Here is a 111,811-nt window from a genome sequence, read left to right on the forward strand (position 1 = left end):
ATGGAAGCTGCGGCCATAGACGGTTCCGGCCCGGTGAAGCGCTTCTTCACCATTTCACTGCCGTTGCTTTCGCCTACCACCTTCTTCCTGTTCATCATCAATGTGAACTACGCCATGTTCGATACCTTCCCGATTGTGGATGCCACCACGGTCGGCGGTCCGGCGCAGGCCACGACCACCTTGGTCTACAAGGTTTACCAGGATGGCTATGTCGGCCTGAACCTTGGCTCTTCCTCGGCGCAATCGGTCATCCTGATGCTGATCGTGATGGTGCTGACTTTCGTGCAGTTCCGCTTTGTCGAACGCCGCGTCCAGTATTGAGGAGAAGACCATGGTTGAAAATCGCCCTTTCCTGAATGTCCTCACCCATGCCTTCCTGATCCTCGGCTTTCTGGTCGTGGCGCTGCCGGTCTATGTGGCGATCATCGCATCCACGCATGATGTTGCGACCTTGATGAACAGCCGCATTCCGCTGTTGCCGGGATCGCATCTCATCGAAAACTACAGTGCGCTGCTGACAAGCGCCTCTGCCGCCAATGGCCTGCCGAACTACAGCCATATGGCGCTGAATTCGCTGATCATGGCAATTGTGATCACTGTCGGCAAAATCATCATCTCGATCCTGTCGGCCTTTGCCATTGTCTATTTCCGTTTTCCCTTCCGGCAACTGGCCTTCTGGATCATCTTCGTCACGCTGATGCTGCCGGTCGAGGTGCGCATCATGCCGACCTACAAGATCGTTGCGGATCTCGGCCTGCTGAATTCCTGGGCGGGGCTGACAGTGCCGCTGATTGCGTCTGCGACGGCCACTTTCCTGTTCCGCCAGTTCTTCATGACGGTGCCGGATGAAATGCTGGAGGCCGCCCGCGTGGACGGGGCAGGGCCGATGAAGTTCTTTCGCGATATCCTGCTGCCCTTGTCACGCACCAATATCGGCGCGCTCTCCGTCATTCTCTTCATCTATGGCTGGGTTCAGTATCTCTGGCCGATCCTCGTGACCACGGATACCAGCTATTACACCCTGATGATGGGCATGAAGCGCATGGTCACCGTTCAGGACGGGGTGATCCAGTGGAACCTCGTGATGGCCGCCGCCGTGCTGGCCATGCTGCCCCCGATTCTCATCGTCATTTTCATGCAACGGCTGTTCATCCGCGGCCTTACCGAAACGGAGAAGTAACATGGCGAAGATTTCCATCGCCGGCGTCTCGAAAATCTATGCAGGCGGAGTGAAAGCCGTAAACACGGTTTCCATCGACATTGCAGACGGCGAATTCATCGTGCTGGTCGGCCCCTCCGGCTGCGGCAAATCCACCCTTCTGCGCATGGTGGCAGGGTTGGAAACCATTTCCGAAGGAGAGGTTTCCATCGGCGGTCGCGTTGTGAACCGCATGGAGCCCGCCGAGCGGGATATCGCCATGGTGTTCCAGAACTATGCGCTTTATCCGCATATGAGCGTTTACCAGAACCTTGCCTATGGCCTGAAGAACCGTGGCACGCCGAAGGCGGAGATCGATGCGCGCGTGGCGGAAGCCGCACGAATGCTGGAGATCACCCAGTATCTGGAGCGCAAGCCGCGCGCGCTTTCCGGCGGGCAGCGCCAGCGTGTGGCCATGGGCCGCGCCATTGTGCGCAAACCTGCGGCTTTCCTCTTCGATGAGCCTCTCTCAAACCTCGATGCGAAACTGCGCGTTTCCATGCGCGGCGAAATCAAGCGCCTCCAGCGGCGTCTCGGCACCACCTCGATCTATGTGACCCATGATCAGCTGGAAGCCATGACGTTGGCGGACCGGCTGGTGGTGCTGAACGGCGGGCAGATCGAACAGATCGGCTCGCCGCTGGATGTCTATCACGCTCCGGCCTCAACCTTCGTGGCGAGCTTCATCGGCTCGCCCGCCATGAATCTGGTTTCGGCCGAATTGCATGGAGACAAGCTGGCCATTGGTCCTGCGGTTCTGGATCTCAAGGGCTATGCCCCTGTCTCCGGCCCCGTGACCATTGGCATTCGGGCGGAAGATTTGCACATCACCCATGCCAGCTCGGAAGGGCTTCCCTTCCGTGTCGATTACATCGAGGAATTGGGATCGCAGCGGCTGGTGCACGGCTTCGTGGGAGACCAGATGCTGACAGCCGCCATACCAGCGGAAATGGTGCTGCCCGAAGAGCTGCATCTGTCTGTCGATCTGCACAAGCTGCATTTCTTTCATCCGATCACTGGCAAGCGCCTCGCAGAAACGCAGATGCAGCCGGATTCGCGGACTGAGATGCGCAATCACGCAGAAGCATGAGCTTTGCCTTTTAGACAAAGCAAACCAGCCGTTGCCATTGCCCGCCGGTCGTCCTACATCTGGCGGGCAATTTCTTGAGGGGCAGTCATGGCCAAAATCCGCAAAGTCGCGTTCCAGATGGACCACGTGTCCGGCATCAACATCACCGGCGATTCCACCTTCGCCATGGCGCTGGAAGCGCAGTCCCGCGGCTATGAGCTATTCCATTACACACCAGATCGGCTGACCATGCGGGACGGCAAGATTTTCGCCGCGGTAGAGCCGATGCAGCTTCGCGACGAGAAGGGCAATCACTTCACGCTTGGCGAACGCGAGCGGGTGGATCTCTCTGCCATGGATGTAATCCATCTGCGCCAGGACCCGCCCTTCGACATGGCCTATATCACCTCCACGCATCTCTTGGAGCGCCTGCATCCCAAGACGCTGGTGGTGAACGATCCGGCCTGGGTGCGTAACTCGCCGGAGAAGATCTTCGTCACGGAATTCGCGGATCTGATGCCGCCGACGCTGATTACGCGCGATGTGGGCGAGATTGCCCGCTTCCGCGATGAGCTGGGCGATATCATCCTGAAGCCGCTCTACGGCAATGGCGGCGCTGGCGTGTTCCATTCGGCCCGCGATGATCGCAACTTCTCCTCGCTGCTGGAGATGTTTGCCCAGATGTATCGCGAGCCGTTTATTGCGCAGGCCTATCTTCCGGCTGTGCGCAAGGGTGACAAGCGTATTCTTCTGGTGGATGGAAAACCTGTTGGCGCCATCAACCGGGTTCCGGCAGAGCATGACGCCCGCTCCAACATGCATGTGGGTGGCCGCGCAGAGGCGACCGAACTGACGACACGCGAAAAGGAAATCTGCGACCGTATCGGCCCGGCGCTTCGCGAGCGCGGTTTCCTCTTTGTCGGGATTGATGTGATCGGCGACTACATGACGGAGATCAACGTGACGTCACCGACCGGCATTCGCGAGGTGAAGAAGTTCGGCGGTGCCGATGCTGCAGCGCTGCTGTGGGATGCCATTGAAGCAAAACGATCTGCCACTCTTTGATGGGTTGGAAATTTAGCTTCAACTTTAACAGGAATTTTGTTCTGCAATTGTTCTTGTTTTCAGCGAGAGGTTGTGCTTGATTGCGGCCGTGTTGCGCGGCACCTGATTCCCGCGCCGGTGAGGCGGGAGAGCCATGGTCGCGCGTGTCAGTACGGTTGCATTTCAGGGTATCGAAGGCGTCCCTGTTGATGTGCAGGTCATGGTGGGGCCGGGCAAGCTCGCCATGCAGATCGTTGGCCTGCCGGACAAGGCTGTGGCCGAAAGCCGCGAGCGCGTGCAGGCCGCCCTGCATGCCTCTGGTCTTGCCTTGCCGCCCAAGCGCATCACTGTCAATCTCGCCCCCGCCGATCTGCCGAAAGAAGGCTCGCATTTCGATCTGCCGATTGCCCTTGGACTGATGGCTGCCATTGGCGCCATTCCGGCGGATGCTCTGTCTCGCTTCGTGGTGATTGGCGAGCTTAATCTGGATGGCACGCTGGCGCCGGTGGCCGGCGCATTGCCTGCGGCGATCGGTGCCAATGCGCTGGATAAGGGCCTTATATGCCCGGCAGATAGCGGGGCGGAGGCGGCTTGGGCTGGATCGGAAATCGAAATTCTCGCACCGCGCAGTCTGATCGCGCTTGCCAATCATTTTCGCGGTACGCAGCTTCTGTCGCGGCCCGCGCCTGCCATTCGCGCCAACCCGACCGATCTTCCAGACCTCGCCGATATCAAGGGGCAGGAGAGTGCGAAGCGTGCATTGGAAGTGGCAGCGGCAGGCGGGCATAACCTGCTCATGGTGGGGCCTCCCGGCTCGGGAAAGTCCATGCTGGCAGCGCGGCTTCCCTCCATTCTTCCGCCCTTATCGGCACCGGAATTGCTGGAAGTCTCGATGATTCATTCCATCGCGGGCCAGCTTTCCGGTGGCAAACTTTCCGACCGCAGACCATTTCGCACGCCGCATCACTCCGCCACCATGGCAGCCCTCGTTGGCGGCGGTATGCGGGCAAAGCCGGGCGAGGCTTCGCTGGCGCATCACGGCATTCTCTTTCTCGATGAGTTTCCGGAATTTTCGCCGCAGGTTCTGGACGCATTGCGCCAGCCCCTTGAAACTGGAGAATGTGTGATTGCCCGCGCCAATCACCGGGTCTCTTATCCCGCCAATATCCAGCTCGTTGCCGCCATGAACCCGTGTCGCTGCGGCATGGCGGGCGAACCGGGTCACACTTGTGCCAAGGGGCCCCGTTGCATGACGGATTATCAGGCCCGTATCTCCGGCCCGCTTCTGGACCGTATCGACATCCGCATCGATGTTCCGGCTGTGTCGGCGGCAGATCTCATTCGCCCAAGACCGGCGGAAAGCAGCGCGGACGTAGCGGCACGAGTAGGCCGTGCAAGAGACCGGCAGCGCGCCCGCTTTCAGGCGGCGGGCCTGCCCTATATCAGCACCAATGCCCGCTGCTCGACCTCGCTCATCGAGCGCTTCGCGGAGCCCGATGCTTCCGGTCTGCAATTGCTACGCGATGCCGCCGAGAAGCTGAAGTTCTCCGCCCGCGGCTACCATCGTGTTCTGAAGGTGGCCCGCACCCTCGCCGATTTGAGTGATGAAGATAAGGTCGGCCGCATTCATCTGGCCGAAGCCATTTCCTACCGTATCGCGGGTGAGCGGCTGACAGCGGCGGCTTGAATCTTGGCCTTTCAGAATGTTGAATTTCCGGAATAAGGCGCATTCATGCCACGCCGACACATTACCCATCAGGATCATGAATGGCATGCTGCCTTTTATCGGTTGATGGAGGATGTGTTTGGTCTCTCCGGCTTTCGCGGTTGGGGCGCGCTCGGTGGATGGTCAGAAGATTACATCGTGCATGGCTGGGAGGAGAGTGGACGTTTGGTCGCCAGCCTCGGCGAAACAAGAATGACCCTTTTCGGACCTGACGGTGCTGCTTTTACTGCCGTCCAGTTCGGCGCGGTGGCCACTACCAAGGAGGCTCGTGGCAGAGGTTTGGCGCGGCTTCTGATCGAGGACGCCTTGGACGTGGCCGACAGATCAAAACGACCTGTGCTTTTGTTTGCCAATCCTTCCGTACTCGATTTCTATCCGAAATTCGGCTTCAGGCGATTGCCTTGTCATCGTTTGTGGCTTGATCAGCGCAATGAAAGCGTGAGCCGGACCTTGCCGGGCAGAATTCTTGATCCACACTCAGCGGATGATCGGGATTCCGTGAGGAAATGGATTGCTAATTCCTCCGCAGGCGGCGGGCCGCTATCGGCAAAGCGTGCCATGGGAACTATCCTTTGGCATTGGCTCAACTCCAATCTCACCGCTGTTCATTTGGAAGAGCGCGAGAGCCTTGTCTTCCTGGAGCTGACGGATGACACTCTTTTCATCGCAGATTGTCTTACCGTCGAAGAATGCGAAAATGGTGTGTTGGACGCCTTAGCCGGCCTTCGCCCAGCCGTGGAGCTTGGATTCGTACCCAAATGTAAAGCACTGCTGGAGCGCGTTGCGCAGGTATTGGACGATGACAGCTTTATGTTCTGGCGAGGCCCCACGCTGCCGGAGGGGCTGATGCGATTTCCCGCGATAATGATGACCTGAAGGAGGCCGGTTAGAACCGGCCCCGCACAGCTTAAAATCAGCCACCCAGACCTTCAAACAGCACTGTCGAGAGATAGCGCTCTGCGAAGGAGGGAATAATGACAACGAGGTTCTTGCCCTCGTTTTCCGGCCGCGAGCCGACCCTGACCGCCGCTGTCAGCGCTGCACCTGACGAAATACCCACCGGCACGCCTTCCAGCCGTGCGACGAGACGCGCCATATCAACCGCCTCCTGGCTGGCGACGGTGACGACTTCGTCATAGATGGAGGTATCGAGGATCTTCGGCGCGAAGCCTGCCCCAATGCCCTGGATCTTGTGCGGTCCCGGTTCTCCGCCGGACAGAACGGGAGATTCAGCTGGCTCGACGGCAAAGACCTTCAGGCCCGGCTTGCGGCTCTTCAGGACTTGCCCGGTTCCGGTAATCGTACCGCCTGTTCCGATGCCTGCAACGAAGAGATCGACCTGACCATTGGTGTCGTTCCAGATTTCCTCTGCGGTGGTTTGGCGGTGAATCTCCGGATTGGCCGGGTTTTCAAACTGCTGCGGAATGATTGCGTCCGGTAGACTTGCCGCCAGCTCTTCCGCCTTGGCAATGGCGCCTTTCATTCCCTTTGGTCCTTCCGTCAGAACCAGTTCTGCGCCGAGAAGCCCCAACATCTTTCGACGCTCGATGGACATGGTTTCCGGCATGGTGAGAATGAGACGATAGCCCTTGGCGGCGGCGGCAAAGGCAAGCGCGATGCCGGTATTGCCAGAGGTCGGCTCAACCAGCACCGTCTTGCCAGGCGTAATGGTACCCGCCGCTTCCAGTGCCTCGATCATCGCCACGCCAATGCGATCTTTCACGGAGGCAATGGGATTGAAGAATTCAAGCTTGGCCAGAAGATTGGCTTTGACGCCCTTTTCCTGTGCCAGCTTATCCAGACGGACGAGCGGCGTATTACCGATCGTTTCGGTGATCGAGGAGTAGATCCTCCCGCGACCTGGCTTTTCTTCTGACATGGTCTTCTCCCACTTCTGTCTGATGGAAACTTGCAAGCGCGCCAGCAGGCGGTTGTTACTCAGCGTACTGCGATATAGGCAGCCGTTCCAGCCAGTACCGTTGCCGCGCCACGGTTCAGCGCCTGCAGGGCCTTGGGTTTCGCCAGCATCATGCGTGCCTTCGATGCGAGCAGGATATAGGGCAGCAACACCGCCAGAAGTACGACAAAGGTGATGGCGACGAGTGTGACGTAGCCGCGCAGATCAATGGCGTCCAGGGGGATGAGCGTAGGAACCAGGGCTACGTAGAACAGCATGGTCTTTGGATTGCCGAGGGTAACGAGCAGGCCCGAGAGAAACGCCATCCAGCCATTCGCGCCGGTCTGTGCCTGAATGTTCTGCTTTAGAAGACCCGCGGTCCAGAGCTTCCAGGCAATGTAGCAGAGATAGAGCACGCCCAGATATTTGATGATCAGGAAGGGTGTCGTGAAGTTTTGCGCGACGATGGCCAACCCGAGCACAACGGCTGTCAGATAGATCAGGTCACCGAGAATGAGGCCGAGCCCCATATAGAAGGTAGGCCGGAAGCCGGAGCCGAGCGCCCGCGCCACAATGGCAGTCATTCCGGGGCCGGGAATGGCCGCGGCGATGAAAAGCGCGGCAGCATAGGCGAGAAGGGCGGTCAGTGTCATGGGAAAGTCCGGATCTTGTGTTGGTTCCGCGCGCAGGCAGCGGGCATGGCCCGACAGAGCTTATACACCCGTTGAACCGAATCCGCCCGCTCCACGTGCCGTCTGGCTGAAATTTTCTGCTTCTTCGACGCGGGCCTGAACCACGGGCGCAAAAACCAGCTGGGCAATGCGCATGCCGCGTTCGATGTGGAAGTCCTCGTCACCGAGGTTGACGAGCAGAACCTTCACCTCGCCGCGATAATCGCTATCTATGGTGCCGGGCGTGTTCAGGCAGGTTACGCCATTCTTGAAGGCAAGACCGGAGCGCGGGCGCACCTGGATTTCGAAGCCCTGCGGAATTTCGAAAATGAAGCCGGTCGGCACCAGCATGCGCTTGCCGGGTGCCAGCGTCAAAGGCTCGGTCACGGCGGCGCGCACATCCATGCCTGCGGCTCCCGGCGTTTCATAGGCGGGCAAATCCAGCCCTTCGGCATGCGGCAGCCGAATGAGTTTCAGGGCAGGACCGATAATGTCGCGCATGGTGCTCTCCGTGATCTTTACCCGGTCAATTGCATATTTGCCTCGAAATCGCTAGATACGCGGCAACTCAAAGGATTTACTCGACATGGCTGAAAGCATTGCCGAGGCGGTATCCCGCCGCCGCACCTTCGCGATTATTGCGCACCCGGACGCCGGTAAGACGACGCTCACCGAAAAGCTGCTTCTGTTCGGGGGAGCCATTCAGCTTGCCGGGGAAGTGAAGGCCAAGAAGGACCGCATCCAGACCCGCTCAGACTGGATGAAGATCGAGCGTGAGCGCGGCATCTCCGTCGTCACCTCCGTCATGACCTTCGAATATGAAGGCAATGTCTTCAACATTCTCGACACGCCCGGTCACGAAGACTTCGCCGACGATACCTACCGCACGCTCACCGCAGTCGATGCCGCCGTCATGGTCATCGATGCCGCGAAAGGTATTGAGCCACGCACGCTGAAGCTGTTCGAAGTATGCCGCATGCGCGACATCCCGATCATCACCTTCGTCAACAAGATGGACCGCGAAAGCCGCGATACCTTCGAAATTCTCGACGAAGTCGAGGAAAAGCTGGCGCTGGACACCGCGCCGGTCACCTGGCCGGTCGGCCGCTCAAAGTCATTCTGCGGCTCCTATAACCTCGCCAACAGCACCTTCCGTGGCAGCGACACACAGGTTGAGCCGACAAAGGTAAACGGTCCGCAGAGCGTGGCCGATCACCTGCCGGAAAACGAGCGTCAGGCCTTCATCGACGAGCTGGAACTGGCCATTGAAGCCTGCCGCCCGTTCGACAAGCAGGCCTTTCTCGAAGGCCATATGACGCCGGTTTTCTTCGGTTCGGCGCTGCGTAATTTCGGCGTTCGCGATCTGATCAACGCGCTCGGCGACTTTGCGCCACCGCCGCGTGATCAGGTGGCCGATATTCGCACCGTCCATGCATCTGAAGAGAAGATGACGGCATTTGTCTTCAAGATTCAGGCCAATATGGATCCGAACCACCGCGACCGTATCGCCTTCGCACGCATCTGCTCCGGCAAGCTGGAGCGCGGCATGAAGGCGCGTCTGGCCAGAACGGGCAAGCAGATGGGTTTGACGGCGCCGCAGTTCTTCTTCGCCTCCCAGCGCCAGCTGGCAGATACCGCTTACGCCGGTGACGTGGTCGGCATCCCCAACCACGGGACACTGCGTATTGGCGATACCTTGACCGAAGGCGAGGCGCTGGTGTTTCAGGGTGTGCCCAACTTCTCGCCGGAAATCCTCCGCCGCGTGCGTCTGGAGGATGCCATGAAGGCGAAGAAGCTGAAGGAAGCCCTGCAGCAGATGGCGGAAGAGGGCGTCGTGCAGCTTTTCTCGCCGGAGGATGGCTCCCCCGCGATCGTTGGTGTTGTCGGCGCGCTGCAGCTTGACGTGTTGAAGGAGCGCCTGTCGGCGGAATACAGCCTGCCCGTCTCCTTCGAAATGTCGCGCTTCTCCGTCTGCCGCTGGGTATCTTCCGATGACAAGGCGGAGCTGGAGAAGTTCATCACCGTCAAGCGCGGCGATATCGCACGCGATCTCGATGGCGATCCGGTCTTCCTCGCGCAGGATTCGTTCTCGCTGCGCTATGAGGCCGAGCGTTATCCGGCCATCAAGATGGTCGCCATCAAGGAATACCACGTCGCCAAGGCGGCGTGATGTGCCTCATGTCCTGCGCGGGGATCACTCCCCGCGCGGATAACGCTGGTTCTCTTCCAGCACGTTGAGATCCATGTGGTTGCGCATGTAGCGCTCCGAGGCTTTCTGCAGGGGCTGATAGTCCCAGGGGAAATAGGCACCATTGCGAAGGGCCGGATACACCACCCAGCGTCGCGCCTGACTTTCACGCACCGCCTCATCGAAACGCTGCAAGTTCCATCGCTCCTGCATCATCGCCGTCATCCGCAGCAATTGCTCGGCGTGGTCCGCAGAACCGGCAAGGTTTCGCGTCTCGTGCGGATCGCTTTGCAGATCGAAAAGCAGCGGCGGATCGGCTTCACACAAAGTCAGCTTGAAACGGCCATCACGCAGCCCAATCAAGGGTGCGATAGATCCTTCGGCGGCATATTCCATGGGAACCGGGCCGCGAGAACCAGTGCCTTGCGCCAGTGGGGTAAGATCCTCTCCGTCAGTCCATCGCGCGAGGCGTGAAAGGTCCAGCCCTGCCAGTGCGCCGAGCGTGGGCGTCACATCCAGTGTGGAAACCGGCTGCTCCACGCAAACGGGTTCCCATCCCGGGCTTGCGATCATCAAGGGCACGCGCGCGGAGCCCTCGAAGAAGCACATCTTGAACCAGAGGCCCTTTTCGCCCAGCATATCGCCATGATCGGAGACGAAGAGGATGATGGTGTTCTCCGCCATCCGGCCACGTTCCAGAACATCGAGAATCTCGCCAACCTTCTCGTCAACATAGGAAATATTGGCGAAATAGCCGCGCCTTGCGCGCCGTACCTGTTCTGGCGTGATGTCAAAGGCGCGAAAATCGCAGGCCTCCAGAAGCCGTTGGGAGTGCGGGTCCATATCCTCGAAGGCCGGAACCTTTCCAGGCGGATCGAGCTGTTCGCAATTCTCGTAAAGATCCCAGAATTTTCGCCGTGCCACGTAAGGATCGTGCGGATGGGTAAAGCTGACGGTCAGGCACCAGGGTCGTTCATCCTGCCGGCGCGAAAGATCGTAGAGCTTGCGGGTGGCGTGATAGGCCACCTCATCGTCATATTCCATCTGGTTGGTGATTTCGGCCACACCCGCGCCGGTCACCGAGCCAAGATTATGATACCACCAGTCAATGCGTTCGCCGGGTTTCGTATAGTCTGGCGTCCAGCCGAAATCGGCCGGGTAAATGTCGGTCGTCAGCCTTTCCTCAAAGCCGTGCAGCTGGTCGGGTCCGACGAAATGCATCTTGCCGGAAAGGGCGGTGTGATAGCCGGCAGCGCGCAGGTGGTGAGCGAAGGTCGGTATGTCGGAGGCGAATTCCGCCGCATTATCGTAAACTCTGGTCCGGCTTGGCAATTGCCCGGACATGAAGCTCGCACGCGCCGGAGCGCAAAGCGGGCTGGCGGTATAGGCGTTGGCAAAGCGCACGGAGCGCTCGGCCAGTTTCTTCAGGTTCGGGGCGTGTAGAAAATCTGCCGGACCATCCGGAAACAGGGTTCCGTTGAGCTGGTCCACCATCAGGATCAGGATATTTGGCTGCTGCATGGGAGCTCAGAATCCAAGAGCGCTTTGAACGGCTGGCAGTGCTGGCTTGCCATCCAGCGTGGTGGCGCCGGAAAGCCAGGGTTCTATGGTTTTCGGATTGGCCTTCAGCCAGGCCTTGGCAGCCGCTTTCGGGTCCTGACCGTCGAGGATTGAGCCCATCAGCTCGTTCTCCATATCGATGTTGAAGCGCATGTTCCTGAAAACTGTCGCTGCATTGGGGCACTTTTCAGACCAGCCGGTCCGCGCCAGCGTATAGACCTCCGCGCCGCCGTAATTGGCGCCAAAATAGGCGTCTCCACCGGAAAGATAGGTGATCTTGAACTGCGTGTTCATGGGGTGCGGTGCCCAGGCGAGGAAGACGATGTTTTCCTTCTGGCTCTCGGCGCGCTTCACCTGTGCCAGCATGGCCTGCTCGCCCGATTCGACCAGATCCCAACCTTTCAGATTGAAATCGTTCGCTTCGATCATCTTCTGAATATTGGCGTTGGCCGGGGCACCCGGCTCAATGCCGTAGATTTTCCTGCCAAAACTGTCCGCCTGCTTTTGCAGATCGGCGAAATCCTTCACGCCCTTGTCTGCCACATAGGAAGGCACTGCGAGCGTGAATTTCGCGCCCTCCAGGTTCTTGGTCAGTACCTCGGCGGCCTTGGCAGCATTCAGATCGTCGACGAAGGATTTCTGTGCAGGCATCCAGTTGCCGAGGAAAACGTCGATCTCGCCATTCTTCATGGATTGGTAGCCGATGGGAACGGAAAGCGTTTTTACATCCGGCTGATAGCCCAAAGCATCCAGAACGACAGAGGCGGTCGCATTGGTGGCGGTGATATCGGTCCAGCCGGGATCGGAAAGGCGTATCGTCTTGCAGGCCGCATCATCGGCAGCGGCTGCACCGGATGCCAGAGCCGCGACAAAGGCAGCACCGCAAAGGAGCTGCCGGATCGGCGTTGCAATTTTCATGGTTGTTCCCCTGTTTTGAGCGGTCCCGGCTGTCTCTGCCTCAAGCCGCGCTTTTTTTTCTGGTCGGTGGTCAGGTCTTCAAGAAATGCATCGCACCAATGCTGCACGTCCTTCACCAGAAGGTGGTCCATCATGCCGCGCCAGCGTTGGATCCTCTCCTCCTGTCCCATGGTCAGGGCCCGCGCAATTGCATTTCCAGTACCCTCAATATCGTATGGATTGACCAGCAAAGCCCCCTTCAGCTCACGCGCTGCACCGGCAAAGCGTGAGAGCACAAGGACGCCCGGATCTTCGGGATCTTGCGCTGCGACGAACTCCTTGGCAACGAGATTCATGCCATCGCGCAACGGCGTGACGAGACCCACCTTGGCAAGCCGGTAAAGGCCCGCCAGTACCGGGCGGCCGATGGAGCGGTTGATATAGCGGATCGGCACCCAATCAACCGTGCCAAGTACGCCGTTCACCCGGCCAGCCTGCTCTGCCACAGTGCGTTGCATGGCCTCGTATTCCGGCACTTCGGAGCGCGATTTGGGGGTGATCTGCAGATAGGTGACCTTGCCGTGATGGGCAGGATTGCGGGAAACGAAGCTTTCATAGGCATCGATGCGCTGGGTGATGCCCTTGGAATAATCAAGGCGATCGACGCCAATGATGAGGTCGCGATCTTCCATGCTTTGGCGTGCCTTGCGCACCAGGACGGATGAGGCTGCCTTCTTGGCAAATTCGGCAAAAGCGGCCGTTTCAATGCCGATGGAATAAAAGCCACCCTTGAAGGTGCGCCCGTGCGAACTGAAGAGGCCATCGCCAATCGCGTTGCCATAGCCTTCCCGTACCAGACAGCCGCGAAAATTCTCCAGGTCGTGATCCGTCTGGAAACCGACCAGATCGTAATGTGTGAGGCCGCGCATGATCTCCTCATGCACTGGCATGGCGAAAAGAACATCCGCCGGCGGCCAGGGAATATGCAGGAAAAAGCCGATCTTGTTGGTAAAGCCCATCTGGCGCAATTCCGCAGCCAGCGGAATGAGATGGTAGTCATGGATCCAGAGAATGTCGTCCTTCTGGATCAGCGGCGCGACACGATGGGCAAAGAAGCGGTTAACCCGGAAATAGCCTGCCATCTCCTTGCGTCCGTATTCGGCAAGATCCAGCCGGTAGTGGCAGATGGGCCAGAGAACCCGGTTGGCAAAACCATGATAATACTCCTCCACATCGGTCTTGGTCAGATCGGTGAGGGCATAGGTAATGTTGCCGCGTTCGGTCAGCGCCAGTGGCGCAGGGTCACGCGTGCCACTCGACTTGCCGGACCAGCCCATCCAGACGCCGCCGCGCTCTTCCAGCGCAGCCTGCAACGCCACGGCAAGACCGCCAGCGGGCGCAGTGCCGTTCTTCTCCGGCATCGGTACGCGGTTGGAAATCACTACGAGACGGCTCAAGACGACTTCTCCTTCTTCGAGGCTATGTTGGGACGGAAAACATTAGGAGGGCTGCGCGAGCTGCGCCAGAATTTGCCGCAGGTGAACGGCTGATGAGATGATGGCCTGGGCCTCGGTCTGATCGGCTTCGCCCACGCGAATGGACATGCCACCCAGATCGTTTGCTACCTTGAACATGGCTTCGTCTGTCAGGTCGTCGCCGATGGTAATTGGCTTTCGGCCAGCAAAGGGCGCTTCCTCCAGAAAGGCGCGAACCGCCGCACCCTTGCTGGCACGCGACGGTCGGATTTCGATGACCATCTTACCGCGTTGCAGGGTATAGCCCGGTCCTGCTGCCTCCAGCGCGGAGGCCATGACTGCCTCGAGAGATTGCTCCCATTGCGGTGCCTGACGGAAATGGGCTGCCACGGCTGCGCCCTTGTCTTCGATAATGACGCCTTCCCAGTCCACCGTCACACGCGTAAGCGAGCGTTTCAGTGTCTGGAAGGCGTCATCCTCCTCCACGAGGTCGAGGGTGCCATCTGTCCGGCGGCGCTCAGCGCCATGCAGACCGGCAATGGGCAGGGAAAGCGGAGCAAAGAGCTGATCGGCAAAGGGCAGGTTGCGCCCCGTGACCAGGGCCAATGCGCCACCCAGTCTTTGCGAAAGGCGATCCAGATTCTCCACCAGACCGGGAGGTGTACTGACGCCATCCGGTGTCTCGGCCAAATCGATCAACGTGCCGTCAATATCGAGGAAAAGAGCCCAGTTGTCGGGCTCGGCGAGCAAAATTCCGAGCGGTCCGTCCGCCGCTTGGGCCAGATCGGCTTCGGCTTCACGCGATGTGTCGGTCGTTAACATGGTTTGGGATGTAGACCGGCAACAAGATAAGGCAAGGTTGAGACATGCGAATCTCTGCCCGGAGCTGCCGCAGGATCATGAATTCGACATCATCCGTCGCAATCTGCTCCTGGGTCTGGATCCGCTAATGTGTCGTTAACCGATTAAGCACAGACTTTAATTCAGCCTCCGGGCTGTCGCGTCGTAGACTGGGAAGATCGATCATGTGCCGCTGGGCCGCCTATCGCGGTAATCCACTTTATCTGGAGGAACTTGTTTCCTCTCCCGCCCATTCGCTCATCGAACAAAGCCACTGCGCCAGCCGTGCAAAAACCGCCACAAACGGCGATGGTTTCGGTATTGCCTGGTATGGGGATCACGCGGAGCCGGGTCGTTACCGCGATATTCTGCCGGCCTGGTCCGATTGCAACCTTCGAAGCCTGGCGCGGCAGATCCGCTCACCGCTGTTCCTGGCGCATGTGCGTGCCGCCACCAATGGTGGAACGCGGCGAGACAACTGCCATCCCTTCGTGTTTGGCCCCTGGTCCTTCATGCACAATGGCCAGATTGCCGGGTTCGACAAAATCCGGCGCAAGATGGAAGCCCAGCTTTCGGACGAGCTGTTCAACGCTCGCACGGGCACGACGGATTCTGAATTGCTCTTTCTGCTGGCTTTGCAGATGGGCATGGCGGAAGATCCCGTCGGTGCGGTCGGGCGCGCCATTGCCGAGGTCGAGCGCCTGTCTGCCGAGGCCAGCGATACCACGCTGGTTCGCTTTACCGCCGCGTTTTCGGATGGCCGCTCGCTTTTCGCCATTCGCTATGCGACCGACCACAAGCCGCCAACACTCTACGCCGCGCCCATGGGTGGGGAAGGCGGCTACTGTCTGGTCTCCGAGCCGTTGAACGACGACGTGGATGCCTGGACCGAGATCCCCGACGGCAGCGCCGTCATGGTGTCAGACGATGGCTTGGCCACCTCTGTCTTCCGGCCAGCGGGCTTGGCTGTTGCTGCCTGAAGAAGACCGTTTTGCTATCCTGATGAGGCGAGCTTCTCCGCAATGAGACAGGCGAGCCGTTCGGCCACTTCTTCTTTCGTCATATCCGGCCATTCAGCTATGCCGTCGGCAGAAATCAGCTTCACGCGATTTCGGTCCCCGCCCATAATGCCGGTTGCAGGGGACACATCATTGGCGACAATGATATCAGCCCCCTTGGCTTCCAGCTTGCGGCGACCATTGGCCTCTACATTCTGCGTTTCGGCTGCAAAGCCCACGACGAAACGGGGACGCTCGGCATGATGGCCCACGGTCTTCAGAATGTCCGGGTTTTCCGTCAGTTGAAGTGGAGCAGGGGCCTCGCCCGGTTGCTTCTTGATTTTCTGGTCAGCCGCACCCGCAACCCGCCAATCGGCAACGGCTGCCACCATGACGGCGGCATCACAAGGCAATTGGGAAAGCACAGCCGCCTTCATCTCCTCTGCTGTTTCCACATGAACGGTCGAGACGCCTTTAGGGTCCGGAATGGTGACCGGACCGGAAACCAGCGTGACCTCTGCGCCAAGCTTCGCCAAGGCGCTGGCAATCGCATGGCCCTGCTTGCCGGAGGAGCGATTGGCGATGTAACGAACGGGATCGATTGGCTCGTGCGTCGGGCCTGAGGTTACGACGATCCGTTTGCCTGCCAAGGGCTGCCCCTGAGGCGCAAGCAATTGGATGGCGGCAGCGAAGATCTCCAGCGGCTCTGCCATGCGTCCGGTCCCGGCCTCTCCGCTTTCCGCCATTTCACCCTGCATTGGGCCGATGAAATGGATGCCGTCCTGACGCAACGTTTCCGTATTGCGGCGGGTTGGCGCTGCCTCCCACATTTTGGGGTTCATGGCCGGTGCGACAAGGACGGGTTTATCCGTTGCCAGAAGAACGGCGCTCGGAAGGTCGTTGGCCAGACCATGCGCCATCTTTGCCATCAGATCTGCCGTGGCAGGCGCTACAAGCACCAGATCGCATTCCCGCGCCAGCCGGATATGGCCGACATCCTGCTCATCCTCGCGGGAGAAGAGATCGGTGTAGACATGGCTCGCAGAAAGCGCACCAACGGCCAGCGGCGTTATGAACTCCTGAGCAGCCTGGCTGAGGATGGGTCGCACCGATGCACCCCGCTCCCGCAAGCGGCGAATGAGATCGAGGCTCTTATAAGCGGCAATACCACCGGAAATGATCAGCAGAATGTGTTTGCCCGCAAGCTCCATCGTCGTGATACCCTATCGAGTTTGTCAGGGAAAAGTGGAAACCGGTTTTCCCCAAAAAGACAAACGAAAACAAATAAGCATGGCGTCACGTCTGGTCTAAGCCGTTTTGCGACTTTAGGAAAGATCAGGGAGAACGCTTCTTGGCCACAGGCGTCGGAGGAGGCGTCACCAGCCTGAACTCCTTCATTTCCTGTCCAGACAGATAGTAGAGCCTGTCCGGCGGTGTCTCCAGTGCGTGAAACCATAGGCTTGCCGCTATTCCCATCGCATCCAGATGGCGGGCAAGGCGGGCGGTGGTGCTTTGCGCGCTTGACATGGCCTGTTCGGGAGAGGGACGTTCCTTGCTGCCGTTGAAGATCTGGTGAACACCGATCACGGCATCCTTCTCCGCTTCCCGCACGGTGCCGCCTGCCATCACAATCGGGCAGGAGGAGGCGCAAAGCGCTCGCTTTTCCACCCGGGTGGTGAGCTTGCGTTCGCGGATGAGGCTGGACATGGCGAGGGCATCATCCACCGAACCGCCGGGGGAGTTCAGCGAAACAACCTTGATATACTCGCCGCGTGTCTCGATCTCCTGCCGAAAGCGTTCCGCAGCACCCGGATCGATGGAGCCCTCTGCCCTAAGCAAGCCTCCGGGCTGAAGATCGAAGCGAATGGCCTGACGAAGAACCTGTGGGTCGCTGGCAGGTTCAACGGGCGGCGCGTGCGGTTTGCCATCGGTGAGGGCAGGCGGAAGAACCGGCTGGCCGACCTTTTGCGGGTCAAAGGCTGGTGGCGCAAACTCCTGTGTCGCTTTTGAAATCTCGCGAACATCGACGACGAGAAACAAGGCTGCCGTGGCGAGGAGCGCATAGAAGGCACCCCGCATGACGATCGCATCATCGGCCCGTGCAAAAGCCTGCCAGAGCCTCTGCCCTGCTTCCTGTGGCCTCATGCACCAGGTCCCTTGCGCGGCAGCTTGTTGAGGTCGAGACTGGTGATCTTGCCCTCCTCCTCCGTCTCGGTGTCCGGGGAAGCACGTCCACTGGACTCTGCCGTGCGAAGGGCCTCTTCGATATCGATACCGCGTGCGCTCAAGGCACGCTGTACCTCCAGCGCCTCCAGAAGCTCGGCGGCGGTAATGCGCTCGGCAAAGGGCATCCGGGCCTCCTGCCTGCGGATCGCGCCATGAACCGTTGCGAGAATAAAGACGAGTACGGCAGGCAAAAGATCGATGGAGATTGCCCCTGCCCAGGCGGGGATGAAGTCACCCGCATATCGTAATACCGCCTCCGCTGAGGAAAGCGGCACAAAGCGGCGCTCTGCAACGGGGGGACGGGTCAGGATTTCATCCGCAGCCTGCGACAAAACCTTTGACTGCGCGGCAACCGAGGCCCGGATCGTTTCCATGACCTGTCCTTGACGATTGGCGAGATCGACTTCCCGGCCATCCGCGACAGGCGCAATGAAGCCGAGCGAAAGGTCATCCGCAGCGCGGCGGATCGAAGGGGCGATCGAGGTCTGGTTGAGGGAGGTGATGACGCCGGTCAGCGCCACGACTTCCGATGAGAACTGATCGGCGCGCGGTGCGATGGCTCCCGGTGAGGACACCAGCGTTCGCATGGTTTCCAGCCGCTTCTGCCCTTGCTCGAAGAGGTTCGCCACTTGCTCACGCGAGGCGACGATGCCGTTCTCCAGATCCTTCATCTGCGCCGACATTTGGCTCAGAAGCTGAACGACACTGCCCGCACCCGTGGTGCCCGTCAGCGCGCCGGATTGGCGTTCGGCGTCGGCAAGCTGTGAGAAACGCTCCGAGGCCCGCTGAATATCCGGCAGCAGGCTCTGTGCGGCGAGCGCATTCTGGTGCGCCTGGTCCAGATCGGCTGTGTAACCTTCGACGGTTTCCGCCAGATGCTGCTCCAGCGCTGCGGAGCCAGCCAGCGCAGCCGCATTCAGCCAGCTCGACATGGCAATGATCATGGCGCAGCCGAGTGCCATGACGCCCAGCATTGCGCTGCGTGCACCGGGACCTGTCACATGCGGGAAGAACCGCGCCATATAGGACCAGAAGGCGTAGATGGCGACCGAAACCGAGCCGGAATAGATGATCGCGGCAAAGAAGACCGCTGTTGCCGAGCCGTCCAGAAGGCTGCGAACCCCCAGATAGGTATAGACGCCGGAGGCCAGTGCCAGCACTGCCAGGGCAAATCGCGTCATGGTTTCGACGGCGGCAACCCCGTCATGCAGCCGATGTGATGCGCCAAGCGCCATGAAATCATGTCTCCAGGGGAGTGTTTCCTTAACAAACCATGAAGAAACGGGCGAAATGAAGGCCGCTTCACACGCAGAACGTTTGATCAGCTGATCTGAATAGCGATGTAAACCAGTGTTGCCGCAATCACCCAGAGGGCGGCACGGCCCCAGCGGCTGTGTTTGGCTTCCGCCTTGCCGATGGCTTCCGCCGTCTGATCGTCAAAGCGCACGCCATGTTCCGTCATGTGCAGCAGTTGCTGGTGGAATTTCTCCGTCTTGGCGGCAATTTCCGGGGCGGCTTCCGCAAGCTTGACGGCAGCCTTCAATCCGTCGCGCAGATCGGTGGCGATGCGCTTCGGTCCCAGATTGTCGCGGATCCAGGCGCCCACGACAGGTTCTGCCGCGCGCCACATGTTGAAGCGCGGGTCCAGCATGCGCGAGACGCCTTCCACGACCACCATGGTCTTTTGCAGCAGGATCAGTTCAGGCCGTGTCTGCATTTCAAAAAGGTCTGTCACCTCGAAGAGCAGTGCGAGCAGGCGGGCCATTGAGATCGTTTCGGCCGGTTGGCCATGAATGGGCTCGCCAATGGCGCGGATGGCCTGAGCAAAGCTGGCGACATCGTGATGAGACGGGACATAACCCGCTTCGAAATGCACCTCTGCCACGCGAAGATAGTCGCGCGTGATAAAGCCGTAGAGGATTTCCGCCAGGAAGCGGCGTTCCTTTTTGCCTAGCCGGCCAACAATGCCCATGTCCACTGCAACAATGGTGCCTTGTGGATCTACAAACAGGTTGCCGGGATGCATATCGGCATGGAAAAAGCCGTCGCGCAGCGTGTGGCGCAGGAAGGACTGGATCAGCGTCTCTGCCAGCTTTTCCAGATCGTAGCCTGCCTCGCGCAAGCCCTCGATGTTCGACATCTTGATGCCATCGATCCATTCCATGGTGATGACATCGCGGCCTGTGCGTTCCCAGTCGACCTGCGGAACGCGGAAGCCCGGATCATTCTTGGTGTTCTCACCAATTTCTGAAAGAGCAGCCGCCTCCAGCCGCAAATCCATTTCCAGCTTGGTTGTCTGTTCCAGTGTTCGCGTCACTTCCACCGGCTTCAGGCGGCGCGTGGAGGGCAGGAGACGTTCCTGCATCCGCGAAATCAGGTACATGCTTTCAATGTCATGGGCGAAGCGTTGACGCACGCCGGGACGCACCACTTTCACCGCGACTTTTCGCTCGCCATCCGCATAGTGCACTGCAGCCGGATGCACCTGTGCAATGGATGCTGCGGCAAGCGGTTCATCGAAGCGCGTATAAAGCTCCGTCACGGACCGGCCGAGCGAAGCCTCGATGGCAGACCTTGCTGTTTCAGTCGGAAAGAATGCCATTCGATCCTGCAGCATCGACAGGTCGATCGCCCAATCGACGCCCACCACATCCGGACGCGTGGCAAGAAACTGTCCGATCTTGACGTAGGACGGGCCAAGACGATCGACCGCTCTCGTCAAGCGAACACTGCGGCTTTCCTGGATGGAGGTTGGCCGCGTGAAAATCTGGGCGATGGATTTCGCAAGGCCGACGACAGGCGGAAGCCCCTGCGTGGGTAGAGCTGCCACCACCCCTTCACGAACCAGAACCCAGCCCACGCGGGCGAGGCGAAAATAAGCGCCAATCGTGCTCATGCGCTCACAGTTTCCAGCCCGAATGCAGGGCGGCGATGCCGCCGGTATAGTTCGTATAGCTCACGCGGGAGAAGCCTGCCTCGCGGATCATTTTGGCGAAATCTTCCTGGTTGGGGAATTTGCGGATCGATTCCACCAGATATTGGTAGGGTTCCGCATCGCCGGTGATCATCTTGCCGAATTGCGGAATGGCGCGGAAGGACCACTCGTCATAAAAGCGATCCAGAAGCGGCATTTCCACCTCGGAAAACTCAAGCACGAGCAGGCGCCCGCCGCGCTTCACTACCCGATAGGCCTCCTTCAGAGCCACATCGATGCGGGGTACGTTGCGAATGCCGAAAGCAATCGTATAGGCATCGAAGCTATTGGCCTCGAAGGGCAGTTCTTCGGCATTGGCCTCGACAAAGGTGAGGTTGTCGGAAAGCTTGCGCTTGGCGGCGCGCTCTGAACCGACGCCGAGCATGGAGCCGTTGATATCCAGAACGGTTGCATGGGCCTGCCGGTTGGATGCTTCCACGATGCGGAATGCGATATCGCCGGTTCCGCCCGCCACATCCAGCACCTTATAGGACGGATCCTTGCGCGGGTTAAGCGCCGCGATCATTGCATCCTTCCACACCCGGTGCATTCCGGCGGACATGACATCGTTCATGATGTCGTAGCGCTTGGCCACCTTGTGAAAGACTTCATTGACGAGGCCCTGCTTCTCGCCTTCCGCCACATTGCGAAAGCCGTAGGAGGTTTCCATTCCGCCATTTGCCGTCACGCGGTTTTCAGCCATGGCTCATTCTTCTCCGTTTCGAACTCGGGCCGGACCATAGCGAAGTTGGTGCGGCGATACTATCTCTTATCATGCCCCTTGCGGCACTATGGCGCTGGTCTATAGAGCACGGCGCGCGCCGTTGAAAACAGGAAGTTAGGTATTCATGCCCGAATTGCCAGAGGTCGAAACCGTGCGGCGCGGTCTGGCGCCCGTCATGGAACATGCCTACGTCACCCGTCTTGAAACCCGCAGATCAGATCTGCGTTTTCCCTTTCCAGAGGATTTCTCCGGGCGCGTGGGCGGGCGCCGTATTATCGGGCTTGGTCGCCGTGCGAAATATCTGCTCATCGACCTCGATGATGGCATGACCATTATTTCCCATCTGGGCATGTCCGGTTCCTTCCGCATGGAAAAGGGTGAACAGACCGAACTGCCGGGCGAATTTCATCACCCGCGTTCCAAGAACGAAAAACATGACCATGTGATCTTTCATCTCGACGGGCAGGATGGCCCGCAGCGGGTGATCTATAACGATCCGCGCCGCTTCGGCTTCATGCATCTGTGGCCCCGTTCGGAACTCGATCTCTATCCGGCCTTTGCTGGACTGGGGCCTGAGCCGACGGGTAATCTGCTGGATGCGCAGGGGCTGGCCACCCGCTTCGAAGGCCGGGCGCAGCCCCTGAAGAGCCTCCTGCTCGATCAGACAGTGATTGCAGGTCTTGGTAACATTTATGTCTGCGAGGCGCTGTGGCGGTCTGAACTCTCTCCGCTGCGCAAAGGAGGAACCCTTGTTACGGAGAAGGGGAAGCCGCGCGCGCAACTGGAGCGCCTGACCCTGGCCATCCGCGAGGTGATTGCCGATGCGATTGCCGCCGGCGGCTCTTCACTGCGAGATCATATCCAGACGGATGGTTCGCTCGGCTATTTCCAGCACAGTTTTTCCGTCTATGATCAGGAGGGTAAGCCATGCCCCCGTGATGGCTGCGCAGGCACGATTGAGCGTATCGTCCAGTCCGGCCGCTCAACCTTCTTCTGCGCAAGATGCCAGAAGTGACTCTGCGCATTCGCTCTTTTGCGGCTTGTCGCTCCAAGACTCATGAAATTGCGCGTTGACTGGAACCCGCAATCCGGTTATGTAGCCGCCCACAGTTGGGAAAGCCTTCTACGGCTTCCTCTATTGCTCCCGAATTGCTGGATGACAGGTCAGACGGACCCGGCGCGGTAATGGCGGAGTTTTGGTTCGAATTCGAAGAGAGGCAGAGATGGCCAATACCACTTCGGCGAAAAAGGCGACCCGCAAGATCGCTCGCCGCACAGACGTCAACAAGGCACGCCGTTCGCGTGTTCGTACCTTCATCCGCAAGGTTGAAGAAGCGATCGCTTCCGGCGACGCAGCCCAGGCCGCAGAAGCACTGCGCGCCGCTCAGCCGGAAATCCAGCGCGCTGCTACGAAGGGTGTTGTTCATCGCAACACGGCTTCCCGCAAGGTCTCGCGTCTGGCTGCCCGCGTGAAGGCTCTGACGGCCTAATTCCCGTCATAAACGATTGTCATTTTTAAGCCCGGTCATCGACCGGGCTTTTCGTGATTCTGACCCGTAAGAAGTTGGAGTACTCCTTCCGGGTGATGCCAATGACAAAGTCGTGACACAAAAAAGCACGGCAATTCAATGGCTTATGGGAGGATGTGAGGAGTCTGGCATGTTGAGGGAGGGCTCTTTAACCCTCAGTGCGAGTCAAGCGATTTTTTATTTTTCAGCCTTCACACTGCGCTTTGAAAGGTGCCAATTTCGAATCCCATTGATTCGTTTGAGATTCTTGGCTGAAGCCCTGCCTCCGAGTCAAATTAGGCCCCATGAGTCAACGCTCGCGCTTTAATTTTGCGTAAAATTCATCGTTGATTCCCCTTCTCGATCCTGCCTTAATGATCTTCAACAAGAGGCGCGGGGAACCCTCCTGAAATTCCGATTGGCTCTTCCGGTTAACCGGAGACTAACGGTTTTCGTTTCTTGTCCGGGCCTCAACGAGGGCTCGGTTTTTCACGGAGTTAAAGCGTGTAGGCCGGTTTCTGGCAGGAACCGGAGCAGCGTTCTTGTGTCGGGTGCGGGGCGCCGTACCAGACATCGGATGATGAAGTCTTGCCCGATCCTCACGAGGGATGGTCGGAAGGGAATTGGACGCATGGGGAGCGTCCTTGGTCATCGGAGTTTCCGGTGGCTTCCTGCGGGGTGCAGGGTGAATGAAACAAAGGCGGCTGCGACCGGTTCTGGCGAGGAGAACCACGCGGCGGCCGAAATGGAATTATCTTCTCGGCGTGCGGTTTGGCACTGCTCGGCGGGACAACATGAGAAGGCGGCACAGAATGCAGATGAACACCGTATCGACCCGGACGTTGGAGAGTGGCAACCAGTCGTCCGAGGCGTTGGAGTCAGTTTGCTCCCAGGCGGCAGGGGATAAATCAGACATGAAGCATGATGCTCTTTTCGAGCGTTTCAGTGCGCGTTTGAAAGCCCAGGTTGGTCCTGAAGTCTACGCAAGCTGGTTTGGTCGTCTCAAGCTCCACTCCATCTCCAAGAGCGTCGTTCGTCTGAGTGTTCCTACGACATTTCTGAAGTCCTGGATCAACAATCGCTACCTCGATCAGATCACCACGATTTTCCAGGCGGAAGATTCCGAAATTCTCAAAGTTGAAATTCTCGTGCGCACTGCAAGCCGCGCCGCTCGCCCGACAACGGAAGTGCGCGCCGCTCCGCAGGTCGATGTGCCGGCGGCACCTGCACCGCGTCGCAGCGGCCCGCGTGAAATCGGTCAGATCGCTACCTTCCCTGTGCAGCCTCAGCCCGCCGCTCCCGTTGCACAGTCTTCTGCGCGCAATGCAGCCCCAGGCCCACTCTTCGGTTCGCCGCTCGATAGCCGCTACACATTCGATACTTTTGTTGAAGGCCCGTCAAACCGTGTTGCACTTGCTGCCGCCCGCACGATTGCGGAAGCCGGTGCAAGCGCCGTGCGCTTCAACCCGCTCTTCATCCATTCCGGCGTTGGTCTGGGCAAGACGCATCTTTTGCAGGCCATTGCCAATGCCGCTGTCGGCTCCTCACGGATGCCGCGCGTAGTCTATCTCACTGCCGAATATTTCATGTGGCGTTTCGCCACCGCCATCCGCGACAACGACGCGCTGACGCTGAAGGAATCCCTGCGCAACATCGATCTGCTGATCATTGACGACATGCAGTTCCTGCAGGGCAAGATGATCCAGAACGAGTTCTGCCATCTGCTGAACATGCTGCTCGACAGCGCCAAGCAGGTAGTGGTTGCTGCCGACCGTGCCCCGTGGGAACTGGAATCGCTTGATCCGCGCGTTCGCTCCCGCCTCCAGGGCGGCGTGGCCATCGAGATGGAGATCCCGGATTACGAAATGCGCTTTGAGATGTTGAAGCGCCGTCTGGAAATGGCGCGTCAGGACGATCCGGCTCTCGATATTCCGGATGAGATTCTCAGCCACGTTGCGCGCAATGTTGCCAATTCCGGTCGCGAACTGGAAGGTGCCTTCAACCAGCTCATTTTCCGCCGCTCCTTCGAGCCGGAACTCTCCATCGAGCGCGTTGATGAACTTCTGGCGCATCTGGTTGGCGCTGGTGAAGCCAAGCGTGTTCGAATCGAAGATATTCAGCGTATCGTTGCCCGTCATTACAACGTGTCGCGACAGGAGCTCGTCTCTAATCGCCGCACCCGGGTGATCGTGAAGCCGCGCCAGATCGCAATGTATCTGTCGAAGACGCTGACGCCACGCTCCTTCCCGGAGATCGGTCGCCGCTTTGGCGGTCGCGACCATACAACGGTTCTGCACGCAGTTCGCAAAATCGAGGAACTGATTTCTGAAGATACGAAGCTCAGCCACGAGATTGAGCTTCTGAAGCGTCTGATCAACGAAAACAATGCATAAGCTGCGGTTAGGGTAACATGACTGCTGAACGTGATGTTACCCGTGATTTCTATGCCCAGTCGGCCTCGTCCTATGCTGATGATACGGTTGGGCAGACGGAAACGGTTTATCTCCGTCATTTCGCTGGGTGCTTGTCGCCCGGCGATTTTGTTTTGGAATTGGGCTGCGGCAGTGGTCGAGATAGTGCCTTTCTTCTGTCTCGCGGGCTTCGGATGAAGCCAACCGATGGCATTGCCGAAATGGCAGAGGCAGCCCAGTCTCGTCTCGGTGTTCCGGTGGATGTTCTGCCCTTCGACCAAATTGCATTTGAGGCCGAGTTCGAAGGTGTCTGGGCGAATGCCTGCTTGTTGCATGTACCCCGCTTAGAGCTTCCGGCTATCCTCAACCGCATACATCGTGCTCTCAAGCCGTCAGGACTTTTCTACGCTAGCTATAAGGCTGGGCAGGGGGAAGGACTGGATGGCTTTGGCCGCTATTTCAACTATCCGGATCGGGATTGGTTGGCAGATGCTTACGCAGAGCATTGGCAAACAGTTGAAATCGAAAGCTCTACGGGAAGCGGTTACGATATGCAGCCTACTGAATGGCTGCATGTTTTTGCAAGGAAAGAAGCCTAAAGCCGCTTGTCGGTTTTCGGGTGGCGTACCGGCTATTGATCCTCAATATGAATATCTCACCGTGGTTGGCCCAGCCACGGTGCTCGTTAGTATTTTAGGTGTTGCATGCACAGACAGATGAACGCTGTGGAATGGTTGATGCTGGTCAGTCTTTCCCTTCTGTGGGGCGGATCTTTTCTTTTTAACGGCGTTCTTGTCCAGGCCTGGCAACCGCTGACAATCGTGACGGCGCGCGTCGCTCTGGCTGCGCTTTGCCTTTGGATTGTGATCGGCGTCACGGGCCAGCGAGCCCCGCGAAGTCTCAGCATCTGGCTCTCATTCCTCGCCATGGGCCTCATCAATAATGTGGTGCCCTTTTCCCTCATCGTTTGGGGACAGACACAGATTGCCAGCGGGCTTGCGGCAATTCTGAACGCCACCACGCCCTTCTTTGGCGTGGTCATCGCACATTTCCTGACCGTGGACGAAAAACTGACCGTAAACCGGTTGATCGGCGTCATCATCGGTATTGCTGGCGTGACGTGGATGATCGGTCCGAGCCTGATCGGACATGGCGGCAATCAGCTGATTGGCGAGCTTGCGGTTCTTGCCGCCGCCCTATGCTATGCCTTTGCGGGCCTGTATGGCCGGCGGTTTAAACGTATGGGGCTGTCTCCCATCATGCCGGCTGTCGGTCAGATCACGACATCGGCCCTGCTGTTGTTGCCGGTTGCGATCTTCGTAGATCGGCCATGGACCTTGCCCGCTCCAGATGTGAAGACAATGGCTGCCCTGATTGGCCTGGCGGTCTTTTCCACGGCTCTCGCCTACATCCTGTTCTTTCGGATTTTGAGCAGTGCCGGTGCGACAAACCTCATGCTCGTGACGATCCTCATTCCGCCAAGTGCGATTTTCCTGAGCGCGATCTTCCTCGGTGAGGCCCTTGCACCACGGCATTTTGCCGGTATGGCGCTCATCTTGGTCGGCCTTGCTGCCATAGACGGCAGATTGATCAGACGGCTACGGCCTCGATAATGATCTCGCGGCTCGTGCTCTCTTGAAAGGATGACCGGTCCCACCAGCCAAAAACAAGGTCAGTGCGGAAGCCGGATTGCTTCAACAGGGTTTCGATGTGCGCAAGTGTGGGGAAGCGAAGTGTGCTTTTGCTCGTCAGCCTCTTGCCCGATTGAGGAAGTGTAAAAACCGTATCGAAGGAGACGAGGTCTCCCTCAGCCTTCTGCCACTGATAAAAGACCTCAACGGGACCGGTTCCGGCAATTTCACACCTCTCTCGCGTGAGGTCTTGCGTCCACTCCCGCCAGTCCTCGCGGACAGGATTGCGGCTTTCGAAAACGAGCCGCGCATTCGGCACAAGATGGCGCCTGATATTGGCAAGCATAGCCAGCGTTTCCTCGTCGCTGAGGAAGACCTGGAAGACATGCGCCGTCATGATTGCAAGATCGAACTGCTTTTCGAGCCTGAAGTCTGCGGCGTCGGCCTGAACCCACTCAACCTGAAGGGACGCATCCTTGGTGCGGGCAACCGAAAGCATGCCAAAGGCCGGGTCCACGCCCGTGACCTCATGCCCTTGCTGAGCCAGCGGCAGAGTGAGAAGGCCCGTTCCGCAGCCCACATCCAGGATACGGCATGGCTCCTTGGCGAGTGAAAGATAGAAACCGCCGTCCTCGCCATGGGCGTTGAAGCTGTCGTAGAGGGCGGCCATCTCTGCGCTTGCAAAAGCATCATCGACTGGCATGACGTGTCCCCCTCAAACTGACAGATCGGCCACCACCGCATCCAGGATCAGCATTCCCTTGGGCGTACAGCGTAGCCTGGAATTGCCGAGCGGTTCAATAAAGCCGTGTTCAAGCAGCACCTTCTCCCGGTCGGGATCCGGATATCGGTCCGAGAGTGCATGATAGCGCGACAGATCCACGCCTTCACGAAGGCGCAAGCCCATCAGCAGCAATTCGTCTGCCTGCTCGCTGCGCCCCAACAGGTCCTGATCCACCATTCCGTGGCCCTGCGCTTCCACCAGCGCGAGCCACTGCTCGGGATTGCGCTCGGTGGAGGTGGCAATCTTGTGCCCGTCGCGGGAGATGCGGCCATGCGCGCCGGGGCCAATTCCGGCATAATCGCCATAGCGCCAGTAGGTCAGGTTATGGCGGCTCTCCGCGCCCGGTCTGGCATGGTTGGATACCTCATAGGCAGGCATGCCGAAACCAGCAGTGATCTCCTGCGTTGCTTCGTAAAGCAGCGCTGACTGATCTCCGTCCGGCACGATCAGTTTTCCCGCCTTGTGCAGGCCGAAGAAGGCTGTGCCTTCCTCGATGGTCAATTGATAGAGCGAGAGATGATCCACGGCATAGGACACCGCCTCGTTCAACTCCCTTTCCCAATCCTCGACCGTCTGGTTCGGTCTGGCATAGATGAGGTCGAAGCTCATGCGGGGAAAGATTTCACGCGCCAGGCGGATGGCCTTCAAGGCATCGGCCACATCATGCAAGCGGCCAAGAAAACGCAGATCCTTATCGTTCAGAGCCTGAACGCCGAGCGAAACCCGGTTCACGCCTGCCGCGCGATAGCCGCGAAAACGATCGGCCTCTACGCTGGAAGGATTGGCCTCCATAGTCACTTCAATGCCCGCTGGTACATGCCAGAAGCGGGCAATCCCATCCAGAATGGCTTCCACCGTGCGCGGCTCCATGAGGGAAGGGGTGCCGCCACCCATGAAGATGCTGGTCACCGTGCGGGGGCCGGTGAGGCTGCGCATGGTTTCCATCTCGGCTAGAAAGGCAGAGGTGAAGCGGGCCTGATCCACGGCCTGATGGCGGACATGGCTGTTGAAATCGCAATAGGGGCACTTGGCTGCACAGAACGGCCAATGGACATAGAGCCCGAAACCGGGTTCTCCGGTATCCGGAAGGAGGGGGGCGTCGGTCAGCAAAGCGTTCAGGCGTCCAGACAGGTTTCGACAAACAGCTTGAATGCGCGGGCCCGGTGTGAAAGCGCTTCGGCATCGCCGGGCTTCCAGCCATGCTTCTCTTCCGCGCTCATTTCACCAAAGGTCGTGCTGTAGCCCTTGGGCTGGAAAATGGGATCATAACCAAAACCCGCCGTACCGCGAGGTTCGGGCGCAATGAAGCCCTCCACTTCGCCTCGGAACATTTCCGTGTGGCCATCCGGCCAGGCCAGACAGAGAACGCTGACGAAGCGCGCGGTTCTTGTCTCTGGCGTCGTGGCACCCTTTTCCTGAAGCGCGGTTTCCACCTTGCCCATGGCCATGGCGAAATCGCGGCTCCCGTCCGGTGTTTCCGCCCAGTTTGCCGTATAGACGCCTGGCGCGCCGTTCAGCGCATCGATCACAAGGCCAGAATCGTCGGAGAGCGCAGGCAGGCCGGAGGCTTTGGCAGAGGCAAGCGCCTTGATGGCGGCATTTTCCTCGAAAGTGGTGCCGGTTTCCTCCGGTTCCTCGAAATTCAGCTCGGAAGCGGATTTCGCGGAAAAGCCGAAGGGGCCAATGAGATCCGCAATTTCCCGGATCTTGCCGGCATTGTGGCTGGCAACGATAATGGTACGGGTGTCTAGCTTGCGCATCGGTTTTTCCATTGTTGAGGTGAGGGGGATAACCGCGTTACGAATTCCAGAGGTTGCGCCGGGTGATCTCCAGACTGTTGCCAGCCGGATCGCGGAAATAGATGGAGGGCGTGCCGTTCGGCCAGGTCAGCCTGTGCTCGATCTCAACGCCCGCTGCGGACAGTTTTTCGGCGAAAGCTTCGAGATCGTCAGCGGTCACGATAAAGCAGACATGACCGGCGCCCCGCGCTCCGTGCGGGGGAACCTGCAGTGGGTCATTCTCGTCCGTCTTTTGCGTTTCATCCGGGTTGAAGATCAGAAGAACGCCCGCACCGCATCGATAGAAAAGGTGCCGGTTGCCGCCACGCCGAATAAGCTCAAGCCCCAGCGTCTGACCGTAGAAGACTTCGGCTTTGTCGAGATCATCAGCATAGAGCGCTGTTTCCAGCACGCCTTCGATCATGCTTTCCTCCGGTTTCAGCCGATGGCCTGCTTTTGCAAGGCCACCAGCTCCTGGGTGCCATTGGCAGCCAGATCGAGAAGGCTCAGAAGCTCCTCGCGGCTGAAGGGCTTTCCTTCCGCCGTGCCCTGAACTTCCACAATGCCGCCAGCGCCAGTCATGACGAAATTGGCATCGGTTTCGGCTGCCGAATCTTCCAGGTAGTCCAGATCGATAACCGGCTGTCCGGCAAAGATGCCACAGGAAATGGCTGCTACATGGTCCTTCAGAACACGATCCAGCTTGATCATGTTGCGGGATTCCATCCATTTCAGGCAGTCGTGCAAGGCGATCCAGCCGCCGGTGATGGCTGCCGTACGCGTGCCGCCATCCGCCTGGATAACGTCGCAGTCAACGGTGATCTGCCGTTCGCCCAGTGCTTCCAGATCAATCACCGCACGGAGAGAGCGACCGATGAGGCGCTGAATTTCCTGGGTGCGACCACCCTGCTTGCCAGCCGCTGCTTCACGCTTCATGCGCTCGCCAGTGGCGCGTGGCAGCATGCCGTATTCTGCAGTCACCCAGCCCTTGCCGGAATTGCGCAGCCATGGCGGGGTTTTCTCTTCGAGGCTTGCCGTGCACAGCACATGGGTATCGCCGAACTTGACCAGGCAGGAACCCTCCGCATGCTTCGATATGTTGCGCTCGAAGCTGACCTGGCGCATCTGGTCGGTTTTTCTGCCTGAGGGACGCATGTTTATTCTCCTGACGTTCTTGCACGCCTCATAAAACCCCTTGCGCTGCTTTGCAAAGGAAAAGCCGAAATTCGCCGGAACAGACCCGTTCGTTTCGCCGGATTCGTTTTGCGAACAGGCCGGAACGCATTATATTCCGTCTATCACTAACCACTTATCGGATGAAATGCGACAGATGGATCAACAGTCAACGCGGGGCAGGGACGGAACGTCGATTCTCGATGACCGTTCACGCGAGATATTCCGGCGTATTGTTGAAAGCTACCTGGAAACGGGTGAACCGCTCGGATCGCGAAATCTCTCGCGCCTTCTGCCCATGTCTCTCTCTCCCGCCTCCGTTCGCAATGTCATGAGCGATCTGGAGGAGCTTGGCCTGATTTACGCGCCTCACATCAGCGCCGGTCGCTTGCCAACCCAGACAGGACTGCGCTTCTTCGTCGATGCCTTCATGCAGGTCGGAGATCTTTCTGTCGATGAACGCGCCAGCATTGAACGGCAGATCCGCTCGGTGGATCGCGATCAGCCGATGGAAAGCCTGATGACGGAGGCCTCGCGCATGCTGTCGGGCGTTTCGCGCGGCGCAGGGATTGTGATTGCGGCCAAGAATGATCCCGTCTTGAAGCATGTCGAGTTCGTCCGGCTGGAACCGACCAAGGCGCTCGCCATTCTGGTTGGGGATCATAATCAGATTGAAAACCGCATTATCGATCTGCCAGCTGGTGTCACGTCCTCCCAGCTTGCGGAAGCGGCAAATTTTCTCAATGCGCACATGGCAGGCCAGACGCTGCCGGAATTGCGTGGCCAGTTGAAAACACTGAAGGAGCAGGTTCAGACGGAGCTGGATGCTCTCTCCCGTGATCTGGTTGAGCGAGGTCTCGCCGTATGGGCGGGAGATTCCGAAGAAGGCAAGCCGTCGCGCCTCATCGTGCGGGGCCGCGCCAACCTCCTCGAAGGTCTGGGCGGTGCGGAGGATCTCGATCGACTTCGCCTGCTCTTCGATGATCTGGAAAAGAAAGACAGTCTTCTCGAAATCCTGGATCTGGCGGAAAGCGGTCCGGGTGTGCGCATTTTCATCGGTTCCGAGAACAAGCTTTTCTCGCTTTCCGGCTCATCCCTGATCGTTGCGCCCTATCGCGACGAGGAAGATCGCATCGTCGGCGCTGTGGGCGTGATCGGGCCGACGAGGCTGAATTATTCGCGTGTTGTGCCTATGGTGGATTACACGGCACAGCTTTTGACGCGGCTGACACGCAATCCTCGCGCGCAGTAAAACGGCAGGCATCTGCTGGTGAGCCTTGATTTTTCCGCCGTGAACCTCGATATCGGGCTCAAAATCCATGAAACCTCTGAATGGAGTACGTCATGACCGACGAGACGAAGAAACCCGGACCTGACGCGGCAGAAAACCCGAATACGGCTGAAGCCGTTGCTTCCGCGTTCGATGGAGACGCGCCTGAAGCTGCGGGACTGAATGAACCGGACCCGCTGGAAACCTTGAGAAACGAGAATGCCGAGCTGCGTGATCGCTTCCTGCGGCTGGCGGCCGAAATGGACAATCTTCGCCGCCGCACCGAGCGCGACGTGAAGGATGCCAAATCCTATGCGGTCACGGCATTCGCCCGCGATATGCTGGCGGTTTCAGACAATCTGCGACGCGCCCTGGATTCCATCCCGGCCGATACCAAAGAATCGGGCGATGCCGGTTTGAAGGCTCTGATCGAAGGTGTGGACATGACGGAGCGGGCAATGTTGTCTGCTTTGGAGCGTCACGGCGTTCGCAAGATCGATGCGGAAGGCCAGAAGTTCGACCCCAACTTCCATCAGGCCATGTTTGAAGTGCCCAATACCGCTGTGCCGAACAACACGGTCGTGCAGGTGGTGCAGGCGGGCTATGTCATTGGCGAACGTGTTCTGCGCCCGGCCATGGTTGGCGTCTCCAAGGGTGGCCCGAAGGCGGATGCAGCACCAGCCGCCGCTGCCGAGGCTTCTGCCGACAAGGCGTAAAGAGAGATTGGGCCGGGCGGTTTGTCCAGCCTCCTCATGCGATACGAAAAAGGTCCGCCCTTCAGCTGAAGGGCGGACCTTTTTCATGTTCATTGACGCCTTTTCCACGCAGGTCGCGATCTTTCAGCCGCGCTTCTTGTGCATCAAAACCTTGTCTTGGCGCATATGGTGCAAAGTGCTGCGCATTATGGGCGACAGGGGGGGGCAGGCGCTGTTCAAGCGCGTCAGGCGGCGTTTGCCTGTTCCTGATTGAGGAAGGCATAGATGGCTGAAGCCGAATCTGTCGCCCGCAGTTTGGCAACGAGGTCGGAATCCCGCAGCACCCGGGCAATGCGTGACAGTGCCTTCAGATGGTCTGCTCCAGCGCCTTCTGGTGCCAGAAGCAGGAAAACGAGATCGACAGGCTCGTCATCCAGTGCTTCAAAATCAACAGGCGTTTCCAGGCGGACAAATAGTCCCTGGATTGCCCCAATGCTGCCAAGCTTGCCATGCGGAATGGCTATGCCGTGACCGACGCCGGTTGAACCGAGCCGTTCCCGTTGCAGGATGACATCGAAGATCTCGCGCTCCGGAATCCCCGTCAGCTTCGAAGCTTTGGCGGCGAGTTCCTGGAGAAGCTGTTTCTTGGAATTGACCTTGAGCGCGGGAATAATTGCATCTTGCTGCAGCAGATCTGCCAACGCCATTCTTTTCATCCTTCTGCCCCCTGATGGGGGAACGGGAGTGCCGCTAAAGGCACTCCCTTCAGGCTTATCCCTTTATACTGGCGGCGTCGATCCAACCAATATTGCCGTCATTGCGGCGGTACACGATATTCAGTTCTTTCCCCGGATTTCTGAAGAAAAGAACAGGCTCATCCGTCATATCCAGCGCCATCACGGCGCTCGCAACGGTCATCGTCTTGAGAGGCTTGGAGCTTTCCGCCACGATGGTAGGCGCGAAATCTTCCGGAACCTCGTCTGCTTCATCCGGCACGGCGTCCATAACCGTGTAGGCAATTTCTGCATATCCATTCTGGGTTGCGCCAGCATGGTGGTCACGCAGCTTGCGCTTATAGCGGCGCAGACGCTTCTCAATCCGCTCCGCTGCGGCGTCGAAACTCTGTTGCGGATCATTCGCCTCGCCTGCGGCATGCAGAACTATGCCGGTATCGAGATGCACCTTGCAATCTGTTGCAAAGCGCGGGCCGGATTTTTCAACGATCACCTGGCCCGAATAACCTCCATCGAAGTATTTTGTAACCGCCTCCCCGATATGGTTCTCGATTCGCTGTCTGAACGAATCGCCGATTTCCATATGCTTTCCGGATACACGCACACTCATGGAATTCCTTCCTTCTTGTCGTGACTTGCACGAAGCAGTCTACGTCAAGCAGCTCAAGCATCCAAGCGTCTGTCTTGCTCGTTTGCCGATTTGAATGCCGATTGGCCTTTATTAGCGGTTACCGCCCGGCCAAAGCCGTTCCTTTCTCGTTGGTGCGGCGCGCTTCTATCCACCAAATCTTAATAAGTCAACGCGAAATATGAGACAGGATCAGCCGTCTCCGGCCCCCGGACGACGGGAAAGGCGCAGAAAAATCCGCTGTTCTAGCCGGTGCTGACTTTGGCCATGGCTCGTTTTTCGCGTCTGCGCTGCACCGAGCTCGGTATGTTCATCGCCTCGCGATATTTCGCCACAGTGCGGCGTGCAATGTCGATACCGGCGCTCTTCAGGCTTTCGACGATATCGTCATCGGAAAGCACTGCCTCAGGCAATTCCTGTGCAATCATCTGGCGAATACGGTGCCGAACCGCTTCGGCGGAGTGACTGTCACCCCCTTCGGCAGATCCGATTGAGACGGTAAAGAAATATTTCAGCTCGAAGAGACCCCTCGGCGTCAGCATATATTTATTCGATGTGACCCGGCTGACAGTGGATTCGTGCATCTTGATCGCCTCTGCGATCGTCTTCAGATTCAATGGACGAAGGTGATCGACGCCATGCTGAAGAAACGCATCCTGCTGGCGCACGATCTCGGTTGCCACTTTCATGATGGTCTTTGCGCGCTGGTCCAGACTTCGTGTCAGCCAGTTGGCATTTTGCAGACATTCGCTCAGGAAGTTCTGATCCTCGCCCTGGCGAGGAGCGTTCTTTGAAACGCTTTGAAAATAGGTCTGGTTGACCAGCACTCTTGGCAGGGTGTCCGGGTTCAGTTCCACCAGCCAGCCGCCGTCACTGCCTCGACGTACGACAATATCGGGAAGAATGGCTTCGTACCCGCTGGTCTCGAACGCGCTTCCCGGTCGCGGATTGAGTTCCCTGATCTCTGACAGCATGTCGAGAAGATCTTCCTCATCCACTTCGCAGAGGCGCTTCAGACTGGCAAAATCACGTTTGGCCAGCAGGTCGAGATGGGCGATCAAGGCTTGCATCGCGGGGTCGAAGCGATCTTTCTGCTTCAGCTGAATGGCCAGGCACTCGGCAAGTGATCTTGCAAATACGCCGGGCGGATCGAGCGTCTGCAGGGCGCAAAGAACCGTTTCCACTTCGTCCGGAGCTACCCCCAGCCGTTCGGCCGCCTCGGTCAGGTCTGCCTGCAAATACCCGTTTTCATCGAGTTGATCGACCAGGTTCTGGGCGATCAGCCGTTCCTTCTCCCGTGAGATGAGGAGGGGAATCTGCTGCACGAGATGCTCACGCAGGCTCAGGGTGGAGGCGACGAAATCCTCCAGATCATAGCCATCAGCGCTCTCGCCACCCGGCATGGATTTCCATTGCCCCATCAGCTCGGGGGCATCAGGCCTGCGCTCGCCAACATCATCGGGAAACACATTTTCGAAATTCGCATCCAGCCTGTCCGCCAGTTGTTCGGAGTTGCTGGTGCCTGTGTCAAACCAGTCCGCGTCGCCGGCCGCATCAGGTTGCGCTTGCTCTCCGTCGCCCGCACTGTCCTCATGGCTGCCTGCTTCGCTGTCATTTGGCGAAAATTCAAGCAGCGGGTTCTTTTCGACTTCCTGGGCGATGAACTGGTTCAGTTCAAGGTGCGTCATCTGAAGCAGCTGGATCGATTGCATCAGTTGCGGCGTCATGACAAGAGATTGGGACTGGCGCAGCAAAAGGCTGGCAGAAAGAGCCATGATGGACGCAAAACTCCTTGAAAAGCCGTTTTTAGCGACCTCTTGCTCCAAGAGGAAAGCCGCAAGGACCACTTGGCCCAAAAATTGCTTTTTTGAGGAGTTTGGTCAAGCGCGGAGGTGCCGCGCCTGAAAGAATCTGGCTGACATTGGTTTACAGATGAAATTTGTCGCCGAGATAGAGGCGGCGGACATCGGCATTGTTGACGATATCTTCCGCCCGGCCGTGGGTCAGAACCTCGCCTGCGTGAATAATATAGGCTCGGTCAATCAGGCCAAGCGTTTCACGCACATTGTGATCGGTGATCAAAACGCCAATTCCACGCGCCGTCAGGTGCCGCACCAGGTTCTGAATGTCTGATACCGAAATCGGATCGACCCCGGCAAAGGGTTCGTCCAGCAGCATGAAGGCGGGGTCGGTGGCCAGCGCGCGGGCAATTTCCAGGCGGCGTCGTTCGCCACCGGAAAGGGCAACGGCGGGGGATTTGCGCAGCCGGCTGATGTGGAACTCCTCCAGGAGTTCGTCCAGCTTGCGTTCGCGCTTCTGCTTGTCCTTCTGGTGAACTTCCAGAACGGCGCGAATATTTTCTTCGACCGTCAGTCCGCGGAAGATCGAAGCCTCCTGCGGCAGATATCCCACGCCCAGCCTTGCCCGCCGGTACATGGGCATCCGGGTCACGTCATTGCCGTTGATGGCGATCATGCCCTCGTCGACACCCACCAGACCGGTGATCATATAGAAACAGGTGGTCTTGCCCGCGCCATTGGGGCCGAGAAGCCCCACCGCTTCGCCACGACGGACGATCAGCGACACACCATTGACAACGCGGCGCGTGTCATAGGTCTTGGAAAGGCTATGGGCGATGAGAGTGCCTTCATAGCGGGCCTTGTCCTGAGGGTCGAAACCCTCCGGGGCCTGCGTCTTTGCACGCGAGGAAAAAAGAGCCATCGAGATCCGGTTCGCTTACTGCTTCGGCTTTGACTTCGGGTCGAGCATGATCTCGATCCGCTTGCCGCAGTTGTCGAGCTTGGCTTCGCCGGTATCCACGTGCACAATCAATTTGCAACCGGTCAGCACATTCGGTCCATCGGTCAGAACAACCTTGCTGCCAGTCAAGGTGAACATCTGCGAGGCCATGTCGTACTCGCCTTCATCGCCGGTCGCCGTCTGTGTTCCGGAATTCAGAAACACCTTGCCGGAAACGAAAATCTTGTCGATGTCCTGCTGGCCGGACGTCATGCTGCTGCCGCCGCCGCTTCCACTGCCTGCGGCATCGCCTTTGTACAGCACGGTCATTTTGGCCGCCTTCATGGTCGTCGTGCCTTGCACCACTTCCACATTGCCGGTGAAGAAGGCCTTCTTTTCCTGATCCTTGATTTCAAGCTGGTCGCTCTGGATCTGGATCGGCTTGTCGTTGGACAGCTTCATGCCGTCCATCTGCTTTGTGGTGGACTGGGCGCTGGCCACAGTCGCAAGACTTGCGACAGCCATACCGGCAAACCAGGAGAGAAGGCGGATCGAGTGTAGGCGGCGAATGATCATTGGGCCGGGCTCTGGTTGTCTTGTTTCTTGGAAGCGGAGCGATCCAGATGAACCTGGACCTGTCCCGCGAAGCTGATTGTCTTGCCGTTATCCGATATCTTCATCGACTGCGCAACAATAGAGGCATCCGGCATGGTGATCTTTACAGGATCTGTTGTTTCCATGAGGCTGTTGGGAATGTCCAGCCGGGCCGATTGGAAAATGCCGGTCGTGCCGTTGCTGAGATCGACCTGGAAGGGTGCGGTCATGTTCAGCTGGTCCTTGGCGCGATCGAAGATGCCGCCCTTCGCCGCAACGCGAGCAATCACATCGCCGCTCATCGGCATGGATGCCTTCACGTTTTCCAGCGTGATCATATTGGGGTCCGTCACATCCTGCAGTGCGCGCACGGCTGTCAGAGAATAGCTGATGCCTTTCTCGTTGCGGCCTGCAATCGCGGGGCTTTCCATGACGATCTTGCCGTCCTCGATCCGCGCGCTCTGCACGGTCAGGTTATCGGGCAGATAGGAGCGAACGAAGGTCACGGCAACAAAGATCAGCGATATGATCACCGCCACCACTGGCAGCAGAACGCGCAGACGCTTGACCCGCCGCGAGTGCGCGAGAGCCGACTGATATGCATTGTTCTGGCCGCCTGCGGGTGGCGGGCCTTTTGGGGTGGGGGCAAGCTTTTGCAGCATGAGAACCTTCAAAACCGTTCCTCGGCAGCCAAATGCAATCGATGGCGCGGAGGCGAGCGGACTGATCGAGCCCTAATATGGCTTTTCTTGATCAAGAAACAATAACGAATGACACAAATTCGTGTAAACGATATCGATCTTGCGCCAAGATTGTAAATAAGTCAGTCATCTCGCATGGCAGTTTAAGGGGAAATCGACATTATGGATCAGTCGGCAATCGCGGACCGGCGGCAGCTCCGGCGAAAGCTCACCTTCTGGCGGGTGGCCGCTGCCCTGCTGATTCTGGCGATCGGCTTCTCGCTTTACAGTGCCACGAGCGGGTCTGGCTCGGCCGTGCCGCATGTGGCGCGCGTCGAAATTTCCGGGATGATTCTGGATGACGACGAGCTGATCGAGCGTCTGGAAACGATTCGCAAGAGCTCCCAGGCAAAGGCTCTCGTTGTGTCGATATCGTCACCGGGTGGCACCACCTATGGCGGTGAGCGCATCTTCAAGGCATTGCGCGCCGTAGCCGCGGAAAAGCCTGTTGTTTCTGATATCCGGACACTTGCGGCCTCGGCCGGTTACATGGTGGCTTCCGCTGGGGATACGATCATCGCCGGGGAAAGCTCGATCACAGGTTCGATTGGCGTCATCTTCCAGTATCCTCAGATACAGGATCTGATGAACAAGCTGGGCGTTTCTCTGGAGGAGATCAAGTCTGCTCCGTTGAAGGCGGAACCTTCTCCCTTCCATGCGCCGCCGGAGGAAGCCAAAACCATGATCCGCAGCATGATCATGGACAGCTACGACTGGTTCGTCGATCTGGTTGCGGACCGCCGCAAGATGCCGCGTGAAGAGGTTCTGCGTCTGGCCAACGGGGCAATCTTCACTGGCCGTCAGGCCTTGAAGGTAAAGCTGGTGGACAAGCTTGGCGGAACGCCCGAGATCCGCGAATATCTGACATCGCGGGGCATATCCGCGGACCTGCCGATTGTGGAGTGGAAGAAGAGGGACGAATCGAGCTATTTCGGCCTGTCCTCTCTTGCTGTGCATCTGGTGCGATTGGTCGGGCTGACGGCGGATCAGACGCCCGGTGCCATTCAGGATCTGCTTCATCGGAAGTTGTTCCTTGACGGTCTTGTTTCCGTTTGGCAGGTTGGTCATGATTAAAAACCCAATCCTTTCAGGGAGAAATCCGTGATCAAATCCGAACTGGTGCAGATTGTTGCGGCACGTAACCCGCATCTCTACCACCGTGATGTCGAGAATATCGTCAATGCCGTTCTGGATGAGATCACCGATGCGCTGGCTGCGGGCAACCGCGTCGAGCTGCGCGGCTTCGGTGCTTTCTCCGTCAAGAACCGCCCGGCCCGCTCCGGTCGTAACCCGCGAACGGGAGATACGGTGTTCGTCGAGGAGAAGTGGGTTCCCTTCTTCAAAACGGGCAAGGAGCTTCGCGAGAGGCTGAATCCCGATCTGGCCGATGAGGAAGACGAGGATTGAGACCCCTCACGGGCGCTGGCTGACTGGCGCTGAAGGGTCGCAACTTCTTGAAAGCCGCTACTGAAAGCCTATTCTGATAGAAGAGCGGGCGCGTTCTGCGCGTCCCTTTCTTTGACCTGTCACGGGAGCATGCCATGAGCCGAATCCGCAAGATCGCCAGCCTCGTTGTATTCATCCCGCTCGGGATCGTGCTGATCATTCTTTGCGTGGCAAACCGCGAGCCGGTGCGTCTGGCGCTTAATCCGTTCCAGCCCTCCGATTCTGTCCTCTCCGTCACAGCTCCGCTCTTCCTGATGCTTTTTCTGGCTCTTCTCGTTGGAATGTTGGTCGGTGCGGTCGCAACCTGGTTTGCTCAGGCAAAATACCGGCGGCAGGCGCGCGTTGAGGCGCGTGCAGCCATCGCGCGCGAAAAGCAGTCGGGTTCCTCTGCTCCTCGCGCGACTGAAAAGGCCGTAGCCATTTCCGGTTAATCAGCCTGCTTCGGCTGAATTTCCGGTCAGCACTGCATTGAAATCCGAGAAGAATTGCTGGGCCAGCTTCTGTGAGGTCGAGCCGATCAGGCGCGAACCCAATTGGGCCAGCTTGCCGCCGACCTGCGCGTCGGCGCTGTAACGCAGGATCGTGTCTGCACCGTCCTCCATCAGAACGACATCTGCAAAACCCTTGGCAAAACCTGCAATGCCGCCCTTGCCTTCACCCGAGATCCGGTAGCTTTCCGGCGGCTTGATGTCCGATAGCGTGACTTCGCCGTTAAAGCTTGCAGAAACCGGCCCGATCTTGAGTTTCACTGTCGCCGCAAGCTCGGTGGGCGATTTCTGCTCCAGATTTTGGCATCCGGGAATGCATTGGCGCAAGATATCCGGATCGTTCAGGGCCTTCCACACTGTTTCGCGCGGGGCTGCAATGCGCTCTTCGCCGCTTATTTCCATGTCATCCTCCCCATTTGGTCTCCCAGCTGCGCATCTTAGCTTCGTGCTTTGCAAAAGGGAAAGCCCTTTGCCAAGGGCAAACCCAATGCTATTTGCTCCTGAATAAAGAAGACAGCGGATAGAGCGCTTTGAAAAAGAAACAGACGCGGCAGGAGCCGTCATCGCAGAAAAGGGCATCGGCACCCGGCATCAAGCGGGATCATGGCCACAAACCTGCATCCCATGCCAAGCCAGCCGGGCAGAAGGCGCAACGGCCCGCCGCGCGCGAGGAAGCGAGACCGCAGGCTTCGCCGGTTGCGGAAACTCGCCCCCTGATCGTCCGGAAGGGCGAACTGCCGATCGAGCGCGTGCCCGTCATTCTCGAATCGAAAGGGGCAGGCGATTTCCACCTGATCGATAGCGGAGCAGGGCTGAAGCTGGAACAATACGGACCCTATCGCGTGGTCAGGCCGGAAGCGCAGGCGCTCTGGCAGCCAAGCCTGCCGTCCCATGTGTGGGATAATGCGGATGCGATCTTCACCGGAGATACGGATGAAGACGGCATGGGCCGCTGGCGCTTTCCCAAGGCGGCGCTTGGTGAAACCTGGCCGCTGTCTCTGCTGGATGTGGATTTTCTGGGACGCTTCACAGCCTTTCGCCATGTGGGCGTGTTCCCGGAGCAGATTGTTCACTGGTCATGGGTGAAGGAACAGGCGGAAAAGGCAGATCGCCCGATCAAGGTGCTCAATCTCTTCGGTTATACTGGTGTCGCCTCTCTTGTGGCTGCGGCTGCGGGTGCGGAAGTCACGCATGTGGATGCATCGAAGAAGGCGATTGGCTGGGCGAGGGAAAACCAGACGCTGGCCCGGCTGGACCGCGCGCCCATCCGCTGGATTTGCGAGGATGCCATGAAGTTCATCCTGCGTGAGGAGCGCCGGGGCAATCGCTACGATATCATTCTCGCCGATCCGCCGAAGTTTGGCCGTGGCCCGAATGGCGAGGTCTTTCACCTGTTCGAGCAATTGCCGCTGATGCTGGATGTGTGCCGTGAAATTCTGTCGCCGAAGTCTATCGGGCTCGTGCTCACGGCCTATTCCATTCGGGCAAGCTTTTATTCGATCCACGAATTGATGCGGGAAACCATGCGCGGCGCAGGCGGCGTGGTGGAATCCGGCGAGCTTGTGATCCGGGAAGCCGGTCTCGATGGCAAAACGCCGGGGCGTGCTCTCTCCACTTCTCTCTTTAGCCGTTGGGTGCGTAAATGAACGACGAATTCCGCAGGCCCGGCGCGCGTCGGGTCGGGCAGGTCAAGGAAGTCACCAGCCTTTCGAATCCGATCGTCAAGGATATCAAGTCCCTGACGAACAAGAAGGATCGCGAGGATACCGGAACCTTTCTCGCAGAAGGCCTGAAACTCATCATCGATGCTGTGGAACTGGGCTGGGAAATCCGCACCCTGGTCTATGCCAAGGCAGCCAAGGGCAAGCCCCTGGTGGAGCAGGTTGCGGCAAAAACCGTGGCACGCGGCGGCCTTGTGCTGGAAGTCAGCGAAAAGGTTCTCTCCAGCATCACGCGCCGCGATAATCCGCAAATGGTTGTCGGCGTCTTCGAGCAGCAGTGGAAGCGGCTCGATCAGCTGACTCTGGAAAAGGGGCAGACTTTCGTTGCGCTGGATCGCGTGCGGGATCCGGGCAATCTCGGAACCATCATCCGCACGGCAGATGCGGCGGGCGCGTCCGGCGTCATCCTGGTTGGCGATTGCACGGATCCCTTCTCGCTGGAGACCGTGCGCGCAACCATGGGCTCGGTATTTGCCATGCCGGTCTACCGCGCCAGCGCTGAGGAATTTTTAGGCTGGGCCAAACGGTCCGGCGGCCAGATCGTGGCGACCCATCTGGCCGGGGCTGTCGATTACCGCACCATTGACTACGACCGTAAACCGACGATCCTGCTGATGGGCAACGAGCAATCGGGCCTGCCGGAGCAACTGGCATCGGCAGCGGACCGGCTGGCGCGCATACCCCAGGCCGGGCGGGCGGATTCGCTCAACCTTGCTGTGGCCACGGCCGTCATGTTGTTCGAGGTGCGACGCACGCATTTGTCCCTGGAGGCAAAATGACAATCATGGAGCCAAAGCCTGCCGCCGCCCCGACGCTGCTTTCCCGCCCCTTGCCCATCTTTGTCTTTGTGTTTCTGGCGGTTCTTGCCGATCAATTGATCAAGATCGCCGTGGAGGCCTATCTGCCGCTTCAGGAAGCCGTGCATGTCGTGCCGTTCCTGGCGCTTTACAGAACCTACAATCTCGGCGTTGCCTTCTCGATGCTGGATCATCTGGATGGATGGTTCATTGTCACCATGCGCCTTGTCATCGTGTGTTTCGTCATCTGGCTCTGGCGGCGAACACCCAAGGACCGGTTTTTCGCCCATACCGGCTTCGCGCTGATCATATCCGGGGCCATCGGCAATATTATTGACCGCTTTGTCTATGGCCATGTCATAGATTACATCTTGTTCTACACGGAGACATGGTCATTCGCCGTGTTCAATCTGGCCGATAGTTTCATTACCGTCGGTGCCGCCTGTGTGATTGTCGACGAACTGCTGGGCTCTCGAACGGCAAAATCGAGGAACTGACAGTCATCGTAATCAATCGGAAGTAATCGTGTGATAGGCAATCGCAGATGCGTACCCTCGCCGACCTTCATGAGAGACTGCGAGCCACCCTCAACTCGATGGAAGCGAATGAGGGTGCTTCCGATTGTTCTGCGTCGAGAGACGAGCCTCCGCGGCGCGGCTTGCTATGGCGCGTGAAGTCCTATCTGAACGCGCATCGTTTCAGGCGAATTGCATCAAAGCCCGGCCTTGATGCGCCAGAGAACAGGCGCCCTGTGCATGACCTGGTGGCATTGGAAGGCAGGACATTTCTGGAATGCCAGGATCTGCTTTCCCTGCTGGCGGTGGTGCGCGATCACCGTGGCACGGTGCTGGCCGCCAACCGCATGTTCAAGGAAAGCCTCACCTGCGATGAGCCGGTGGGCCTCACCCTCGAGCAGCTTGGTCTTCCTCTGTCGGAACGTCCGGTAACGCAGGACATGGACATTGAACTGTCAATCGATCGAGAGTTGCGCGTGTTCAGCTGGCGGGACCTGCTGGTCCGGGAGCCGGGTTCCAGGCGGGAGCTTGTCTTCAGCAGTGCGCGCGATGTGACCGAGGAGCGGCGGGCCGCCCACGCCAAAGACGAAGCGCGGCTTCAGGCGGAGGAATCGAGCCATGCCAAGAGCCGTCAGCTCGCGACCGTCGTGCACGAACTGCGCACGCCGCTGAACGGCATTCTCGGCATGAGCCAATTGCTGCAACACACGGAATTGACGCCGGAGCAGCGCAACTATCTCGGCGGCATCTCACAGGCCGGTTCCGCCATGGCGCAACTGGTGGACGATCTTCTCGATTATTCCACAATAGAGGCAGGCCGCTTCCGCCTGAATAGCCGTGCGGAAAACATACGCCAATTGCTGGATAGCGTGGTCGAGATGATGGCTCCGCGCGCCCACCAGAAGGGCATCGAGATCGGCGCTACCGTCGCCTATGATGTGCCAGCCCTGATGGACTTCGACCCGGCGCGGCTGAGACAGGTTCTGTTCAATGTCATCGGCAACGCGGTGAAATTCACCCAGGTCGGTGGCGTGTTGATTCGCGTTCATCTGGAAGGGGCGCGGCTGGTCATCACCGTCGCGGATACCGGCCCCGGCATGAACGAGGAGGACCGCAAGCGTATCTTCGAGGAATTCGAGCAGGTTGGCGATGCGGCGGAGCGTAGCGGTGGAACGGGGCTTGGCCTGTCCATTTCCTCGCGCATCCTGCGGGAGTTCGGCGGCGATCTCTCCGTTGACAGTCGCAAGGGCATTGGCACGACCTTCACCATCAGCCTGCCTGCCATTTCCGCGGATGCAGGCAAGGAAGGCAGCGACCGGATGCTGCTTTTGCGCTCTTCGCGGGTTCTGCTCCTGGCGCCCGATGGTCCTGCGGCGGAGGCGACGATTGCCAGCATCGAAACGCTGGGCGGACGGTGCCGCCATGTTCGCACGGTATCGGAAGCGGAATGGGTCATCTCCAATTCCTCGCGTCAGAATCTCGCCTTCACGGACATGATTGTCGATCATCGTATCGGTGGTGTCGATGGAATGGGGCCGGTTGCAAGCCGTATCAGGCGCATTCTGCTGGTCAGCCCGGAAGAGCGTGGCCATCAGCGCTGGGATGCCTATGACGCCTGGCTTATCCGGCCATTGAGAGAGCAGTCGCTGGTGGACGTTCTGCGAGGCCGGTTGGGAGGCGGGCAAAGCCACAAGGCGAGCGTCATTGTGGATGGCGGTGTGGTCCCCGAACCCTCCTTTGCGATTGGGCTTCAGGTGCTTTTTGCGGAGGATGATCCGGTGTCTGCCATGATGGTGGGTGCCGTCCTCAGAAAAGCTGGCTGTAGTGTGCAGCATGTGAGCGATCTTGTGGCGCTCGAAAAGGCGGCCTCTGCCCAGCCGCGGCCGGATCTCATCGTCTCCGATCTGCATATGCCGGGCGGCGAGCTTTCGGATGTTCTTCAAAGCCTGCATCGGCAGGGTGTCAATGCGCCCGTTCTGGTGCTTTCTGGAGAAACCGATTCTTCCTTGAAAGAGCGGATACTCGCTCAAGGGGCAGGAAGCATCTTGCCAAAACCTGCCGATCCGCACCGTTTGCTGCACGAGATAAAGCAGTTATTGGAAATGCAGCGGCAGAAAACCTGATCTTATTCGTGTTGTTGCAGGTTCTACATCAATCCTGGACATCGCCGGGTTACGTCACTTTCCTGTCGCATAATGGTGTTTTATGAAGTCCACCAACGGGGACGGTGAATCAATGAGTGTCGATCTTCTCAAGCGAGAAATCCAAGAGGATATCCAGCGCGAGCAGGAGCCGCAGCCTGCCTTGCCTGCTGATGTGTTTGGCCGAATTGGCAGCATGGAAACGCGCCTTGCGCGCAACAGCCGCGAAATCGAATCGGCCCAGGCTATTCGCTACAAGGTCTTCGTGGAAGAAATGGGCGCCACCTTGCCGCCTGAAGCCATGGCATTGAGACGCGACTTCGATATCTACGACGAAATATGCGACCATCTTCTGGTGGTGGATACGGCATTGACCGGTGAGCCCGAAGAGCAGATTGTCGGCACCTACCGCCTGCTTCGGCAAGAGGTGGCCATGGCAAACGGCGGCTTCTATTCCGCAAGCGAATACGATGTGGCTCCGCTTCTAGCGCGCCATCCGGAAAAGCGCTTCATGGAGCTGGGTCGTTCCTGCGTGCTGCCGCACTACCGCACCAAGCGCACGGTTGAACTGCTTTGGCAGGGAAATTGGGCCTATGCCCTGCGCCACAACATGCATGCCATGTTCGGCTGCGCGTCCTTCTCCGGCACCGACCCGAAGAACCATGCTCTGGCTCTCTCCTTCCTGCATCACACCGTGGGCATGAAGGATGAATGGGCGGTTTCTGCCCTGCCGGAACTCTTTCAAAGCATGGATATGATGCCGCTCGAATCGATCAATTCCAAGCAGGCATTGATGGCGCTGCCGCCGCTGATCAAGGGATACTTGCGCCTTGGCGCAATGGTCGGAAACGGCGCGGTGGTGGATCAGGCCTTCAACACAACGGATGTGTTGATCGTGCTGCCTATCGAATCCATCTCGGGCCGCTATATCAACTATTATGGCGCGGATGCCGGTCGCTTCGGCGGCTGATACCGCAATCTTCTTTGTGAAAAGCGCCCGGTGGCATATAGCACCGGGCGCTTTTCCTATTCAGCTTCCGGCGTTGTAGGCGGCAATCGCCGCCATGTTCACAATGTCGGAATCCTTTGCTCCCATCGAGGTGATCTGGACTGATTTGTCGAGACCGACAAGCAGCGGGCCGATCAGCGTGGTGCCGCCCAGTTCCTCCAGCATGCGCGTTGAAATCGATGCGGAATGGATCGCTGGCATCACCAGAACATTGGCCGTGCCGGAGAGGCGGTTGAACGGATACTGTTCGAGACGCGCGGCGTTCAGCGCCACATCTGCCGCCATTTCTCCGTCATACTCGAAATTGACCCGGCGTTGGTCGAGAATTGCCACCGCCTCACGCACCCGTTCCGAGCGCTCGCCGCGCGGCTGGCCAAAGGTGGAATAGGCGAGCATTGCCACGCGTGGTTCATAGCCCATGCGCCGTGCGAGACGTGCCGCCTCGCAGGCTATATCGGCCAGATCCTGTGCGCTCGGCATGTCATGCACGGCCGTATCGGCCACGAAAACGGTACGGCCGCGAGACACGACGATGGAAACGCCGATGACCTTGTGGCCCGGCTTCGGGTCGATGCAGCGGCGCACGTCCGAGAGGGCCGTTGCATAGTTGCGAGTGGTACCCGTCACCATGGCGTCCGCATCGCCAAGCGCCACCATGCAGGCAGCGAAGTGGTTGCGGTCGTTGTGGATCAGGCGCTGCACATCGCGCAGCAGATAGCCCTCGCGCTGAAGGCGGGCATAGAGATAATCGATGTAGGTTTCCACCCGGTTGGACAGGCGGGCATTGACGATCTCGATACCGGGGCGGTCGAGTTCGATACCTGCCCGTTCGGCAGTCGAGCGGATCACATCGTCTCGACCGAGAAGAATGGCTGTGCCGAGCCCCTGATTGATGAAGGAGACGGCAGCGCGCATGACCTGTTCTTCTTCGGCTTCCGCGAAGACAACCCGTTTCGGATTGCGGCGGACCTGCGCATAGATATTCTGAGTGGTGGCCGCAATCGGATCGCGACGGGCGGAAAGCTCGCGCCCATAGGCGTCGAGATCTTCAATCACCCGACGTGCTGCGCCGCTTTCAATGGCGGCCCTGGCGACAGCCACCGGAATGGCCGAGATGAGGCGTGGATCGAAGGGCACCGGAATGATGTATTGCGGCCCGAAACGCGGACGCACGCCCTGATAGGCGGCAGCCACGTCATCGGGCACATCTTCACGAGCAAGATTGGCAAGCGCCTGTGCCGCCGCAATTTTCATTGCGTCGTTGATCTGGCGTGCGCGCACATCCAGCGCTCCGCGGAAGATATAGGGAAAGCCCAGAACATTGTTGACCTGGTTCGGATAGTCCGAGCGGCCCGTTGCCATGATGGCATCGTCGCGAATCCGCGCCACCTCTTCCGGTGTGATTTCCGGATCAGGGTTTGCCATGGCGAAGATGATCGGCCTGTCCGCCATGGAGCGGATCATTTCTTCCGTGAAGGCGCCTTTCTGAGAAAGGCCGAACACGACATCCGCACCCTTCATCGCCTCTTCCAGTGTGCGGCGGTCGGTTTTCACCGCATGCGCGCTCTTCCACTGGTTCATGCCCTCGGTGCGGCCCTGATAGATCACGCCTTTGGTGTCGCAGAGGATGATGTTTTCCGGGGCAAAGCCCATGGCCTTGATCAGCTCGATGCAGGCAATGGCTGCCGCACCGGCACCGTTGCAGACGAGCTTTGTCGTCTTCAGGTCGCGCCCCGTCAGTTCCAGGGCGTTGATAAGACCCGCTGCCGCAATGATCGCGGTGCCGTGCTGGTCGTCGTGGAAAACCGGAATGTCCATCAATTCGCGCAGACGGCTTTCGATGATGAAGCATTCGGGCGCCTTGATGTCTTCAAGGTTGATGCCGCCGAAGGAAGGGCCGAGATAGCGCACGCAGTTGATAAATTCGTCGACATTTTCGGTATCGACTTCCAGATCGATGGAATCCACATCGGCAAAGCGCTTGAAAAGAACGGACTTGCCTTCCATCACCGGTTTGGAGGCAAGAGCGCCGAGATTGCCCAGGCCGAGGATGGCGGTACCGTTCGAGATGACGGCGACCATGTTGCCGCGCGTGGTGTAATCGTAAGCGGTTTCAGGATTGGCCGCGATGGCCTTCACCGGCACTGCGACGCCGGGTGAATAGGCAAGCGACAGGTCGCGCTGCGTTGCCATCGGTTTGGTCGGAACGATTTCCAGCTTGCCCGGACGGCCCTCGGCGTGGAAGTCGAGCGCTTCCTGTTCAGTCACGGATGGACGCGCATTTTTGCGGCCCTTCTGCGGTTGGCTTTCCTTGGCAGACATGTCCCCTCCAGCATCTTGTGGGCATCGCTTGTGTTTCGAATGCGCGATATTGTGTTCCCACGGTCATAATCGATAGAGTCACGCATTAGTCTGCGCAACAAAAAATGGCCGGAAGATCTTGTTGAACCCATCACCAGACGTCTTGAACACAGCCGAGCTTACCTCGGCTGAAAGCCGCGCTTCGGCAACGCCGATGATGGAACAGTATATCGAGATCAAGGCGAATAACCCGGATTCGCTGCTGTTTTACCGTATGGGCGATTTCTACGAGCTCTTCTTCGAAGATGCGGTGGAGGCGGCGCGCGCCCTCGGAATCACGCTGACAAAACGTGGGCAGCATCTGGGGCAGGATATTCCCATGTGCGGCGTGCCGATCCATGCCGCCGACGACTATCTGCAAAAGCTGATTTCTCTCGGCTTCCGCGTGGCGGTCTGCGAGCAGGTGGAGGATCCTGCCGAAGCCAGGAAACGCGGTTCGAAATCCGTCGTGCGGCGCGATGTCGTGCGCCTTGTTACGCCGGGAACGCTGACGGAAGAGAAGCTGCTCTCCCCGTCGGAATCCAATTACCTGATGGCCCTTGCGCGCATCAAGGGCGGTGGCGAGCAGCAGCTGGCACTGGCCTGGATCGATATTTCCACCGGCGTCTTCCGGCTGGCGGAAACGACACAGCTTCGCCTGCTCGCCGATATTCTGCGCATCGAACCGCGTGAACTGATTGTGGCGGATACGGTCTTCTACGATGAGGAACTGAAACCGACCTTCGATATTCTCGGTCGTGTCGCGGTGCCACAGCCAGGTGTGCTTTTCGATAGCGCGACGGCCGAAGAGCGCATTGCCCGCTATTTCGGCGTCGGCACGCTGGATGGTTTCGGCAGCTTCACGAGAGCCGAGCTTGCAGCCGCGGCAGCTGCGGTTGCCTATGTCGAGAAGACCCAGATTGCGGAGCGTCCGCCGCTCAATCCGCCGGAGCGTGAGAGCGGCGCATCGACGCTGTTCATCGATCCGGCCACGCGGGCCAATCTGGAGCTGACCCGCACCATGAACGGCGATCGTGAAGGATCGCTGCTGAAGGCGATCGATCGCACGGTGACCGGCGGCGGTGGGCGCCTTCTTGCCGAACGTCTGATGTCGCCGCTGACCGACCCGCAGGAGATCAATCGTCGGCTGGATAGCGTTGCCTTTCTGATTGAAGAACCCTCTCTGTGCAGCGATCTGCGTTCCGCGCTCAAGCATGTGCCGGATATGCCAAGAGCGCTGTCGCGCCTTGCGCTGGATCGCGGCGGACCGCGTGATCTGGGCAGCATTCGCCAGGGTCTCGCCGCGGCGCGTCAGGTCGGCGAATGTCTCGGCAAGGCGCTTCTGCCGGAAGAGCTGTCAGGCGCTTTCAAGGATCTGAGTGCACTTCCGCGCTTCGTGGAAGAGGAGATGGATCGCGTTCTGTCGGATGAGTTGCCGCTTCTGAAACGCGATGGCGGCTTCCTTCGCGATGGCGCTCATGCCGAGCTGGATGAGGTGCGTGCGCTTCGTGACCAGTCGCGGCGGGTCATTGCCGGGCTGCAACTGCATTATGCGGAAGAGACCGGCATCAAATCGCTCAAGATCAAGCATAACAATGTGCTGGGTTATTTCATCGAGGTGACGGCGGGCAATAGCGGCCCGATGACCGACACGCCGGAGGCGAAGGCGCGCTTCATCCATCGCCAGACCATGGCCAATGCCATGCGCTTCACCACCACGGAACTGGCGGATCTGGAAAGCCGCATTGCCAATGCTGCAGACCGGGCGCTGACGATCGAGCTGGAAGCCTTCGACCGTCTGACGGCGATGGTGCTGTCCCATGCGGAGGTTCTGAAGGCCGGGGCGAGGGCGCTTTCCATCATCGATGTTGCGGCAGGGCTGGCGCTTCTGGCGGAGGAGTGGAACTATTGCCGTCCGGAAGTGGACGCCTCGCGCCAGTTCAACATTCAAGGCGGGCGTCATCCGGTCGTGGAGCAGGCGCTTCGCCGCCAGTCCTCCGGCTCGTTCATTGCCAATGATTGCGATCTCTCGCCAAAGACGGATGGCGGTTTTGGCGCCCTCTGGCTGCTCACCGGCCCGAACATGGGCGGTAAATCCACATTCCTGCGCCAGAATGCGCTGATTGCCATTCTCGCCCAGATCGGTTCCTTCGTGCCTGCCACGCAGGCGCAGATCGGCGTGGTGGATCGCCTCTTTTCGCGCGTCGGAGCATCGGACGATCTGGCGCGGGGACGCTCCACCTTCATGGTTGAAATGGTCGAGACCGCCGCCATTCTCAATCAGGCGACGGATCGTTCGTTGGTCATTCTCGATGAAATCGGCCGAGGAACCGCAACCTTCGACGGTCTTTCCATTGCCTGGGCCGCCGTGGAACATCTGCATGAAGCCAATCGCTGCCGGGGCCTTTTTGCAACCCATTTCCACGAATTGACCGTGCTTTCGGAAAAGCTGAACCGGCTCTCCAACGCGACCATGCGGGTGAAGGAATGGGATGGCGATGTCATCTTCCTGCACGAGGTAGGTCCGGGTGCTGCAGATCGCTCCTACGGCATTCAGGTGGCGAAGCTTGCCGGTCTTCCCGATGCCGTTGTGGCGCGGGCGCGCGATGTCCTGAACAAGCTTGAGGATGCCGACCGCAAGAACCCGGCCAGCCAGCTCATCGATGATCTTCCGCTGTTTCAGGTGGCGGTCAGGAAAGAGCAGGAGAAGCGCGGGCCCTCCAAGGTGGAAGAGGCGTTGAAGGCCATCAACCCGGATGACATGACACCGCGTGAAGCGCTCGATGCGCTTTATGCGCTGAAGAAGCAGCTTAACTGAGCAATTCCAGCAAAGCCGGGAACCTCCTTTGCGGTGGAAATTGCGAATAACAAATCGATAGCGTGGTGAGGGCAGTTCAGCTTTCGCCATCACTTCAGTTTCAGGCCATTTTCACGCCGCCGAGGTGCCTTGCCTTGCTGTCCATTCCACTGCCATTCATCGTCGGGCTGGTCATCGCGCTTACGCTCTACCGCAATTTGAAGGGTGTCGAGACACCGGGGTCTAAGCGTTACTTCGTCGTTTTCCTGATGGCCTATGCCATGCAGGGTGCCATCATCGGGCTTCGCTTCGGCTATGGGGTTGAATGGCTGCATGTCGTTCAACCAGTCACGGCAGCCCTGATGCCGCCACTTGCCTATCTTGCCTTTCGTTCTCTCGCGGCAACGCCCGTGGCGCGTCCGGCGCTGCATCTGGTTGCGCCCCTGCTTGTTTTGCTGGCTGTCGCCTTGCTGCCGTTGCTGGTCGATCTCCTGCTGATGCTGGAATTCATTTGCTACGGAGTTCTGCTCTTCAGCCTGACGCTGAAAGGCTCCAATGCTTTGGCGGAAACCTCGTTGCAGCGCATGGTGCCGGCGATGAGGGCTGCTCGCCTCTCTGCGATCCTGCTGCTCTTTTTCGGCATTTTCGATGCGGCTCTGGCCGTTGTCAGCCTGTTCTATGGCAATGCCCTTGTGCCGCTTGCGGTCACGGCCATGAACTTCACCGCGCTTTTTATCGTCACGCTCTATTATTTCGTGCCCGATTTCTTCGGACGCGAACAGGCGGCGCCAAGCGGGGCAGCGGTGGCAGGGACGAACGCAGAGGACGAGGCACTTCTTGCGCGCATTGAAGCTGCGCTCGACAGCAATGATCTCTACCGCCAGGAAGATCTCAGCCTTGCGAAGCTTGCACGGCGCACCGGCGCGACGGCACGTGAGGTCTCGGCGGCGATCAATCGGGCAACGGGGCTCAATGTTTCGCAATTCGTCAACAACCGGCGCATTCGTGAGGCATGCCGTCTTCTGGAGGAAACCAATCAGCCGTTGACCGCCCTCATGTTCGAATGCGGCTTTGGCACCAAATCCAATTTCAATCGCGAATTCAGGCGGGTCACGGGCAAAAGCCCGTCAGAGTGGCGCGCACAGGCCCGTCTCAAGAATTGATAAACCAAGGATTGGAAAATCCCGTCCGATGTGAAATCAATCCGATGATGGAAACGCTCTGGCAACAGGCGCCAACCCACTGTGCCGAATCGAAGCGCAGCGCGTCTAAAACAATATGCAAGCACATGCCGATAAGGCTATAGGCCGAGGGATGCGGCACCCGGCGGGATGACATGGCAAGAGAAGAAATCGATTTTTCAGGACTTCTGGATCTGGCGCAGCTGCGTCAGGAATGTGAAACAATCCTTGAGAATGGGGCGGGCAAGGCTCTCGAAATGCGGGCCGCTCTTTTGCCGGTTTTGCGCAAGGCCAGCCTCGATGGCCGCGAAAAGGTCCGTGCGCTTCTGGCGGAGGATGGCAGCGGCCTCAATTGCGCAGAGCGTCTCTCCTACATTCAGGATCAGTTGATCACCGTCATTTTTGAAGGGGTCACGCAGCGCCTTTACCCGGCAGCGGCGGCTGATGTTGCGATCACAGCCGTCGGCGGTTACGGCCGGGGCACCCTGGCGCCGGGGTCCGATATCGATCTTCTTTTCCTTCTGCCCTCCAGAAATACAGAGGACATGCGCAAGGCCATCGAGTTCCTGCTCTACATGCTGTGGGATCTCGGCTTCAAGGTAGGGCATGCCACGCGCACGGTGGATGAGTGCATCAGTCTTTCCAACCAGGATATGACGATCCGCACCGCCGTTCTGGAAATGCGTTTCGTTTGCGGTCGCAAGACACTGGCAGACGAGTTGCAGGCCCGCTTCGACAGTGAGATCGTCAGCCACGGCGCTGAGGATTTCATCGCGGCCAAGCTTGGCGAGCGTGACCAGCGCCACCAGAAGGCCGGAGATACCCGCTACCTCGTTGAGCCGAATGTGAAGGAAGGCAAGGGTGGCTTGCGCGATATCCAGACCCTGTTCTGGATCGCCAAATATCATTACCGCGTGCGTGATGCCGCTCAACTCGTCAAGCTCGGCGTTCTTTCCCGGCAGGAGTGGAGACTGTTCCAGAAGGCGGAAGACTTCCTCTGGGCGGTGCGGTGCCAGATGCATTTTGTGACCGGCAAGGCGGAAGAGCGCCTGTCCTTCGACATCCAGCGAGAGATTGCGGCGAATCTCGGCTATAGCAATCGGCGCACGCTCTCCGCGGTGGAACGCTTCATGAAGCACTACTTCCTTGTGACCAAGGATGTTGGCGATCTGACGCGCATTCTGTGCTCGGCGCTGGAGGAAGAGCAGGCAAAGCCCGCTCCGGGCATTACCGGCGTGATTGGACGCTTCCGCCGCCGCGTTCGCAAGATCCCCGGAAGCTCCGAATTCGTGGAAGATCGCGGCCGCATTGCGCTGGCTGATCCGGATGTCTTCAAGCGCGATCCCGTCAGCATCCTCCGGCTGTTTCATGTTGCCGATCTTCACGGGCTGGAATACCACCCGGACGCCTTGAAAGCGATCACGCGGGATTTGCGTCTCATTGACGATCATCTGCGGGAGGATGCGGAAGCCAACCGCCTTTTCCTGTCTATCCTCACGTCCCGCCTGGATCCGGCGCTCACGCTGCGCCGCATGAACGAATCCGGCGTTCTGGGCCGGTTCATTCCCGAATTCGGCAAGATCGTCGCGATGATGCAATTCAGCATGTATCACCATTACACGGTGGATGAGCATCTGATCCGCGCCGTCGAGGCTTTGTCGGAGATCGACAAGGGCCATTTTGCCGAAGAGCACCCGCTTGCCAACCAGCTGATGCCGCATATCGAAGAGCGGGAGGCGCTTTATGTCGCTGTTCTGCTGCACGATATTGCCAAGGGCAGGCAGGAGGATCATTCCATTGCCGGTGCCCGCGTGGCTCGCAAACTCTGCCCGCGCTTCGGGCTGAAACCCAAGCAGACAGAGCTGGTGGCCTGGCTGATCGACCAGCATCTGGCCATGTCCATGGTGGCACAGACGCGCGACCTGCATGACCGCAAGACAATCACCGATTTCGCCGAAACGGTGCAGTCGCTCGACAGGCTCAAAATGCTGCTGGTTCTGACGATCTGCGATATTCGCGCGGTCGGCCCCGGCGTCTGGAACGGCTGGAAAGGCCAGCTGCTGCGCACGCTGTATTACGAGACGGAACTGCTTCTCTCCGGCGGCTTCTCGGAAGTGTCACGCAAGGAGCGGGCCAAGGCTGCCGCCGAAGCGCTGGCAGATGCCCTGTCCGAATGGAGCCAGAAGGACCGCAAGACCTACTCCAAGCTCCATTACCAGCCATATCTTCTCTCTGTCGCGCTGGAAGATCAGGTGCGGCATGCGAAGTTCATTCGGGATGCGGACAAGGCGGGCCATGCGCTGGCAACGATGGTGCGCACCGATAGCTTCCGTGCAATCACGGAAATTACGGTTCTGGCACCTGACCATCCGCGCCTTCTCTCCATCATTGCGGGTGCCTGCGCCGCAACAGGTGCCAATATCGCCGATGCGCAGATTTATACCACCACCGATGGCCGCGCGCTGGATACCATTCTCATCAACCGCGAATTCCAGAGCGACGAAGATGAGTTGCGTCGTGCCGCAACCGTCTGCCGCATGATCGAGGATGTGCTGGCGGGCAAGAAGCGCTTGCCGGAGGTGATTGCAACCCGCGCCAAGGCCAAGAAAAAGAACAAGACCTTTATCGTCCATCCCTCGGTGACGATCTCGAACACGCTCTCCAACAAGTTCACCGTGATTGAAGTCGAGGGGCTGGACCGCACCGGCCTGCTGGCCGACATGACCGTGGTGCTGGCCGATCTATCGCTGGATATCCATTCGGCGCGCATCACCACTTTCGGCGAAAAGGTCATCGATACCTTCTACGTGACCGATCTTGTGGGGCAGAAGATTACCAACGAGAACCGGCAGGGCACGATTGTTCAGCGCCTCAAGACGGTCATCAGTGAGCAGGAAGATGAGCTGCGGCGCGGCATGCCCTCCGGTATTATCGCACCGGATCCCGTTGCCGTTCGTGCCGGCAATCCTCCGCGAAAGACGAAAGCAGACGCATGAGCCTGGTGAAGAAGTTTGCAACGGTCGGCGGCGCGACGCTGGGCAGCCGCCTTTTCGGCTTTGCGCGTGAAACGCTGATGGCCGCCGCGCTCGGCACCGGGCCAATGGCGGATATCTTTTACGCCGCCTTTCGCTTTCCCAACCTGTTTCGCCGCCTCTTTGCGGAAGGTGCCTTCAACGCCGCTTTCGTGCCGCTATTTTCCAAGGAAATCGAGGCTCATGGCGTCGAGGGTGCCAAGCGCTTCTCGGAAGAAGTGTTCGGCGTCCTCTTCTCGGCGCTGCTCGTCATCACCATTGGCATGCAGCTTTCCATGCCGCTCCTGGTGCGCTGGATCATAGCGCCAGGCTTTGCTGACGATCCGGAAAAGACCGCGATAACGGTGCGCATGGCCATCGTCATGTTCCCCTATCTCATGTGCATGTCGCTGACGGCCATGATGAGCGGTATGCTGAACTCGCTGCACCATTTCTTCGCTGCGGCCATCGCACCGGTCTTCCTCAATGTCATCATGATCAGCGCGCTGATCTACGCGCTGTGGAGCGGTGCTGATCCTTTGACGACCGGCTGGTATCTCTCCTGGAGTGTGTTGGCTGCGGGTCTTGTTCAACTCGCCATCGTCTATTTTGGCGTCCGTCACGCGGGCATCCGCATTGGTTTCCGCCGCCCGAAAATGACGCCGAATGTGAAGCGGCTTCTGGTCCTTGCCATTCCCGCGGCTGTCACAGGTGGCATTACCCAGATCAACCAGATCATCGGTCAAGCCATTGCCTCCGGCAAGGAAGGCGCGATTGCTGCCCTTCAATATGCAGATCGCATCTACCAGTTGCCGCTTGGTGTCGTGGGTGTTGCCGTCGGTGTGGTCCTGCTGCCGGAGCTTTCGCGGGCGCTGAAATCCGGCAATATGAAAGAGGCCGGAAATATCCAGAACCGCTCGCTGGAATTCGTGCTGTTTCTTACGCTTCCTGCGGCCGTCGGCATCTGGATCCTGTCGGAGCCGATCATTCGCGTTCTCTATGAGCGTGGTGCCTTCAATGCGGACAATACGGCCGTCGTGGCGTCCATTCTGGCGATTTACGGCCTTGGCCTGCCGGGCTTCGTGCTGATCAAGGCGCTTCAGCCGGGTTTTTATGCGCGTGAAGATACCAAGACACCGATGCGCTTCACCATGCTTTCGGTCGCGGTCAATTCGGCCCTTGCGATTTCGCTTTTCCCGCTGATTGCCGAACGCGGCATTGCGACAGCGGAAGTTGCAGCGGGCTGGATCAATACGCTGCTTCTGTTCTTCACCCTGTGGCGAAGAGGCAATCTGCAATGGGAATGGCCCCTTGCGCGCAGGATATTCCTGCTGATTGTTTCAGCGGCGGTGATGGCTGCAGCGCTTCTCTATGCGCAGTCGCATGCCGCCGCCTATCTCCTGCCGGGGACCTCGTTCCTGATCAAACTGGCGGCGCTGTTCGGCTTGATTGGCATTGCTATGCTTGTCTACTTCACGACTGCCTTTTTGATTGGCGGTGCCGATCTTGGGATGCTGCGTCGCAACCTGAAGCGTCGCCGCGCTGCACCTGCCAAGCCAGAGGACGATCAGCAATAGACCCAGCGGCGCTTGGGTCCCACATCCACATGGATGATCCCGTTGCAATAGCGACCAATGCCGCCAATGCCGGGGGCACTGGCCGCGGCGGCGACAATCTTCCGGTCCGAGACGCCCGGCACGCGAATATCCGCGGCCAGACAGTGGCTGTGCTGGGATGTGCCGGATTTTGGCCGGTGACCCGAGGTGACAATGGGCTTGCGGCCCGTCTTTGACGCGATGTGAGCGAGAATCGCCTCGAGCTTTTCGGGGAAGCAACCGGTGCGAACACTCACCCGCTGCACGGTGTAGGCTGCGCTGTAATCATGTTTGAACAGATTGGCGCGACGTTTTTTCACACTTTGAGTTTCTCCTGCCACAGCATGGGTGACAGCGAGGATGCCGGCGAGCGCGACGCATAACAGCAAGCGCATAATGTCTCCGTCAGATTATTGCCTCTAAAAGGGGCTGAATGGAACTGAGGGAGCATTTCGTTTCAAAAAGTGACGTCAGTAAGGACGAATTTGCTCGATTGTGAGGTTTTGATGCCTTTATTGTTGAGATCCGTTAACCATAGGGCGTTGCAGGTTTTTCGAGATTTACCCCTGTGGAGAGCCTGGGGAAAACATGAGGCATTTGCCACGGTTTTGGCAAATTCACACCATGTTTCAGCGTTTTGAACGGGCTGCTTCAGCATTAATAAGCTCGGCCTACTTGTCTTCCGATCAATGTTCGCATTTTTTAATCGATGCAAAAAATGAAAATGACCGTTCGGGGAAAGGCAAAAAGCCATGTCATTTATGAAGCACAGATTCGCGACGACTGTTCTCGCAGGCGCTCTTTTATTCGGTGCCAGCAATGCGTTCGCGGAAGCTGTCCTGCATCGCGGCAACGGCGGCGAACCGCAGACGCTCGATTACGCAAATATTTCTATTGATATTGAAGGCTTCGTGGTGAAGGACCTTTTCGAAGGCCTCACAATCTACGACGCCAAGGGTGAGATTGTGCCCGGCGCTGCCGAAAGCTGGAAGATTTCCGATGATGGCACCGTCTATACCTTCAAGCTGCGCGAAGACGCCAAGTGGTCCGATGGCACGCCGGTAACGGCTGAAGATTTCGCCTTCGCCATGCGCCGCGTGGAAGATCCGAAGACGGCTGCCAAATACGCTAACATCCTCTATCCCATCAAGAACGCTGAAAAGGTCAACAAGGGCGAGTTGCCGGTTGACCAGCTGGGCGTGAAGGCGGTGGATGCCAAGACGTTCGAGATCACGCTTGAGCGTGCGACCCCCTTCTTCCTCCAGCTTCTTGCCCACTACACGGCCCTGCCGATCAACAAGGCCAATTACGAGAAGTTCGGCGATCAGTTCGTGAAGCCGGGCAATATGGTCTCCAACGGCGCCTTCAAGCTTCAGTCGCATGTCCCGAACGACACGCTGGTTGTCGTGAAGAACGAGAACTACTGGGACGCCAAGAATGTGAAGCTCGACAAGGTCGTCTTCTACCCGATCGATGACGATGCCGCATCGGTGCGTCGTTTCGAAGCCAAGGAGATGGATCTGGTCTACAACTTCTCCGCAGAGCAGATCAAACGCCTGCGCGAAGCCTATAAGGACCAGGTGCATGTGACACCCGCCCTTGCGACCTATTATTTCGCCTTCGATAACCGTCAGGAGCCTTACAACGATGTGCGCGTTCGCCAGGCTCTTTCCATGGCCATCGACCGCGATTTCATCACCAGTGAAATCTATTCTGGCGCTCAGATCCCTGCCTACCACCTCGTGCCGCCAGGCATGGAAGGCTATGGCGAAGGCGTGAAGCCGGATTGGGCATCGCTGTCGCAGATCGACCGTGAAGACAAGGCCATCGCCTTGATGAAGGAGGCCGGTTACGGTGAGGGCGGCAAGCCGCTCAACATCGAAGTCCGCTACAACACCAATACCAACCACGAGCGTGTAGCAACGGCTCTGGCCGATATGTGGAAGAACACATTCGGTGCCAAGGTGTCTCTGGTCAATCTCGATGTCGCTTCGCACTATGCGTACCTGCAGGAAGGTGGCAAGTTCAACGTCGCACGTGCATCCTGGTCTGCGGACTATGCCGATCCGGAAAACTTCCTGGCTCTACTGGTCAGCACCAACACTACGTTCAACTACGGTAAGTACAAGAACGCCGAATTCGACGCGCTGATGAAACAGTCCTATGATGAGCGCGATGCTGCAAAGCGCATGGAAATCATGAAGAAGGCCGAGGAAATCCTGAACAAGGATCAGCCGATTGCGCCGGTCATGGGCAATGCCAATCTCTGGCTTGTCGCGTCTCGCGTTGCGGGCTGGCAGGATAATGCCGTCAACGAGCATCTTTCCAAGTTTTTGAGCGTCTCGGACAAGTAATCGAAAAAAGGAGCATGACGCGCGCCGTTCTCATCCGAACGGTGCGCGTCATCGTTTGAACCATGATCAGTTTCATCCTGCGCCGATTGGCGAGTGCCGTGCCCACGGTATTCGTCGTCGTGACGATATCGTTTTTCCTGATGCGCTTTGCGCCTGGTGGCCCGTTCAGCCTTGAACGTCCGCTTCCGCCCCAGACGATGGCAAACCTGATGGCTACCTATCAGCTCGATCAGCCCATCTGGAAGCAATACATCCACTACCTCGGAAATGCTGTCACTGGCGATTTCGGGCCGAGCTATATCTACAAGGACAACACGGTCGCTGAGCTTATCGGGAAGGCGCTGCCTTATTCGATGCAGCTTGGCTCAATGGCCATTCTGATCGCTCTGATCGGCGGTGTGCTGCTGGGAACCATTGCTGCACTTCGGCAGAACTCGGTACTGGATTTCGGGCTCATGGCCTTCGCTACGGTTGGTGTAACCGTTCCGAATTTCGTCGTTGGCCCGGTGCTGACGCTGATCTTTGCCATCATGCTTTCGTGGTTGCCAGCCGGCGGCTGGGGCGATGGCTCCATCCAGTTCCTCATTCTGCCTATCATCGCTCTGGCCTTGCCGCAGTTGGCGGTGTTTGCCCGCCTCACACGCGGTGCCATGATCGAAGCGCTGCACACGGACCATATCCGCACCGCCAAGGCCTATGGCCTGCCATCGCGGGTGGTCGTTGTCACGCACGCTTTGCGCGGGGCCATGCTGCCGGTGGTCTCTTACCTTGCGCCCTGTGCTGCGGCACTGTTGACCGGTTCTGCGGTGGTGGAAAGCATTTTCACCATTCCCGGCGTTGGCCGCTACTTCGTGCTCGGTGCGCTCAACCGCGATTATCCGCTGGTCATGGGCACCGTCATCCTCGTTGCGATCTTCGTGATCGTCTTCAACCTGTTGGTCGATATTGCCTACGGCCTGCTCGACCCGAGGGTTCGCCATGACTGATACCGTAAACTCCACCCCGGAAGTGCAGGGCCGAAGCCTTGGGCAGCTTGCCTGGCTGCGCTTTCGCCGCAACAAGGCTGCCATGGGCGGCTGCTTCATGCTGCTTCTCATCGGCCTGTTTTCTTTTGTCGGGCCTTTTTTCATGACGCACACCTATGATCAGGTGTTTCCGTCCTATGTGACCATCGCGCCAAGCCTCACGCCGCGCCCTGACCCGAAAACGCTTGAGGATGTGGCCACATCCGCGGTTAAACGCGCCCGTCTCAACCTCGATAGTTTCGAGGTGAAAGATGGCACCTTCACCGCCAAGGTTTCCTCGTCCAGTCCAATCGATCCACGCACGGTGCGCTATTTCGATCGCGTGAACGAGTTCAAGGGAACGGAAGTCAAGGAAACGGCACCCGATCAGCTTTCCATGGTGCTGACCGGCCATGTGGATCAGCAATATTTCCTCTTCGGCACTGATAGCAATGGCCGCGATCTTCTGGTCCGCGTCATGCTGGGTGGGCAGATTTCCATTGCGGTTGGCGTTGCGGCCTCACTTGTTTCTTTGGGGATCGGCGTCATCTACGGCGCAACCTCGGGCTATCTGGGCGGGCGTGTCGACAATATCATGATGCGACTGGTGGAAATTCTCTATTCGCTGCCCTTCGTATTCCTGGTGGTCGTGCTGGTGGTCTTCTTCGGCCGCTCGGTCATGCTGATCTTCATTGTGATCGGTGCCGTGCAATGGCTGGAAATGGCCCGTATCGTGCGCGGTCAGACGCTTTCGCTGAAACGGCGTGAATTCGTCGGTGCAGCACAGGCACTCGGTTTGACAGACTGGCAGATCATCCGCCGTCACATCATTCCCAACACGATTGGTCCCGTCATCGTGTTCGTCACGGTTGTCGTTCCGCAGGTCATCCTCACGGAAAGCTTCCTGTCCTTCCTTGGTCTTGGTGTTCAGGCGCCGCTTGCCAGCTGGGGCACGTTGATTTCGGAAGGTGCCAAGAACATGCAGGGCGCACCCTGGCTGCTCATCTTCCCGTCCATCTTCTTCGTTCTAACGCTGTTTTCGCTGAATTTCGTCGGCGATGGCCTGCGCGATGCGCTCGATCCGAAGGACCGTTGAGATGGAAAAGATGGAAACACATGAAACCGTTCTGACGGTCTCCAACCTCAAGGTCGATTTCACCACGCCGGATGGCGATGTTCAGGCTGTCAAAGGCACGAGCTTCTCGGTGAAGAAGGGCGAAACGCTGGCGATTGTTGGCGAATCCGGCTCCGGCAAAAGCCAGACCATGATGGCGATTATGGGCTTGCTCGCTGCAAACGGACGCGTCTCCGGTTCTGCCCGCTACCGCGACAAGGAGCTGGTGGGTGCAAGCCTTTCCGATCTGAACAAGGTGCGTGGCTCGAAGATTACCATGATCTTTCAGGAGCCGATGACATCGCTCGATCCGCTCTACACGGTCGGAAAGCAGATTGCCGAGCCCCTCATCCATCACCGTGGCATGGATAAGAAAGCGGCAAGAAGCCGCGTGCTGGAACTCTTGCAACTTGTCGGCATCCCGGAGCCGGAACGGCGCATCGATAGCTATCCGCATGAAATGTCCGGTGGTCAGCGCCAGCGCGTCATGATTGCCATGGCGCTCGCCAACGAACCGGACCTGTTGATTGCGGATGAGCCGACAACCGCGCTCGACGTGACCATTCAGGCGCAGATTCTCGAGCTTCTGGCCGATCTTCAGAAACGCTTCGGCATGGCCATCGTGCTCATCACCCATGATCTCGGCGTGGTGAAGCATGTGGCGGATCGCGTGGTTGTGATGCGCCGGGGCGAGATCGTCGAACAGGGCAGCCGCGAAGACATTTTCGAGCGTCCGCAAGAGGACTATACGAAGATGCTCCTGGCGGCGGAACCTTCCGGTTCCAAGGCACCTCCGGCGGATAACGCGCCGATCATCCTTGAAGGGCGCAATGTCACCGTCGATTTCGAAATCGGCTCCGGCATCTTTTTCAAGGGCAGCCGCATTTTCCGCGCCGTCGATGGAGTGAACCTGACGCTTCGCAAGGGCCAGACCATCGGCATCGTCGGCGAATCCGGTTCCGGCAAGTCCACGCTAGGCAGGGCCCTGCTGCGCCTGCTGCAATCGGACGGCCGCTACAGCTTCAACAGCACGGATATCTCGCATCTGGATCGCAAGGCCATGCGGCCTTTCCGCAAGCAGATGCAGCTCGTGTTCCAGGATCCCTACGGTTCGCTCTCGCCCCGCCAGACAGTGGGTGAGATCATCACCGAGGGCCTCTTCGTGCATGAGCCGAACCTGACGAAAGCGGATCGCGACAAGCGCGCCATCGAGGCGCTGAATGAAGTCGGGCTCGATCCGGCGGCCCGCAACCGCTACCCGCACGAGTTCTCCGGCGGCCAGCGGCAGCGTATCGCTATTGCGCGCTCCATGATCCTGAAACCGAAGGTCGTCATCCTGGATGAGCCGACATCGGCGCTCGACCGCTCGGTTCAGCGGCAGGTGATCGAACTCCTGCGCGACCTGCAACAGAAGCATGATCTGTCCTATGTCTTTATCAGTCACGATCTTTCGGTGGTGCGCGCCATTTCCGATCATGTGATTGTCATGAAGAGCGGGAAAATCGTGGAGCAGGGACCAACGGAGGATATCTTCGACAGTCCGGCCCAGGATTACACCAAGGCGCTGATCGCAGCCGCTTTCACGCATTGACGAGGGGGCAGGGCACGCCTCAGACATGAAGCGTGCCCTCTCTTGCATAAATCCTGCTGTGATGTGCTGACGCCACTTGATTGCGCGGCCCGAAAAGCACTAGAACGCCGCGCAAACCCTGGCCGTCCGGGGCGAGACGCGGAAAGACACGTCACCCTTTCTGAGGCCTCGTTTCCGAAAGCCTGTGGCCCTCCACCAGCCTATCGAGGACGATATGAACAGCTTCAAGCCGCTTGTTTTCTCCGGCGTTCAGCCCACCGGCAACCTGCATCTCGGCAATTATCTCGGCGCAATCCGCAAATTCGTGGCGCTGCAGGAAAACAATGATTGCATCTACTGCGTCGTTGATCTGCATGCGATCACCGCCCAATTGGTGCATGAGGACCTGAAAGGTCAGATCCGCTCCATCGCCGCCGCCTTCATTGCCTCCGGTATCGACCCGGTGAAGCACATTGTCTTCAACCAGTCGGCCGTGCCGCAGCATGCGGAACTGGCCTGGATCTTCAACTGCGTTGCCCGCATCGGCTGGATGAACCGCATGACGCAGTTCAAGGACAAGGCGGGCAAGGATCGTGAAAATGCATCGCTTGGCCTGCTCGCTTATCCGAGCCTGATGGCCGCCGATATTCTCGTCTACCGCGCCACCCATGTTCCGGTCGGCGACGACCAGAAGCAGCATCTGGAACTGGCGCGCGATATCGCCCAGAAGTTCAATATCGATTTCCAGCAGAAAATCCGTGCGACCGGACAAGGCGTGGACATGGTGGTGGGCGAGGAGCCGATCCACGGCTATTTCCCGCTGGTCGAGCCGCTGATCGATGGTCCGGCACCCCGCGTCATGTCGCTGCGTGACGGCACGAAGAAGATGTCGAAGTCCGATCCTTCCGATCTGTCCCGTATCAACCTCATGGACGATGCCGACGAGATCCTGAAAAAGATCCGCAAGGCGAAGACCGACCCGGATGGTCTTCCCTCGGAAGTCGAAGGTCTGGCAGGCCGTCCTGAGGCCGACAACCTGATCGGCATCTATGCAGCGCTTTCCGACAAGACCAAAGCCGATGTACTGAAGGAATTCGGTGGCCAGCAATTCTCGGTCTTCAAGCCGGCGCTTGCCGATCTCGCCGTTCAGGTTCTCTCCCCGATTACCGAGGAAATGCGCCGCCTGATGGGGGACACCAGCCATATCGACGCAATCCTCAAGGATGGCGGCGAGCGTGCCCGCGCCCGCGCAGAGCTGGTCATGAACGACGTTTACGACATCATCGGTTTTCTGCGCTGATCCCTGACGCGAATATTCCACCCGCCGGTTGCAGCACCGGCGGGTTTTCATTTGCCTGATATGGTATAAATTCGCGATCTCGATCCGGTTGGTCGAGGTATGCGGAGGGGATATATGGTATCGAAGCGGTTGTCGCGGCTGGAGGGCCATCGGCGCAAGTTCATGGCCGTTATCGACGGCACGCCGGAATGCGAGCGCGCCGTGCATTATGCCGGACGGCGGGCGCAAAACACCAATGGCGCACTGGTGCTTCTCTACGTAATCCCGGAAGGTGATTTCCAGCAGTGGCTGGGTGTGGAGCAGATCATGCGGGCGGAGGCGCAGGAGGAAGCCGAGGCCGTCATGGCAAAGACCGCCCAGAAGGTGCGGGAAACCATCGGCATCGATCCGGAAATCGTGATCCGTGAAGGTAACGCCGCCGATGAAATCAATGCCGTGATCGAGGAGGATCGCGACATCGCTATTCTGGTTCTGGCCGCAGGATCCGCCAAGGAAGGGCCGGGGCCACTGGTTGCCTCTCTGGCGGGGCGAACAACCGCCTTTCCCATTCCTGTCACCGTTCTGCCCGACAGCCTTTCGGATGATGAAATCGACGCACTCTGCTGATGGCTCTTGACCGTTCATTCACAAAGGCGCACTTGAACGCAAAGCTGAATGCGACTATCTTCTTTTGAAGAATTCTAAACTGGCGCCTTTTGAGAGCTGCCAAGGAGACAAGAGATGTTCATCCAGACCGAAGCCACGCCCAATCCGGCCACCCTGAAGTTCCTGCCTGGCAAGGTGGTGCTGGAGAAGGGGACGGCTGATTTCCGCACTGCCGAGGATGCGCAGGCTTCTCCGCTGGCGGCACGCCTTTTCACCATTCCGGGCGTCACCGGCGTCTATTTCGGCTATGATTTCGTGACCGTGACCAAGGAGAACCAGGAGTGGCAGCATCTGAAGCCCGCCATTCTGGGGTCGATCATGGAGCACTTCATGTCCGGCCAGCCGGTCATGGGCGGTTCTGCCAGCTTTGCCGAAAGCACGGATGAGGAAGGCGAGTTCTTCGAAGATGGCGACGAGACAATCGTTGCCACCATCAAGGAATTGCTTGAAACGCGTGTTCGCCCGGCCGTGGCACAGGATGGTGGCGATATCACCTTCAAGGGCTTTCGGGATGGCACTGTCTATCTCAACATGAAGGGGGCCTGCTCGGGCTGCCCATCCTCCACCGCAACCTTGAAGCATGGCGTTCAGAACCTGCTCCGTCACTTCGTGCCGGAAGTTCAGGCCGTCGAAGCCCTTTAAGCTTCCATGCACGTTCTCGCAATCGATACGGCGGGGGTGGATTGCTCCGCCGCCATCTACCATGCGTCCGAAAAGCGCGTTCTCTCATCGGTCATCGATCGCATTGGCAAAGGCCATGCGGAACGCCTGATGGCGATGATCGAAGAGGCGCTGCAGGCTGCCGATCTCATTCTGCCCTCCATTGATCGCATCGCAGTGACCATTGGCCCCGGTTCCTTTACCGGTATTCGGGTCGGTGTTGCAGCGGCTCGCGGGCTGGGACTGGCGCTGGATGTCGATGTGGTCGGTGTTTCCACGCTGCAGGCTCTTGCCATGAAGCATCTGGACGAGGATGCGTCGCGTCCCGTGATCGCTGCCATGGATGCCAAGCGAAACGAAATCTATGCGCAGGCATTTGATGAGCACTGCCAGCCTCTGGGGCAGCCTGAAAGCCTCTCTCTCGATCAGTTGAAGGCTCTTGCTCACAAACACTCAGCCACTGTGACCGGCTCCGCCGTGGCGTTGCTTTCCGGTCTTGAGAAAAGTGAAGATCCGGATCGCTTCAATATCGCGATCGTTGCAAAACTGGGTGCTCAGGCACAACCGGGTGTGGATATTGCAAAACCGCTTTACCTTCGCGGGCCGGATGCTAAACCCCAGGATGGATTTGCACTCGCACGCGCCTGACGATTCTCGATGTTCGAAGACTACCTGACCTGGAAGCCGTTTTTCGATGTTGTTCCGATGCGCGACGACGATTGCGCAGAGGTTGCGGAGATGCACGGCCAGCGCTTTTCACGGCCCTGGAGCGAGCAGGAGGTTTCAAGCCTTCTCGCCCAGTCTGGAGTCTTCGGCTTTTGTGCCCTTCAGACCAACGCTTTTTTCAGCCGTCCGCTCGGCGGTATTGTTCTTGCGCGCGAGGCGGCGGGTGAAGCGGAAATATTGACGATTGCCGTATCGGAAAAGTTCGGGCGTACCGGCCTTGGCTGGCGCCTGATGCAGGCGGCGCTGCGGGAAGCCTTCGATCGGGGCGCGGAAAGCATGTTTCTGGAGGTCGAGGAGACGAATGCCGCAGCAATCGGCCTCTATCGCAGGCTTGCCTTCGAGGAGGTTGCGCGTCGTCCCGCCTATTATGCGGCGGCAGATGGCACGCGATCCGCAGCGCTTGTCATGAAGCGCGATCTTCGTTAGTCCCATTCGCAAATAAGTATCGCCGGAACACACCGCTTTTTAAGCCGGATGTGTTTCAAGATGGGATGGAGACTGCCTGCCTGTGACGGGGTGGGCCTTGCAAGACTTCCAGGGCCGAGAGACCGATGACCGACCTTACCAAATCACTGGAAGAGCTTTGCGCCCAGAAGGGTATGCGAATGACCGAGCAAAGGAGGGTCATCGCGCGCATTCTTCAGGATTCGGACGATCATCCGGATGTGGAGGAGCTTTATCGCCGCTCGTCCAGGATCGATTCGCGAATCTCGATCTCCACTGTCTATCGCACGGTGAAGCTGTTCGAGGATGCGGGCATCATCGAGAAGCACGATTTTCGCGATGGACGCTCTCGCTATGAGACCGTGCCGGAAGAACATCACGACCATATGATCGATGTGAAGACGGGCGAGGTGATCGAGTTTCACTCGGCCGAGATCGAGGCTCTGCAGGAACGAATCGCCCGTGAACACGGCTTCCGTCTGGTGGGGCATCGGCTGGAACTCTACGGCATTCCGCTGGATAAGGACGAAAAGTGATCGCCTGGCTGCGGATCGGCATCATTCTTTGTCTTCTGGCGCTGGTCACGCTCGTGCTTTTGCCGGTGCAACTGCTTGGGCTGCGCTATGACTGGAGGCTTCGCCGCCGGCTTCCGCGCTGGTGGCATCGCATTGCCTGCCGCCTGCTCGGCATCCGCATTCGCACGCATGGCAGGCTGGAGACCCGGCGCCCGTTGATGATTGCAGCCAACCACGTGTCCTGGAAAGACATCCTGGTTCTCGGCGCCGTGGCCGATGTGGTTTATGTTGCCAAGGCCGAAGTGGCCGATTGGCCGATCTTCGGCATACTGGCAAAGCTACAGAAAACGATCTTCGTGGCGCGAGAGCAGAAGCGCCGTACGGGCGACCAGGTGAACGAGATCGCCGCCCGCATGAGCGGTGGCGAAGTGGTCGTCCTCTTTCCCGAAGGCACGACATCCGACGGCAATCGGCTCCTCGACATCAAATCCTCCCTCTTTGGTGCGGCCAGCGCTGCTGTATCCTCCTCGCCGGAAGGCGTGGTGCATGTGCAGCCGGTCTCAATTGCCTATACCGGCATCCACGGCATGCCTATGGGCCGCTATCATCGCCCGCTTGCCGCCTGGCCAGGGGATGTGGAGCTGGTGCCGCATCTCATGGGCGTGCTGAAAGCCGGCGCGCTGGACGTGGATGTGGATTTCGGCGAGGTGGTGGAGTTTCGTGCCGATACCAACCGGAAAGTCGCCAGCGGCGCCATCGTCTCGCGGCTGCGCACCATGCTGAGCCAGCGTCTCTATCCGCGCGCTGGCTGAAACCGCTTCATTTCCGGGCCGTCTTGCAGTAAAGAAGCGCGCATGAGCGACCAGACAGCCCTTCTCCCACCTCTGCCACAGGCCGAGGCAGACAGTTTCGATACGCGCACCAACGTACGCCCCGACGCACGCAAAGTGTTCATCAAGACCTATGGGTGCCAGATGAACGTCTACGATTCCGTTCGCATGGGCGATGCGCTGGCCAGCGAAGGCTATGTGACGACCGAGAATGTGGAAGAGGCGGATCTGGTTCTGCTGAACACCTGCCATATTCGCGAAAAGGCCGCCGACAAGGTCTATTCCGCGCTTGGCCGCTTGCGTGACATGAAGAAGGAGCGCAACGCCGAAGGCCGCGAAATGATGATCGGCGTGACCGGCTGCGTTGCCCAGGCGGAAGGCGAGGAAATCCTGCGCCGTTCCCCGGCCGTCGATGTGGTCATCGGCCCGCAGACCTATCACCGTTTGCCGCAGGCCCTGAAACGGGCAAGGCAGGGTGAGCGTGTGGTCGAGACGGACTACGCCGTCGAAGACAAGTTCGAACATTTGCCGGTACCGGAAAAGAAGGTCATCCGCTCGCGTGGTGTCACCTCATTCCTCACGGTTCAGGAAGGCTGCGACAAGTTCTGCACCTTCTGTGTCGTGCCCTATACGCGGGGTGCCGAGGTTTCGCGCCCTCTGTCGCAAATCCTCGATGAAGCGCACAAGCTGGTGGACGCCGGTGTGCGCGAGATCACGCTTCTGGGGCAGAATGTGAATGCCTGGCATGGCACAGGCCCCAAGGGAGAGGCCTGGGGGCTTGGAGAGCTGCTTTACAGACTGGCGGACATTCCGGGCCTTGCCCGCCTTCGCTACACCACCAGCCATCCGCGTGACATGGACGACCGCCTGATCGAGGCGCATCGCGATCTGCGGGCGCTGATGCCCTATCTGCACCTGCCGGTGCAGGCTGGTTCGGACCGCATTCTGAAGGCGATGAACCGCCGCCACACGGCACAGGATTATATCCGCCTGATCGAGCGGATCCGCTCCGTGCGGCCCGATATTGCGCTGTCGGGTGATTTCATCGTCGGTTTTCCCGGCGAAACGGATCGGGATTTCGAAGATACGCTGCGTCTGGTGGAAGAGGTGCGCTATGCGCAATCCTTCTCCTTCAAATACTCAACCCGTCCGGGAACTCCCGGTGCCGAGCTTGGTTCTCAGGTCGCCGAAGAGGTCAAGGCGGAGCGGTTGGAGCGGCTGCAGGCGCTTCTTTTGAAGCAGCAGAATGCATTCTCCGAATCATGCGTCGGCAAGACTATTGAAGTGCTGCTGGAAAAGCCCGGTCGCATGCCGGGGCAGTTGATTGGTCGTTCTCCCTGGCTGCAATCGGTGAATGTTGAACAGCAAACATCGCAAATTGGTGACATTATTTCTGTACGAGTTGTGAGTGCTGGACCAAACAGCTTGTTTGCAGAGCGGATTGAGCGTTAAACTCTCACCATCAACCACTGGAGCATGCCTACTTGAACGGACGTGAACTGGTACCATCATCCTCGCGCAACACCCGCACTGCTGCGACTGACGCCAACCACTTCGTCTTGACGTTCGAAAATAACAGGCTTGCCAGTGAGCTTTTCGGGCAGTTCGATCAGAACCTGAAACTGCTGGAGGAGCGGCTGCATATCGATGCCCGCGCTCGCGGCAATTCGGTCAGCATCACAGGCGATGTTTTGGCCACCAATCAGGCGCGCCGCGCGCTCGATTTTCTCTATGAGCGTCTGCAAAAGGGCGGCTCTGTCGAAATCTCCGATGTGGAAGGTGCAATTCGCATGGCGGTCGCAGCCGATGACCAGTTGACCCTTCCGACGCTGGAAAAGAAAGCCAAGCTTTCCATGGCGCAGATTTCGACGCGCAAGAAGACGATTTCCGCCCGCACACCAACCCAGGATGCCTATATGCGGGCGCTGGAGCGGGCAGAGCTGGTCTTCGGCGTCGGACCGGCTGGAACAGGTAAGACCTATCTCGCCGTTGCCCATGCCGCCCAGCTTTTGGAGCGCGGCGCTGTCGACAAGATCATTCTGTCGCGTCCAGCCGTGGAGGCGGGTGAGCGGCTCGGCTTCCTGCCGGGTGACATGAAGGAGAAGGTCGATCCCTATCTTCGCCCGCTCTATGACGCGCTTTACGACATGATGCCCGGCGACAAGGTGGAACGTGCCATTACCGCAGGCGTGATTGAAATCGCGCCGCTGGCCTTCATGCGCGGTCGCACGCTTGCCAATGCGGCGGTTATTCTGGATGAGGCGCAAAACACGACCTCGATGCAGATGAAGATGTTCCTCACGCGTCTTGGCGAAAACTCGCGCATGATCATTACTGGCGACCCCAGCCAGGTGGACCTGCCGCGCGGTGTAAAATCAGGCCTTGTCGAGGCTCTGCAGGTGCTGAAGGGCGTCGAGGGCATTTCCGTCGTCCGCTTCAAGGATACGGATGTCGTTCGCCATCCTCTGGTGGGGCGCATTGTGCAGGCCTATGATGCGCAATATGCGGTTCATGAGGAAAGCGAGGAAGAGGATCGCTAGTCGATCCCTGCTGCCATGCCGCAACTCGATATACAGATCAGCGTTGAAGACGAGCGCTGGGGTGACGAAGATACACTTCTTCCGGTGGCGGAAAGAGTGCTGAATGCATCTGCCGGCTATCTTGCGCGTGAGGAAGGGCAACCTTTCCCTTCGCACCCGGTTGAACTCTCGTTGGTTTTCACCAATGATGAGGATATCCGCGCCATAAACGCTGAGTGGCGCGGCAAGGATAAGCCGACAAATGTGCTGTCCTTCCCGGCATACCCCATCGAACCCGGTGACATGACCGGGCCGATGCTGGGCGATATCGTGATTGCTCGCGAGACGGTGGAGCGGGAAGCGCTTGACCTGGAAAAGACATTCGATGAGCATCTGACGCACCTGATGGTGCATGGTTTTCTGCATTTGTTTGGCTACGACCACATTGAAAAAGACGAAGCCGAAGAAATGGAAGCGCTGGAGACTCGCATTTTGGCCACTCTGGGCCTATCTGATCCCTATGCGGGCCAGGACCCGATAGTGTGAAAATTGGAGCCATGAACGAGATTTCGACAACAGCCGCACGAAGCGGCACGGATTCGGACCCTTCGTCTTCAGACGAGGGTGGCAGTCCTTACAAACGGGAAACATCCACCCGGAACGTCAATTCTTTCTGGACGCGGGCGATCCGCCTCTTGCGTCCTTCGCAGGGAGAGCGCCTGCGAGAGGATCTTGCTGACGCGTTGATGACCGATACGGCGGTCAGCGCAGCTTTTTCCGCCGAAGAGCGGGCCATGCTTCATAATATTTTGCGGTTTCGTGAGGTGCGGGTTGAGGATCTGATGGTCCCGCGCGCCGATATCGAGGCCGTCGATATGACGATTTCGCTGGGCGAATTGTTGATTCATTTCGAGACGACAGGGCGCTCCAGAATGCCGGTCTTCAACGACACGCTGGATGATCCGCGCGGCTTCGTTCATATTCGCGACCTTCTCTCCTATCTGGCAAAGCAGGCGCGAACGCAGGCTGGCGAGGGCGGCGATGCGCCAACCGTTCCGGAAAGCTCGCGCAGATCCCGAACGACCTTCGATCTTGGCCGGGTGGATTTGAGCAAGACGGTTGCTGAAGCCGGGCTCATCCGCACGATTCTCTTCGTTCCGCCATCCATGCTGGCGTCTGAACTCATGCGCACCATGCAGGCGGCACGCACGCAGCTTGCTCTGGTGATCGACGAATATGGCGGGACCGATGGTCTCGTCAGCCATGAGGACATCGTCGAGACGGTCATTGGCGATGTCGAGGACGAACATGACAACGAAGAGATCATGTTCTCGCGTCTGAGCGAGGATCTCTGGGTTGCCGATGCGCGCGTGGAGCTGGAAGAAATCGCGGAAGCAATCGGGCGCGATTTCGATGTGCATGATCAGCTGGAAGACGTGGATACGCTGGGCGGGCTGATCTTCTCGGCACTCGGCCGCATTCCGGTTCGGGGCGAGATCGTCCGCGCCGTACCGGGTTTCGAATTCCAGATTCTCGATGCGGATCCTCACCGCATCAAGCGGGTGCGCATCCTGCGGCGCAGGCAGATGGCTTCCTTGCCGTCACCTGGGGCTTCCGCCCCGCAGAAGGATGTTGCAAAGCCTGTTCCCTCCGAGACCTGACGGGGTTTTGACCTGAGTTACCTTCCTGCTAAACAGAGGCAGGAAGGTCGGGCTCGCCCGGCTTCATCGATTCGTTGATGGGATGGGGAAGTTTGCCATGGAGCGTATTGCCAGCAAGGTTATTCTGCTCTGGGGCCTGCGGCGTGCTGCGCTTGCCATTCTTGCCGGTGCAATAGGGGCCCTGGCCCTGCCGCCATTTTCCTTTGTGGCCGCACTGTTTGTTTCCTTCACCCTGCTTGTGTGGTTGATGGATGGCTGCGCCACGGCGCCCGGTGCGGGCTTTCTGGCGCGTTGGCGTACAACCTTTTTCCTCGGCTGGCTGTTCGGGCTCGGCTATTTCGTCGCGGGCCTGTGGTGGCTGGGGAATGCGCTTCTCGTCGAGGCGGATGAGTTCGCTTGGGCCATTCCGCTTGCCGTGCTGGGCCTGCCAGCATTTCTTGCCCTCTATTATGGGCTTGCAACCATGCTCGCAGGGTTTCTCTGGTCCGAAGGCTTCGGGCGTCTTGCAGCGCTTGCTTTGGGCTTTACCGTGGCGGAGTGGTTGCGCAGCTTCCTGTTTACGGGCTTTCCCTGGAACATGATCGGCTATGGTGTCATGCCGATCCCGCTCATGATGCAGTCGGCGCACGTCATCGGTGTCCTCGGCGTGACGGCTTGCGCGGTGTTTGTCCTGTCGGCTCCGGCCCTTCTCGCCACACGGCGGGGATTGGCGGGCGGGGCAACGCTTGCGATCCTGATGACGGTCGCGCATTTCGGCTATGGCTATTATCGCCTGTCCCACAGCCTGCATGAAACCCCGCCGGATGCGCCGGTGATCCGGCTCGTTCAGCCCGCGATCGACCAGTCACGGAAGATGGACAATAGCGACAGGCAGGCGGTTTTCGAAGAGCATCTGGCCCTTTCTGCTCTTCCGCCGCAGCAGGGAGGCAAGCGCCCGGACATCATTGTCTGGCCGGAAACCTCGGTCCCCTTCATCCTCACCCAAAATCGCGATGCGCTCGCTCGTATCGGAGAGGTTCTGCAGGATGGTCAGGTTCTGATTGCGGGTGTCGTGCGTGCGGAAGACGGTGCTCCGGGCCAGCCGCCGCGCTATTACAACTCCGTCTATGCTATCGATAGCCAGGGCCAGATCATTGCCGCCTCAGACAAGGTGCATCTCACGCCCTTTGGCGAATATCTTCCCTTCGAGAGCTTCTGGAACGAGCTGGGCATCAGCAATATTGTGGATATGCCAGGCGGCTTTACGCCGGGCTCCGCCCGTTCTCTGATCACCCTTCCCAGCGGCAAGGCGTTCTATCCCTTGATCTGTTACGAGGCGATCTTTCCAGATGAGATCACGGCAGAGGCAGGCAAGGCATCAGCCCTTCTGAACATCACGAATGACGCATGGTTTGGCGATACGCCCGGACCCTATCAACACTTTCAGCAGTCGCGCCTGCGCGCGGTAGAAACCGGCCTTCCGCTGATTCGTGCGGCCAATAGCGGTATCTCTGCAATCATAAATTCAGACGGCACCATTGTGCGCGGTCTTGATTTTGATCAGAAAGGTGTGATCGATGCCACCCTGGGTGGATCTTCCGTTTCGGATCGAAACAATTATACTCGGACGACTTACCTCTGGTTGCTCTCGATTTCTCTGTTATTGATTGCAGGATTTTCTCGCATAGGTTACAATTTCCGCCTCAATTGACCTGAAACCCCTAAAATTGCATAGTGCCGGCGCACGTCGTGCTGCATTTGTTGCGAACAACCGCCTGGGCACCGGTAAAATAAGCAATGGTATATATTTGCACGTTCTGCGGGCTGTGGGGACAATTGAGCAAATTAGGACGCTTGAAATGATGGAAAATAAAAAGAAGCCGAACCCGATCGACATACATGTCGGAAGCCGCATTCGGCTTCGGCGCACAATGCTGGGCATGAGCCAGGAAAAGCTGGGCGAAAGCTTGGGTATAACTTTTCAGCAAATTCAAAAATACGAAAAGGGCACCAATCGCGTTGGCGCGAGCCGATTGCAGAACATTTCGAGCATTCTCAATGTGCCGGTGTCCTTTTTCTTCGAAGATGCGCCAGGTGAGCAGAGCGACAATCCACCCGGAATGGCGGAAGCGTCCAGCTCGAATTACGTGGTGGACTTCCTCTCCTCCTCGGAAGGTCTTCAGCTCAACCGTGCTTTCGTCAAGATCAACGATCCGAAGGTCCGCCGTAAGGTTGTAGACTTGGTGAAGGCTTTGGCAGCCGATGGCGAGCTGGAATAAAAGCGCGCTGGAATAAAAGATTGACCATCTTTCTCGAAAAGCGGCCGTGAGGCCGCTTTTTTTGTGCGCGAAGGACGAAAAAAATAAAATGGTCATCCTTCTTAAAGGGTGCTGTGTGACATAAAGATATATTTATGTGGTTCTGTCCTTGTCATCTTTCGATCGAGCGACTAGGACAGTCGTGGTTTGTTCTTGAGGGGAATCCCAGCATGCGCGCCAACTACCTGTTCACCAGTGAATCCGTAGCCGAAGGTCACCCGGACAAGGTGTGTGACCGCATTTCCGATGAGATCGTGGATCTGGTCTATCGGGAAGCGGCCAAAACGGGTGTCGACCCCTGGAAGGTTCGCATTGCCTGCGAAACGCTGGCCACCACCAACCGCGTCGTGATCGCGGGCGAGGTGCGCCTGCCGCCCAGCCTGATGAAGCAGGACAAGAACGGTAACGAAGTCATCAACCCGTCCAAGTTCAAGGCAGCGGCTCGCCGCGCCATCAAGGACATCGGTTACGAGCAGGACGGTTTCCATTGGCGCACGGCCAAGATTGACGTTTTGCTGCATTCCCAGTCGGCCGATATCGCGCAGGGCGTGGATAATGCTGCCGATCATCAGGGCAATGAGGGTGCTGGCGACCAGGGCATCATGTTCGGCTACGCCTGCAACGAAACGCCGGATCTGATGCCGGCGCCGATCTATTATTCGCACCGCATTCTTCAGCTGCTCGCCGCTGCCCGCAAGAAGGGCGACGGTGATGTTGCCAAGCTCGGCCCAGACGCCAAGAGCCAGGTGACGGTGCGCTATGTGGATGGCAAGCCAACCGAGGCAGTCTCCATCGTGCTCTCCACCCAGCATCTCGATGACAGCTGGGATTCGGCGAAGGTTCGCCAGGTTGTCGAACCCTATATTCGCGAGGCTTTGGGCGATCTGAAGATCGCCGCTGATTGCAACTGGTACATCAACCCGACCGGCAAATTCGTGATCGGCGGGCCGGATGGCGATGCGGGCCTGACGGGTCGCAAGATCATTGTGGATACCTATGGCGGTGCAGCTCCCCACGGTGGCGGCGCATTCTCCGGCAAGGATACCACGAAGGTTGACCGCTCTGCCGCCTATGCAGCGCGCTATCTGGCGAAGAACGTCGTCGCGGCCGGTCTGGCTGAGAAGTGCACGATCCAGATCTCCTACGCCATCGGGATTGCGCAGCCGCTGTCGATCTATGTTGACCTGCATGGTACAGGCAAGGTAACCGAAGATCAGGTCGAGGCGGCAATCCGCAAGGTGATGGATCTTTCGCCAACGGGCATTCGCCGCCATCTCGACCTGAACAAGCCGATTTATGCAAAGACGGCTTCCTATGGTCACTTTGGCCGCAAGGCTGGCCGCGATGGTTCCTTCTCCTGGGAGAAGCTGGATCTCGTGAAGCCGCTGAAGGAAGCCCTCAAAAACTGAGGATCTAGCGATGGACACCGAACGTCGGTCGCGCGCCACCGAGGCGTTTTTCGGCCGGCGCAAGGGAAAACCACTGCGGGAGCGCCAAGCCGATATGATGGCGACGCGTTTGCCCGAGCTCAAGATCGATCTTTCTCAACCAGCGCCGAAAGCGCTGGTTGAGTTGTTTGCAAAGCCAGTGGACAAAATTCGGCTGGAAATCGGCTTCGGCGGTGGCGAGCATCTCATTCACCGTGCGCAGGAACATCCCGCCACCGGCTTCATCGGTGTTGAGCCCTTCATCAATTCCATGGCAAAGCTTTTGGCGAAAATCGAGGACGTGAAGGCGGACAACATCCGCCTCTACGACGATGACGCGACGGAACTGCTGGACTGGTTGCCGGATGCCTCACTCGACCAGATCGATCTGCTTTATCCGGATCCGTGGCCGAAGCGCAAACACTGGAAGCGCCGCTTCGTCTCGCAGGCAAACCTCGCCAGATTCCATCGCGTGCTGAAGCCGGGCGGTCTGTTTTGCTTCGCTTCCGATATTGACACTTACGTCAACTGGACGCTGCAGCACACGCATCGCCACGGCGGCTTTGCCTGGACGGCAGAGGAGCCTTCCGATTGGCTGCAACCTTTCCCGACATGGCCTAGCACACGCTACGAAGCCAAAGCGCGTCGTGAAGGTCGCTCTTCCGCCTATTTGACGTTTCAGAGAGTGTAATCCTGTAAAGCGTGGCTAAGGCAGAGGCCCCGATGCCTCTCAGCGATGTAGCTCGGCCAATCGGACAATTCCGAAGACCGCGCGAACGGCGTCGATCTGCTTTGTCGAAGCGCTTGGAACCGGGTGTTAGACCCATCCAAGCGGTTCGGGAGTTGCGCCCGGTTCCGGACAAAGCACCCGCAGGTGCGGCGGATAGCGAATGGATCGCTTCGACCATAAGAGGGCCGCACTCCCCTCAATCCGGCTGCGATCAAAACGCTGAACCGGGATTTGAAGCGGGCCTGATATCACGCCCGCTTTTTACCGTTCGTGAGCCTCAGTGCAGGCTGACCGTGCGCAGATCGTCTTCGGCAGCTTTGAAGAACGTGCTGGAGCGATTGTCTGTCAGCAGGATCGGTGTACCGTCCGCGCCAAACAATGCCCAGAGATCGAGTGTCGGATCGATCTCAGGTGCTTCGGGGAAGCAGCGGCTGATATCTTCGAATCGCATCTTGCGGATGTAGCCAACCTCACCGGCACCCAGATGTGCCAGTTCGCTTTCTGTGAGTTGCGCCGTCGCGTTTTTGAGGAGCATGAATGCCTCCAACTTTGTCTGTTGTGGCCGGGACAGCCACGAAGATCAGTCTGAGACGGAAATATTAATTTTTCGCACCATTCTTTCGGGTTCCGGGCGGATCAGATCAACCGAAAGCAGTCCATTGCGCAATCCTGCCCCGGAAACCTGCATACCATCGGCAAGGACGAACATGCGCTGGAACTGACGCGCCGCAATTCCCCGATAAAGATATTCGCGCTCCCCGGTCTCGACCTGCCGACCGCGGATGATCAATTGATTCTCTTCGATGGTGACTTCCAGATCGTCCTCGGAAAATCCAGCGACGGCCAGCGTGATTCGCAGCCGCTCCGGCTCACCATTCACCGAAGGCCGAAGCCGCTCGATATTGTAGGGCGGATAGCCGTCATTCGCCTTGGCGAGACGCTCCAATGTCTTTTCCATCGTGTCAAAGCCCAACAGCAAAGGGCTGGCAAAAGGTGTCATGCGGCTCATGATACAGTCCTTGAATACAAGCGACCATGTGCGCACCCGCAACGCGGCATGCGCGTGATTATCCTGAACATATGGGAGCGAAAGTCCTGTCGTGCAAGCGCCCGGCCCAGCGGAGGTCAGAGGCTTTTATCAACCTCGCCAGCCAGTGGAATGGATGGCTGCGCGCCTGCCTTCAGGCAGGCAAGCGATCCGGCCACGGCTGCCCGCCGCAAGGCCTCGGCAAAGGAGAGGCCATTGTCGAGGCTCGCTGCCAGATAGCCGCAGAAGGTGTCGCCCGCACCAACCGTGTCTACCGGCGTGATCTTGAGGCCGGAGGCGCGCAGCAGTGCCCCCTCATGCAGGGCAACAACACCATCTGCGCCGAGCGTCACAACAAGAGATTGACCGGTCTCGGCGGAGAGTGCGCGCATGGCCTCGATCCGTTCCTCGGCGGAAAGACCGGAGCGACCGATCAGCAGTTCGAATTCGGTTTCGTTCGAGACGACGATGCTGGCAAGGCGTGACAGGCGGATGGCATCATCCGTCAGTGGAGCCGTGTTGAAAATCGTGGTTACGCCACGGGCTTTGGCGGCGGTCATCGCCTTCTCGACGGCGTCGGCTGGCACTTCCATCTGGAGCATCAGGAGATCGCCCGCGCCCATTGAGGCGACTGCCTGTTCGGCATCGGCGGCAGAAACCGTGCCGTTGGCACCCGGCACCACCGCGATCATGTTCTCGCCATCGCCACCAACGAGAATCAGCGCCGTCCCGGTAGGCTCATCCACTGGCTTTACAGTTTCCAGGGAAACGCCTGCCTCTTTCAAAAGCGCAAGAGCGGGTTCTGCGAAACCATCGCGCCCGACAGCACCCACCATGCGAACCTGGGCACCAGCGCGTTGCGCGGCAAGCGCCTGGTTTGCACCCTTGCCGCCAGCGGCCGTCGAGAAATCCTGTCCCGCAACGGTTTCGCCCGGCTTCGGCAGGCGCGCGGTCGTGGCAATGAGATCCATATTGATGGAGCCGAAAACGGTGATCATGAAAAGTCAGCCTGTGTATGAGCCTGTGTATCGGAATGTCTTGCCGGGACACTGCCCATCGGATCAATCCTCGTCAACCACCCTCAGTTTCAGCATGCCTGTCCGGCTCTCAACGCCACGATTTTCCTGTGGGGAGGCCGCAAGTTCCGCCTGTCTCTCGCTTTCGAGGTCGAGAGCGGAAATGCGTCCGCCGCGCTTCTGCAGCTTGTCCGAAGAGGTCAGAATCTGCTCCACATCCTTTTGCGCGGCAGCAAAGTGGGACTGGAGCTTGCGTGTGCGTTCATCCAGGCGGCCAAGGTCTTCCATCAGAAGCGCGACTTCCCCCTGTATCAGATGCGCCTGTTCCCGCATGCGCTGATCCTTCAGCACGGCTTGAATGACCTGAATGGACAGCATCAGCAGCGATGGCGAGACGATGACGATCCGGGACCGTTGCGCCTTGGTGACGCAGGCTTCGAAATGCTCGTGGATTTCTGCAAAGATCGATTCGGAAGGCACGAAGAGAAAGGCTGTATCCTGCGTTTCACCCGTCAGGAGATATTTTTCGGCTATATCGCCGATATGCTTTTCAAGGTCGCGGCGGAATTGTTGTCCTGCAATGCGCTTCAAGTCCGCCTGCGGTGCGTCGCGGAAGGAATGCCAGGCTTCAAGCGGAAATTTCGCATCCACCACAAGGGGCGGCGCATCATTCGGCATATCAATGAGGCAATCGGGACGCATCCCGTTGGATAGGGTTGCCTGAAATCGATAGCTGCCCTTGGGCAGCGCATCCGCGACGATGGTTTCCATCCTGCCCTGCCCAAAGGCGCCGCGCGTCTGCTTGTTGGAAAGAATGGCCTGAAGCCCGACCACATCCTTGGCCAGTGACTGGATATTGTTCTGGGCGGCGTCGATCACCGCAAGTCGCTCCTGCAATACGCGCAGGTTATCGTGCGTGCTCTTCGTCTGTTCGGCAATGCTGCTGCCCAGCCGGTGCGCCATGCCGTCCAGCCGCTGGTTGACGGCACGGTTAAGCTCCGCCTGTCTTGCCCCGAGGGCTTCCGTCATGGCCGAAACCCGGCCCTGCATCTCCATCTGCGCGCGCATGAGTTCGGCAAAACGCAGGTCCATGTCGCGGTTTGCGCCCGGCCGGTGGCGCAGCGCAAGCCATGCGAAGGCCAGCCCCAGCACAAGGCCAAGGCCCAGAAGAAGAAAGCCGTTGCTGGCAAGAATGGCCGAGAGCCGATCGAAGAATGGGGCCGTCTGGTTTTGCATGGGCGTCAAACTAGATCAGAATGCGCCCTGCGAAAAGATCAAAACAAGAACAAATTTCGCTTTCTGGCGTTTTGGCGCTCTCCCGGATGTTTCCTATCGCAAAAAGATCGGTTATGGGGATGCCCATGACCATCAAGCCGCTTATCATTCTCCCCGATCCTCTTCTGCGTCAGGTATCGCAGCCCATCGAGCAGGTGGATTCCGATGTTCTGAAGCTTGCCGATGACATGCTGGAAACCATGTACGATGCACCCGGCATCGGCCTGGCCGGGATCCAGATCGGCGTGGCGCGCCGCATTCTTGTGGTGGATGTTACGAAGGAAGGCGAGGAGAGAAACCCGCTCGTCATCATCAACCCGGAAATTGTCGCATCCACCGATGCACGCTCGGTTTATGAGGAAGGCTGCCTTTCCATACCGGACTATTACGCCGAGGTCGAACGTCCGGCAGGTGTCACGGTGAAGCACATCGGTCGCGACGGCAAAGAGCATGTGCTGGAAGCAGATGGCTTGCTGGCAACCTGCCTGCAGCATGAAATCGATCATCTGAACGGGGTGCTTTTCATCGATCATATATCGCGCCTGAAGCGGGAAATGGTCATCAAGAAGTTTACCAAGGCCGCGCGCGGCAAGATCTGAGAAGAGCAGACGCGCGGCGCGCTGTACATTCGTGCCTGTGCATGAAGGAGGTCGCGCCATGGCGCTTCGATTGATTTTCATGGGAACGCCCGATTTTTCCGTCGCCACGCTGAAGGCGCTGGCGCAAGCCGGGCATGAAATCGTTGCGGTCTACACGCAGCCACCAAGGCCCGGTGGCCGTCGCGGGCTGGATCTGCAAAAATCCCCTGTGCATCAGGCGGCGGAAAGCCTCGGCATTCCGGTTCTCACGCCCGTCAATTTCAAGGAGGCTGAGGAGCGTCAACGCTTCCGCGACTTCCAGGCCGATGTTGCCGTCGTCGTGGCCTATGGCCTGCTGCTGCCGGTCGATGTTCTGGAAGGCACGCGGCTCGGTGCCTATAACGGTCATGCTTCTCTTCTGCCGCGCTGGCGGGGTGCCGCTCCCATTCAACGGGCGATCATGGCTGGCGATACGAAAACCGGCATGATGGTGATGAAGATGGATAAGGGTCTGGATACCGGCCCCGTCGCCATCACCCGCGAAGTGGATATTGGACCGGATATGACCGCCGGTGAGCTGCATGATGAGTTGATGACCGTTGGTGCCGCCGCCATTGTGGAGGCCATGGCAAAGCTGGAAAAGGGCGATCTTCCGCTGGTTACGCAGCCAGAGGAGGGCGTTCTCTATGCCGCGAAGATCGACAAGGGCGAAACCCGGATCGATTTCGGCCTGAGGGCGGCAGAGGTTCACAACCATGTTCGCGGTCTCTCGCCTTTTCCGGGCGCATGGTTTGAGGCTGAATTGAACGGCAAGCTCGAGCGCATCAAGGTTCTCGCGTCGCAACTGGCAGAAGGTGAGGGTGAACCCGGAACCGTGCTGGATGCGAACCTCACCATTGCTTGCGGTTCTGGTGCTATCCGCCTGCTGCGGGTTCAGAAAGCGGGTGGAAAGCCACTCGATACAGCAGACTTCCAGCGGGGAACGCCGCTTGCCGTCGGAGAGAGGATCGGCTGATGCCACGCTTCAAGATGACCGTCGAATATGATGGAACGCCCTATGTCGGCTGGCAAAGGCAGGAAAACGGCCATTCCGTTCAAGCCGCAATCGAAGGGGCGATTCTTTCGCTGACGCAGGAAACGGTGGTCATTCGTGGTGCGGGGCGAACGGATTCCGGCGTGCACGCGATGGGTCAGGTTATTCATGCGGATCTTTCGCGTGAATGGGCGCCCTTCAAGCTGCGTAACGCCTTGAACGCGCATTTGATGATGGCGGAAGAGAAGGTTTCCGTGCTGGAGGTCGAGCGGGTGTCCGACGATTTCGATGCCCGTTTTTCCGCTCTTCGCCGACATTACCTCTATCGGATCATCAGCCGCCGTTCACCGCTGGCTATCGAGGCCAGACGTGCCTGGTGGGTGTCGAAGGATCTGGATCACGAGGCTATGCATGCGGCGGCGCAAATGCTTGTCGGTCATCATGATTTCACCACCTTCCGCTCGGCGCATTGTCAGGCGAAAAGCCCGGTAAGAACGCTGGATCGCCTCGATGTCACACGTCATGGCGAACTGATCGAGATTCGCGCCTCGGCCCAAAGCTTCCTGCATAACCAGATCCGCTCTTTCGCTGGAACGCTGAAGCTGGCGGGCGAAGGCAGGATGACGCCAGAGGATGTGCGTGCAGCCCTGGAAGCGCGGGATCGTGCCGCCTGCGGACCCGTTGCCCCACCCGAGGGGCTCTATTTCATGCAGGTGGATTATCCGGACTCTCAGCCGGGGTAAACGTCGAGGAACTTCTCCAGAATATCGGAGATGAGCAGTGACGGCACGATCAGCACCATGGTCAGTGCGGCAATCGTCAGGCCCTGCGGGCCAATCACCATGCGGAACACGCGCGACAGGCTGACGACCAGCGCGACAATGGCCGCAAGCCAGATCAGGGCGATCAATCCGGTGAGGCCGGGTGCGACGACCAGAAGAAGGCTGAGCACACCGTAAAGATAGGAAAACGGCAGTGACATCCAGTTAGCGGTGAAAACCACGGCGGAGAAGTGTTTGCCGAGGCCGAGGATCAGCATCAGAAAACCTGCCAGCAGCAGAGGCAGAAGCCAGTTGGTGGCTTCCAGCATGGCCATGCGGAAGAAGAAGATACCGCCCAGCCTGTAATCGGGTGGTAGTGTTTCCAGCACTGCCAGTCTCCACCAGATCCAGGAAAAGCCGATTGCCGGCAGGCACCAGACGATGGCCCAGAAGGAGCGCATCATTCCACGATCGGTATAATCCACATAGGCAAGGCCGCTGCGGTCGCCTTTGACCAGCAGCCACAGGCCGATCAAATACAGTCTGACTTCGGTAAGGGAGGGCAAAAGGCAAGGCTCCGGCAGGAATGATGTCGCGTTAAGGAATAGTCAGTCGCATAGAAGATTCCAAGATGCGAACGATCACGATGGGAGGCAAGCAAATCAGCAAGAGAAATGCAACGCGCTTCCATTTCGGTCCGCCGATCACTGTGTGGAACACCCGCCAGGTGAACACCAACAGCGCCACACAACACAGGATAATCAGCGCCGCGAGCAGCACGTCGAATGGAAAGGGAGGCTCCAGCATTGGCAGAAGGAATGCCACGGGCGCGGCTGCATAAAGCAAAGGAACGGTAGCCCAGTTCAGAATAACGATGAGAAGGCGGATCAGAGGTCTGATATCCAGCAGGAAACCCGCCAGAACGACGCTCAGGACCGAAAAGAACCAACTGCTGGCCTCCACAACCAGAGTCTGGAAGATGAAGATGGCGTGCGAGCGTTGAAGATCCGGAAAATGAGTCAGATACTCAACCCGGTGATTGATGGCGTAGAAGATAATAACGGGCAGGCAAAACAAGATGGCGCGAAATGAACGGATAAGACCGTCATCAGAGATGTCGAAGCTGGAAAGTCCGCGTGCATCACCTTGAGCGAGAAGCTTTATACCTGAGAGCGGATGTAGAAGCTCATTATAGAGACGCATCCGAGAACCATCGTTTGATGAAATGGGAATAGATACCCGTCAGGTCTTCAAGATCCCGCACAGCCACCCGCTCATCCACCATATGCATGGTCTGGCCCACAAGGCCAAATTCCACCACCGGGCAGTAATCCTTGATGAAACGGGCGTCTGACGTGCCGCCGGTTGTTGAAAGCGCGGGCCTCAGTCCCGTCTTTGCCTCAATCGCAGCAGACAGCGATGAGATCAGTGCATCGTCGCGGGTAAGGAAAACATGGCTCGGCCGCTCGGACCAGACAATCGTATACTTCATGGCCTTGCGACCGGGGCGCAGTGCTTCGTCAGCCGCGGCCTGATCCAGACGCTTTAAAACTTCGGCCTTTAGGCTCTCCACGCTCCAGGTGTCGTTAAAGCGAACATTGAAGCTGAACGTCGCCTTGGCCGGAATAACGTTCGTTGCAGCATTACCTGTATCGATGGATGTGACTTCCAGATTGGTGGGTGGAAACTGTTCCGTTCCATGGTCAAGCGGCGGATACATCAGGCTCTGCGCCATCGCAGCAACGGTGCGAAGCGGGTTATCCGCCAGATGCGGATAGGCGACATGGCCCTGCACGCCATGGACACTCACCGTTCCCGAGATTGAACCGCGTCGACCGATCTTGATCATGTCGCCCAGCCGTTCCGGGTTTGTCGGCTCACCCACGATGCAGGCATCCCAGCGTTCCCCGCGCTCGGCTGCCCATTGCAGCAGCTTCGCGGTGCCGTTGATCGCAGGGCCTTCCTCGTCGCCGGTGATGAGGAAGGAGATGGAGCCTTTCGGCGCGCCGTGCTCTTCGATATGGCGCGCGACGGCTGCAACGAAACAAGCAATGCCACCCTTCATGTCCACGGCCCCGCGGCCGAACATCATGCCATCGGCAATCTCTGCGCCAAAGGGCGGGTGCGTCCAGGCAGCCTCATCGCCAACTGGCACGACATCCGTGTGCCCGGCAAACATCAGGTGAGGGCCGGATGTGCCAAGCCGGGCATAGAGGTTTTCAATGTCTGGGGTGCCGGCTTCGCTAGCCACCATGCGGTGGATCGAAAAGCCCAGCGGCTCCAGCATGGCCGCCAGTTCCGTCAGCGCTCCACCTTCCTTCGGGGTGATCGAAGGGCAGCGGATCAGGGTTTCCAGATTGCGGACGGGATCGGTGGCGGCCATGGCTATGCTCTTTTGCAGGTATTAATCGCGCAGCAGTTCGTTGATGCCGGTCTTGGAGCGGGTCTTCTCATCGACGCGCTTCACGATCACGGCGCAATAGAGGTGCGGCGCGGGCTGGCCATTGGACATCACGGCATTGCCGGAGGGCATGGAGCCTGCCACGACAACCGAGTAGGGCGGCACTTCGCCATACATGACTTCGCCCGTGGCGCGATCGACGATCTTGGTAGACTTGCCGATATAGACGCCCATGCCAAGCACGGAGCCTTCGCGGATGATGCAGCCTTCCACCACTTCCGAACGGGCGCCGATGAAGCAATTGTCTTCGATGATCGTCGGGCCTGCCTGCATCGGCTCCAGAACGCCGCCAATGCCAACGCCACCGGACAGGTGAACATGCTTGCCAATCTGGGCGCAGGAGCCAACCGTGGCCCATGTGTCGACCATGGTGCCTTCACCGACATAGGCGCCGAGATTGACGAAAGAGGGCATCAGAACGACGCTTGGAGCGATATAGGCCGAGCGGCGAACGACAGCATTGGGAACGGCGCGGAATCCGGCGCTGCGGAACTCGCTCTCGCCCCAGCCTTCAAACTTGGAGGGCACCTTGTCCCACCAGGTGGAATTGCCGGGGCCGCCCTTGACGACCTCCATGTCGTTCAGACGGAAGGACAGCAGCACGGCCTTCTTCAGCCACTGATGCACGGTCCAATTGCCGTCTGCGCCGCGTGTTGCAACGCGCATCTTGCCGCTGTCCAGAAGGTTCAGCGCTTCTTCCACGCCGTCGCGGATCTCGCCCTTCGTGCTGGTGTTGACGCTGTCGCGCTCATCGAATGCTTTTTCGATGATGGCTTCGAGGGAGGAGTAATCCTGGCTCACTGTGCTGGTCATTGGGCTTCCTAGTGTGTCAGACGGATCGTGATGAGGGAAAGCGCTCTGCTGGGTGGCAAAACAGTGCCTTTTGCTCTATGCGAGCGCCACAAACGCGTCAATCTGTATTGGTGGGTTACTGATTCGGGTCACAGGGGAAAAGCGGTATGGCAGATACAGGCAATGAGGGGAAAATGCGCCGCAAGGACGGTGTCTGGGACCCGTTGAAGGCAAGTTCCGTCGACAAGCTTCGCGCCCGGCAGATCCCCAAGACGCCGCAATCGGAATCTCCCGCCTACCGGCTTGCCTATGTGGATGAGGATTTCCTCTGCCGCCAGGAATTGCGCCCCGTCCGGCTTCAGCTGGAGCTGTTGAAGCCAGAAATGCTGCTGACGGAAATGGGCATCAAATCCACCGTGGTTCTGTTTGGCGGGGCGCGCATTCCAGAACCCGGCACGGAGCCCTGGGCGGCCAAAAACGAGGTGCAGCGGGAAAATCTCAAGCAAGCCTCTGTTTTTTATGAGGAAGCACGCAAATTCGCCGGTCTTTGCGCAAAACATTCCGCAACGCTCGATCACCATGAATTCGTGGTGGTCACCGGCGGCGGTCCGGGCGTGATGGAGGCGGGAAACAGAGGTGCTGCCGAAGCGGGTGCTCCCACGATTGGCCTCAATATTCTGCTGCCGCATGAACAGGCGCCGAACGAGTATGTGACGCCGGAGCTCAGCTTCAATTTCCACTATTTCGCCATTCGCAAGATGCATTTCCTCATGCGCGCGCGGGCAATTGCCGTTTTCCCAGGCGGTTTCGGCACGCTGGATGAATTGTTCGAGGCTCTGACGCTGATCCAGACGCGGCGCATGGAGCGCATTCCGCTGATCCTGTTTGCCAAGGAATTCTGGCACCGCATCATCGATTTCCAGTCCCTGGCGGATTTCGGCACGATTGCGCCGGAGGATATGGAGCTGATCAGTTTCGTTGAGACGGCGGAGCAGGCCTGGAAGGTGATCGCCGACTTCTACAAGATCGACGGCGTTTGAGCTGACATGAAAAAGCCTGCCCCGCAGTGACGGGACAGGCTCCATTCTTTTGCCCTCAGGCGGTGGTTACAGGGGGCGATCCGGCATGTCGTCGATGGAGATCACTCCATCCTTGGTGCGATCCAGCCTGCCAAACAGCTTGTTTGCCGCTGCGGACGCCTCTTCCTTGCTGATTTGCCCATTCTCGTCCGTATCCGCAAAGCGGAAGATGCCAGCATTCATCATGCCGTAGCGCATTCCCGCATAATGCCAGTTACGGCCTTCACCGCGTTCGCCCCGGTCACGGGCCTCATGTCTGGGGCCTGATCCATCCTTTCCGTCAGGGCCGGGTTTTGCATCCGGACCGGGTGGCGGTGCATCCGGTGCCTGTGCCATCTCGTCCTGATCGTCATCGGCGGCCTCTGCACGGTCTGCCTTGCGCTTCTCGCGCCATTCTTCCATCCGCGCTTCGTGAAATTTGCGAAGCTCGCCCGGCGTCAGAATGCCATCCTTGTTTGCATCAGCCGCATCGAACAGCTTGGTCTCATAGTCCCTGAACTCTTCCTTGCTGATCTTGGCGTCCTTGTTGGTGTCGGCGTCCTTCAGCAGGCGCACGAACATGATTTCACGCATGATCCCGGCATGAGGGGCGTGTCCGCCAGGACCGCGACCGGGAGCGCCCGGTGCAGCAAAGCTTGCCGGGGCCATGGCGCCTGCAAGGAATGTGGCGCCCAGTGCTGCGAGCGCGAGTTTCTTGACCGTCATGGGAGTGCTTCCTTTCCTTTGTCCTTGTCAGACAAAGGTAGGCGTCAGGCACATGCATGACCACTTAAAACCCGGTAAGGCTGGGTGAAACTTTGGTAATAAACCGCCCGGCAGTTTATCAGGAGGCCTGCAAGGCGCGCAGGAAGCTTGCCAGATCGTCTGTCAGATAATCCACATTCGGATCGGCTTCGTCGGCCTGTTCCCACTGTTCAATGACAATATCGCCCAGATTGCGGGGCACCAGCAGAACGGTTTTCATGCCAATCGCGCGTGGAACTTCCAGATTGCGTGGAAGATCCTCGAACATGGCTGCGTTGCGGGCATCGATCCGCTTCAACTGGGTGAACTTGTCATAGGTTTCGCCTGCGGGCTTCGGCACATAATCCGCCGCCACAATGTCGAAAATATCGTCGAAGTGATCGAGGATTCCCAAGGCCCGCGCTGCCGCCTGCGCATGGGAAACCGTGCCGTTGGTAAAGATGAACTTGCGTCCCGGCAAAGCCTTGATGGCTTCCCCGAGGTCCGGGTCCGGCAACAGTATGGAGTAATCGATGGCGTGCGCGCGTTCCAGAAAGGCGTTTGGATCGATCTGATGATGCATCATCAGGCCGCGCAGCGTCGTTCCATGCTCATGGTAATAGCGCTTTTGCACCTTGCGCGCTTCTTCCGGCTCGAGTTGCAGCAGTTCCGCCACGAAGGCCGTCATGTTGCGATCGATCTGCGAGAACAGATTGATGTGATGCGGATAGAGCGTGTTGTCGAGATCGAACACCCAGTCACGGATATGGGCGAATTCGGCGGGTTCTGGTGCATTGTTGAGCTTTAGCATGAGAGCTTTATGCCCTTTCAGGGCTGAAATGAAAAGGGAGAACCGTTCCGGCTCCCCAGTGCCTTTGCGTGGGGTAAACGTCGTGATAGGGGCCTGTCATGGAACTCTGGATCCCCATCACCATCGCCGCCGCATTCCTGCAAAATCTGCGGTCTGCGCTGCAGCGTCATCTGCGCTCCAGCCTTGGAACGCGGGGCGCCAGTTTCGTGCGCTTTGGCTATGGCTTTCCCATCGCGCTCCTCTACGTGCTGATTCTTCATTTCGCGGTCGGCTATTCCCTGCCAGCCCTCAACACTGGCTTCGTTTTCTGGGCGGTTGTCGGTGGTTTGGCGCAGATCTATGCGACCATTATGCTGGTCTATCTGTTCTCTCTGCGCAATTTCACTGTTGGCACAGCCTATTCGAAGACCGAGCCCATGCAGGCAGCCGTCTTCGGCTGGATCATTCTGGGCGAAACGCTGAAGCTGGGTGCGGTTCTTGCCATCATCATTGGCGTCATCGGCGTCATGCTGATCTCCGTTGCCCGCACAAAGCTGACAATCGGCAATCTCCTTGCGGCTCTCTTCAGCCGGACGGCGCTGATCGGCATGGCGTCCGGCGGCGTGTTCGGCATTTCCGCCGTTGCCTATCGCACAGCCTCATTATCGCTCGATGGCCCCAATCCGCTCATGCAGGCAGCCGTTACGCTGGTCTGCGTGACCGGTTTCCAGACACTCTATATGCTGATCTGGATGCTGTTGATCGACAGGGCCGAAATTGGCCGCGTCGCCCGCTCCTGGCGCTCGTCGTCACTGGTGGGGCTGGCAGGTGTTGTCGGTTCTGCGGGATGGTTTACCGCGATGACGCTGCAACAGGTGGCCTATGTGCGCGCACTGGGCCAGATAGAACTGGTCTTCACCTTCATGGCGTCGGTGCTGGTCTTCAAGGAGCGGGTGAATACACTCGAAGTCGCAGGATGCCTGCTGATCCTTGCAGGCATCCTGGGTATCGTCATGCTTTGACGATTGTTGCGCAGACGATCAGGGAACGATGAGTGTGCCTGCGCCTTCCGTGAAGATTTCCAGAAGGACGGAATGGGCAACCTTGCCATTCAGGATGACAACGCCCTGAACGCCCGCGCGAATGGCCTGGATGCAGGTTTCGACCTTGGGGATCATGCCGCCGGAGATCGTGCCATCCTTGATGAGAGCCTGTGCCTGTGCGACGGAAAGCTCCTTGATGAGGTTCTTGTCCTTGTCCAGAACTCCTGGAACATCGGTAAGGAACAGGAGACGGTCGGCACGCAGAGCACCGGCAATTGCCCCGGCAAAGGTGTCTGCATTGATGTTGTAGGTCGCGCCGTCGCGGCCCGGAGCCACGGGGGCGATGACAGGAATCATTTCCGATTTTGCCAGAAGATCGAGAAGCGTACGGTCTACTTCGACGATTTCGCCGACAAAACCCAGATCCAGCACGCGTTCGATGTTGGAATCCGGATCGACAAAGGTTTTCTTTGCCTTCTCGGCAAAGACCATGTTGCCGTCCTTGCCGCAAAGTCCGATTGCCCACTCGCCGGTCTGGTTGATGAGGGCGACGATTTCCTTGTTGATGGAGCCAGCGAGAACCATTTCGACGATCTCGACCGTCTTCTGGTCCGTCACGCGAAGCCCGCCTTCAAACTTGGATTCGATGCCCATCTTGGAAAGCATGGCGCCGATCTGCGGTCCGCCGCCGTGCACGACGATCGGGTTGATGCCGGATTGCTTCAAGAGGGCGATGTCTTCCGCGAAAGCCTTGCCGAGAGCCGTATCGCCCATGGCGTGCCCGCCATATTTCACGACGATCGTCTTGTTCTCGTATTTTTGCATATAAGGCAGCGCCTGCGCCAACAGACGGGCCTGCATCTCGCTTTCGGACGTGGACATGGAGATACCTCTGGAAACTTGCGTGCGGCCTTTTAACCCATGTTTTTGACAGAGGGAACAATCCGCGCCGAACAAATCGGCGTAGGCAGGGTTAACTTTCATCAGCAAGGCTGGATCGGTTCAATGAGACACGACGCATGAGCGGTGATTCGGAACTTCCCGAGCTGCTGGCCCGCATTGCGCTTCAGGATCGTGCAGCCTTTCGAGCGCTTTATGCGAAGGTGTCGCCGAAACTTTTCGGCATCTGCCTGCGTCTTTTGAAGGACAGGCATGATGCGGAAGATGCTTTGCAGGAGGTTTTCGTGAAGCTCTGGTATCGGGCGGATCGATTTTCCGGTTCCACCCCCAGTGCATGGCCGTGGTTGACGGCCGTGGCTCGCAACCATTGTCTGGATGTTTTGCGGCGCAGGCAGCCAGCGGCGGAGAGTGTGGAGGAGGGGGCCGAATGGGATCTTGATACGGGACCCGACCCGGAGACGGAAACCGCGATGAAAGGTGAGGGCAGGCGCATTGACAGGTGCATGCAAGAATTGGATTCTAACCGGGCCGGTGCCGTGCGCGCCGCCTATGTGGATGGCTTGAGCTATCAGGAATTGGCGGAACTTTATGGTGTTCCATTAAACACCATGCGCACATGGCTGAGGCGCAGCCTGCTTAAACTCAGAGAGTGCATGACCAGATGAGCAATCCTGACCAGAGCGAAGGAGATCGCGCCCGGGACGAGGTTCTCGCCGGTGAATATGTTCTGGGCGTTCTTTCCAGTGAGAAGAGGCTGCAGGTTGAGCAGCGCCTGAGACGGGACAGAGCCTTCGCCGCGATTGTTGCCAGGTGGGAGGATAATCTCGCGCCGATGGATGAGGCCTATGTGGCCCAGACGCCATCGGCCACGGTATTTCCTGCGATTGAATATCGCCTGTTCGGTGCCGCGGAACAGCCTGTCCGGGCCGCCATTTGGACGCGCCTCTGGTCCTCCGCTCCGCTTTGGCGCAGTCTTGCTTTCGGCTCTTTCGCCATGCTTGCCGGGGTGCTGATTTTTGGCCTTCGCCCGCCTGTGTCGCCTGCCAAGCCGGAGCGGCTCCTGCATGCCCATCTGGAAGGTCATGGCGATACAGTGCTCAGCCTTGCGGCAGATTTCAATCCGGCCGATGGGCGCATCCGCCTGACGCCTGTTGCAAGCGGCCAGCCGCAGCCGAAATCGCTGGAGCTTTGGATGATCCGCGGCAATGATCCCGCCATTTCGCTGGGCGTGCTGCCGCAGGATGGTGAGGGCGAGGTTGTGATACCCGATGCCATGCGCGGCGAATTGACCAGTGGCGTGACACTGGCGGTCAGCCTGGAGCCGGAGGGCGGTTCACCGAATGCCTCTCCCACAGGGCCGGTCATCGCCTCTGGCCAGGTTCGCATGCCCTGACGCTCTTGTTCGCCTGCCTGCGTGAAAAAAAAAGGCGCGGAGGTGAAACTTTTCTGAAAATGCACTCGTCCTTGTGTTCGATCCCGATGGTGCGGATCACCGAGCGGGCTTGCCCGCCGGCGTTTGAACGAAGGAAGAGGAAATATCCATGTTCAAGGTCGTAACCCATACCGTTCTGGCGACTGCCATTCTTGCCGGCTCTACACTCGTTTCGCAGGCAGCGAATCCGAAAGTGGGCGGTGCGGCGATGTATGAGACGAAGAACATTGTCGAGAACGCCGCAAATTCCAAGGATCATACCACGCTGGTCGCGGCCGTGAAGGCGGCCGGCCTCGTTGAAACACTGCAGGGGAAGGGGCCGTTCACCGTCTTCGCTCCCACCAATGCCGCTTTCGAAAAGCTGCCAAAAGGAACGGTGGAAACTCTTCTCAAGCCGGAAAACAAGGCAAAGCTCACCAAGATACTCACCTGCCATGTCGTCGCCGCTGACGCCATGTCCGGCGCAATCGCAAAGATGATCAAGGACGATGGCGGCGAGCACGATGTGAAGACTGTCGGCGGCTGCGTGCTCAAGGCGAAGATGAGCGGCAAGTCCATCTCGCTGACGGATGAGACGGGCGATGTTGCGAAGGTCACCATTGCGGATGTGAAGCAGTCCAATGGCGTGATCCATGTGATCGATCGCGTCATGCTGCCGAAGATGTAAGCCTCTTCAGACGGAAAAAGCCGGAAGTTTTGGCGAGCGGTTCAGGCCGCTCGCCTTTCGATTATTGCTCTTTGCCAACCGTCTTGGCGATTTCCGCCCGCAATTCGTCCAGCCCGCTGGATTTCTCGGAAGAGGTCGCAATCACGTGCGGATAGGCAGCCGGCCGCTTGCGGATTTTCTCCAGGGTCTCCTCGATCAGCCGCGTGACGGCTGGCGGCTTGATCTTGTCGGTCTTGGTCAGCACGATCTGGTAGGAAACCGCCGCCTTGTCGAGGAGGGACAGAACCTCATCGTCATTTTTCTTCAAGCCGTGGCGGCTGTCGATCAGCACATAGACACGCTTCAAGGTGGCGCGCCCGCGCAGATAGTCGAACACCAGTCTCGTCCAGGCATCGACCTGTTCCTTCGGGGCCTGTGCGTAGCCGTATCCCGGCATGTCGACAAGCGCCATCGGCGGAAGGTCGCTTCCTTCGCCGGAATAGCCATCCGGCACGAAATAGTTGAGTTCCTGCGTCCGACCCGGGGTGTTGGAGGTTCTCGCCAGTCCTTTTTGTCCCACCAGGGCGTTGATCAGCGAGGATTTGCCGACATTCGAGCGCCCGGCAAACGCCACTTCCAGCGGTCCTTCCGGCGGCAGGAATTTCATCGAAGGCACGCCGCGGATGAAGATCCAGGGGCGGCCGAAGAGAGGCAGGTCTTCTTTTGAGATCGTGTCAGTCATTCGTCGCCCTTTACGCTGGTCCCCATACGGAAAGCCCCGGTGTTTTGCCGGGGCTTTCGATCATCACTTGGTCTCGGCCGGCTTTCGTCGGAAGACATTCTTCAAGTTGTCGAACAGCTCGATCTTTGCACCGTGGCGCTTCATGATCACAGCCTGCTGCATGATGGAGAGCGTGTTGTTCCAGGCCCAGTAGATCACCAGACCAGCCGGGAAGGAGGCCAGCATGAAGGTGAAGACCAGCGGCATCCAGGTGAAGATCATCGCCTGTGTCGGATCCGGCGGAGTCGGGTTCATGCGCATTTGCAGGAACATGGTGATGCCCATGATGATTGGCCAGATGCCGATCATCAGCGCATGCGGCACGTCATAGGGCAGCAATCCGAAGAGGTTGAACAGCGAGGTCGGGTCGGGCGCTGACAGATCCTGGATCCAGCCGAAGAAGGGCGCATGGCGCATTTCAATGGTGACATAGATCACCTTGTACAGCGAGAAGAAGATCGGGATCTGCAGGATCACAGGCCAGCAGCCCGCGATCGGGTTGATCTTCTCTTCCTTGTAGAGCTGCATCATGGCCTGCTGCATGGCCATGCGGTCATCGCCATGCTTGGCTTTCAGCTCTTCCATCTTTGGCTGCACGCGCTTCATGGCCGCCATCGAAGCATATTGCTTGCTGGCCAGCGGGAAGAAGATCGCCTTCACCACGATGGTGGTGCAGAGGATGGCGACACCGAAATTGCCGAAGTAGCGGAAGAAGAAATCCATCAGCTTAAACATCGGCTTGGTGATGAAGTAGAACCATCCCCAGTCGATCAGAAGGTCAAACTTTGGAATGGAGAGGCTGGCCTCGTATCCATCCACCAGCGGCACTTCCTTGGCGCCTGCAAAAACAAGGTTCTTCACTTCGGTCGACTGCGCAGGCGCAACCGTGAAGCTGTCCGTCTTGAAGTCAGCCTGATAGCGTGACTGGCCGTCGGTGAAGTGGGTGAAGCGGGATTCGTAAGGCAGGCTCTGTGCCGGAATAAGCGTTGCCGCCCAATACTTGTCCGTGATGCCAAGCCAGCCGCCGGTTGCCTTCGGATTGTTCGTCGCTTCCTTTTCAACGCTGCTGTAGCTGTGCTCGCTCAAGCCCGCTTCAGCGCCGATGACACCGAGGAAGCCCTCGTGAATGACATAGACGGAGGGATGGTCCGGCTTGTTGTAACGCGTGACGCGGCCATAGGAGGAAAGGCTGATCGGCGCGCCGGAACCGTTCTCGATCTTGTCGGTGACGGTCAGCATGTAATGCTCGTCGACGGTGATCGTGCGGTTGAAGACGACGCCTTTTTCGTTGGTGAAGGTCAGCGTCACCGGTGTCTGAACGGTCAGCTTTGCGCCTTCCGGAGCGGTCCAGACGGTGGATGGCCCCGGAACGCTGCCGGTTTCTGCGGTGCCGATATAGCCCAGTTCCGTGAAGTAGCCGTCGCGCGTATCGGCTGGCGAGAAGAGCGTGATGGTCGGGCTCTTCGGATCGACAGTCTCATGATAGTCGCGAAGATGCAGATCGTCGAAACGCGCGCCCGTGAGATTGATGGTGCCGGAAAGAGCCGGCGTGTCGATTGTGATGCGCGGCGTCCTGGTCAACGCTTCTTCGCGCGTTGCCTGTGCCTGCGCCTGTACATTGCCTGGAAGCGCTCCATTCGGCTGCACAGGGCTCTGCGCGCCGGGGCTTTCCGGCTGGATCACCTGGCTCTGGCCCTGCTGCGCCAGACGGGCTTCCTCGGCACGGCGTTGCGCTTCGATCCTCGGGTTCATGTAGAGGAACTGCCAGGCAAGAACGATCACCACTGAAAGAGCGATCGCGATGAAGTAATTACGGTTCTTTTCCATCATGCTTTCCTGGAACGGGTCCCCTCGGACCGCTTGTTTTTCGGCTTGCTTTCCAACCGCTCGGAAAGCGCCGATGTCATTTCGGCAAAGGATGCGGTCAGGATCTCGCGACGCGCGACGATGACGTAATCGTGACCGTTCTTCATCGCCGATCCGGCCTTTTGTCGCACTGCCTCGCGCAAACGCCGCTTCATCCGGTTGCGCTCCACGGCATTACCCTGCTTTTTGGTCACCGTGAAGCCGACGCGCGGCTCGCTGTCCGGTTGCCTGCGATCCAGAACCTCCAGAAGGAAGAGCGGACCACGGCGCTTCTCACCATCTCTCACGGCAAGAAACTGCGGCCGGTTTTTCAACCGCCCGACAGTTCGCTTTTGTGTGTCTTTCGACATCATCGCCCGGTCATTCTCTCGGGCAATCGGCAATTAAGCCGACAGACGCTTGCGGCCACGTGCGCGACGTGCAGCAAGAACCTTGCGGCCGCCATTGGTAGCCATGCGGGCGCGGAAGCCGTGACGACGCTTGCGAACAAGCTTGGACGGTTGGTAGGTACGCTTCATTTTTTTTAACACCGCGGTGTGCGGCCCTTCTTGAGTTTGCTCCTTTTGGAGCAAGAGCGTTGCTGAAATCGGTACGACACGGAAACGCGCTCGCGCGCGCCCAGAAAGCCGTACGTGGCGGGGCTTATAAGGGCATAGGCTCTTTAAAGTCAATTGCGCGGCGCACTCACGTTACCGATAGGAGGCTGTGACGCCTTGCTTGGCACGCAGGGGGTGAGATTTCTGACTGTTACTCGTCATGCTTTTTCTTCAGTGTTCCTTAATTGCTCGGTGCCAAGGTTGAGATGAATAACCGGGAGCGGGGGCTCAGTTGACCGGTTGGACGGATCTGAAGGAAGGGCATGATGAAAATTCGAGGCAAGATCAATTTTCTCGTCGGTATCCTGAGCCTAGTGGCTCTGGTTACCGGCGGACTATCGTTATTTTCCATATCAGCGTTCAACGATAGAATGGAAAAGGTCAACGCTGCAGCCGAGCGCGCCTATCGCGGCGAAAGCCTCAATCGTGCTGTCACCGCTGTGGTCATGGAAGCACGCGGTATTTACGCCTCCAAGGATTCAGCCGATGCGGAGAAGTTCGGGCAGGGCTTGATGAAGAGCCTTGATCAGATGGACACGGTACTGAACGCATGGCAACCGCTCGTTCCCGCCTCGCAGAAAGCGGCTTTCGATGCCATGATGGTGCGTGCAAAGGAATTCCGCAGCTTCCGCAGTGAAACCGTCCGTCTGGCAAAGGCAGAAGGCCCCGCTGCCGCCAACAAGCAGGGTAACAACGAGGCAAACCGCAATAACCGCAAGGCATTTCAGGGTGAAATCGATGCCATCGTCAACGCGGACCTTGCCGAACTCACCCAGGTCAAAAATGATATCGCGGATCTCGGCAACATGCTCGTCATGCTCGTCGGCGGCGTCACACTGGTTGGTGTCTCTGCGGGTGCGGGTGTCGGCATATATATTGGCAGCCGTTCGCTCAGCCGTCCAATCACAGGGCTGACGGAATCCATGAAGCAACTGGCGTCCGGCGATTATACGGCACAGATCCCATGCTTGGGCCGTGCAGATGAGATCGGCGACATGGCCGCTGCTGTCGAAGTGTTCAAGAGCAATGGCCTTGAAGTCAACCGTATGAATGCGGAGGAAAGCGCCAATCGCGCCAAGAGCGATGCCCTGCAGAACCGTATGGCAAGCGTAATGGCGGCAGCGGCGAATGGCGATTTCTCATCTCGCATCAACAAGGACTTCGGCGATCCTGCGCTGGACCGTTTTGCCCGCAACGTGGACCAGTTGCTGGAAGCTGTGGATACTGGCCTTAATCGCACGGGTGCCGTGCTGAAGCGTTTGGCCCAGGGTGATTTGACGGAGACGATGACGGGAGACTTCCGCGGCGCTTTCGCCGAACTTCAGCGCAACGTCAATGAGGCAATCCTCGGCCTGCGCAGGACGATGTCCGAGGTCCATGTGGCGACAAGCTCGATCTCCCAGAACTCGCAAGAGCTTCGTATTGCTGCTGACGATCTGTCGCGCCGCACGGAGCAGCAGGCTGCCGCGCTGGAGCAAACCTCTGCCGCGCTGGAAGAGATTACCGCCGTGGTGCAGACATCCACGGTGCGTGCGCAGGAAGCCAGCGAGATGGTCAGCGAGGCGAAGCAGAGCGCGGCTCAGTCCGCCACTGTTGTTCGCGATGCAATTGCTGCCATGGGCCGGATCGAACAGGCCTCGCACGAGATTTCCCAAATCATCAATGTGATCGACGAAATCGCCTTCCAGACCAACCTCCTTGCCCTGAATGCGGGCGTCGAGGCAGCGCGCGCCGGTGAGGCAGGCAAGGGCTTCGCGGTTGTTGCGCAGGAAGTGCGTGAGCTGGCCCAGCGGTCCGCCAATGCGGCGAAGGACATCAAGACGCTGATCACCAAGTCCGGGGAAGAGGTCGCCGGTGGCGTGAAACTGGTCCAGAAGACAGGTACGTCGCTGGGTGAGATCGAAACCCGCGTTCTGAGCATTAACGACCACATTCATTCCATTGCAACTGCGTCTCGCGAACAGGCGACAGGTCTGCAGGAGGTGAATACGGCCGTCAACCAGATGGATCAGGTGACGCAGAAGAATGCGGCAATGGTGGAGGAAACCTCCGCAGCAACTCATAAGCTCTCGCAGGAAACCTCGACGCTCTTCTCGCTTCTGTCTCACTTCCAGCTTGGCGAACGGCCGGTTGCCCAGCAGCCCGTTGCTCCGCCTGTGTCCCAGCCGGTCAAGGCTCAGCCGGCAGCAGCGTCTGCCTCTGCGCCCCAATTGGCCGGTGCAGGGTCTTCGCCAAAGTCATCTCCGGCGCGCAGAATGGTCGGTAACCTCGCGCGGGTTCTTTCCGGGTCCGGTTCGGCAGCGGCGGCCGTAGCGCCCAGTGGTGAGAACTGGGAAGAGTTCTGATCGGAACCTACCTTACCGAAAGGTAATTGAAACATGGCACCAGAGGGGTGGAAAAACCCCTCTGGTGCCATTACTATTTGGCCATGATGGTTTTCCGGTCCGAGAGGCAGCACGCGCTGCCCTGGGGCCTGAAATCCTTGTTGTGGTTTGTTGAGAGCGCTCTTGTCTGCCCGCGCCCGTTCTGCGGTGGTGCAGATGTCACCTGCGGTAGGAATGGAGACCCGCATGACCGATGAGGCGGACCTTTCCGCCCCTGCGGGAAAAGCCCCCGCACAAGAGGCCGATCAGAGGATCGAGCCGATGCCGCGCAGGCTGGGCGGCTTGTCGGGGCGTTTGTTGTGGCTGACTGTCGCCTTCATCATGCTGGCGGAAATCCTCATCTTCATCCCCTCGATCTCCGTCATGCGTGTGACGTGGCTGCGCGACCGGCTGGATACGGCTGCGGCTGCAGGCATCGTCATCGATGGCCTGCAATCTCCGGAACTTCCCCGCGAGGTGCAGAACGACACGCTGCTCGCCACCGGCACAAAGGTTCTAGCGCTGCGCAAGGATGGAACGTCACGCCTGCTGGCCGCCATTGATGTGCCGCCGCAGGTGGATGAAACCTACGATCTGGCACATGAAACCATGGTCCAGTCGCTGAGAAATGCTCTGGATACGCTTTTTCTGGGCGGGGGGCGGGTGATGCGCGTTTTCGGCCCCATCGGCGAAACCGACATGATCATCGAGCTTGTGATGACCGATGATGCCCTGCGAAAGGAGATGATCGGCTTTTCCAAGCTCATGTTTGCCATTTCGCTCCTGATCTCCGTCTTCACGGCCGTGCTGATTTATCTTTCGATCAACAAGATGATGATCAGCCCGATCCGGCGGTTGACCCATAGCATGCAGCTTTTTTCGGAAAGGCCCGAGGATCCGCAGCGCGTGTTCAAGCCCGGTCGTGCCAGGGGTGAGCTGGAGGTGGCAGGACGCCACCTGGCCGCCATGCAGACCGAGCTTCAAAGAACCTTGAAGCAGCAAAAAAATCTGGCAGACCTTGGGCTGGCTGTTTCCAAGATCAATCATGACATGCGCAATATCCTGGCCTCTGCCCAGCTGATGTCGGACCGGCTTGTGGATGTTGAAGATCCCATGGTGCGCAGTTTCGCGCCCAAGCTTCTGCGCACGATCGATCGTGCGGTGGGCTATACCAGCGAGGTTCTTTCCTATGGTCAGGCATCGGAAGCTGCCCCGCGTCGTCGGCGCCTCAAGCTTGCGGAGCTGTGCCAGGATGTGAAGGATATCCTGGCGCTTGAGCCAGAGGGCGGAATTGAATTTGTCGAGCAGATTGCGCCGGATCTGGAGGTGGATGCCGACAGCGAGCAATTGTTCCGCGTCATCCATAACCTCTGCCGCAATGCAGTGCAGGCACTCGGTCAGGCCGAGGCGGAAGAAGGACAGTCGCACCGCATTCTTCTCACCGCGCAAAGGGTCGGAACGGTGGTCAGCATCATCGTTGACGATAATGGGCCTGGAATGCCGCAAAAGGCGCGCGAGAATCTTTTTGCTGCCTTTCGTGGATCGGCGCGCTCCGGCGGCACCGGTCTGGGGCTGGCCATTGCGCGAGAGCTTGTGCTGGCGCACGGCGGCACGATTGCACTGGTGGAAAAGCCCGTGCGCGGCACGCAATTTCGCATCGAAATTCCAGATCGCCCGGTCGCTCTGGAGGAGTATCGAGCGAGGGCGTGAAAATTATGTAAAAAAATCAATGGTTTATGAACTTATTGCAGTAAAATGACAGGCATCTCACCAAAAGCGCTTGCAATCCTCGGCGCAAGGCTTTAGAGGATCGCCAACGCCGACGGACAGTCGGTGAGGCAAGCACCCGTAGCTCAGCTGGATAGAGCACCAGACTACGAATCTGGGGGTCAGGAGTTCGAATCTCTTCGGGTGCGCCACTCTTTTCGTCTCGGCAATATAATGCGTGTTGCAATCCAGATGGATTGCCGTTTGACGCCACTGTTTCACACCAAGTCCTTGCCAAAGCCGCGCAACACATTTGCGCGACATGAGTCTCGAATAGTATCGGTTTTTTACCAGCCGTAGCTGAAGGTCAGGCCGCTCTGGCCATATCCCCGTTGTTCCACATCTGTCTGGGTACCGCGACCGTATTGAAAAATGCCGTAGGCATTATCCTCCCCCGTCTGCCTCAGGGTTGCGCGATGATCCTGGCCTCTTTGCCGAATGAAGCCGATATTGCCCCGGCCACCCTGATAGAGGCCAGCGGCATTCCCTTCGCCATTCTGGCGGATCTCGCCATTCTTTAAGCCGCGATACATGGAATAGATCCGCATGCCCGTGGAAAGCAGGTCGGCGCCTTCTGCCGGAGGAGCAAGGTTGAAGGAAACGGAGCCGCCAGCCATGGCAGGCGTTGTCATCGCAGGCAGGGTGGTTCCGGCCAGTGCGGCGCAAATCATCGTCGTTTTCAAAAGCGTGTTCATGGCAATCTCCTCAGGCTTGTAGGAAGATGATGCCATCTGCCGGATGAACCGATGCGGAAGCAGGTGTTTAGCTGGCGTTCAGCCGCCGTCTGCCTCTTGTTTCGAGGGGCTGGTGAATGCAGGCAGGGCTGAAGAATATCTCCGCTCTTCCGTCCGGAAATGCGTAAAAACAAAGAGTGAGAGCGTCGTCGTATGTCTGCTAGATACGAGAATGCTTAAAGCCTCAGCCCCGCCTCAGTTTTTCCTTGCAAAACCGCTGTTCAGACTTGCCTGACCTGCTTTAACGCAAAACCGGCCCTCTCGGGCCGGCTCTGGTGCAGGATGAAATCAATTTCAGATTCTGGGAGCGACGGTTTCGAGGCATTTCACGCTTTTTCCGCCAGCCGTGATGTCCAGGCGGGCATCATAGGCCGAGCCGGAACCGAGCGAAACGCTGCCGAGAGAGGTCGGCTTGGCAGAACTGGCGCTGAAGGGGCCGCCCTGCTGGATCGTGCTTGTGCCGCCTTGCCCGCTACCGTCCACCTTCAGACGGTATGTGCCATCCACCTCCCTGTCTGACACGACAAAGGCTTGAAGCATTGTCATGCCGCCTGTGTTGGTGACCTTGAGCTCGCAGCGCAGCGGTCCTTTGGCCGAACCGGCGGCAAGAGCAAGACCTGTGGTGCTGCCTGCCGCTGCAATCAGCAATGTCAGGGCCACCGTGCTTTTCACATTCATATGCGTGAACATTGCCATACTCCGCGCTGGGATCGAGCGTTTTTGAAGGTCAGTCGCAGGATTGTACGAAGGCGGCCACATTGCCGCTGCCGCCCTGGGCGACATTCGCGCCACAGCCGCGACCGACCTGAACGCCAGCGGCGATATTGCCATTGCCGTCCTGGGTCAGGATGGTGGTGTGGTCAGAGCCGAACTGCGCAATGCCAGCGGCATTACGGTTGCCGGTCTGGTAGGTCGTTGCCCGGCTGCGATACCCTTCCTGTCCGGTTACGGAGAGATTGCCATAGCCGCGCTGATGACTGGCAGAGGTGTTGGCGTGGCCGTTCTGATAGACCCGCATCCGGTTCCAGTATCCGTTCTGCGCGCCGCCCGCTGAGTTTGACCAACCATACTGCTCAATGCGAACATCATTGGCCAAAGCAGGCACAGCGCCAGCAAGGCTGGCAATGGTAGCAAGAGCGAGGAAAGACTTGGCAATCATGGAAGCGTCTCCTTGTGCGGGCAATGCCGCCGTTGAACGCTTTCTTTTTAAGGTGGGCTCTTGGAACCTCTGCTGAAGGCCCTGTTTAACTGCCGTTCAGAACCCGGTCTCGCTGTCACCCGAAGCATGTCCGAGCCAAAAGTGCTTTAGCGGTTTTGCGTCCGGCTGCGCTAAAAGCAGTCGTCAGCCCGCCCGTGCCCTGAGCCGTGTCAGGCTGAGCACCTCGATATGGCGGTTTGCGGTGATTTGGATAATCCTGTCCGTCTTCAGCCGCGTGAAGTTGCGGGATACGGTCTCTATGGTGAGGCCCAGATAATCGGCAATATCGAGGCGCGAGACCGGCAGGTCGAAGACGCGTCTTTCCCCTTCGGCGTCCGGGTCCAGATGCGTGGCGATCAGAAGCAGCAGGCTGGCAACCTTTTCTGCCGCCGATTTGCGCCCCAGCGTCACCATCCAGTCGCGTGCTTCATCCAGTTCACGCAGAGACTGATCCATCAGCCGCTTGCGCAGTGTCGGGTTTCCTTCGATCAGCCGCTCGAGAATGGCGCGCGGCACCCGGCAAAGCTCGACACTGGAAGCGGATTCGGCCGTCAGCGGGCTTTCGCTTGCATAGAGCCTGCCGACGAGATCCGGGGCGAATTGCAGTCCCACGATCTGTTGGCGGCCGTCTTCCAGTGTTTTGGAAAGTTTCACCACACCCCGCATGATATTGTCGTAGGCCTGCACTTCAGTGCTTTCCCCGACCAGTTCCTCACCGGCAGGCTGGCTGAGCTGACGCGTATGCTTGGAAAGATAGCTGAGTTCGGTCGCGTTGAGCGCGCCGCACATGCCCTTATGGCGGACCTCGCAAGCCTTGCAGAGGTCCGGGAGTTCGCAATTGTGGATGTCGGAGCGCGTGATGTCCATGGCAGGACCGTTATAGCGGCTTTCCGCCAGTCTGCCCATTCCGCTTGATCTTGATCAAGGATGGCCCCTTTTTCCTTTCTATTGTGGCGTGGAAAGGAAACGCCATGCAATCAGATCTCCTGCGCCGTTATGCCGTCGCCGTCCCTCGCTATACCAGCTATCCGACGGCGCCTCACTTCCACGCCGGTATTGATCACAATGCCTATGCGAAATGGCTGGCGGCGGAGGATGGAGAGGATGCGCTGTCCCTCTATCTCCATATTCCTTTCTGTGACCGGCTCTGTTGGTATTGCGGTTGCCATACCAAGCAGACCAAACGCTATGAGCCGGTGGCAGGCTATGTCGAGGCCCTGCTTGCGGAAATGGCGCTGGTTGCCTCGCGCCTGCCCAGGCGGCGCCGGCTCGGTTACATCCATATGGGTGGCGGCTCTCCCACCATCCTTTCCATCGCCGATCTCGCCCGTCTTCGCACGGCGCTTGAGACTGCCTTCGATATCGAGGCCGATTGCGAGATCAGTGTCGAGATCGATCCCGGTTTCGTGGATGCGGAAAAGCTTGCCGCCTGGCGAGCCTTTGGCGTGAACCGTGCCAGCGTCGGCGTGCAGGATTTTCATGCCGACGTACAGGCGGCGATCAACCGCCCTCAATCTTTCGAGCAGACGGCAGAAGTCGTCTCGCAGCTTCGTGACCTGCAGGTGGGTGGCATCAATCTGGATGTCGTTTACGGCCTGCCGCATCAGACATTGGAAAGCCTGGCGCAAACGCTGCGCCTGGCCCTGTCCATGCAGCCGGATCGCTTTGCCATTTTCGGCTATGCGCATGTGCCATGGATGAAGAAGCACCAGACCCTGATCGATGAGGCAGCGCTTGCCGGGGTGGAAGAGCGCTTTGCCATGCAGCAGCTGATTGCGGATATGGTGACGGCGGAAGGCTATCTTGCGGTCGGTATCGATCACTTTGCGAGACCCGGCGACAGTCTGGCAAGGGCTCTGCAATCCGGACAGGTAAAGCGGAATTTCCAGGGCTATACCACGGATCGGGCGCCCAGCATGATTGGTCTTGGGGCCTCAGCCATTGGAAAGGTGCAGGCAGGCTATGTGCAGAACATCGTTGCCACCGGCGAATACATGCGTTCGGTGAGCGAAGGGCGGCTGCCCATCGCGAAAGGCTTTGCGCTCAGTGCCACGGATCGCGCCGTGGGCTCTGCCATCGAGCAGTTGATGTGCAGCTATTCCTTTTCCGCCCGGGAACTGCGGCAGGAGTTCGGATCGGCGGCGGATGTGCTGATGTCGGATGCCGCACGCATCGTGCAGCAGGATATCGACGGCTTCACCGCTTTCGACGGCGATCGCTTTGAAGTGCTCGAGCCGGGAAGACCTTTCGTGCGCACCATCGCCGCAAGTTTCGATCAGTATTTTGGCCGCAATGCAGCGCGCCATTCCGTTGCCGTATGAGGTCGCGGTCTCAGCAATCGCGCCGGCCCCAGGCGAAGAAGCCCGGATTGGCGAAATCGGCATCGTCGCTGCGGTTGATCTTGCCGTAGGTGAGGGGTGCCCCATCGGCGGTGAGGACTGAGCCGCCCGCCGCGCGCAACACGGCATCACCCGCCGCCGTGTCCCATTCCATCGTGCGGTTATAGCGCAGGTAAAGGTCTGCCAGTCCCTCCGCCAGCAGCCCGAATTTCAATGACGAGCCGATCTGGCGATATTCCGTCACACCGAGCGCCTTGAGGTAAGGCTGGCACTTCTCATCCAGATGGGAACGGCTGATCATGGCAACCGGCGGCTTTGCGACCGCGCGTGCGTGAATGGGGTGGCGTTCGGTCACCGCGCCGCTTGCGTCCACGGTCAGTTTCCACGCACCTTGCGGCCCGCCGAGATAGGCCGTGCCGAGGGCCGGTGCATACACGATGCCGGCAATGGGAACACCATTGTCGATCAGCGCAATGTTGACGGTAAACTCGCCGTTATGGCTGATGAATTCGCGCGTTCCATCCAGCGGGTCGATCAGAATGAAGCGACCGCCGGAAATGTCGGAGCGGATGCCCTGTGACATCTGTTCTTCGGCAATGATCGGAATATCGGGGAGTTTGTCCTTCAGAAGCGCGAGGATGCAGGCTTCCGCCGTAATATCCGCTTCCGTCACCGGGGATTCGTCGCTCTTGTGGGCAACGCCGCAACCACGCCGGTAGATCGTCAGGATGATCTGTCCTGCCTGAAGCGCGGCCTCTTCAAAAACAGCCAGCAATTGTTCCGCACCGTTCTGCATAGGGTTTAAATGCGGCACATGGCAGCGGAATGCAATCCGCAGTTTGCCAAGAATTTCTGTCATAGATGCCCGGGGAGGATTTGCAGGCGCAGGCGATGGCAATATGGTCCAATCCTCATTGATGCCGGATGTGGAAGGATTGGCAGACCATGCGTTGGAAGCGGACGATGCAGTTGCTGGATGTGCATGCCGAAGGAGAGATTGGCAAGGTTGCCATCGGAGGCGTGCCGAAAATTCCAGGTCACACAACTGCGGACAAGCTGGCCTGGCTGAATTCGGATCCGAAGGGCCAGGAACTTCGTCGCTTCCTTTGTCTTGAGCCGCGCGGAAATCCCATCGGCTCGGTCAATCTGCTGCTGCCGCCAAGCGATCCGCAGGCCGATGCCGCCTTCATCATCCTTCAGCCGGATCAGGCCCATGCCAGTTCCGGTTCCAATTCCATCTGCGTCACCACAGCCCTTCTGGAAGCGGGTATTGTCGAGATGCAGGAGCCGGAAACCATTGTCACGCTGGAAACCGCAGCCGGTCTGGTGCGGGCGAAAGCCACATGCCGGGACGGTCGCTGCGAGCGTGTGGAGCTGACTATGGTGCCATCCTTCGTGCATGAGCTGGATGTCGCGCTGGAAACCCGCTGGGGCCGCATCCTCATGGATATCGCCTATGGCGGCGTGTTCTACGCGCTTGTGGATGTGCGTCAGCTTGGCCTGACGATTGAGAAGAAGAACGCCGCAGCCCTCGTCGCGGCTGGCATGGAACTGAAGTCTGCGGTCAATCAGGCTTTTCCGGTGGTCCATCCGGAAATTCCGGCCGTGTCCGGTATTGCCTATGTCATGTTCCGCGATACCGATCCCGATGGCACCATTCGCACCTGCACCACCATGTGGCCGGGGCGTGCGGATCGCTCGCCGTGCGGAACGGGCAATTCCGCCAATCTGGCCACACTCCACGCGCGCGGAAAAGCGAAGGTCGGCGATGTGCTGACCTCGCGCTCGATCATCGGCTCGGAGTTCCGGGTGGGGTTGAAGGCGCTCGCCAAGGTCGGCAATCGCGATGCCGTGATTCCAACCATCAGCGGTCGCGGCTTCACCTTCGGCCAGCAGACCGTGGCGCTCGATCCGTTTGATCCACTGGCGAACGGCTTTGCGATGACGGATGTGTGGGGACCCTCAGCCGGGGATATTCCCGGCTGATTGATGGCCTGACCATCAGATTTCGAGGAGCGTGGAGGGGATGACGACATCGCCATCCTCAAGCACCAGCATATCCAGGCCATTGGCATTGGCAGCAACCTGAGGCTCGTCTTCCGGTGCGGTCTTCGGCAGAAGGCCAGCCTGCTGCATCTCCATCAGCTTCTGCGCGCCGAATGTGTCACCCTGAGAAGCCGCATCGGCATAAAGCTGCGCCGCCCGCTCCGGGTTTGCCTGGATGCCTTCCCCGGCTTCATACATCAGGCCCAGATTGATCATGGCATCGGTGCTGCCGCGTTTGGCCGCAACATCATACCAGGCAATTGCCATCTGGTTGTCTTCGGGCACCAGCTTTCCCTCGTCATAGATGGCGCCGAGGTTGAAGGCTGCCGTGTCATCGCCGTGCGCTGCGGCAAATTCGAACCAGTGGATCGCCTTGGCGGCATCCGGCCGGGTGCCGAGGCCGTCGCGATAGGCAACACCCAGATTATAGGCGGCAAGCACATTGCCTGCATCGGCGGCTTGGGAATACATCCTGAATTCGGATTCCTGATCGCCAAGACGGCCAAGCAACATTCCAAGGTTAACCTTAGCGGCGGAGTAATCGGCATTGACTGCCGTCTCATAGGCGCTCATGGCCTGATCAGCGTGCTCTGTCTTGTTCAGGGCGCGGCCAAGCTGGAAGGCAAAACGCGGATTTTGCGTTTCCTTGAAGGCAATCGAACAGGCCGCCACGGCTGCGCCGTCGATCTGTTCAATGCTGACGGGCGAGAAGGCCTGGTTGCGGTTCAAGTCGTAGGGGCTGCCTGCCATCCGGTCGCATTGTTCCTGCATGGCAGCCGAAACGATGCGGTCTGAAGACGGTTGGGCGCTCAAGCTTGCCGTCATGGCGCCGACAGCAAACACAGTTCCTGTACACACACTTGCAAATGTCTTGAGTCTGGAAGAACGCGTAGTCATTCTTCTCTCCGGCGGTTGGTTTTGTTTATGATCTTGTTGCCTATCCAACGCCGCGGGTGCGTAAACGGTTCCTTTACTTGTTGCCGATCACGGCTTGCTGATCGGGCTTGAAGAGACGAGAGCTGGCCATGCGCTTCAGCCAGACGCCCGGCAAAACAGGTTGTCGCCTTCCCCTTTCCGGTGCTATTGCGAAACCAACCCCATCATAATTCAGCGGAATAACGGCGATGAAGACGATCAGCATACGACGCCCGGATGATTGGCACCTGCATTTGCGCGATGGCGCCATGCTTTCCGGCGTGATCGGCGATACGTCGCGCCATTTTGCCCGTGCCATCATCATGCCCAATCTCGTGCCGCCGGTGGTTACGACAGCGGATGCCAGGGCCTATCAGCAGCGCATTCTCGATGCGATCCCTGCCGGGCATAGGTTCGAGCCGCTGATGACGCTCTATCTGACCGACCATACCGATCCGAACGATGTCGAGGAGGGCAAGAAGAGCGGGCTGATCAAGGCCGTCAAGCTTTATCCGGCCGGTGCCACCACCAATTCGCATGGCGGGGTGCGGGATCTGGACAAGGCCATGCCGGTGCTGGAGCGCATGGCGAAGGTGGGTCTCAATCTCTGCGTTCATGGCGAGGTCACCACGCCGGAGGTTGATATCTTCGACCGTGAAGCCGTTTTTATTGAAGAGAAGCTCGATCTCATCCGCCGCCGCATCCCCGAGCTGAAGATCACCATGGAACATGTGACGAGCAAGGTTGGCGTCGATTACATTCTGGCGAGCGATCAAAATCTGGCAGGTTCCATCACCACCCACCACCTCATCATCAACCGCAATGCCATCCTCGTCGGCGGAATCCGCCCCCATTACTACTGCCTGCCGATTGCCAAGCGGGAGAGGGATCGTCAGGCGCTGCGCAAGGCGGCAACCTCCGGCGACCGGCGTTTCTTCCTGGGAACCGATTCAGCGCCGCATGTCGATGGTATGAAGGAATGCGCCTGCGGTTGCGCTGGCATCTACACCTCTATCAACACCATGAGCTGCCTTGCTCACGTGTTCGAGGAGGAAAACGCCCTGGATCGTCTGGAAGGTTTCACCTCGCTGCACGGTCCGGCCTGGTATGGCCTGCCTGTAAACGACGAGATGATGGTGCTGGAAAAGCGCGATGAGCCTCTCGTCTATCCCGCCAAGGTCGAAACCGGTGCCGGTCCCGTCACCGTCTTCGATCCGCAGTTCCCGCTGCATTGGGCAGTGCGCGAAAGCGAATCATAGCTTGCGTTTCGTCGGACGGAATACTCTTTCAGGTGGAAATGGCATTTAGCGTCAGCGCATAAGCGTATGATAGCGTCGTTTCAGGTGAGCATGATGCTGGACTACAGGACTTTGCTGATTTCCCTTGGCGTTTCCACGCTGTGTCTGTTGCTGACAATTTTGGGCACGTGGATGGCGCGCCGGCAGGATGGCTTTCTGCTGACCTGTGTCGTGGGACTCGCTTTTCTCGTTCCCGGCATCTTCACCTACAGCTATTACACGGAAACTCCATCGCCTTGGATCGCGGTTGCTTGCTGCTCGCTGATGTTGATGGGCTTTGCCACCATCTATGCCGCCGCCCGCCAGTTCCGAACCGGTGCATCCTCCATTGGTGCCGGGCTGCAGGCCTCTCTTTGGGCGGCGGCACTGACGGCATTGCCCATCGCGCTGGGGCTGGATGGTTTGGGCTTTGTCAGCCTCAACCTCGCGGCCGCCTCAATGTTGTTCGCGACTGCCTTGGAATATTGGCGCGCGCGGGAAGAGGCGCGGGGACCTCTCACGGGAATGGCCGCACTCTATGCCATGACGGGTACGTCTTTTGTCCTGTGTGCGGCAGTTCTTGCACTCGGCCATCATTGGGTTCTGGGAAAAGCGCCGGATAATTGGGCCGAGGATCTGAACATCGCTGTCAGCATTGCGGGCATGACCGGCATCGGTGCCATGTCCTTGATGGTGCATCAGGCGCGACTGACGGAACATCATCGTCGCGAATCCCTCACCGATGCATTGACAGGTCTGTCCAACCGTCGCGCCCTTTTCGAGGCTTATGAGAAGCAGAGTTTCAGCGTTGAAACTGCGGTCATTGTGTTCGATATCGATCGCTTCAAGTTGATCAACGACCAGCATGGACACGCCGTCGGCGACGAGGTCATCCGTGCGTTTGCAGAGGAACTGAACAGGTGCGCGGGCCTGACGATGGCGGCACGGCTTGGTGGCGAAGAATTCGCAGCCGTTCTACGTAACGCCGCCCCTGGCTATGCTGAATGGCTGTCCGAACGCATTCGTCGCAATTTCGCAGACCGCGAAATTCATGTCGACGGCGAGGTCATTCGAGCGACTGTCAGTGCTGGTGTTGCCTATGGTCGTGAGGATTGTGCCGATTTCGATGGTATTCTACGCAAGGCCGATGCTGCGCTTTACCTGGCCAAGCGCAATGGCAGAAATCGGGTGGAGCTGGCGACAAGCGGCTCCTGTACAGCGGCCAGATCAACGGCCTGACAACGGCTTGATAAGGGCCAGGACCGGGGCAGTGGATAAGTCTCTCTGCGCCTCCTTTTGCTCGTGAAGCCGTGAGGCAATGCTGGCTTCCCTCTGCTCTTGCTGCTAAGGCGTCAGTTCGAAAACGCGGGTCGGTTTTCGAGCAATCCGGATAGAATTCGACAGCGTTTCCCAAGATCAGCCGCAGTGCGGCTCGGTGGCTTTCTCACGCTTGGTCACCTCGCGCTGCAAACATGGAGACCAGCATGATTCAGGTGACCTATCCCGAGCGCGCCGTGATGGCAGAACTCATGGCCAAGATGCTTTGGGAAATCGGCGCGGTGCATTTCCGGCCCGAGCAGCCCTACAAGCTGGCCTCCGGCATGGCGAGCCCGGTCTATATCGATTGCCGCAAGCTGCTGTCCTATCCGCGCATTCGCTCCACCATCATGGATTTTGCCGCATCGACCGTGACCCGGAATGCGGGTTTCGAAGCCTTCGATTGTGTGGCAGGCGGCGAGACTGCGGGCATTCCTTTTGCCGCACTTCTGGCGGAGCGGCTGGCGCTTCCCATGATCTATGTGCGCAAGCAGCCCAAGGGCCATGGCCGCAATGCCCAGATCGAGGGTCACATGCCGGAGGGCGCGCGCGTTCTGGTTATTGAGGACCTGACGACGGTTGGCGGCAGCATGTTCAAATTCATCGATGCCATCCGTGCCGCAGGCGGCGTGGTGGATCATGCCATCGCACTGTTCTACTATGGTTTCTTCCCGGAAGCGGAAGCCCGCTTCGAAAACGGCAAGGTCAAGTGCCATTACATCGCCACCTGGAGAGAGGTTCTGGCCGTCGCGAAGGCACAGAAGCTGTTCGATGACGCAACGCTTGCGGAGGTGGAAAGCTTCCTGGATCAGCCGCTGGCCTGGTCGGCGCGCAATGGCGGCGTCGCGGAACTGCCCACGACCTGATCGGAGCATGAGGTGCGGCGGGCTTTTGCTCGCCTTGCCATCAAATCTTCGAAATTGACTGGCTTTGTGCGAGCTATTAATTTAATCGATTGAATGCGGGTGGCCGCAGCGCTGCCGACAGATCCGAAAAAACAAGGCCGTTTTTCTGGAGCTGCAACAGGCTTGGCCAAATCTGGGAGATTGTTGATGATCCTGTGCTGTGGTGAAGCCCTGATCGACATGTTGCCGCGCGAAACGACCGCGGGCGAAAACGGCTTTGCGCCCTATGCAGGCGGCGCGATCTTCAACACCGCCATTGCGCTTGGGCGTCTCGGCCAGCCCACCGGTTTTTTCACCGGCCTTTCCGATGACATGATGGGCGATATCCTGCGCGATACGCTCAGACAGAGCCATGTCGATTATCGCTTCTGCGCAACATCCTCCCGGCCCACCACCATTGCCTTCGTCAAGCTGGTCAACGGGCAGGCCACGTATGCCTTCTACGACGAGGGAACGGCGGGGCGCATGTTGTCCCGCGAGGATCTGCCGGAGCTGGGGCCGGAGATCGAAGCCATGCATTTCGGTGCCATCAGCCTGATCCCCGAACCCTGCGGCGAAACCTATGAGACCCTGATGGCGCGGGAATACAAAACCCGGGTGATCTCCTTCGATCCGAATATTCGCCCGGGTTTCATCAAGGACCGCGAAAAGCATCATGGCCGTGTCGCCCGCATGGCCGCCATGTCGGATATCATCAAGTTTTCCGATGAGGATCTGGAATGGTTCGGCATGGAAGGCGATCACGATACGCTGGCCCGCTATTGGCTGGGGCAGGGTGCAAAGCTTGTCGTCATCACCCGCGGCGCGGAAGGTGCCGTCGGTTACACGCCCGGCTTCAAGGTGGCCGTTCCTGCTGAACGGGTAACTGTGGTCGATACGGTCGGCGCTGGCGATACGTTCGACGCCGGCATTCTCGCCTCATTGAAGCGGCAGAACCTTCTGACCAAGGAAAAGGTCGCCCATCTTTCCGAACAGGCCGTCAGGGACGCGCTTGCACTTGGCGCAAAGGCCGCTGCCGTCACCGTCTCCCGCGCCGGTGCCAACCCGCCCTACGCCCACGAAATCGGCCTCTGATCTAGGGCGTGTGGACATTCATTTTGAGTTGATGAGTGCGGCACATAGATTGATTATAGCGGCATAGG

The 111,811-nt window shown here is 58.7% G+C and carries 110 protein-coding genes and 1 tRNA gene (1 of these 111 cut by a window edge); 63 read left to right on the top strand and 48 right to left on the bottom strand.

Translation table 11 applies throughout. The features are described 5' to 3' along the window. From ugpA to ACFSE1_RS04470, 6 genes are all read left to right on the top strand, one after another. Positions 1-321, top strand: the 3' end of a protein-coding gene (gene ugpA, locus ACFSE1_RS04445) for a sn-glycerol-3-phosphate ABC transporter permease UgpA (RefSeq protein WP_377397003.1). 564 nt of this gene lie to the left of the window's left edge; only the last 321 of its 885 coding nucleotides appear in the window; the start codon falls outside the window, past its left edge; the stop codon is at positions 319-321. A gap of 10 nt (positions 322-331) precedes the next feature. After that, on the top strand, positions 332-1,180 hold the full coding sequence (ugpE, locus tag ACFSE1_RS04450; protein WP_377397005.1) for a sn-glycerol-3-phosphate ABC transporter permease UgpE: 849 nt from the start codon (positions 332-334) through the stop codon (positions 1,178-1,180). 1 nt (position 1,181) lies between these two features. After that, positions 1,182-2,288 carry a sn-glycerol-3-phosphate import ATP-binding protein UgpC gene (locus ACFSE1_RS04455; RefSeq protein WP_377397007.1) on the top strand — a complete coding sequence of 369 codons (1,107 nt, stop codon included), beginning with the start codon at positions 1,182-1,184 and terminating at the stop codon, positions 2,286-2,288. A gap of 87 nt (positions 2,289-2,375) precedes the next feature. Next, the gene (gshB, locus tag ACFSE1_RS04460) at positions 2,376-3,332 is read left to right on the top strand and encodes a glutathione synthase (protein WP_377397009.1); all 957 of its coding nucleotides are present in this window, start codon (positions 2,376-2,378) and stop codon (positions 3,330-3,332) included. Positions 3,333-3,465: 133 nt separating this feature from the next. Next, a complete protein-coding gene (locus tag ACFSE1_RS04465) occupies positions 3,466-4,998 on the top strand; it encodes a YifB family Mg chelatase-like AAA ATPase (RefSeq protein ID WP_377397011.1) in 1,533 nt (510 codons plus the stop codon). A gap of 105 nt (positions 4,999-5,103) precedes the next feature. After that, on the top strand, positions 5,104-5,913 hold the full coding sequence (locus tag ACFSE1_RS04470) for a GNAT family N-acetyltransferase (protein ID WP_377397013.1): 810 nt from the start codon (positions 5,104-5,106) through the stop codon (positions 5,911-5,913). Between the two features lie 37 nt (positions 5,914-5,950). On the opposite strand, the gene cysK is transcribed toward ACFSE1_RS04470, so the two are convergent. The 3 genes from cysK to dut are packed head-to-tail and all read right to left on the bottom strand — an operon-like array spanning position 5,951 to position 8,106. Then, on the bottom strand, positions 5,951-6,916 hold the full coding sequence (gene cysK, locus ACFSE1_RS04475; RefSeq protein WP_377397015.1) for a cysteine synthase A: 966 nt from the start codon (positions 6,914-6,916) through the stop codon (positions 5,951-5,953). Between the two features lie 59 nt (positions 6,917-6,975). Then, positions 6,976-7,587, bottom strand: a complete 612-nt coding sequence (locus ACFSE1_RS04480) for a LysE family translocator (RefSeq protein WP_377397017.1) — start codon at positions 7,585-7,587, stop codon at positions 6,976-6,978. 60 nt (positions 7,588-7,647) lie between these two features. Then, positions 7,648-8,106 (bottom strand): dUTP diphosphatase, encoded by a 459-nt coding sequence (dut, locus tag ACFSE1_RS04485; RefSeq protein WP_377397019.1) that lies wholly within the window; start codon positions 8,104-8,106, stop codon positions 7,648-7,650. 85 nt (positions 8,107-8,191) lie between these two features. On the opposite strand from dut, the gene ACFSE1_RS04490 reads away from it, so the two are divergent. Further along, entirely contained in the window at positions 8,192-9,775 is a 1,584-nt protein-coding gene (locus ACFSE1_RS04490; protein ID WP_377397021.1) for a peptide chain release factor 3, read from the top strand. Positions 9,776-9,799: 24 nt separating this feature from the next. Here ACFSE1_RS04490 and betC read toward each other — a convergent pair whose 3' ends face one another. Genes betC through otsB form a run of 4 tightly spaced genes read right to left on the bottom strand, consistent with a single transcriptional unit; the run spans position 9,800 to position 14,547 of the window. Continuing rightward, positions 9,800-11,314, bottom strand: coding sequence for a choline-sulfatase (gene betC, locus ACFSE1_RS04495; protein ID WP_377397023.1), 1,515 nt, complete (start codon positions 11,312-11,314; stop codon positions 9,800-9,802). 6 nt (positions 11,315-11,320) lie between these two features. Next, on the bottom strand, positions 11,321-12,271 hold the full coding sequence (gene choX, locus ACFSE1_RS04500; protein WP_377397025.1) for a choline ABC transporter substrate-binding protein: 951 nt from the start codon (positions 12,269-12,271) through the stop codon (positions 11,321-11,323). Then, entirely contained in the window at positions 12,268-13,707 is a 1,440-nt protein-coding gene (gene otsA / locus ACFSE1_RS04505) for an alpha,alpha-trehalose-phosphate synthase (UDP-forming) (protein ID WP_377397027.1), read from the bottom strand. The genes choX and otsA overlap by 4 nt, the downstream gene beginning before the upstream one ends. 42 nt (positions 13,708-13,749) lie before the next feature. Next, positions 13,750-14,547 (bottom strand): trehalose-phosphatase, encoded by a 798-nt coding sequence (gene otsB / locus ACFSE1_RS04510; RefSeq protein WP_377397029.1) that lies wholly within the window; start codon positions 14,545-14,547, stop codon positions 13,750-13,752. 203 nt (positions 14,548-14,750) lie between these two features. Here otsB and ACFSE1_RS04515 point away from each other — a divergent pair, with 203 nt between their 5' ends. Then, positions 14,751-15,545, top strand: coding sequence for a class II glutamine amidotransferase (locus ACFSE1_RS04515; protein WP_377397031.1), 795 nt, complete (start codon positions 14,751-14,753; stop codon positions 15,543-15,545). A 14-nt stretch (positions 15,546-15,559) separates the two neighbouring features. On the opposite strand, the gene coaBC is transcribed toward ACFSE1_RS04515, so the two are convergent. The 5 genes from coaBC to ubiE all read right to left on the bottom strand — a co-directional run bounded on the left by coaBC (position 15,560) and on the right by ubiE (position 21,466). Next, complete coding sequence (coaBC, locus tag ACFSE1_RS04520; protein WP_377397033.1) at positions 15,560-16,774, bottom strand: bifunctional phosphopantothenoylcysteine decarboxylase/phosphopantothenate--cysteine ligase CoaBC; 1,215 nt, start codon at positions 16,772-16,774, stop codon at positions 15,560-15,562. Between the two features lie 124 nt (positions 16,775-16,898). Next, positions 16,899-17,708 carry a COG3904 family protein gene (locus ACFSE1_RS04525; RefSeq protein ID WP_377397035.1) on the bottom strand — a complete coding sequence of 270 codons (810 nt, stop codon included), beginning with the start codon at positions 17,706-17,708 and terminating at the stop codon, positions 16,899-16,901. Further along, positions 17,705-19,024, bottom strand: a complete 1,320-nt coding sequence (locus ACFSE1_RS04530; protein ID WP_377397037.1) for a hypothetical protein — start codon at positions 19,022-19,024, stop codon at positions 17,705-17,707. Before ACFSE1_RS04530 ends, ACFSE1_RS04525 begins: the two co-directional genes overlap by 4 nt. Positions 19,025-19,110: 86 nt before the next feature. Beyond that, on the bottom strand, positions 19,111-20,685 hold the full coding sequence (gene ubiB, locus ACFSE1_RS04535; protein ID WP_377397039.1) for a 2-polyprenylphenol 6-hydroxylase: 1,575 nt from the start codon (positions 20,683-20,685) through the stop codon (positions 19,111-19,113). 4 nt (positions 20,686-20,689) lie between these two features. After that, entirely contained in the window at positions 20,690-21,466 is a 777-nt protein-coding gene (gene ubiE / locus ACFSE1_RS04540) for a bifunctional demethylmenaquinone methyltransferase/2-methoxy-6-polyprenyl-1,4-benzoquinol methylase UbiE (RefSeq protein ID WP_377397041.1), read from the bottom strand. A gap of 145 nt (positions 21,467-21,611) precedes the next feature. Here ubiE and mutM point away from each other — a divergent pair, with 145 nt between their 5' ends. The 5 genes from mutM to ACFSE1_RS04565 all read left to right on the top strand — a co-directional run bounded on the left by mutM (position 21,612) and on the right by ACFSE1_RS04565 (position 27,019). Then, positions 21,612-22,502 carry a bifunctional DNA-formamidopyrimidine glycosylase/DNA-(apurinic or apyrimidinic site) lyase gene (gene mutM, locus ACFSE1_RS04545; protein ID WP_377397043.1) on the top strand — a complete coding sequence of 297 codons (891 nt, stop codon included), beginning with the start codon at positions 21,612-21,614 and terminating at the stop codon, positions 22,500-22,502. Between the two features lie 208 nt (positions 22,503-22,710). Further along, positions 22,711-22,977, top strand: a complete 267-nt coding sequence (rpsT, locus tag ACFSE1_RS04550) for a 30S ribosomal protein S20 (RefSeq protein WP_377397045.1) — start codon at positions 22,711-22,713, stop codon at positions 22,975-22,977. 830 nt (positions 22,978-23,807) lie between these two features. Beyond that, the gene (gene dnaA, locus ACFSE1_RS04555; RefSeq protein WP_377397047.1) at positions 23,808-25,388 is read left to right on the top strand and encodes a chromosomal replication initiator protein DnaA; all 1,581 of its coding nucleotides are present in this window, start codon (positions 23,808-23,810) and stop codon (positions 25,386-25,388) included. Between the two features lie 17 nt (positions 25,389-25,405). Next, positions 25,406-26,005 carry a class I SAM-dependent methyltransferase gene (locus tag ACFSE1_RS04560; RefSeq protein WP_377397049.1) on the top strand — a complete coding sequence of 200 codons (600 nt, stop codon included), beginning with the start codon at positions 25,406-25,408 and terminating at the stop codon, positions 26,003-26,005. 117 nt (positions 26,006-26,122) lie between these two features. Continuing rightward, the gene (locus tag ACFSE1_RS04565; protein WP_377397051.1) at positions 26,123-27,019 is read left to right on the top strand and encodes a DMT family transporter; all 897 of its coding nucleotides are present in this window, start codon (positions 26,123-26,125) and stop codon (positions 27,017-27,019) included. Here the strand turns inward: ACFSE1_RS04565 and ACFSE1_RS04570 are convergent. From ACFSE1_RS04570 to rph, 5 genes are read right to left on the bottom strand one after another with little or no spacing between them, the layout of a single operon-like run. Continuing rightward, positions 26,997-27,740, bottom strand: a complete 744-nt coding sequence (locus ACFSE1_RS04570; protein ID WP_377397053.1) for a class I SAM-dependent methyltransferase — start codon at positions 27,738-27,740, stop codon at positions 26,997-26,999. The genes ACFSE1_RS04565 and ACFSE1_RS04570 overlap by 23 nt on opposite strands. Before the next feature lie 12 nt (positions 27,741-27,752). Further along, positions 27,753-28,940, bottom strand: coding sequence for a radical SAM family heme chaperone HemW (hemW, locus tag ACFSE1_RS04575; RefSeq protein ID WP_377397241.1), 1,188 nt, complete (start codon positions 28,938-28,940; stop codon positions 27,753-27,755). Continuing rightward, positions 28,937-29,581, bottom strand: a complete 645-nt coding sequence (rdgB, locus tag ACFSE1_RS04580) for an RdgB/HAM1 family non-canonical purine NTP pyrophosphatase (protein WP_377397055.1) — start codon at positions 29,579-29,581, stop codon at positions 28,937-28,939. The genes hemW and rdgB overlap by 4 nt, the downstream gene beginning before the upstream one ends. Positions 29,582-29,618: 37 nt before the next feature. Continuing rightward, the gene (locus tag ACFSE1_RS04585; RefSeq protein ID WP_377397057.1) at positions 29,619-30,023 is read right to left on the bottom strand and encodes a VOC family protein; all 405 of its coding nucleotides are present in this window, start codon (positions 30,021-30,023) and stop codon (positions 29,619-29,621) included. 14 nt (positions 30,024-30,037) lie between these two features. Continuing rightward, positions 30,038-30,754, bottom strand: a complete 717-nt coding sequence (gene rph, locus ACFSE1_RS04590) for a ribonuclease PH (RefSeq protein WP_377397059.1) — start codon at positions 30,752-30,754, stop codon at positions 30,038-30,040. Positions 30,755-30,929: 175 nt separating this feature from the next. Between rph and hrcA the strand changes: the two genes are divergently transcribed. Further along, positions 30,930-32,024: a heat-inducible transcriptional repressor HrcA gene (gene hrcA, locus ACFSE1_RS04595; RefSeq protein ID WP_377397061.1), complete on the top strand. Its 1,095-nt coding sequence runs from the start codon at positions 30,930-30,932 to the stop codon at positions 32,022-32,024. A 92-nt stretch (positions 32,025-32,116) separates the two neighbouring features. Next, on the top strand, positions 32,117-32,758 hold the full coding sequence (grpE, locus tag ACFSE1_RS04600; RefSeq protein ID WP_377397063.1) for a nucleotide exchange factor GrpE: 642 nt from the start codon (positions 32,117-32,119) through the stop codon (positions 32,756-32,758). A 224-nt stretch (positions 32,759-32,982) separates the two neighbouring features. Here grpE and ptsN read toward each other — a convergent pair whose 3' ends face one another. The 6 genes from ptsN to lptC all read right to left on the bottom strand — a co-directional run bounded on the left by ptsN (position 32,983) and on the right by lptC (position 38,094). Next, on the bottom strand, positions 32,983-33,444 hold the full coding sequence (gene ptsN, locus ACFSE1_RS04605) for a PTS IIA-like nitrogen regulatory protein PtsN (RefSeq protein WP_377397065.1): 462 nt from the start codon (positions 33,442-33,444) through the stop codon (positions 32,983-32,985). A 64-nt stretch (positions 33,445-33,508) separates the two neighbouring features. Further along, complete coding sequence (gene hpf / locus ACFSE1_RS04610) at positions 33,509-34,081, bottom strand: ribosome hibernation-promoting factor, HPF/YfiA family (protein ID WP_377397067.1); 573 nt, start codon at positions 34,079-34,081, stop codon at positions 33,509-33,511. Positions 34,082-34,344: 263 nt separating this feature from the next. After that, positions 34,345-35,874: an RNA polymerase factor sigma-54 gene (gene rpoN, locus ACFSE1_RS04615; RefSeq protein ID WP_377397069.1), complete on the bottom strand. Its 1,530-nt coding sequence runs from the start codon at positions 35,872-35,874 to the stop codon at positions 34,345-34,347. 151 nt (positions 35,875-36,025) lie between these two features. After that, positions 36,026-36,820, bottom strand: a complete 795-nt coding sequence (gene lptB, locus ACFSE1_RS04620) for an LPS export ABC transporter ATP-binding protein (protein WP_377397071.1) — start codon at positions 36,818-36,820, stop codon at positions 36,026-36,028. A 15-nt stretch (positions 36,821-36,835) separates the two neighbouring features. Beyond that, positions 36,836-37,414 (bottom strand): LptA/OstA family protein, encoded by a 579-nt coding sequence (locus ACFSE1_RS04625; protein WP_377397073.1) that lies wholly within the window; start codon positions 37,412-37,414, stop codon positions 36,836-36,838. Next, entirely contained in the window at positions 37,411-38,094 is a 684-nt protein-coding gene (lptC, locus tag ACFSE1_RS04630; RefSeq protein WP_377397075.1) for an LPS export ABC transporter periplasmic protein LptC, read from the bottom strand. Before lptC ends, ACFSE1_RS04625 begins: the two co-directional genes overlap by 4 nt. Before the next feature lie 201 nt (positions 38,095-38,295). On the opposite strand from lptC, the gene sppA reads away from it, so the two are divergent. The 3 genes from sppA to ACFSE1_RS04645 all read left to right on the top strand — a co-directional run bounded on the left by sppA (position 38,296) and on the right by ACFSE1_RS04645 (position 40,049). Further along, on the top strand, positions 38,296-39,246 hold the full coding sequence (gene sppA, locus ACFSE1_RS04635) for a signal peptide peptidase SppA (protein ID WP_377397077.1): 951 nt from the start codon (positions 38,296-38,298) through the stop codon (positions 39,244-39,246). A 27-nt stretch (positions 39,247-39,273) separates the two neighbouring features. Continuing rightward, a complete protein-coding gene (locus ACFSE1_RS04640; protein WP_377397079.1) occupies positions 39,274-39,579 on the top strand; it encodes an integration host factor subunit beta in 306 nt (101 codons plus the stop codon). 134 nt (positions 39,580-39,713) lie between these two features. Continuing rightward, positions 39,714-40,049 (top strand): lipopolysaccharide assembly protein LapA domain-containing protein, encoded by a 336-nt coding sequence (locus ACFSE1_RS04645; protein ID WP_377397081.1) that lies wholly within the window; start codon positions 39,714-39,716, stop codon positions 40,047-40,049. Here ACFSE1_RS04645 and ACFSE1_RS04650 read toward each other — a convergent pair whose 3' ends face one another. Next, positions 40,050-40,508, bottom strand: coding sequence for an SRPBCC family protein (locus ACFSE1_RS04650; protein ID WP_377397083.1), 459 nt, complete (start codon positions 40,506-40,508; stop codon positions 40,050-40,052). Positions 40,509-40,636: 128 nt separating this feature from the next. Here ACFSE1_RS04650 and ACFSE1_RS04655 point away from each other — a divergent pair, with 128 nt between their 5' ends. The 5 genes from ACFSE1_RS04655 (at position 40,637) to olsB (ending at position 46,250) form a co-directional block, all read left to right on the top strand. After that, the gene (locus ACFSE1_RS04655; protein WP_377397085.1) at positions 40,637-41,752 is read left to right on the top strand and encodes a class I SAM-dependent methyltransferase; all 1,116 of its coding nucleotides are present in this window, start codon (positions 40,637-40,639) and stop codon (positions 41,750-41,752) included. Beyond that, entirely contained in the window at positions 41,749-42,606 is an 858-nt protein-coding gene (locus ACFSE1_RS04660) for a TrmH family RNA methyltransferase (RefSeq protein ID WP_377397087.1), read from the top strand. The genes ACFSE1_RS04655 and ACFSE1_RS04660 overlap by 4 nt, the downstream gene beginning before the upstream one ends. 5 nt (positions 42,607-42,611) lie before the next feature. After that, positions 42,612-43,121 (top strand): signal peptidase II, encoded by a 510-nt coding sequence (gene lspA / locus ACFSE1_RS04665; protein ID WP_377397245.1) that lies wholly within the window; start codon positions 42,612-42,614, stop codon positions 43,119-43,121. 47 nt (positions 43,122-43,168) lie between these two features. After that, positions 43,169-45,262 carry a hybrid sensor histidine kinase/response regulator gene (locus tag ACFSE1_RS04670; protein ID WP_377397089.1) on the top strand — a complete coding sequence of 698 codons (2,094 nt, stop codon included), beginning with the start codon at positions 43,169-43,171 and terminating at the stop codon, positions 45,260-45,262. Positions 45,263-45,374: 112 nt separating this feature from the next. After that, complete coding sequence (gene olsB, locus ACFSE1_RS04675; protein ID WP_377397091.1) at positions 45,375-46,250, top strand: l-ornithine N(alpha)-acyltransferase; 876 nt, start codon at positions 45,375-45,377, stop codon at positions 46,248-46,250. A 60-nt stretch (positions 46,251-46,310) separates the two neighbouring features. Here the strand turns inward: olsB and ACFSE1_RS04680 are convergent, their stop codons facing one another. Continuing rightward, positions 46,311-48,611 (bottom strand): NADP-dependent malic enzyme, encoded by a 2,301-nt coding sequence (locus tag ACFSE1_RS04680; RefSeq protein ID WP_377397093.1) that lies wholly within the window; start codon positions 48,609-48,611, stop codon positions 46,311-46,313. 193 nt (positions 48,612-48,804) lie between these two features. Here ACFSE1_RS04680 and mutS point away from each other — a divergent pair, with 193 nt between their 5' ends. The 4 genes from mutS (at position 48,805) to murJ (ending at position 57,195) form a co-directional block, all read left to right on the top strand. Next, positions 48,805-51,447, top strand: coding sequence for a DNA mismatch repair protein MutS (gene mutS / locus ACFSE1_RS04685; protein WP_377397248.1), 2,643 nt, complete (start codon positions 48,805-48,807; stop codon positions 51,445-51,447). A gap of 134 nt (positions 51,448-51,581) precedes the next feature. Further along, a complete protein-coding gene (locus ACFSE1_RS04690; protein WP_377397095.1) occupies positions 51,582-52,589 on the top strand; it encodes a helix-turn-helix domain-containing protein in 1,008 nt (335 codons plus the stop codon). 173 nt (positions 52,590-52,762) lie between these two features. After that, positions 52,763-55,603 carry a [protein-PII] uridylyltransferase gene (locus tag ACFSE1_RS04695; RefSeq protein ID WP_377397097.1) on the top strand — a complete coding sequence of 947 codons (2,841 nt, stop codon included), beginning with the start codon at positions 52,763-52,765 and terminating at the stop codon, positions 55,601-55,603. Next, positions 55,600-57,195, top strand: coding sequence for a murein biosynthesis integral membrane protein MurJ (gene murJ / locus ACFSE1_RS04700; protein WP_377397099.1), 1,596 nt, complete (start codon positions 55,600-55,602; stop codon positions 57,193-57,195). Before ACFSE1_RS04695 ends, murJ begins: the two co-directional genes overlap by 4 nt. On the opposite strand, the gene ACFSE1_RS04705 is transcribed toward murJ, so the two are convergent. Continuing rightward, a complete protein-coding gene (locus ACFSE1_RS04705; protein ID WP_377397101.1) occupies positions 57,186-57,608 on the bottom strand; it encodes a YcbK family protein in 423 nt (140 codons plus the stop codon). The two genes, murJ and ACFSE1_RS04705, sit on opposite strands and share 10 nt — an antisense overlap. 357 nt (positions 57,609-57,965) lie before the next feature. Here ACFSE1_RS04705 and ACFSE1_RS04710 point away from each other — a divergent pair, with 357 nt between their 5' ends. From ACFSE1_RS04710 to trmB, 19 genes are all read left to right on the top strand, one after another. Beyond that, positions 57,966-59,567, top strand: coding sequence for a peptide ABC transporter substrate-binding protein (locus ACFSE1_RS04710; protein ID WP_377397103.1), 1,602 nt, complete (start codon positions 57,966-57,968; stop codon positions 59,565-59,567). Between the two features lie 62 nt (positions 59,568-59,629). Then, on the top strand, positions 59,630-60,553 hold the full coding sequence (gene oppB / locus ACFSE1_RS04715; protein ID WP_377397105.1) for an oligopeptide ABC transporter permease OppB: 924 nt from the start codon (positions 59,630-59,632) through the stop codon (positions 60,551-60,553). Continuing rightward, positions 60,546-61,667 (top strand): ABC transporter permease, encoded by a 1,122-nt coding sequence (locus ACFSE1_RS04720; RefSeq protein WP_377397107.1) that lies wholly within the window; start codon positions 60,546-60,548, stop codon positions 61,665-61,667. The genes oppB and ACFSE1_RS04720 overlap by 8 nt, the downstream gene beginning before the upstream one ends. Before the next feature lie 10 nt (positions 61,668-61,677). Then, positions 61,678-63,276 (top strand): ABC transporter ATP-binding protein, encoded by a 1,599-nt coding sequence (locus ACFSE1_RS04725; RefSeq protein WP_377397251.1) that lies wholly within the window; start codon positions 61,678-61,680, stop codon positions 63,274-63,276. A 214-nt stretch (positions 63,277-63,490) separates the two neighbouring features. After that, a complete protein-coding gene (gene trpS / locus ACFSE1_RS04730; protein WP_377397109.1) occupies positions 63,491-64,555 on the top strand; it encodes a tryptophan--tRNA ligase in 1,065 nt (354 codons plus the stop codon). Positions 64,556-64,669: 114 nt separating this feature from the next. Continuing rightward, the gene (locus ACFSE1_RS04735) at positions 64,670-65,161 is read left to right on the top strand and encodes a universal stress protein (protein WP_377397111.1); all 492 of its coding nucleotides are present in this window, start codon (positions 64,670-64,672) and stop codon (positions 65,159-65,161) included. Positions 65,162-65,275: 114 nt separating this feature from the next. After that, entirely contained in the window at positions 65,276-65,842 is a 567-nt protein-coding gene (locus ACFSE1_RS04740) for a NifU family protein (protein ID WP_377397113.1), read from the top strand. Between the two features lie 6 nt (positions 65,843-65,848). After that, positions 65,849-66,508: a tRNA (adenosine(37)-N6)-threonylcarbamoyltransferase complex dimerization subunit type 1 TsaB gene (gene tsaB, locus ACFSE1_RS04745; protein ID WP_377397115.1), complete on the top strand. Its 660-nt coding sequence runs from the start codon at positions 65,849-65,851 to the stop codon at positions 66,506-66,508. Positions 66,509-66,517: 9 nt separating this feature from the next. Then, positions 66,518-67,012 (top strand): GNAT family N-acetyltransferase, encoded by a 495-nt coding sequence (locus tag ACFSE1_RS04750; RefSeq protein WP_377397117.1) that lies wholly within the window; start codon positions 66,518-66,520, stop codon positions 67,010-67,012. A gap of 125 nt (positions 67,013-67,137) precedes the next feature. Further along, positions 67,138-67,566 carry a Fur family transcriptional regulator gene (locus ACFSE1_RS04755; protein ID WP_377397119.1) on the top strand — a complete coding sequence of 143 codons (429 nt, stop codon included), beginning with the start codon at positions 67,138-67,140 and terminating at the stop codon, positions 67,564-67,566. Further along, a complete protein-coding gene (olsA, locus tag ACFSE1_RS04760; protein ID WP_377397121.1) occupies positions 67,563-68,357 on the top strand; it encodes a lyso-ornithine lipid O-acyltransferase in 795 nt (264 codons plus the stop codon). The genes ACFSE1_RS04755 and olsA overlap by 4 nt, the downstream gene beginning before the upstream one ends. Positions 68,358-68,399: 42 nt before the next feature. Further along, positions 68,400-69,827, top strand: a complete 1,428-nt coding sequence (gene miaB, locus ACFSE1_RS04765; protein WP_377397123.1) for a tRNA (N6-isopentenyl adenosine(37)-C2)-methylthiotransferase MiaB — start codon at positions 68,400-68,402, stop codon at positions 69,825-69,827. Positions 69,828-69,859: 32 nt separating this feature from the next. Then, positions 69,860-70,915 (top strand): PhoH family protein, encoded by a 1,056-nt coding sequence (locus ACFSE1_RS04770; protein ID WP_377397125.1) that lies wholly within the window; start codon positions 69,860-69,862, stop codon positions 70,913-70,915. 15 nt (positions 70,916-70,930) lie between these two features. Further along, the gene (gene ybeY, locus ACFSE1_RS04775; RefSeq protein WP_377397127.1) at positions 70,931-71,440 is read left to right on the top strand and encodes an rRNA maturation RNase YbeY; all 510 of its coding nucleotides are present in this window, start codon (positions 70,931-70,933) and stop codon (positions 71,438-71,440) included. 11 nt (positions 71,441-71,451) lie between these two features. After that, positions 71,452-72,555, top strand: coding sequence for a hemolysin family protein (locus ACFSE1_RS04780; protein WP_377397129.1), 1,104 nt, complete (start codon positions 71,452-71,454; stop codon positions 72,553-72,555). A 97-nt stretch (positions 72,556-72,652) separates the two neighbouring features. Next, on the top strand, positions 72,653-74,245 hold the full coding sequence (gene lnt, locus ACFSE1_RS04785) for an apolipoprotein N-acyltransferase (protein ID WP_377397131.1): 1,593 nt from the start codon (positions 72,653-72,655) through the stop codon (positions 74,243-74,245). A 148-nt stretch (positions 74,246-74,393) separates the two neighbouring features. Next, a complete protein-coding gene (locus tag ACFSE1_RS04790; RefSeq protein ID WP_377397133.1) occupies positions 74,394-74,813 on the top strand; it encodes a helix-turn-helix domain-containing protein in 420 nt (139 codons plus the stop codon). Between the two features lie 209 nt (positions 74,814-75,022). Then, on the top strand, positions 75,023-76,261 hold the full coding sequence (gene metK, locus ACFSE1_RS04795; protein ID WP_377397135.1) for a methionine adenosyltransferase: 1,239 nt from the start codon (positions 75,023-75,025) through the stop codon (positions 76,259-76,261). A 10-nt stretch (positions 76,262-76,271) separates the two neighbouring features. Continuing rightward, positions 76,272-76,970: a tRNA (guanosine(46)-N7)-methyltransferase TrmB gene (trmB, locus tag ACFSE1_RS04800; protein WP_377397137.1), complete on the top strand. Its 699-nt coding sequence runs from the start codon at positions 76,272-76,274 to the stop codon at positions 76,968-76,970. A 316-nt stretch (positions 76,971-77,286) separates the two neighbouring features. Here the strand turns inward: trmB and ACFSE1_RS04805 are convergent, their stop codons facing one another. The 4 genes from ACFSE1_RS04805 to ACFSE1_RS04820 all read right to left on the bottom strand — a co-directional run bounded on the left by ACFSE1_RS04805 (position 77,287) and on the right by ACFSE1_RS04820 (position 80,288). Beyond that, positions 77,287-77,544: a BQ00720 family protein gene (locus tag ACFSE1_RS04805; protein WP_377397139.1), complete on the bottom strand. Its 258-nt coding sequence runs from the start codon at positions 77,542-77,544 to the stop codon at positions 77,287-77,289. 45 nt (positions 77,545-77,589) lie between these two features. Then, the gene (locus ACFSE1_RS04810; RefSeq protein WP_377397141.1) at positions 77,590-78,018 is read right to left on the bottom strand and encodes an Hsp20 family protein; all 429 of its coding nucleotides are present in this window, start codon (positions 78,016-78,018) and stop codon (positions 77,590-77,592) included. A gap of 116 nt (positions 78,019-78,134) precedes the next feature. After that, the gene (locus tag ACFSE1_RS04815) at positions 78,135-79,034 is read right to left on the bottom strand and encodes a ribokinase (RefSeq protein WP_377397143.1); all 900 of its coding nucleotides are present in this window, start codon (positions 79,032-79,034) and stop codon (positions 78,135-78,137) included. A 63-nt stretch (positions 79,035-79,097) separates the two neighbouring features. After that, a complete protein-coding gene (locus ACFSE1_RS04820; protein ID WP_377397145.1) occupies positions 79,098-80,288 on the bottom strand; it encodes a DNA recombination protein RmuC in 1,191 nt (396 codons plus the stop codon). A 125-nt stretch (positions 80,289-80,413) separates the two neighbouring features. On the opposite strand from ACFSE1_RS04820, the gene def reads away from it, so the two are divergent. The 3 genes from def to truA are packed head-to-tail and all read left to right on the top strand — an operon-like array spanning position 80,414 to position 82,681. Beyond that, positions 80,414-80,926: a peptide deformylase gene (gene def / locus ACFSE1_RS04825; protein WP_377397147.1), complete on the top strand. Its 513-nt coding sequence runs from the start codon at positions 80,414-80,416 to the stop codon at positions 80,924-80,926. 58 nt (positions 80,927-80,984) lie between these two features. Then, the gene (gene fmt, locus ACFSE1_RS04830) at positions 80,985-81,920 is read left to right on the top strand and encodes a methionyl-tRNA formyltransferase (protein ID WP_377397149.1); all 936 of its coding nucleotides are present in this window, start codon (positions 80,985-80,987) and stop codon (positions 81,918-81,920) included. Further along, on the top strand, positions 81,920-82,681 hold the full coding sequence (gene truA, locus ACFSE1_RS04835) for a tRNA pseudouridine(38-40) synthase TruA (RefSeq protein ID WP_377397151.1): 762 nt from the start codon (positions 81,920-81,922) through the stop codon (positions 82,679-82,681). The genes fmt and truA overlap by 1 nt, the downstream gene beginning before the upstream one ends. On the opposite strand, the gene ACFSE1_RS04840 is transcribed toward truA, so the two are convergent. Genes ACFSE1_RS04840 through dapD form a run of 4 tightly spaced genes read right to left on the bottom strand, consistent with a single transcriptional unit; the run spans position 82,669 to position 85,973 of the window. After that, positions 82,669-83,265, bottom strand: a complete 597-nt coding sequence (locus ACFSE1_RS04840) for a hypothetical protein (protein WP_377397153.1) — start codon at positions 83,263-83,265, stop codon at positions 82,669-82,671. The two genes, truA and ACFSE1_RS04840, sit on opposite strands and share 13 nt — an antisense overlap. Positions 83,266-83,296: 31 nt before the next feature. Next, on the bottom strand, positions 83,297-83,902 hold the full coding sequence (locus ACFSE1_RS04845) for a hypothetical protein (protein ID WP_377397155.1): 606 nt from the start codon (positions 83,900-83,902) through the stop codon (positions 83,297-83,299). Then, positions 83,889-85,082 (bottom strand): succinyl-diaminopimelate desuccinylase, encoded by a 1,194-nt coding sequence (gene dapE / locus ACFSE1_RS04850; RefSeq protein WP_377397157.1) that lies wholly within the window; start codon positions 85,080-85,082, stop codon positions 83,889-83,891. Before dapE ends, ACFSE1_RS04845 begins: the two co-directional genes overlap by 14 nt. Positions 85,083-85,103: 21 nt before the next feature. Beyond that, a complete protein-coding gene (dapD, locus tag ACFSE1_RS04855) occupies positions 85,104-85,973 on the bottom strand; it encodes a 2,3,4,5-tetrahydropyridine-2,6-dicarboxylate N-succinyltransferase (protein ID WP_377397159.1) in 870 nt (289 codons plus the stop codon). A gap of 146 nt (positions 85,974-86,119) precedes the next feature. Here dapD and ACFSE1_RS04860 point away from each other — a divergent pair, with 146 nt between their 5' ends. Further along, positions 86,120-86,992: an LOG family protein gene (locus ACFSE1_RS04860; protein ID WP_377397161.1), complete on the top strand. Its 873-nt coding sequence runs from the start codon at positions 86,120-86,122 to the stop codon at positions 86,990-86,992. Between the two features lie 66 nt (positions 86,993-87,058). Here ACFSE1_RS04860 and ACFSE1_RS04865 read toward each other — a convergent pair whose 3' ends face one another. Together ACFSE1_RS04865 and ACFSE1_RS04870 are read right to left on the bottom strand one after the other, a co-directional pair. Next, positions 87,059-87,736 (bottom strand): EF-hand domain-containing protein, encoded by a 678-nt coding sequence (locus tag ACFSE1_RS04865; protein ID WP_377397163.1) that lies wholly within the window; start codon positions 87,734-87,736, stop codon positions 87,059-87,061. Between the two features lie 118 nt (positions 87,737-87,854). After that, positions 87,855-88,565, bottom strand: coding sequence for a pyrimidine 5'-nucleotidase (locus ACFSE1_RS04870; RefSeq protein WP_377397165.1), 711 nt, complete (start codon positions 88,563-88,565; stop codon positions 87,855-87,857). Positions 88,566-88,663: 98 nt separating this feature from the next. Here ACFSE1_RS04870 and ACFSE1_RS04875 point away from each other — a divergent pair, with 98 nt between their 5' ends. Continuing rightward, on the top strand, positions 88,664-89,566 hold the full coding sequence (locus ACFSE1_RS04875; protein WP_377397167.1) for an EamA family transporter: 903 nt from the start codon (positions 88,664-88,666) through the stop codon (positions 89,564-89,566). A gap of 18 nt (positions 89,567-89,584) precedes the next feature. Here ACFSE1_RS04875 and argB read toward each other — a convergent pair whose 3' ends face one another. Next, positions 89,585-90,469, bottom strand: a complete 885-nt coding sequence (gene argB, locus ACFSE1_RS04880) for an acetylglutamate kinase (protein WP_377397169.1) — start codon at positions 90,467-90,469, stop codon at positions 89,585-89,587. A gap of 137 nt (positions 90,470-90,606) precedes the next feature. Between argB and ACFSE1_RS04885 the strand changes: the two genes are divergently transcribed. The 3 genes from ACFSE1_RS04885 to ACFSE1_RS04895 all read left to right on the top strand — a co-directional run bounded on the left by ACFSE1_RS04885 (position 90,607) and on the right by ACFSE1_RS04895 (position 92,586). Further along, positions 90,607-91,152 (top strand): sigma-70 family RNA polymerase sigma factor, encoded by a 546-nt coding sequence (locus tag ACFSE1_RS04885; protein ID WP_377397171.1) that lies wholly within the window; start codon positions 90,607-90,609, stop codon positions 91,150-91,152. Further along, positions 91,149-91,880, top strand: a complete 732-nt coding sequence (locus tag ACFSE1_RS04890) for an anti-sigma factor (RefSeq protein ID WP_377397173.1) — start codon at positions 91,149-91,151, stop codon at positions 91,878-91,880. Before ACFSE1_RS04885 ends, ACFSE1_RS04890 begins: the two co-directional genes overlap by 4 nt. A gap of 148 nt (positions 91,881-92,028) precedes the next feature. Beyond that, complete coding sequence (locus ACFSE1_RS04895; RefSeq protein WP_377397175.1) at positions 92,029-92,586, top strand: fasciclin domain-containing protein; 558 nt, start codon at positions 92,029-92,031, stop codon at positions 92,584-92,586. A 61-nt stretch (positions 92,587-92,647) separates the two neighbouring features. Here ACFSE1_RS04895 and yihA read toward each other — a convergent pair whose 3' ends face one another. From yihA to rpmH, 4 genes are all read right to left on the bottom strand, one after another. Next, a complete protein-coding gene (gene yihA, locus ACFSE1_RS04900; protein WP_377397177.1) occupies positions 92,648-93,307 on the bottom strand; it encodes a ribosome biogenesis GTP-binding protein YihA/YsxC in 660 nt (219 codons plus the stop codon). Between the two features lie 63 nt (positions 93,308-93,370). Next, positions 93,371-95,173 carry a membrane protein insertase YidC gene (gene yidC, locus ACFSE1_RS04905; protein WP_377397179.1) on the bottom strand — a complete coding sequence of 601 codons (1,803 nt, stop codon included), beginning with the start codon at positions 95,171-95,173 and terminating at the stop codon, positions 93,371-93,373. Continuing rightward, complete coding sequence (rnpA, locus tag ACFSE1_RS04910; RefSeq protein WP_377397254.1) at positions 95,173-95,562, bottom strand: ribonuclease P protein component; 390 nt, start codon at positions 95,560-95,562, stop codon at positions 95,173-95,175. Before rnpA ends, yidC begins: the two co-directional genes overlap by 1 nt. 33 nt (positions 95,563-95,595) lie before the next feature. After that, the gene (gene rpmH, locus ACFSE1_RS04915; RefSeq protein ID WP_078070738.1) at positions 95,596-95,730 is read right to left on the bottom strand and encodes a 50S ribosomal protein L34; all 135 of its coding nucleotides are present in this window, start codon (positions 95,728-95,730) and stop codon (positions 95,596-95,598) included. A 344-nt stretch (positions 95,731-96,074) separates the two neighbouring features. On the opposite strand from rpmH, the gene ACFSE1_RS04920 reads away from it, so the two are divergent. The 3 genes from ACFSE1_RS04920 to ACFSE1_RS04930 all read left to right on the top strand — a co-directional run bounded on the left by ACFSE1_RS04920 (position 96,075) and on the right by ACFSE1_RS04930 (position 100,090). After that, positions 96,075-98,153 (top strand): HAMP domain-containing methyl-accepting chemotaxis protein, encoded by a 2,079-nt coding sequence (locus ACFSE1_RS04920; RefSeq protein WP_377397257.1) that lies wholly within the window; start codon positions 96,075-96,077, stop codon positions 98,151-98,153. 225 nt (positions 98,154-98,378) lie between these two features. Then, entirely contained in the window at positions 98,379-99,881 is a 1,503-nt protein-coding gene (locus tag ACFSE1_RS04925) for an ATP-binding protein (protein WP_377397182.1), read from the top strand. 132 nt (positions 99,882-100,013) lie between these two features. After that, positions 100,014-100,090 (top strand) — tRNA-Arg (locus ACFSE1_RS04930). A 135-nt stretch (positions 100,091-100,225) separates the two neighbouring features. Here the strand turns inward: ACFSE1_RS04930 and ACFSE1_RS04935 are convergent. From ACFSE1_RS04935 to ACFSE1_RS04950, 4 genes are all read right to left on the bottom strand, one after another. Then, positions 100,226-100,609: a curlin gene (locus ACFSE1_RS04935; RefSeq protein WP_377397260.1), complete on the bottom strand. Its 384-nt coding sequence runs from the start codon at positions 100,607-100,609 to the stop codon at positions 100,226-100,228. A gap of 357 nt (positions 100,610-100,966) precedes the next feature. Next, positions 100,967-101,362 (bottom strand): curli-like amyloid fiber formation chaperone CsgH, encoded by a 396-nt coding sequence (csgH, locus tag ACFSE1_RS04940; protein WP_377397184.1) that lies wholly within the window; start codon positions 101,360-101,362, stop codon positions 100,967-100,969. 37 nt (positions 101,363-101,399) lie between these two features. Then, positions 101,400-101,831 (bottom strand): curlin, encoded by a 432-nt coding sequence (locus tag ACFSE1_RS04945; RefSeq protein ID WP_377397186.1) that lies wholly within the window; start codon positions 101,829-101,831, stop codon positions 101,400-101,402. Between the two features lie 183 nt (positions 101,832-102,014). Then, positions 102,015-102,776: a Crp/Fnr family transcriptional regulator gene (locus tag ACFSE1_RS04950; protein ID WP_377397188.1), complete on the bottom strand. Its 762-nt coding sequence runs from the start codon at positions 102,774-102,776 to the stop codon at positions 102,015-102,017. Between the two features lie 65 nt (positions 102,777-102,841). Between ACFSE1_RS04950 and hemN the strand changes: the two genes are divergently transcribed. Continuing rightward, positions 102,842-104,191 (top strand): oxygen-independent coproporphyrinogen III oxidase, encoded by a 1,350-nt coding sequence (hemN, locus tag ACFSE1_RS04955; RefSeq protein ID WP_377397190.1) that lies wholly within the window; start codon positions 102,842-102,844, stop codon positions 104,189-104,191. Between the two features lie 10 nt (positions 104,192-104,201). On the opposite strand, the gene cysQ is transcribed toward hemN, so the two are convergent. Continuing rightward, entirely contained in the window at positions 104,202-105,068 is an 867-nt protein-coding gene (gene cysQ / locus ACFSE1_RS04960) for a 3'(2'),5'-bisphosphate nucleotidase CysQ (protein ID WP_377397192.1), read from the bottom strand. An 86-nt stretch (positions 105,069-105,154) separates the two neighbouring features. On the opposite strand from cysQ, the gene ACFSE1_RS04965 reads away from it, so the two are divergent. Continuing rightward, positions 105,155-106,195, top strand: coding sequence for a proline racemase family protein (locus ACFSE1_RS04965; RefSeq protein ID WP_377397194.1), 1,041 nt, complete (start codon positions 105,155-105,157; stop codon positions 106,193-106,195). Positions 106,196-106,210: 15 nt separating this feature from the next. Here the strand turns inward: ACFSE1_RS04965 and ACFSE1_RS04970 are convergent, their stop codons facing one another. Both ACFSE1_RS04970 and ACFSE1_RS04975 read right to left on the bottom strand, forming a co-directional pair. Continuing rightward, positions 106,211-107,152, bottom strand: a complete 942-nt coding sequence (locus ACFSE1_RS04970; protein ID WP_377397196.1) for a tetratricopeptide repeat protein — start codon at positions 107,150-107,152, stop codon at positions 106,211-106,213. Positions 107,153-107,225: 73 nt separating this feature from the next. Further along, the gene (locus tag ACFSE1_RS04975) at positions 107,226-107,396 is read right to left on the bottom strand and encodes a hypothetical protein (RefSeq protein ID WP_377397198.1); all 171 of its coding nucleotides are present in this window, start codon (positions 107,394-107,396) and stop codon (positions 107,226-107,228) included. Between ACFSE1_RS04975 and pyrC the strand changes: the two genes are divergently transcribed. The 4 genes from pyrC to ACFSE1_RS04995 all read left to right on the top strand — a co-directional run bounded on the left by pyrC (position 107,380) and on the right by ACFSE1_RS04995 (position 111,743). Further along, positions 107,380-108,429: a dihydroorotase gene (gene pyrC / locus ACFSE1_RS04980; RefSeq protein WP_377397201.1), complete on the top strand. Its 1,050-nt coding sequence runs from the start codon at positions 107,380-107,382 to the stop codon at positions 108,427-108,429. The genes ACFSE1_RS04975 and pyrC overlap by 17 nt on opposite strands. A gap of 90 nt (positions 108,430-108,519) precedes the next feature. After that, entirely contained in the window at positions 108,520-109,686 is a 1,167-nt protein-coding gene (locus tag ACFSE1_RS04985) for a GGDEF domain-containing protein (RefSeq protein WP_377397263.1), read from the top strand. Positions 109,687-109,931: 245 nt separating this feature from the next. Continuing rightward, a complete protein-coding gene (locus ACFSE1_RS04990) occupies positions 109,932-110,630 on the top strand; it encodes an orotate phosphoribosyltransferase (RefSeq protein ID WP_377397204.1) in 699 nt (232 codons plus the stop codon). 186 nt (positions 110,631-110,816) lie between these two features. Further along, entirely contained in the window at positions 110,817-111,743 is a 927-nt protein-coding gene (locus ACFSE1_RS04995) for a carbohydrate kinase family protein (protein WP_377397207.1), read from the top strand. Positions 111,744-111,811: the final 68 nt, after the last annotated feature.

Origin of the sequence: Affinirhizobium helianthi, from assembly GCF_042680945.1 — a bacterium.
GTDB lineage: Bacteria > Pseudomonadota > Alphaproteobacteria > Rhizobiales > Rhizobiaceae > Neorhizobium > Neorhizobium helianthi.

Excerpts from the sequence above, each read along its gene's own strand:
- ugpE (WP_377397005.1), top strand. The coding sequence starts at position 332 with ATGGTTGAAAATCGCCCTTTCCTGAATGTCCTCACCCATGCCTTCCTG.
- ACFSE1_RS04455 (WP_377397007.1), top strand. The coding sequence starts at position 1,182 with ATGGCGAAGATTTCCATCGCCGGCGTCTCGAAAATCTATGCAGGCGGA.
- gshB (WP_377397009.1), top strand. The coding sequence starts at position 2,376 with ATGGCCAAAATCCGCAAAGTCGCGTTCCAGATGGACCACGTGTCCGGC.
- ACFSE1_RS04465 (WP_377397011.1), top strand. The coding sequence starts at position 3,466 with ATGGTCGCGCGTGTCAGTACGGTTGCATTTCAGGGTATCGAAGGCGTC.
- ACFSE1_RS04470 (WP_377397013.1), top strand. The coding sequence starts at position 5,104 with ATGGAGGATGTGTTTGGTCTCTCCGGCTTTCGCGGTTGGGGCGCGCTC.
- cysK (WP_377397015.1), bottom strand. The coding sequence starts at position 6,916 with ATGTCAGAAGAAAAGCCAGGTCGCGGGAGGATCTACTCCTCGATCACC.
- ACFSE1_RS04480 (WP_377397017.1), bottom strand. The coding sequence starts at position 7,587 with ATGACACTGACCGCCCTTCTCGCCTATGCTGCCGCGCTTTTCATCGCC.
- dut (WP_377397019.1), bottom strand. The coding sequence starts at position 8,106 with ATGCGCGACATTATCGGTCCTGCCCTGAAACTCATTCGGCTGCCGCAT.
- ACFSE1_RS04490 (WP_377397021.1), top strand. The coding sequence starts at position 8,192 with ATGGCTGAAAGCATTGCCGAGGCGGTATCCCGCCGCCGCACCTTCGCG.
- betC (WP_377397023.1), bottom strand. The coding sequence starts at position 11,314 with ATGCAGCAGCCAAATATCCTGATCCTGATGGTGGACCAGCTCAACGGA.
- choX (WP_377397025.1), bottom strand. The coding sequence starts at position 12,271 with ATGAAAATTGCAACGCCGATCCGGCAGCTCCTTTGCGGTGCTGCCTTT.
- otsB (WP_377397029.1), bottom strand. The coding sequence starts at position 14,547 with ATGTTAACGACCGACACATCGCGTGAAGCCGAAGCCGATCTGGCCCAA.
- ACFSE1_RS04515 (WP_377397031.1), top strand. The coding sequence starts at position 14,751 with ATGTGCCGCTGGGCCGCCTATCGCGGTAATCCACTTTATCTGGAGGAA.
- coaBC (WP_377397033.1), bottom strand. The coding sequence starts at position 16,774 with ATGGAGCTTGCGGGCAAACACATTCTGCTGATCATTTCCGGTGGTATT.
- ACFSE1_RS04525 (WP_377397035.1), bottom strand. The coding sequence starts at position 17,708 with ATGAGGCCACAGGAAGCAGGGCAGAGGCTCTGGCAGGCTTTTGCACGG.
- ACFSE1_RS04530 (WP_377397037.1), bottom strand. The coding sequence starts at position 19,024 with ATGGCGCTTGGCGCATCACATCGGCTGCATGACGGGGTTGCCGCCGTC.
- ubiB (WP_377397039.1), bottom strand. The coding sequence starts at position 20,685 with ATGAGCACGATTGGCGCTTATTTTCGCCTCGCCCGCGTGGGCTGGGTT.
- ubiE (WP_377397041.1), bottom strand. The coding sequence starts at position 21,466 with ATGGCTGAAAACCGCGTGACGGCAAATGGCGGAATGGAAACCTCCTAC.
- mutM (WP_377397043.1), top strand. The coding sequence starts at position 21,612 with ATGCCCGAATTGCCAGAGGTCGAAACCGTGCGGCGCGGTCTGGCGCCC.
- rpsT (WP_377397045.1), top strand. The coding sequence starts at position 22,711 with ATGGCCAATACCACTTCGGCGAAAAAGGCGACCCGCAAGATCGCTCGC.
- dnaA (WP_377397047.1), top strand. The coding sequence starts at position 23,808 with ATGCAGATGAACACCGTATCGACCCGGACGTTGGAGAGTGGCAACCAG.
- ACFSE1_RS04560 (WP_377397049.1), top strand. The coding sequence starts at position 25,406 with ATGACTGCTGAACGTGATGTTACCCGTGATTTCTATGCCCAGTCGGCC.
- ACFSE1_RS04565 (WP_377397051.1), top strand. The coding sequence starts at position 26,123 with ATGAACGCTGTGGAATGGTTGATGCTGGTCAGTCTTTCCCTTCTGTGG.
- ACFSE1_RS04570 (WP_377397053.1), bottom strand. The coding sequence starts at position 27,740 with ATGCCAGTCGATGATGCTTTTGCAAGCGCAGAGATGGCCGCCCTCTAC.
- rdgB (WP_377397055.1), bottom strand. The coding sequence starts at position 29,581 with ATGCGCAAGCTAGACACCCGTACCATTATCGTTGCCAGCCACAATGCC.
- ACFSE1_RS04585 (WP_377397057.1), bottom strand. The coding sequence starts at position 30,023 with ATGATCGAAGGCGTGCTGGAAACAGCGCTCTATGCTGATGATCTCGAC.
- rph (WP_377397059.1), bottom strand. The coding sequence starts at position 30,754 with ATGCGTCCCTCAGGCAGAAAAACCGACCAGATGCGCCAGGTCAGCTTC.
- hrcA (WP_377397061.1), top strand. The coding sequence starts at position 30,930 with ATGGATCAACAGTCAACGCGGGGCAGGGACGGAACGTCGATTCTCGAT.
- grpE (WP_377397063.1), top strand. The coding sequence starts at position 32,117 with ATGACCGACGAGACGAAGAAACCCGGACCTGACGCGGCAGAAAACCCG.
- ptsN (WP_377397065.1), bottom strand. The coding sequence starts at position 33,444 with ATGGCGTTGGCAGATCTGCTGCAGCAAGATGCAATTATTCCCGCGCTC.
- hpf (WP_377397067.1), bottom strand. The coding sequence starts at position 34,081 with ATGAGTGTGCGTGTATCCGGAAAGCATATGGAAATCGGCGATTCGTTC.
- rpoN (WP_377397069.1), bottom strand. The coding sequence starts at position 35,874 with ATGGCTCTTTCTGCCAGCCTTTTGCTGCGCCAGTCCCAATCTCTTGTC.
- lptB (WP_377397071.1), bottom strand. The coding sequence starts at position 36,820 with ATGGCTCTTTTTTCCTCGCGTGCAAAGACGCAGGCCCCGGAGGGTTTC.
- ACFSE1_RS04625 (WP_377397073.1), bottom strand. The coding sequence starts at position 37,414 with ATGATCATTCGCCGCCTACACTCGATCCGCCTTCTCTCCTGGTTTGCC.
- lptC (WP_377397075.1), bottom strand. The coding sequence starts at position 38,094 with ATGCTGCAAAAGCTTGCCCCCACCCCAAAAGGCCCGCCACCCGCAGGC.
- sppA (WP_377397077.1), top strand. The coding sequence starts at position 38,296 with ATGGATCAGTCGGCAATCGCGGACCGGCGGCAGCTCCGGCGAAAGCTC.
- ACFSE1_RS04645 (WP_377397081.1), top strand. The coding sequence starts at position 39,714 with ATGAGCCGAATCCGCAAGATCGCCAGCCTCGTTGTATTCATCCCGCTC.
- ACFSE1_RS04650 (WP_377397083.1), bottom strand. The coding sequence starts at position 40,508 with ATGGAAATAAGCGGCGAAGAGCGCATTGCAGCCCCGCGCGAAACAGTG.
- ACFSE1_RS04660 (WP_377397087.1), top strand. The coding sequence starts at position 41,749 with ATGAACGACGAATTCCGCAGGCCCGGCGCGCGTCGGGTCGGGCAGGTC.
- lspA (WP_377397245.1), top strand. The coding sequence starts at position 42,612 with ATGGAGCCAAAGCCTGCCGCCGCCCCGACGCTGCTTTCCCGCCCCTTG.
- ACFSE1_RS04670 (WP_377397089.1), top strand. The coding sequence starts at position 43,169 with ATGCGTACCCTCGCCGACCTTCATGAGAGACTGCGAGCCACCCTCAAC.
- olsB (WP_377397091.1), top strand. The coding sequence starts at position 45,375 with ATGAGTGTCGATCTTCTCAAGCGAGAAATCCAAGAGGATATCCAGCGC.
- ACFSE1_RS04680 (WP_377397093.1), bottom strand. The coding sequence starts at position 48,611 with ATGTCTGCCAAGGAAAGCCAACCGCAGAAGGGCCGCAAAAATGCGCGT.
- mutS (WP_377397248.1), top strand. The coding sequence starts at position 48,805 with ATGATGGAACAGTATATCGAGATCAAGGCGAATAACCCGGATTCGCTG.
- ACFSE1_RS04695 (WP_377397097.1), top strand. The coding sequence starts at position 52,763 with ATGGCAAGAGAAGAAATCGATTTTTCAGGACTTCTGGATCTGGCGCAG.
- murJ (WP_377397099.1), top strand. The coding sequence starts at position 55,600 with ATGAGCCTGGTGAAGAAGTTTGCAACGGTCGGCGGCGCGACGCTGGGC.
- ACFSE1_RS04705 (WP_377397101.1), bottom strand. The coding sequence starts at position 57,608 with ATGCGCTTGCTGTTATGCGTCGCGCTCGCCGGCATCCTCGCTGTCACC.
- ACFSE1_RS04710 (WP_377397103.1), top strand. The coding sequence starts at position 57,966 with ATGTCATTTATGAAGCACAGATTCGCGACGACTGTTCTCGCAGGCGCT.
- oppB (WP_377397105.1), top strand. The coding sequence starts at position 59,630 with ATGATCAGTTTCATCCTGCGCCGATTGGCGAGTGCCGTGCCCACGGTA.
- ACFSE1_RS04720 (WP_377397107.1), top strand. The coding sequence starts at position 60,546 with ATGACTGATACCGTAAACTCCACCCCGGAAGTGCAGGGCCGAAGCCTT.
- ACFSE1_RS04725 (WP_377397251.1), top strand. The coding sequence starts at position 61,678 with ATGGAAACACATGAAACCGTTCTGACGGTCTCCAACCTCAAGGTCGAT.
- trpS (WP_377397109.1), top strand. The coding sequence starts at position 63,491 with ATGAACAGCTTCAAGCCGCTTGTTTTCTCCGGCGTTCAGCCCACCGGC.
- ACFSE1_RS04735 (WP_377397111.1), top strand. The coding sequence starts at position 64,670 with ATGGTATCGAAGCGGTTGTCGCGGCTGGAGGGCCATCGGCGCAAGTTC.
- ACFSE1_RS04740 (WP_377397113.1), top strand. The coding sequence starts at position 65,276 with ATGTTCATCCAGACCGAAGCCACGCCCAATCCGGCCACCCTGAAGTTC.
- tsaB (WP_377397115.1), top strand. The coding sequence starts at position 65,849 with ATGCACGTTCTCGCAATCGATACGGCGGGGGTGGATTGCTCCGCCGCC.
- ACFSE1_RS04750 (WP_377397117.1), top strand. The coding sequence starts at position 66,518 with ATGTTCGAAGACTACCTGACCTGGAAGCCGTTTTTCGATGTTGTTCCG.
- ACFSE1_RS04755 (WP_377397119.1), top strand. The coding sequence starts at position 67,138 with ATGACCGACCTTACCAAATCACTGGAAGAGCTTTGCGCCCAGAAGGGT.
- miaB (WP_377397123.1), top strand. The coding sequence starts at position 68,400 with ATGAGCGACCAGACAGCCCTTCTCCCACCTCTGCCACAGGCCGAGGCA.
- ybeY (WP_377397127.1), top strand. The coding sequence starts at position 70,931 with ATGCCGCAACTCGATATACAGATCAGCGTTGAAGACGAGCGCTGGGGT.
- ACFSE1_RS04780 (WP_377397129.1), top strand. The coding sequence starts at position 71,452 with ATGAACGAGATTTCGACAACAGCCGCACGAAGCGGCACGGATTCGGAC.
- lnt (WP_377397131.1), top strand. The coding sequence starts at position 72,653 with ATGGAGCGTATTGCCAGCAAGGTTATTCTGCTCTGGGGCCTGCGGCGT.
- ACFSE1_RS04790 (WP_377397133.1), top strand. The coding sequence starts at position 74,394 with ATGATGGAAAATAAAAAGAAGCCGAACCCGATCGACATACATGTCGGA.
- metK (WP_377397135.1), top strand. The coding sequence starts at position 75,023 with ATGCGCGCCAACTACCTGTTCACCAGTGAATCCGTAGCCGAAGGTCAC.
- trmB (WP_377397137.1), top strand. The coding sequence starts at position 76,272 with ATGGACACCGAACGTCGGTCGCGCGCCACCGAGGCGTTTTTCGGCCGG.
- ACFSE1_RS04805 (WP_377397139.1), bottom strand. The coding sequence starts at position 77,544 with ATGCTCCTCAAAAACGCGACGGCGCAACTCACAGAAAGCGAACTGGCA.
- ACFSE1_RS04810 (WP_377397141.1), bottom strand. The coding sequence starts at position 78,018 with ATGAGCCGCATGACACCTTTTGCCAGCCCTTTGCTGTTGGGCTTTGAC.
- ACFSE1_RS04815 (WP_377397143.1), bottom strand. The coding sequence starts at position 79,034 with ATGATCACCGTTTTCGGCTCCATCAATATGGATCTCATTGCCACGACC.
- ACFSE1_RS04820 (WP_377397145.1), bottom strand. The coding sequence starts at position 80,288 with ATGCAAAACCAGACGGCCCCATTCTTCGATCGGCTCTCGGCCATTCTT.
- def (WP_377397147.1), top strand. The coding sequence starts at position 80,414 with ATGACCATCAAGCCGCTTATCATTCTCCCCGATCCTCTTCTGCGTCAG.
- fmt (WP_377397149.1), top strand. The coding sequence starts at position 80,985 with ATGGCGCTTCGATTGATTTTCATGGGAACGCCCGATTTTTCCGTCGCC.
- truA (WP_377397151.1), top strand. The coding sequence starts at position 81,920 with ATGCCACGCTTCAAGATGACCGTCGAATATGATGGAACGCCCTATGTC.
- ACFSE1_RS04845 (WP_377397155.1), bottom strand. The coding sequence starts at position 83,902 with ATGCGTCTCTATAATGAGCTTCTACATCCGCTCTCAGGTATAAAGCTT.
- dapE (WP_377397157.1), bottom strand. The coding sequence starts at position 85,082 with ATGGCCGCCACCGATCCCGTCCGCAATCTGGAAACCCTGATCCGCTGC.
- dapD (WP_377397159.1), bottom strand. The coding sequence starts at position 85,973 with ATGACCAGCACAGTGAGCCAGGATTACTCCTCCCTCGAAGCCATCATC.
- ACFSE1_RS04860 (WP_377397161.1), top strand. The coding sequence starts at position 86,120 with ATGGCAGATACAGGCAATGAGGGGAAAATGCGCCGCAAGGACGGTGTC.
- ACFSE1_RS04865 (WP_377397163.1), bottom strand. The coding sequence starts at position 87,736 with ATGACGGTCAAGAAACTCGCGCTCGCAGCACTGGGCGCCACATTCCTT.
- ACFSE1_RS04870 (WP_377397165.1), bottom strand. The coding sequence starts at position 88,565 with ATGCTAAAGCTCAACAATGCACCAGAACCCGCCGAATTCGCCCATATC.
- ACFSE1_RS04875 (WP_377397167.1), top strand. The coding sequence starts at position 88,664 with ATGGAACTCTGGATCCCCATCACCATCGCCGCCGCATTCCTGCAAAAT.
- argB (WP_377397169.1), bottom strand. The coding sequence starts at position 90,469 with ATGTCCACGTCCGAAAGCGAGATGCAGGCCCGTCTGTTGGCGCAGGCG.
- ACFSE1_RS04885 (WP_377397171.1), top strand. The coding sequence starts at position 90,607 with ATGAGCGGTGATTCGGAACTTCCCGAGCTGCTGGCCCGCATTGCGCTT.
- ACFSE1_RS04890 (WP_377397173.1), top strand. The coding sequence starts at position 91,149 with ATGAGCAATCCTGACCAGAGCGAAGGAGATCGCGCCCGGGACGAGGTT.
- ACFSE1_RS04895 (WP_377397175.1), top strand. The coding sequence starts at position 92,029 with ATGTTCAAGGTCGTAACCCATACCGTTCTGGCGACTGCCATTCTTGCC.
- yihA (WP_377397177.1), bottom strand. The coding sequence starts at position 93,307 with ATGACTGACACGATCTCAAAAGAAGACCTGCCTCTCTTCGGCCGCCCC.
- yidC (WP_377397179.1), bottom strand. The coding sequence starts at position 95,173 with ATGGAAAAGAACCGTAATTACTTCATCGCGATCGCTCTTTCAGTGGTG.
- rnpA (WP_377397254.1), bottom strand. The coding sequence starts at position 95,562 with ATGTCGAAAGACACACAAAAGCGAACTGTCGGGCGGTTGAAAAACCGG.
- rpmH (WP_078070738.1), bottom strand. The coding sequence starts at position 95,730 with ATGAAGCGTACCTACCAACCGTCCAAGCTTGTTCGCAAGCGTCGTCAC.
- ACFSE1_RS04920 (WP_377397257.1), top strand. The coding sequence starts at position 96,075 with ATGAAAATTCGAGGCAAGATCAATTTTCTCGTCGGTATCCTGAGCCTA.
- ACFSE1_RS04925 (WP_377397182.1), top strand. The coding sequence starts at position 98,379 with ATGACCGATGAGGCGGACCTTTCCGCCCCTGCGGGAAAAGCCCCCGCA.
- ACFSE1_RS04935 (WP_377397260.1), bottom strand. The coding sequence starts at position 100,609 with ATGATTTGCGCCGCACTGGCCGGAACCACCCTGCCTGCGATGACAACG.
- csgH (WP_377397184.1), bottom strand. The coding sequence starts at position 101,362 with ATGTTCACGCATATGAATGTGAAAAGCACGGTGGCCCTGACATTGCTG.
- ACFSE1_RS04945 (WP_377397186.1), bottom strand. The coding sequence starts at position 101,831 with ATGATTGCCAAGTCTTTCCTCGCTCTTGCTACCATTGCCAGCCTTGCT.
- ACFSE1_RS04950 (WP_377397188.1), bottom strand. The coding sequence starts at position 102,776 with ATGGGCAGACTGGCGGAAAGCCGCTATAACGGTCCTGCCATGGACATC.
- hemN (WP_377397190.1), top strand. The coding sequence starts at position 102,842 with ATGCAATCAGATCTCCTGCGCCGTTATGCCGTCGCCGTCCCTCGCTAT.
- cysQ (WP_377397192.1), bottom strand. The coding sequence starts at position 105,068 with ATGACAGAAATTCTTGGCAAACTGCGGATTGCATTCCGCTGCCATGTG.
- ACFSE1_RS04965 (WP_377397194.1), top strand. The coding sequence starts at position 105,155 with ATGCGTTGGAAGCGGACGATGCAGTTGCTGGATGTGCATGCCGAAGGA.
- ACFSE1_RS04970 (WP_377397196.1), bottom strand. The coding sequence starts at position 107,152 with ATGACTACGCGTTCTTCCAGACTCAAGACATTTGCAAGTGTGTGTACA.
- pyrC (WP_377397201.1), top strand. The coding sequence starts at position 107,380 with ATGAAGACGATCAGCATACGACGCCCGGATGATTGGCACCTGCATTTG.
- ACFSE1_RS04975 (WP_377397198.1), bottom strand. The coding sequence starts at position 107,396 with ATGCTGATCGTCTTCATCGCCGTTATTCCGCTGAATTATGATGGGGTT.
- ACFSE1_RS04985 (WP_377397263.1), top strand. The coding sequence starts at position 108,520 with ATGATGCTGGACTACAGGACTTTGCTGATTTCCCTTGGCGTTTCCACG.
- ACFSE1_RS04990 (WP_377397204.1), top strand. The coding sequence starts at position 109,932 with ATGATTCAGGTGACCTATCCCGAGCGCGCCGTGATGGCAGAACTCATG.
- ACFSE1_RS04995 (WP_377397207.1), top strand. The coding sequence starts at position 110,817 with ATGATCCTGTGCTGTGGTGAAGCCCTGATCGACATGTTGCCGCGCGAA.